The following is a 98,693-nucleotide window of genomic DNA, read 5'->3' on the forward strand; positions in this document are numbered from 1 at the left end:
AAGCGCCTCACGGACGCGGGCCTCAAGATCGTCGGCGTCCCCAAGACCATCGACAACGACCTCGGCGCCACCGACTACACCTTCGGCTTCGACACCGCCGTCGGCATCGCGACCGACGCGATGGACCGCCTCCGCACCACCGGCGACTCGCACGGCCGCTGCATGGTCGCCGAGGTCATGGGCCGCCACGTCGGCTGGATCGCCCTGCACTCCGGCATGGCCGCGGGCGCCCACGTCATCCTCATCCCGGAGAAGCGCACCTCCCTAAACCAGATCGTCGAGTGGGTGCAGAGCGCGCAGGACCGCGGGCGCGCACCGCTCGTCGTGGTCGCCGAGGGCTTCTCGCTCGACACGATGGACGACGCCCACTCCGAGCGCGGCCTCGACGCCTTCGGCCGGCCCCGCCTCGGCGGCATCGGCGAGCTGCTGGCCCCGCTCATCGAGGAGCGCACCGGCATCGAGACCCGCGCCACGACGCTCGGCCACATCCAGCGCGGAGGCACGCCCACCGCGTTCGACCGCGTCCTCGCGACCCGCCTGGGCATGGCCGCCATCGACTCCGTCGTCGCCGAGCACTGGGGCCGCATGGTCGCCCTGCGCGGCACCGACATCTACCACGTGGACTTCGCCGAGGCGCTCGGCACCCTCAAGACGGTCCCGGACGCCCGCTACGAGGAGGCGCGCACCCTCTTCGGGTAGCGCGCGCTCCCCGCGGAGCGGGTCAGCCCTTCGCGCCGTCCGGCGTCGCCGTGGCGACGATCTGCGCCCGCGCGAGGGTGTGGAAGTGCGCGTTGAAGCCGAGGATCGCCGGCGTCGACTCCGGATCGAGGTCGAGCGACTCGACGTCGAGGGCGTGCACCACGAAGAAGTAGCGGTGCTCGCGGTCCGGCGGCGCCGCTCCGACGAACTGGCGCAGCCGCATCTCGTTGGGCAGCGTCTGCGCGCCCGCCGGGAGCAGCTCGAAGCCGGCGGCTCCGGCTCCCGTGGGGAGCTCCGTGGTGTCGGCCGGGAGGTTGTAGACGGCCCAGTGCCAGAAGCCGGAGCCGGTGGGCGCGTCGGGGTCGAACACCGTCACGGCGAAGCTCTTCGTCTCGGCGGGGGCTCCCGACCAGCGCAGGTGCGGCGAGACGTCCTCCCCGCCGGAGCCCTCGCCGTAGTGGCGGGCGGACAGGGGCGCACCGTCGGCGATGTCGTCGCTCTCGAGCGCGAAGGTCGGCACCTCGCCGAGGCGGGCGTAGGGGTCGTAGGTCCAGTCGGACATCCGGTTTCTCCGTTCGGGAAGGGCGGGCGGGGGCCCGCGCCCTCAGCCTAGGAACCCGGCGGTGCGCGCCGAAGGGCTTGCGGAGGGGGTCAGGACCCGAGATAGCGCCCGGGCCGGTGGTTGAACGCCAGGACCAGGTTGAGCACCACCACTCCCGCCGCCGAGATCAGCACGTTCAGCGGAGGCACCACCAGCAGCGCGGCCGCGACCACGCACGCGTCGAGCGCCATCATCACGTAGCCCGCCCGCCAGCCGAGCCGCTCCTGCGCGATCAGGGCGACGATGCTGAATCCGCCCAGGCTCGACCCGTGCCGGAAGAGGATCAGGAGGCCGATCCCCGCGAGCACGTCGCCCGTGAGGACGCCGTAGACGGGCTCGATCCGCAGCTCGCCGAACGCCAGCGGGTGCAGGCCCGCCAGGACCGAGACCAGCACGATCGAGAACATGGTCCGCAGCGTGAAGCGCCAGCCCTTCTTCCACAGCGAGAGGGCGAGGAACGGCACGTTGACCGTGACGAGGATCACGCCGAACGGGATGTCGAGCGGGTACCCCAGCAGCAGTGCGAGACCCGCGGTGCCGCCCGTGACCGCCTGGCTCGCGCGCAGCAGGTAGAGGCCGAGCGACACGACGAACGCACCGGTGACGAGACCGAAGACGTCCTCGAGGCGGGAGTGCGGCACGGGGGCGGAGGCGTCGGGCACCCGACGATGCTGCCACACGCCGCGCCCCGGTCCGGACGTCCTCGTAGGATGTGCCGGTGCTGCCGAAGATCCTGCTGTTCTACCGCTTCGTGCCGCTGGCCGACCCCGAGTCCGTGCGGCTGTGGCAGCGCGAGCTGTGCGAGTCGCTGGGCCTGCGCGGGCGCCTGCTGATCTCGGAGCACGGGGTGAACGGCACGCTGGGCGGCGGGATGGACGCCCTGAAGCGCTACGTCCGCCGCACCCGTGAGCACTCGGCCTTCCACGGGCTCGAGGTGAAGTGGAGCGACGGCTCCGGCCTCGACGACGACGGCCGCAGCCTCGACTTCCCCGGTCTCTCGGTGAAGGTGCGCGACGAGATCGTCTCGTTCGGAGCGCCCGACGAGCTGCGGGTCGACGCCGACGGGGTCGTCGGGACGGCGCCGCGGCTCGACCCGGACCAGCTGGACGCCCTGGTCGCCGAGCGCGACGACGTGGTGCTCTTCGACGGCCGCAACGCCTTCGAAGCCGAGATCGGCCGGTTCGAGGGGGCGATCGTGCCGGGGGTCTCCAGCACCCGCGAGTTCGTCGAGCAGCTCGACGCCGGCGTCTACGACCACCTCAAGGGCCGGCCCGTCGTCACGTACTGCACCGGCGGCATCCGCTGCGAGGTGCTGTCGAGCCTGATGACGGCGCGCGGCTTCGGCGAGGTGTACCAGCTCGACGGCGGCGTCGTCCGCTACGCCGAGGCGCGGCGCGACCGCGGGCTGTGGAAGGGGGCCCTGTACGTCTTCGACGGCCGCGGCTCCGTCTCCTTCTCCCCCGACGCCGAGGTGCTCGGCCGCTGCACCTCGTGCGCCGCGCCGACCAGCCGGATGCGCAACTGCACCGACCTCTCCTGCCGCGCCCAGCTCGTGGTCTGCGCCGACTGCGATGCGGCGGCCTGCGCCGCGCACGCGGGCCCTACGCTCGTGCCATGAGCATCGAAGCGCGCGGGCGCACCCTCGTCGACCTCCACACCGCCCCCGAGCTGCTGCAGGTGGTGAACGTCTGGGACGTGATCAGCGCGACCACGGTCGCCGCGCTCCCGGAGACCCGGGCGCTCGCGACCGCCAGCCACTCCATCGCGGCGGCGTTCGGCTACGAGGACGGCGAGCGGATCCCGCTGGAGCTGCACCTGGGCATGATCGAGCGCATCGTCGCCGCCGTCGAGGTCCCGGTCTCGGCCGACCTCGAGGCGGGCTACGGCGACGCCGGCGAGACGGTCCGCCGCGCGATCGGGATCGGCGTCGTGGGCGCGAACCTCGAGGACCAGGCGAAGCCGCTCCCGGAGGCGCTGCGAGCGGTCGAGAAGGCCGTCGCCGCGGCCGAGGAGGAGGCGGTGCCCTTCGCGCTCAACGCCCGCACGGATGTGCTCCTCCGCGCCGGCGACCGCGACCGCGGCGAGGTCCTGGCCGACGCGATCGAGCGCGGCCGCGCGTACCTCGACGCCGGCGCCACCTGCTTCTTCGTCCCCGGGCTGCTCCAGGACGCCGAGCTGGAGTCCCTCGTCGCCGCCCTCGGGCGGCAGCGGGTCAGCGTCATCGGCGTCCCCGGATCGCAGTCCCCCGCCCGCTTCGAGGAGCTCGGGCTGGCCCGCGTCTCCTACGGTCCGTGGACGCAGCGCGTCGCCCTGACGGCGCTCCAGGACGCGGCCTCCGCCCTCTACTCCGGCGGATCGCTCCCCGAGGGCACCCGGCCCCTGAACTGACCGCCCGGCCGGGGGCCCGCGGGCGTAGCGTGGGCCCATGTACCGAGCCATCGTCGTCGAGCGGCACTCCGACTCCGACACCGAGACCCCCAACCGAGCCCGCCTCCTCGAGCGCGACGACCCCGACCGCTCGCACGGCGACGTGTCGATCGCCGTCGAGTACTCGAGCGTCAACTACAAGGACGCCCTGGCGCTGGCGGGGCGGCCCGGGATCGTTCGCCGCACCCCGCTCGTCGCCGGCATCGACCTGGTCGGCACCGTGGAGTACGCGGACGGCGAGGCGGGCGAGCGCTTCGACTCCGGCGACCGGGTGGTGCTCAACGGCGCCGGCCTCGGCGAGCGCCACGACGGCGGGCTCGCCGAGCGGGCGCGTGTCGACTCCGCGTCGCTGCTCCGGCTGCCCGGCGCCATCTCGGCGGCACGGGCCGGAGCGATCGGCACCGCGGGCTTCACGGCGATGCTGGCCGTGCTGGCGCTCGAGCGGCACGGCGTGCGGCCGGGCAGCGGTCCCGTCCTGGTGACGGGGGCCTCGGGAGGCGTGGGGTCGCTCGCCGTCGCGCTCCTGGCGCGCCTCGGCCACGAGGTCGTCGCCTCGACCGGCCGGCTCGGCGAGCACGGCGCTCTGCTCCAGCGCTTGGGCGCCTCCGACGTCATCGACCGCGCCGAGCTGCAGGAGGGCGGGAAGCCGCTGCAGTCCGAGCGCTGGGCGGGAGCGGTGGACTCCGCCGGCTCGCACACGCTCGCGAACGCCCTCGCGCAGACGCGGTGGGGCGGCACCGTGGCGGCGTGCGGTCTCGCGCAGGGCCCGGACCTGCCGGTGAGCGTGATGCCGTTCATCCTGCGCGGAGTGACGCTGGCCGGCATCAACTCGGTGGAGGCGCCGCGCAAGCTCCGCGAGGAGGCCTGGCGCCGCCTCGCCCACGACCTCGACCTGGAGCTGCTCGACGAGCTGACGACGACGGTGCCGCTCGGCGGGGCGGTCGACGCGGCCGAGGACGTGCTCGCCGGCCGCTCGCACGGTCGGACGCTGGTGGACGTCCGCGCCTGAGGGCACGGCGTCGGCGGAGGGCGTCCGCCCGCCTCGAGCGTGGAGGAGTGGGCGCCTCGGCCGGCGCTGCGTGGCTGCTGCTCGTGCGGCGGTGCGCTACTCCGCGGCCTCGGTGGCGCCGCTCGGCTCGGCCGACGCGTGACCGACGGAGGAGTCGGGGCGCGCGGCGCGGGGTTTCGCCGGCGTGCGGGGCTTCGGCGCGGGCTTCGCGGCCGGAGCCGGCTTCGCGGGGGCGGGCTCGGCGGACTCGGATCCGGCGGGCTTCGGCTCGGCGGGCTTCGATCCCGCGGACTTCGGCCCGGCGGGCTTCGGCTCCGCGGGCTTCGGCTCGGCGGGCTTCACCGGAGCTGCGGAGTCGATCGGCTCGGAGCCGATGACGTCCACGGGCGCGGACCCCCCGGACCCGGCCGGCGTGCTCGCGGCGGTCCGAGCACTCGTCTTCGGAGCGGCCTTCGGCGTCGCCTTCGGGCTCTTCGGAGCGGCCCCCGCTGCTGACTCCGTCGGCGCCACGACGCCGTCCGCCTCCGGAGCCGCGGCCGCCGCGCTCCCGCTGCTCGCCGCCTCCCGGACCTCGACCACCGTCGCCGGACCCGCCGCCTCCGCGGCCACGGCCGCGGCCTCCGCCGCCTTCGCCTTCTTCTTCGCGCGCTTCTCCGCGGCGGCCGCCTGGGCCCGCTCCGCCTGCTCGGCGACCTCGGGGACGATCACGAGGTCGTCGGTCTCGATCACGGGGATCGCCGCGGTCGTCGTCCCCAGCTGGAGGGCCGCGATCAGCTCGGGAGCGTGCTTGGTGCTCACGATCAGGCGGGAGTAGTCCTCGTCGACCAGGTCGATCACGACGGCCGAGGCGGTGCGCTTGATCAGCAGGAAGTCCTTGCCGCCGTGGAACTTCCACGTGCCGGCCGCGAGCGTGAGCGGCACCGCGGTGCCCGGCGCGCGGATGCCCCGGACCCAGATCCAGGGGTCCTCGGTGACCGTCGCCGAGCGGATGCTCGACCGGTCGACGACGACGTCGCTGCGGTGGAACGCGAGCAGTCGCTCGGCCGCGGTGAGGCGGAGTTCGAGGCGGTCGGGGAGCACGGTCACGACGGGCATGCCTCTAGTCTGCCCCGCCGCCCGCCGCCGGGTCAGCGCCGGATCGCACAACGATGCCCCGCCGCCCGCGTGGGTGGCAGCATGGTCGGATGCCGATGGATCCGGACGAGGCGCGCCTCCTCGACGCGCTGCTGGCCGAGCGGCAGGCCGAGACGCGCGACGAGGCGGCCCGGCTCGAGGCCTCGCTGGCCGAGCTCCTGCGCGACCGTGCCGACGGCACCGCCGATGACGAGCACGACCCGGAGGGCACGCCGCTCTCGGCCGAGTGGTCGCGGATGGCCGGAGTCCGCGACGCTCTCGCCCGCACGGCGCGCGAGCTCGACGCCGCTCGCACCCGCCTCGGCACCGGCGGCTACGGGGACTGCGCCTCGTGCGGCCGCCCGATCGGAGCCGCCCGCCTCGCCGCCCGGCCCACGGCCGAGCTCTGCATCGACTGCGCCCGGCTAGCGGAGTCGCGCATCCGCTGACGCCCCGCGAGGCGAGCCTGCGGCATGCCCTCCGCCTGAAGGCCCCCACAGATCCCGGCGTGCGGAAACCCGGTTTCTCCTGCGAGCATTCACACCCGGTCGCGTCCCTCGAACAGGTCTGACGGACCGCCCCTCCCCTGCTCGAAAGGCACTCCTGCGATGACCGAGACGTCGACCGCCCGATCGACCGGCGCCCCTCCCGCCCCCGACAAGCGCGCCTGGCGCTCGCTGATCGTCCTGCTCGCGGGCATGTTCATCGCCCTGCTCGACACGACCATCGTGAACGTGGCGCTGCCCACCATCCGCACCACGCTCGACGCCTCCGAGTCGACGCTCTCCTGGATCATCTCCGGCTACGCCCTCGCGTTCGGCCTCGCCCTCATCCCCGCCGGCCGCCTCGGCGACCGCTTCGGGCACAAGTGGGTCTTCGTCAGCGGCATCGCCCTCTTCACCGTCGCTAGCTTCGCGTGCGGACTGGCCGCGGACGACACCCAGCTCGTCATCGCCCGCATCGTGCAGGGCCTGGCGGGCGGCGTCTTCGTCCCGGCGGTCAACGCCTACATCCAGCTCCTGTTCCGCGGTCCCTCGCGCGGCAAGGCCTTCGCGGTGATGGGCGCGGTCCTCGGCGTCTCGTCGGCGCTCGGTCCGATCATCGGCGGCCTGATCATCCAGGCCTTCGGCGACGAGAACGGCTGGCGCCTGGTCTTCTGGGTGAACCTGCCGATCGGCGTCGCGACCCTGATCGCCGCCGCGGTCCTCCTCCCCGCCCGCCGCGACCTCGAGGCCGGCGACCGCGCCCCGAGCGGAGGCGTCGACTGGCTCGGTCTCGTGCTCGTCTCCGGCGGCCTGGTCGCCCTGCTCGTCCCGCTCATCCAGGGCGAGGACGAGGGCTGGCCGCTGTGGACCTTCCTCTCGATCGCCGGCGGAGTCCTGCTCCTCGCCGCGTTCGGCGCCTGGGAGGTCCTCCACGTCCGCCGCGGCCGCGCTCCCCTGGTGCCGCCGTCGCTGTTCCGCCACCCGGCCTTCACCGGAGGCGTGATCCTCGCGCTGGTCTACTTCGCGGCCTTCACGAGCATCTTCTTCACCATCTCGCTGCTCTGGCAGTCGGGCCTCGGCCACACCGCGCTCGAGTCGGGCCTGGTCTCGATCCCCTTCGCGATCGGCAGCATCATCAGCTCCTCGCAGAGCAACCGGATGACCGCGCGCCTGGGGCGCAACGTCCTGGTGATGGGCAGCGGGCTCCTCGCCATCGGGCTCGGCTGGGTCTGGCTGGTGCTGCTGACCGCGACCCCGGACTCGATCAGCAACTGGCAGCTCCTGCCGCCGCTGCTGATCGCAGGCCTCGGCAACGGCTTCTTCATCGCCCCGAACGTGCAGTTCATCGTCTCGACCGTCGACCCGCAGGACGCGGGCGCGGCGAGCGGCGTGATCTCGGCGATCCAGCGCATCGGCTCGGCCGTGGGCATCGCGGTCATCGGCAGCGTGCTGTTCGGGAGCCTCGTCATCACGGGTCCGGACACGGTCGCCTCGGGCTTCCTCGACGCCGCGGCTCCCGCGATGCTCCTCAGCACCCTGATGGCGGTCGCCGCCTTCGCGCTGGTGTTCGTGCTGCCGAAGTCGGTCTCGCGCCGGGGCTGAGGGCCCCTGCCCGGTCGCCGCACGCCGGCGGCCGGGCGCGCGGGACGTCCGCCGCTTCAGCGCGGCGGGCCCCCGCCTGATCCGCGGGTGGCCCCGGAGCCTACGCCCGAGCGGCCGCCGCGGCCTTCGCCGCCGCCGGCAGCGCGTCCACGATGCGCCCGATCGCCGCGTCGTCGTGCGCGGCCGAGACGAACCAGGCCTCGTACACCGACGGCGGCAGCGAGACGCCCGCGTCGAGCATCGCGTGGAAGAACGCCGGGTAGCGGAACGACTCCTGCGCCTGGACCTCGGCGTAGTCCCGCACCGGCCGGCCCAGGTCCGTGAACATGAAGCTGAAGAGGCTCCCGGCCGTCTGCACCGTGTGCGCGACGCCCTCGGCCGTCAGCGCCGCCGACACCTCGCGCTGGAGCGTCAGCGCCGTGGCGTCCAGCGAGGCGTAGACCGCGTCGTCGGCCAGCTGCAGCGTCCGGATGCCCGCGGCCACCGCGACCGGGTTCCCGGAGAGGGTGCCCGCCTGGTACACCGGCCCGAGCGGCGCCAGGTGGTCCATGACGTCCGCACGGCCGCCGAGAGCCGCGACCGGCATCCCTCCGCCGATGACCTTGCCGAAGGTGTAGAGGTCGGCCCGGTACGGAGCCTCGGCGCCGCGGTTCTCGAGCCCCCACCAGCCGCCGGCGCTCACGCGGAAGCCGGTCAGCACCTCGTCCATGATCAGCAGCGATCCGTTCGCGTGCACGAGCTCGGCGAGGGCCGCGTTGAAGCCCGGGTCCGGAGCGACCACGCCCATGTTGGCGGCCGCGGCCTCGGTGATGACCGCCGCGATGTCGGCGCCACGCTCGGCCAGGACCGCGCGCACCGCCTCGAGGTCGTTGTACGGCAGCACGATCGTCTGGGCCGCGGTCGCGGCCGTGACGCCGGCGGAGGCGGGCAGCGAGAGGGTCGCGAGACCGGAGCCGGCATCGGCGAGCAGCCCGTCGGAGTGGCCGTGGTAGTGGCCGGAGAACTTGATCAGCAGGTCGCGGCCGGTGACGCCGCGGGCGAGGCGGATCGCCGTCATCGTCGCCTCGGTGCCGGTGGAGACCAGGCGGAGCTTCTCGATCGGCGAGACTCCCCCGGCCGTGATCCGCGCCTCGACCAGCTCGGCGAGATCCGTCTCGGCGGGAGTGGACGCGCCGAACGAGAGACCGCGGGCGGCCGCCTCCTGCACGGCCGCGACGACCTCGGGGTGCGCGTGCCCGAGGACGGCAGGGCCCCAGGAGCAGACGAGGTCGACGTACTCGCGCCCGTCCGCGTCCGTGATGTACGGGCCGGCGGCCGAGACCATGAAGCGCGGGGTCCCGCCGACCGAGCGGAACGCTCTGACGGGCGAGTTGACGCCTCCGGGGATCGCGTGCCGGGCACGCTCGTACAGGGTGTCGTTCGCCGAGGTGGTCACCCCTCCAGGGTACGCGCGCCGCCCGGCGCCCTCGCGCCGGAGAGGCGCTTTCGGACGAGATGCCGAGGCTCGCTCCCGGGAGGAGGAGGCGGTTATCTCAGCAGGTCGCGAGCGATCTCGACGGCCCAGTAGGTGAGAACCGCGTCGGCCCCCGCGCGGAGGATCCCCGTGACCGACTCCAGGATCGCCGGCTCGCGCGAGATCCAGCCGTTCGCGGCGGCGGCCTCGATCATCGCGTACTCCCCCGACACCTGGTACGCCCAGACCGGCACGTCCGAGACGGAGGCGACGTCCGAGAGCACGTCGAGGTAGCTCATGGCCGGCTTCACCATCACCACGTCGGCGCCCTCGGCGAGGTCGAGGGTCGCCTCGCGCAGGCCCTCGCGGCGGTTCGCCGGGTCCTGCTGGTAGGTGCGGCGATCGCCCTCGAGCGTGGACTGCACGGCCTCGCGGAACGGACCGTAGAAGCTGGAGGCGTACTTCGCCGAGTACGCGAGGATCGCGGTGTCCAGGTGCCCGGCGCCGTCGAGAGCGGCGCGGATCGCTCCGACCTGGCCGTCCATCATCCCCGAGAGCCCGAGCAGGTGGGAGCCGGCCTCGGCCTGGGCGAGCGCCATCTCCTCGTAGCGGAGGAGCGTGGCGTCGTTGTCGACGCGCCCGCGGTCGTCGAGGACACCGCAGTGGCCGTGGTCGGTGAACTCGTCCAGGCACAGGTCGGTCTGCACGACCAGCGCGTCGCCGACCTCCTCCACGACGACCCGCGTCGCGGCGTTGAGCACGCCGTCGGGGTCGGTCGCACCGGAGCCGACCGCGTCGCGCGTGGTCGGCACGCCGAACAGCATCACACCGCCGATCCCCGCCTCGGCCGCCTCCGTCACCGCACCGCGGACGCTGTCCAGCGAGTGGTGCATCACCCCCGGCATCGACCCGATCGGTTGGGCCTCGGTGGTCCCCTCGGCCACGAAGAGGGGCAGGATCAGCTGCGCCGGGTGGATGCGCGTCTCCTGGACGAGACGGCGGAGTGCGGGGGTCGTGCGGAGGCGGCGCGGGCGGATGGCAGTCATGTCCTCCAGCGTAATCCCGCCCCGCCGAGCACCTCCCGGGAGCGCGGACGCCTCACCCCGTGGAGGTGCTCCGGACGCACGACATCAGCCGAGAGGCGGATCCCTGGCCTGCGGGGCGAGGCCCGCCCCTCCCGGCCGACGTCGCGCCGGGGAGGCGGCTCAGCGGGGAGCGCGCTCCGTGGCGACGGCGGCGACCGCGTCGATGAGGGAGGAGGCCGAGCGCTCGTCGGCGACGACGTCGACGCGCAGGCCGAAGGCGCGGGCGTCCTTCGCGGTCTGCGGGCCGATCGCGGCGACGAGGATCGACTCGGGCACCGGGCCGAGCTGCTTCTGGACCTGCTCCGCCACGCTGCCCGAGGTGACGAGGATCGCGTGCACGGCTCCGCCGGCGACATCCGCCACGACGCGCTCCTCCACCGGGACGCCGACCGTGCGGTAGGCGACCACGGAGCGCACGTCGTGCCCGATGCGGGTGAGGCCCTCGGTGAGCAGCGGCTTGGCGATCTCGGACCGCAGCGTCAGCACGCGCAGGGGGTGTCGGCCGCCGGTGGCCTCCTCCCACTCGGCCAGGAGGCCGCGGGCGGAGTTGTCCTCGGAGGGGACGAGGTCGACGGAGTACCCGGCGGCGACGAGCGCGGCCGCCGTGGTCTCGCCGACCGCCGCCACCTTGGTGCTCGCGGGCACGGTGGTGCGCAGGAGGGAGAGGACATCGACCGTGGTGGCGCTCGTGACGGTCATCCAGTCGAAGGCGCCGGCCTCGAGGTCGGCGAGGGCCTGCTCGAGCGCGGGGAAGTCGTCGGTCGGCGCGAAGTTGATCATCGGAGCGACGACGGGCGAGGCTCCCTTGGCTCGGAGAGCGGCGGCGACACCGTCCCCCCACGGGCCTCCGCGGGGGACGAGGATGCGCCACCCCTGCAACGGCTTCTCCCACTGGGAGTAGGCGGCGGGGACGATCACGAAGGGGCTCCCAGGGGTGCGAGTTCGGAGGCACCCGCACCGAGAAGCGCGTCAGCGAGCAGAGAGCCGCAACGGAACGCGGCTTCGACGACGGGCAGTTCGCGACCACCATACTGCGGATCCGCCCGGTGTCGACCACCGCCGACCGAACCGTTATCGACCGGCTCCGCGACCTCCCGTGCGAGGGACGCCGCGCCGTCGACGGCGAAGACCACGCCGTGCAGGACGACGCGGTCCTCCTCGACGACCGCGGAGGCCCCGATCGGAGCGGCGCACCCGGCCTCGAGGGAGGCGAGGAGCGACCGCTCGGCCGTGATCGCCGCGCGGGTCGGCACGTGCTCGACCGCTGCGAGAGCGGCGCGAAGCTCCTCCGACGGCTCCTCGTCGCGCACCTCGATGGCCAGCGCTCCCTGACCGGGGGCGTGCGGGGAGACGTCGAAGCCGAGCACCTCGGTGATCGCGTCGACCCGGCCGAGGCGGCGCAGGCCGGACAGGGCGAGCACGATCGCGTCCAGCGGCGAGTCGCTGCCGGGCAGCACCCTCCGGAGCCGGGTGTCGATGTTGCCGCGGATGTCCACGATCTCGAGGTCCGGACGGGCGGCCAGCAGCGCCGCGCGCCGGCGGGGCGAGCCCGTGCCCACGCGGGCTCCGACCGGCAGGGTCGCCAGGGTGAGCCCGTCGCGGGCGCAGAGCGCGTCGCGCGGGTCCTCCCGCTCGGGGACCGCTCCGAGCAGCAGGCCCTCCACCGGAGCGGTGGGCAGGTCCTTCAGCGAGTGCACGATCGCATCGCAGCGCCCGGCGAGCAGCGCGTCGCGCAGGGCGCTGACGAACACGCCGGTACCGCCGAGGGAGGCGAGCGAGCCGCGCATGCGGTCGCCGTCCGACTCGATGCGCACCAGCTCCACGGGGACCCCCGCGGCGGCCGACATCAGATCGGCCGTCATCCGGGTCTGCGCCACCGCGAGCGCGCTCGCGCGGGTGCCGACTCTGATGCTCACGACAGACGACTCCTCATCACGGTGCGACTCCCGCCAGGGCGGGCTTGAACCCCGCTCGCACGTTCTCGCAGCAACCGGGGCGGCAGACGTCGTACCAGGGGCCGAACGCCGTCATCGAGGGCCGGTCCTCGGTCGGCACGCCGTTGACGCGCTCGAGGACCAGGTCGATCAGGCCGGAGACGTAGACCGGGTCCGTGCCGGGGGTCGCGACGCGGAGCGCGACGAGTCCGTGCTCCTCCGAGGTCTCGAGGGCCTCGTTGTCGAGGTCCCACATGACCTCCATGTGGTCGGACACGAAGCCGAGCGGGACGATCAGCAGCGCGCGGCGGCCGCGGGCCGGCAGCTCCGCGATGGCGTCGTTGATGTCCGGCTCGAGCCAGGGCTGGGTGGGCGGGCCGGAGCGCGACTGGTAGACCAGCTGCCAGGGCACGTCCTCGTCCGTGGCGGCGGCCATGACGACCTCGGCGACGGCGAGGTGCTGCGCCTCGTAGGCACCGCCCGGTCCGAACTCGTGCACGTCGACGACGGTGCCGTCGTCGTGGCGCTCGTGAGGTCCGCTGCGCTCGGCGTCGGCCATGGGGATCGAGTGCGTCGAGAACAGCACCTCCACCTCGGACGTGACATCGAGGTCGGGCATCCGCTCGCGCAGCTCGTCGAGCCCGTCGTGGACGGCCTTGACGAACGGCATGACGAAGCCGGGGTGGTCGAAGAACTGGCGCACCTTGTCGATCCGCAGCTCGCCCTCGAGGCCGGTCGCGTCGAGCGCCGCCGCGTAGTCCTCGCGGTACTGCCTGCAGGACGAGAAGGAGGAGTACGCGCTGGTGGCGATGGCGAGCAGGTTGGTGAACCCGCGCTCCTTCGCCTCGGCGACGGCCTCGCTCATGTAGGGCGCCCAGTTGCGGTTGCCCCAGAGCACGGGGAGGTCGATGCCGCGGTTCGCGAGCTCGGCCTCGAGCGCCTTCTTCAACGCGCGGTTCTGCGCGTTGATCGGGCTGACGCCGCCGAAGTGGCGGTAGTGGTGGGCGACCTCCTCGAGGCGCTCCTCCGGGATGCCGCGGCCGCGGGTGACGTTGCGGAGGAACGGGATGACGTCGTCCTGACCCTCCGGCCCGCCGAAGCCGGCGAGGAGGATCGCGTCGTAGGCCACGGGGACCTCGACGTGCTCGGGGCCGGACGCCGCCGCAGGGGTGGCCCCGCGGACGAGGATCGGCTCGCTGGTCGTGTCGCTCATCGGAGCACCTCGGCGATCTGGTCGGCGTCGATGCGCCGTCCTGTGTAGAAGGGGACTTCCTCGCGCACGTGGCGGCGGGCCTCCGTGGCGCGCAGGTCGCGCATGAGGTCGACGAGGTTGACGAGCTCCTCGTCCTCGAGGGCGAGGATCCACTCGTAGTCGCCGAGCGAGAACGAGGCGACCGTGTTGGTCAGGACGGAGCGGAACCGCGAGCCCTGGCGCCCGTGCTGGGCGAGCATCGCGCGGCGCTCCTCCTCGGGGAGGATGTACCACTCGTAGGAGCGGACGAAGGGGTAGACCGTGAGCCAGCGGGCCGGCGCCTTCCCGCGCATGTAGGCGGGGAGGTGGTTCGAGCTGAACTCGGCGTCGCGGTGCACGCCCATCGCGTTCCACGTCGGCAGGAGGCCGACCAGCAGCTCCGTGCGCCGCAGCTCGCGGTAGGCCCGCTGCAGCTCCTCGGGCGCCGGGCCCGTGAGCCACAGCATGATGTCGGCGTCGGCGCGCAGGGCCGAGACGTCGTAGGTGCCGCGGACGGTCACGCCCTCGCCCTCGAGCTGGGCGACGAGGTGCTCGTACTGCTTCACCGCGGGATCCACGGCGTCGCTGGAGAGGGTGAACGGACGTGCGGGATCCCTGCGGAGAACCGCCCAGAGCGTGTATCCCAGGGCCTGATCGGAGTGATCCTGATCGGCGGGGGGCTGCGGCGCCGGAGCGGCGGCGCTCGTGTCGGGGGCGGACTGAACGGGACCCGCCGTGCCGGCGGTCTGATCGGTCATTGATCCATCATCCCTCCGCTCGTGCCGATGCACAAAAGCGGCGGGGGCTCTGGCGCCGGAGGGCCCGGGACGCTAGCGCCCCGGGCCCTCCGGCACTCAGTCCTCGATGATCTGCTTCGCGACGCCCCAGACGACGAGGCCCACGGCGGCGGCGGCGCCGACCGCTCCGGCGATCAGCGCGGAGGGGTTCTGGCGGCGCACCACCTGGAGCTTGCGCTCGATCGTCCGCTGGGCGGTACGCACCTTGCGCGGCACGTTGACCTTGTACTCGATCGCGTCGAGGGTCGCGGCGAGCTCGGAGCGAGCGCGCTCGATGTCGGCCTTCAGCTGGCCGGGCTTCAGCTCCGCCGGGTCGACGAAGCGGGGCGTGGTGCTGCTGACGGATCGCTCAGTTGTCATAGCTGCCCACTCCCTTGAACGCCTGGACGTCCTTCTTGATGCTGTCGATCGAGTCCTGCGGCACCGGCGGCACGGCCTTCTTGATGGTGCGCACGCCGACGAGGGCGAGGATCACGGCCACCAGGAGGAAGGAGACCGTCACGATCAGCGCCGACAGCCAGGCCGGCAGCCAGGAGGCGATGCCGATGATCGCGAAAGCGACGAGCGTCGCCCACGCGGTCAGGAGGAGGAAGGCCGCGACCGCGAACAGGCCGACGGCCAGACCCGCGCTCTTCGCCTTGCCCGCCAGCTCGTTCTTCAGCGAGGCGACCTCGGCCTTGACGAGCTCGATCACGAGGCCGGGCAGGTCGCTGACCAGCTCTCCCAGTGATCGGGCGTTCTTGGGATTGCGTTCGTTCACCACGGGAGCTCCTCGAGGGTGGGACGTGCCGGCCGGCGCGCGCCTGGCACGGCCGGAGGGATGAGCACTAGGCCCTGCTGGTGGAGGTGGACGTCGTCGACCCGCCGGAGCCGGCCGACGCCGCGGCCTCGTCGACCTTCGAGGCCGCCTTGCGGGCGGCGGCCGACGCCTCCGCGTCGCTCGCTCCCTGGGCCTTCCTGCCGCCGGACACGGCCTTGACGACCACCGAGCGCACGACCTCGTACGCCTTGTCCGAGACGCTGCTCAGCTGGGTCTTCGCGGCACCGCCGACGGCGCCCGCGACGTCCTGCACCGGCTGGGTCCGCCAGAAGCGGCCTGCCGCCGAGGCGATCTGCTCGTACCGCTTGCGGCCGGCGCGTGCTCCCAGCACGTACCCGGCTGCGGCTCCTGCCACGAAAAGAATCTTGCCCTTCACGCCTACTCCTCGTCCTGGGTCGCTCTCGCGATCGTCCACGCGGTCGGTGACCACTCGTGCCGGGGCACGCCGCGCGCTCGCGCGGATGCCTGGGCCTAAGAGTAGCCGTCGGCGTCGCGGGCGTCGCTCGGCAGCCCGACTCCTTGACGCACCAGTCGGCGCCGGATAAGGGCGGCCGTCTCGGCGGCGTGCGGGAGCACCGAGGCGAGGCCCGTGCCCGCGATCCAGGTGCCGGTCACGGCGACTCCCTCGATCGGGAGGAGCGCCTCGCGGAACGCCTCCAGGTGCGCGCGGCGGCCCAGCGCCGCGGCGGGCCGGACGTTGGCCCAGCTCACCCGGGCGGAGTCGACGAGCGACGCCGGATCGAGGGCGAGTCCGAGCAGCGTCGAGGCGTCGAGCAGGGCGATCGCCGCCGCCTCGGCATCGGTGCGCCCCTCGAGCGGCGGGCGCTCGCCCGGGCGCCCGTAGGAGAGGCGCAGCACGTGGCGCCCGGGAGGGAGGGAGGCGGCCAGCCAGTCCCACTTCGCGGTCGCGTGCGTGATCGCCTTGGCCGTGACGTCGGTGGCGGTGGGCGCCACGAGCACACCGGAGCCGCGGGGGGCTGCGTCCAGGCGGGCGTCGTCGAGGACCAGGGTCACCAGCGCGACGGAGTCGTGGGGCGCCTCGTCGGCGCGCTCCGCGACGGCGGGAGCGAGGCCGGCGAGCAGCGCCCGGGCGTCGCGCTCCGGGGTCGAGACGATCACCGCTCGGGCGCTCAGAGCGCCGTCGGCGAGGGTCAGGACGAAGTCCCCGTCGGAGCCCTCGAGCCGCTGCACGGAGGCGCCGGTGCGGATCTCGCCGGAGAGGTAGTCGATCCGCTGGACCAGCGCGGCGACCAGGCGGTGCATCCCGCCCTCGAGCCCGCGGACCGCGACTCCGGCCGGGAGGTTCGCGCGGAGGGCGGCCACGGCCCGGGCGAGGGAGCCCGCGCGGGTGAGCGCGCCGTTCAGTCCGGGTGCGGCCAGGTCGACGTCGATGTCGTCCGGCCGGCTCGAGTACACGCCCGAGACGACCGGCGCGACCAGGTCCTCGAGCACGCGCTCGCCCATCCGGGTGCGCACCAGCTCGGCGAGGGAGTGGGCGCGGCCGATGCGCAGCACGGGCATCAGGGTGTCGAGCCAGGCGCGCCAGGCACCGCGGCGGCCGATCGCCCGCACGACGTCGGGGGCGAGCGGCGTGCCGGGGATGCCGAGGATGCCGGCCCGGGGCGACGGCACGGAGCGGCCGTTCGAGAGGTGCAGCCACGAGCCGTGCGTCCGCGGCTCGACGATCGACTCGGCGAGCGGGACGCCGTCGAGGGTCAGCGCGGCGAGCGCCCGCTCGACGTGGCCGCCGCGGGTGGCGAAGCTCTCGGCGCCCGCATCGAGCACGGCTCCGGCCAGCGCGAGCGGGGAGACCGAGCCCCCGACCCGCTCCCCCGCCTCGAGCACCACGACGCGCAGGCCGATGCGCAGGCACTCCGCGGCGGCGGCGAGCCCCGCCACTCCGCCGCCGACGATCGCGACGTCGTACGACGCCGCGTCGCGGGGGCGCTCCTCGCTCACGGCCGCCAGGCGTGCACGAACGCGACGAGGCGCGTGAGCACGTCGGGGTCGGTCTCGGGCGGCACGCCGTGGCCGAGGTTGAGCACATGCGCGGGGGCGCTCAGGCCTCGGCGGAGCACGTCGTCGACGTGGGCCTCGAGGACCTCCCACGGCGCGGTCAGCAGGGCCGGGTCGACGTTGCCCTGCACCGGCACGAAGCCGCCGAGGCGGTGGTTGGCCTCGTCGAGCGGGATCCGGTAGTCGACGCCCACCACGTCGGCGCCGATGCCGTGCATCGCTCCGAGCAGCTCGCCGGTGCCGACGCCGAAGTGCACGATCGGGACGTTGCGGCGCGTCTCCCCGTGGTCGAACGCGAGGTCGCGCACGTGGACGAGGGCGCGCGCGGAGGCGGGAGCGACGTGGGTCGTGTAGTCCGAGAGCGAGAGCGCCCCGGCCCAGGAGTCGAAGAGCTGCGCGGCGCTGGCCCCGGCGAGCACCTGCGCGCGGAGGAAGCGGCCGGTGACCTCGGCGGTCCACTCCATCAGCTGGGCCCAGGCGGCGGGGTCGGCGTGCATCATCGTCCGCGCGCGCAGGTGGTCCTTGGACGGGCCGCCCTCCACCAGGTAGGCGGCCAGGGTGAAGGGAGCGCCGGCGAAGCCGATGAGCGGGGTGTCGCCGAGGCCCGCGACGGTGCGGCGCACGCCCTCGCGGATGGGCTCGAGCGTCTCGTCGAGCACGGACGGGTCGATCGAGGCGAGCTCGGCGACGTCGGCGGCCGTGCGCACCGGCTTCTCGAGCACCGGACCGCGCCCGGGGACGATGTCGACGCCGACGCCCGCGAGCCGCAGCGGGATCACGATGTCGCTGAAGAAGATGGCCGCGTCCACTCCGTGGCGCCGCACCGGCTGCAGGGTGATCTCGCTCGCCAGCGCCGGGTCGAGGCAGGCGTCGAGCATCTTCGTGTCGGTGCGCAGGGCCCGGTACTCCGGGAGGCTGCGGCCGGCCTGGCGCATGAACCAGACGGGCGTCCTCTCGCCCCGCTCGGAGCGGTAGGCGCGCAGGAGCAGCGAGTCGGCCGTGCGGCCGGCGGAGAGGGGGTGCAGCGGATCGAGCAGGCCGTCGGTGGGGGAGGTCACCGCGGCATTATTCCAGGCGCATCCGTGCATTCCTCCCCAGTCCGGGACCCCGCCCCGCAGAGCGCGGGTAGACTGACGTGGTGCTTCTGTGTCTGACGGCGTCGCACAAGAACGCCAGCTTCGATCTCCTCGAGAAGCTCTCCGTCGACTCCTCCGCCGTGACCGCGGCCCTCTCCGAGGGGATCGACTTCGTCTCCGGAGCCGTCGTCGTCGCGACCTGCAACCGCTTCGAGGCCTACCTCGACATCGAGGAGCCGCTGACCGCCGCGCAGGCCGTCGCCGTCGAGGCCGCCACCGCCGCCGTCAGCGCCGCGACCGGCGTCGAGCAGGACGAGCTGCGCGGGAGCGTCGACGTCGTCTCGGGCGACCGGGTGGCCGAGCACCTCTTCGCCGTCTCCAGCGGGCTCGAGTCCGTCGTGGTCGGCGAGGGCGAGATCGCGGGCCAGGTCCGCCGGTCCCTCGAGGAGGCGCGCCGCCTCGGCACCACCTCCTCCGAGCTCGAGCGGCTGTTCCAGCGCGCCTCGCAGACCTCGCGCGGCATCAAGAACCGCACCGGCCTCGGCAGCGCCGGCCGCTCGATCGTGCGCCTCGCGCTCGACCTGGCCGCGAGCCGCGTCACCGACTGGCGGGCCGCCCGCGTCCTCCTCGTCGGCACCGGCAGCTACGCGCGGGCGACCGTCGCGGCCCTGCGCGACCGCGGAGTGGTCGACATCGCCGTGCACTCCCCCTCCGGCCGCGCCGAGGGCTTCGCCGCCCGCCGCTCGCTCCGGCCCATCGCCGCCTCCGATCTCGCGCTCGAGGCGGTCTCGGCCGACATCGTCATCACCTGCACCACGACCCAGGAGCCGGTGCTCGACGCCGCCCTGCTCGCCGCCGGGCGCCTCCAGGGCTTCTCCCGCGAGCGCCAGCTCGTGATCGACCTGGGCCTGCCGCGCAACGTCGCCTCCGACGTCACCTCGGTCGCCGGCGTCGAGCTCCTCGACCTCGAGACGATCAGCCTGCACGCACCTCTCGACGTGCTCGACGCGTCGCAGCAGGCGCGCGCGCTCGTCGACAAGGCGGCCCGGAAGTTCTCGGACGTCGCCGACGAGAAGAGCCTCACTCCGGCCGTCGTCGCCCTGCGCGCCCACGTGTTCGACGCGCTCGACGCCGAGATCGAGCGGGCCCGCTCGCGCGGCGACGAGGACGGCCGCACCGAGCAGGCGCTCCGCCACCTCGCCGGCGTCCTGCTGCACACTCCGAGCGTCCGCGCCCGCGACTACGCGCGCGCCGGAGCCCAGGGGGCCTACCTAACCGGGCTCGAGGCGCTCTTCGGCATCGAGGTCCCGGCCGAGCCCGCCGCCGCCGCCCGCCCCGACGCGGACGCCGCCACCGCGTGAGCCTCCGGCTCCCCTTCGACGCGGAGCCGCTGCGCTCCGCGCCGCTGCTCACCGAGCGCCTGCTCCTGCGTCCCCTCGGACCGGAGGACGCCGAGGACCACGCGCGCTACCAGGGCGACGCCGACGCCGTCCGGTTCCTCCGCTGGCCGGTGCGCACCCCCGAGGAGTCGCGGGCGCACCTGCAGCGCCGCCTCCCCTCGACACGGCTCGCCGCTGACGGCGACGTGGCCGTGCTGGCGATCGTCCCCCGGGAGGGCGTCCTCGCCGGGCGGATGATCGGCGACCTCACGCTCATCGCGACGTCCGTCGAGCAGGAGGCGGTCGAGATCGGCTGGGTGCTGCACCCGGAGGCGCAGGGGCGCGGCTACGCGACCGAGGCCGCCCGGGCGCTGCTCGACCTCGCGTTCGACACCCTCGGCGCGCACCGCGTGATCGCGCAGCTCGACGCTCGGAACACCGCGTCCGCCCGCCTCTGCGAGCGCCTCGGGATGCGCCTCGAGGCGCACCACCGGGAGGACGAGTTCTGCAAGGGCGAGTGGACCTCGACCCTCGTCTTCGCCCTGCTCGCCCGCGAGCGCTGACCGCAGGGCCGGCTGGTCCGCGCCCTCCGGGACGCCGCCGGCCCGTCCGGTCGGCGGCGTCCCGGGAGGAGTGTCAGGCCCCGCGGAGCCCGGTGAAGAGGCACGACTCGAGCTGCTCGAGCGGGATGCGCTCCTGCTTCATCGTGTCGCGGTCGCGGACGGTCACGGCGTCGTCCTCGAGCGAGTCGAAGTCGACGGTCACGCAGTACGGGGTGCCGATCTCGTCCTGGCGGCGGTAGCGGCGGCCGATCGCTCCGGAGTCGTCGAAGTCGACGTTCCAGAGCTGGCGCAGCTGGTCGGCGACGCGGCGCGCGAGCGGCGAGAGGGCCTCGTTGCGCGAAAGCGGCAGCACAGCCACCTTCACCGGCGCCAGGCGCGGGTCGAGGTGCAGCACGGTCCGCGTCTCGACCTTGCCCTTGGCGTTCGGCGGCAGCTCCTGCTCCTCGTAGGCGTCGACGAGGAACGCCATGAGCGCGCGGGTGAGGCCGAACGACGGCTCGATCACGAACGGCACGTAGCGCTCGTTCTTGTTCTGGTCGAAGAACGAGAGGTCCTTGCCCGAGTGCTCGATGTGCGTCTTGAGGTCGTAGTCGGTGCGGTTCGCGACTCCCATCAGCTCGCCCCACTCGCCCGAGGCGAAGCTGAAGCGGTACTCGATGTCGACGGTGCGCTTCGAGTAGTGGGAGAGCTTGTCCTTCGGGTGCTCGTACTGCCGGATGTTCTCGGGGTTCATCCCGAGCCCGACGAACCAGTCCCAGGCGAGCTGCATCCAGGTCTCCTGCCACTCCTCGTCCGTGCCGGGCTCGACGAAGAACTCGAGCTCCATCTGCTCGAACTCGCGGGTGCGGAAGATGAAGTTGCCGGGGGTGATCTCGTTGCGGAACGCCTTGCCGATCTGGCCGATGCCGAAGGGCGGCTTGCGACGGGCGCTCTGCAGCACGTTCGCGAAGTTGGTGAAGATGCCCTGGGCGGTCTCGGGACGCAGGTAGTGCAGACCCGACTCGTCGTCGACGACGCCGAGGTAGGTCTTCATCAGGCCCGAGAACTGCTTGATCTCGGTCCACTGGCCGACCTTGTCGGGGTGCTCCGGGTCCGGGATGTCGGCGAGGCCGTTCACGGGCGGGTGGCCGTTGACCTCCTCGTACTTCTCGAAGAGGTGGTCGGCGCGGTAGCGCTTGTGGGTGATCAGCGACTCGGTCAGCGGGTCCGAGAAGACGCCGACGTGTCCCGAGGCGTGCCAGATCGCCGTGGGCAGGATGACCGCGGAGTCCAGGCCGACGACGTCGCCCCGGCCCTGCACGAAGGTCTTCCACCACTGGCGCTTGATGTTCTCCTTGAACTCCACGCCGAGCGGCCCGTAGTCCCACGCGGACCGGGTGCCCCCGTAGATCTCACCCGAGGGGAAGACGAATCCCCTGTGCTGCGCGAGGGTGATGACTTTGTCGAGGGTGGTGGGTTCTGCCACGGGTTGCTCCTCAGCTGTTCGGGCGCACGGGGCCCCGGCGCGCGCCGGCTGCGCGCGTCCTTCTGGTGTGCCCCCATGGTAGCCGCGGGGGCGCCGCGACGGTCCGCCCGCGGCGGGCATGATGAGCGGATGAGCACCCTCCCGCCGATCATCGTGTCCGCCGTCGCCGTCCTCCGCGACCGGCAGGTCCTGATGGTCACGGCGCGGGGCCGCGACGTCCTCTACCTCCCCGGCGGCAAGGTCGACGAGGGCGAGAGCGGGATCGAGGCGGCGGCCCGCGAGACCCGCGAGGAGCTCGGCGCCGTCGCCCTCGGCCTCGTGCCCCTGTTCACCGTCCGGACCCAGGCGCACGGCGAGCCGGAGGGGCGGGAGGTCCACATGAGCGTCTTCGCCGCCGAGCTCGACCGGGAGGCGAGCCCGAGCGGCGAGATCGACTCGCTGCACTGGGTCGACGGCTCCGATGCGGGCCGCTGCCCGCCCGCCGGGGTCGAGACCCTCCGGCTGCTGCGCGGTCTCGATCTCGTCGACTGACCCTCCGGCGCCGGGCCGACCGCGGGGCGGCTAGCCTCGTGGCGTGGAGACGAGACGGCGTGCACGGGACCGGTCGAGCGCGGAGGAGCCGGACCGGCTCGAGCCGGTCCGGCTGGAGGCGGCCGTGCCGATCCTGCGGATCTTCTCGGTCGCCAAGGCGGGCGAGTTCTACGTCGACTACCTCGGCTTCGAGGTGGACTGGGAGCACCGCGCCGCGCTCGACGCCCCCCTCTACCTGCAGGTGTCGCGCTCGGGGCTCCGCCTGCACCTCAGCGAGCACCACCGCGACGGCAGTCCCGGCGCCGCGGTGCACGTCGCCCTCCGCGGTGTCCGCGAGCTGCACGCCGAGCTCGACGCGAAGGCGTACCCCTACCTCAACCCGCGGATCACCCGCACGCCGTTCGGCTTCGCGCTCGACGTGATCGATCCGTTCGGCAACCAGCTGCGCTTCGCGGAGCCGGCCCCGGTGCCGCGCCTGCCCTGATCGGTGCGCGTGCGGGTGCTTGTACAACCTGAGCGCCGACTGATCAACCGTTCACCGGCCGTCCATGCACTTCGGAGTCCCATCCTTTAGCGTGGCTCCGATGGCTTCACGGGGGACGATCGAGCGGCCGGACACGGCCCGGGCAACGGGACGGCAGCGCCGACCGCGGCTCCGCTTCATGGAGGCCGCACCGCTGGCGACGGGCCTGCTGGGCTCGATCGCGATCCTCCTCGGCTCGCTCGGCGTGGGCTACCTGCCCGCCGGCTCGCCCATCCGCGACTGGCCTCTCGTCGCCTCGATCCGCGCCACGGGCTGGCTCACCGAGTCCAGCGGCGCCCTCGTCGTGGGCGGCGGGATGCTGCTGCTGATCGCGTGGCTCCGCCTGCGCACGGTCGCGCTCGCGGCGGGCCCCGGCTCCGTCCGCACCATCGTGGTGGCGGCCCTCGCCTGGACCGCTCCGCTCCTCGTGACGGTGCCGCTGTTCAGCCACGACATGTTCTCCTACGTGGCGCAGGGTCGCCTGATGACCCAGGGCATCGACCCCTACACCCACGGCGTCGCGACGCTCCCGGGCTGGTTCGACCTCGGCGTCGACCCGCTCTGGGCCGACACGCCCACGCCCTACGGGCCCCTCTACCTCCTGATCGAGCGCACCGCCGTGCAGTTCGCGGGCTACGGCGCACCGGAGCTCTCGATCGCGATGCTCCGCGCCGTGTCGGTCGCGGGCGTGGCCGTCATGGCCGTCTACGCGCTCCGCCTGGCGCGCCTGCGCGGCCTCTCGGTCCCGCTCACCGCCTGGACGATCGTCGCCAACCCGCTGACCCTCGTGCTCTTCGTCGTCGCCGGCCACAACGACTCCGTGATGCTGGCGCTCATCCTCGCGTCGCTCTACTACGCCCAGACCGACCGGCGCATCGCCGCCGTCGTGCTGATGGCCGGAGCGATCGCGATCAAGCCGATCGCCGTGATCGCGCTCCCCGTGCTCGCGCTCCTGTGGCTGCGCCACGACGCGACGTGGCGTGAGCGCACCCGCGGCTGGCTCTGGACGGGCGCCGGAGCGCTCGGCCTCGTGGTCGCCGTCGGGCTGCTCGCGGGCGTCGGGGTCGGCTGGGTCGCGGCGATGGTCGTGCCCGGCTCGATCCTGCACTGGTACGCGCCGATGTCGTTCGTCACGGTCTCGGTCTCCCGCACCGTCGAGTTCACCGGTCACGACCCCGCCGCGGCGATCGCCGTGGTCAAGATCCTCGCGCTCGGGCTCGCCGGCCTGATCGCTGCGCGCCTCATGCTGTCGCGGCGCTCCATCGATCCGCTCGCCCGCCTGTCCGGTGCGCTGCTCGCGTTCGTGACGGCGTCGACCGCCATCCACCCCTGGTACGCCCTCTGGATCCTGCCGATCGCCGCGCTCGCGCGCCCGTGGAGCCGCTCCCACGTGCACCTGGCCGTCTACGCGTCGATCTTCCTCATGTGCGTCACGCTCGCCGAGCCGATCGACGGCGGAGGCGGCACGATGGACCAGATCCCGGCGCGGGTCGCGACGATCGCCGCGATCGCCGTGGTCGGGATGTACGTCCTCCTCGGCTACACGGACGAGGAGCGGGTCGAGGGCCTGCCCCTCGTGCGCGCGCTGCCGTTCGGCTCCGTGATCCTCGCCCGCCTCAGCGGCGGCCGCCTGGTCGACGCCCGGATGGCCGCGACGCGCCTGCGCGACTAGCCGGAGCCGCGGCTCAGGAGTCGGACTCGTCGCTCCGACGGCGAGTGCGGCGGTCGAGCGCGGCCTGCGCCGTCTCGGCGGCCGAGTCCGGGGAGCCGACCGGCCCGGTGGGACCGGCGAGGGTGCTCGAGAGCGACGACAGCCAGCCGGAGTCGTCGCGGCCGGCGTTCAGCGCATCCGAGAAGAGGGGGAGGTCGCCGCGGCTGGCGTGGATCGCGTAGGACTCGCGGGAGAACCCGTTGTCGGGGACGACGGGCGTCCTGCGGGACGCGCGCGTGGCGTCCGGGGCCTGCTCCTGTCGCGAGGCGTCCGACGCCTGCTCCTGGGGGGCCTGCTCCCGGGCGGCCTGCTCCCGGCGGGCGTCGCGCTCGTCGCGCGGGGTGCTGCTGTCGTTGTCCACGGCGGTCCTCCTGCTCTCCGCCCCGAGCGGAGCGACGGACGCCGCGGTGACGGGGCGGCGCCCGGTCAGGCTACCCCTCGTTCAGGGCGTGGCGTCGTCGGTGGCCCCTGATCGTGGCGCGGGGCGCCAGACGACCAGCTCGGTCCGGCGCTGCGCGCGCGTGCCGTGGCGCAGAGTGACCACGTCCCCCTCGAGTCCGGCGGCGAACACGCGGCGGCCCGGCCGGTTGAGGAGCTCGTCGGCGAGGGCCGACTCCAGCTCGCGCACCCGCTGCGAGAGCGACTGCACCTGATTCTCGAGCTGCAGGATGCGCGCGATGCCCTCGAGCGAGACGCCCTCGGAGGAGAGCCGGGCGACCTCGCGCAGCTGCACCACGTCGCGCATCGAGTAGCGGCGCGACTTGCCCGCGGTGCGGGTCGGGCTCACGAGCCCGAGCCGGTCGTACTGCCGCAGGGTCTGCGGGTGCATCCCCGCCAGATCGGCGGCGACGGCGATCGCGAAGACGGGCGTGTTCTCGTCCATGTCTCCTCCTCCGACCGGTCGCGCCGATCCGGTGCTAGTAGCGGGCCTTCTCCAGGATGTCCTCGCGCGGGTCCTCGTCCGGCTCGGCGGCGGCGTAGGCCTCGAGGGCCTCACGGGCGGCGGCGGACAGGTGGCTCGGGACGGCGACCTGCAGGACGGCGAGCAGGTCGCCCGTGCCCTTGGGAGTCGTGACGCCGCGGCCCTTGACGCGCAGGACGCGGCCGCTCGGGGTGCCTGCGGCGACCCGGAGCTTGACGGGCTCGCCGCCGAGGGTCGGCACCTCGATCGTCGCGCCGAAGACCGCCTCGACGAAGGTCACGGGGACCGTCACGCGCAGGTTCAGCCCGTCGCGCTCGAACACCGGATGCTTGCGGACCGAGACGGTGAGCACCAGGTCGCCGGGATCACCGCCGTCCGGGCTGGGGCGGCCCTTGCCGCGGACGCGGATCTTCTGGTCGTCGGCCACGCCGGCCGGGATGCGCACCGAGAGGGTGCGCCCGTCGCCGGTCTGCAGCTGGACGGTGTCACCCCGGGTCGCGGTGCGGAAGTCGATGGTGGTGCTGGCGGTGACGTCGGCGCCCTTCTGCGGGCCGCCGAAGCCGCGGTAGCCGCCGCTGGGCTGGCCGAAGCGGCTGCCTCCGCCGCCGAACATGCCGCCGAGGATGTCCTCGAAGCCGGGCGGCGGGCCCTGCTGGGTGCTGTAGGAGGTGCGCCCGCCCTGGCCGAACATGCCGCCGAAGACGTCGTCGAACCCTCCGGGCTGGCCTCCCGCGGTGAAGCGCGCTCCGCCGCCCATGGCGCGGATCTGGTCGTACTCCTTGCGCTGCTCGGCGTCCGAGAGCACGGTGTACGCCTCGCTGATCTCCTTGAAGCGCGCCTCGGCCTTCGCGTCCCCCGGGTTGGAGTCGGGGTGGAACTGGCGGGCGAGCTTGCGGTAGGTCTTCTTCAGGTCCGCGGCGGAGACGTCCTTGGACACGCCGAGGACCTTGTAGAAGTCCTTGTCGAACCAATCCTGGCTGGCCATGTGCCTCTTCCTGTGTCGAATGCGGCGAGGGACCCCGCCCCGGTCCGGCAGCGTGCTGCCGAGCGGGGCGGGGTCCTCCGCGGTGGTGGTGCCGGTGGCGGAGTCAGTCGGCGGGGACTGCCACGACCACCTTGGCGGCCCGCAGCAGCGAGCCTCCGAGGTCGTAGCCCGCCTCGACGACGTCCGCGACCGTGGAGGTCTCGGCGCCGGGGGTGGGCTGCTGGAAGATCGCCTCGTGGATGTTCGGGTCGAACAGGTCGCCCACGGCGCCGGTCTTCACCAGGCCGAGCTTCTCCACTCCGCCGCGCAGCTTCTGCGCGATGGCCGTGAAGGGCCCGCCCTCGGCGAGGTCGCCGTGCTTCTCGGCGCGGTCGAGGTCGTCGAGCACGGGGAGGATGACCTTCACCGCGTCGCCGATCGCCCGCTCCTTGTCGACCTGGCGGTTGGCCTCGGTTCGCTTGCGGTAGTTCGCGTACTCGGCGGTCACCCGCTGGAGGTCGGCGAGGTGCTCGGCCGCGAGCGTCTCGGCGCTGGACTGTCCCGAGAGGAACGAGAGGTCGGCGTCCGAGAGGCTGGTCTCGACGTCGGGCCCCTCGGCCTCGATGAGGCCCTCCTGGTCCTGGGCGTCCTGCGCTGCCTCGGCTCCCGCCTCGCCGCCGGTGACCGGCTGCTCCTCGGGGAGGTCCTGGGGCTCGTTCTCGGCTGCCATGGCTACTTCGTGTCCTTCGGCTCGTCCTCGTCGATGACCTCGGCGTCGACGATGTCCTCGTCGTCCTTCTTGTCACCGTCGGCCGGAGCGTCCGCGGGGGCGCTCTGCGCGGCCTGGTCCTGGGAGTAGATCGCCTGGCCGATCTTGGTCTGCGAGGCGTTGAGGGCGTCGAACGCGGTCTTGACGGCCGCGTCGTCGTCGCCGGCGAGCGCGGTCTTCAGCGCGTCGACGTCTCCCTGCACCTCGGACTTGACGTCCTCGGGCAGCTTGTCCTCGTTGTCCTTGATCAGCTTGTCGATCGAGTACGCCAGGGTCTCGGCGTTGTTGCGGATCTCGGCGGCCTCGCGGCGGGCCTTGTCCTCGGCGGCGTGCTCCTCGGCCTCGCGGACCATGCGGTCGATGTCGTCCTTGGGCAGCGACGAGCCGCCCGTGATCGTCATCGACTGCTCCTTGCCGGTGCCCTTGTCCTTCGCGGACACGTGGACGATGCCGTTGGCGTCGATGTCGAAGGTGACCTCGACCTGCGGGATGCCGCGCGGGGCCGGCGCGATGCCGGTCAGCTCGAACGTGCCCAGGTTCTTGTTGTCGCGGGTGAACTCGCGCTCGCCCTGGAAGACCTGGATCGCGACGGACGGCTGGTTGTCGTCGGCCGTGGTGAAGGTCTCGGACCTCTTGGTCGGGATCGCGGTGTTGCGCTCGATGAGCTTCGTCATGATCCCGCCCTTGGTCTCGATGCCCAGCGAGAGCGGGGTCACGTCGATCAGGAGGACGTCCTTGCGCTCGCCCTTGAGGACGCCGGCCTGCAGCGCGGCGCCGACGGCGACGACCTCGTCCGGGTTGACGCCCTTGTTGGGCTCCTTGCCGCCGGTGAGCTTCTTGACGAGCTCGGCGACGGCCGGCATGCGGGTCGAGCCGCCGACGAGGACCACGTGAGCGATGTCCTCGACCTTGACGCCCGCCTCGGCGATGACGTCGGTGAAGGGCTTGCGGGTGCGCTCGATCAGGTCGCTGGTGAGCTCCTCGAACTTGGCGCGGGTGAGCGTCTCGTCGAGGTTCGCCGGACCGTTCTCGGTGAGCGAGAGGTAGGGCAGCTGGATGCTGGTCGAGGTGCTCGAGGAGAGCTCCTTCTTCGCCTGCTCCGCGGCCTCCTTGAGGCGCTGGCGAGCGATCTTGTCCTTCGAGACGTCGACGCCGGTCGAGTCCTTGAATCGCTTGACCAGGTGGTCGACGACGCGCTGGTCCCAGTCGTCGCCGCCGAGGCGGTTGTCGCCCGAGGTCGCGCGGACCTGGATGGTCGAGAAGTCGTCGTCCTTGCCCACCTCGAGGAGGGAGACGTCGAACGTTCCGCCGCCCAGGTCGAAGACGAGGATGAGCTCGTCCTCCTTGCCCTTGTCGAGGCCGTAGGCCAGCGCGGCCGCGGTGGGCTCGTTGATGATGCGCAGGACGTTGAGGCCGGCGATCTCGCCGGCGTCCTTGGTCGCCTGGCGCTCGGCGTCGTTGAAGTAGGCCGGGACGGTGATGACCGCGTCGGTCACCTTGTCGCCCAGGTACTGCTCCGCGTCGCGCTTGAGCTTGCCCAGGATGCGGGCCGAGATCTCCTGCGGGGTGTACTTCTTGTCCTCCACGCCGAAGGTCCAGTCGGTGCCCATGTGGCGCTTGACCGACGCGATGGTGCGGTCGACGTTGGTGACGGCCTGGCGCTTCGCGGTCTCGCCGACGAGCACCTCCCCGTCCTTGGTGAACGCCACGACGGACGGCGTTGTGCGGAAGCCCTCGGCGTTGGCGATGACGGTGGGCTCGCCTCCCTCGAGGACGGCCACGACAGAGTTGGTGGTTCCCAGGTCGATGCCTACGGCACGGGACATATGCGTTGTTCTCCTTCGCGATCGGCGTCGCGCGGGCGGCTGCCGGTCAGTTGACGGGTGGTGCGGAATCCTCTGCGGGAGTTGAGCCCCGCACGCTCAAGTTTACGCATCCGTCGTCTCGCGTCAAGTCCGGAGGCGAGAAGTTGAGTCGCATCGGCTCAACTCTCAGACTCGCGGGTCCCGCCGCTTCCGGCCGTTCACCTCCTCCCCCTACGGTGGGCCCATGACGACGCGCACCGGCCGCTGGCCCGTCCTCGCCTGGGGCCTGTGGGACTGGGGCGGATCGGCCTTCAACGCGGTGGTGACCACCTTCGTCTTCACCGTCTACCTGACCACCGACGGGCTCTTCGGCACCTCGAGCGGAGTCTCGGCCGCACTCGGCTGGTCCCTCGCCGCCGCCGGCGTGGTCGTCGCCGTCATCGCGCCGATCACCGGCCGCCGGGCCGACCTCGGCGGGCGCCGCCGGCTCTGGCTGGGGATCCACTCCTCCGTCGTCGTCCTCTGCATCCTGCTGATGTTCCTCGTGCGCCCCGACCCGGCCCTCCTCTGGCTGGGACTCGGACTGCTCGCGGTCGGCACGGTCTTCTTCGAGTTCGCGAGCGTCAACTACAACGCGATGCTCCTCCAGGTCTCGACCCGGGCGACCATCGGCCGCGTCTCCGGTTTCGGCTGGGGCATGGGCTACGTGGGCGGGATCGTCCTGCTGCTGATCGTGTACTTCGGCTTCATCTCGCCCGAGGTCGGGCTCTTCGGAGTGACGGGGGACGACGGCCTCGACGTGCGCGTCTCGATCCTGGTCGCCGGCGTGTGGTTCGCCGTCTTCGCCCTCCCGGTGCTGGTCGCGGTGCCGGAGACGCCGGCGCGCGCGAGCCGGGCGGAGCGCGTCGGGGTGATCGCCTCCTACCGCGCGCTCTTCGCGCAGGTCGCCGGCCTCTGGCGCGAGAGCCGCAGCACCGTGGCCTTCCTCATCGCCAGCGCGGTGTTCCGCGACGGGCTCACCGGGGTCTTCACCTTCGGCGGCGTGCTGGCGCAGGGCACCTTCGGCTTCGACGCCGGCGAGGTGATCCTCTTCGCCATCGCCGCGAACGTCGTGGCCGGAGTGGCGACCATCTCGGTCGGCGCGCTCGACGACCGCATCGGCCCCAAGGCCGTGATCGTCGCCTCGCTCATCGGCCTGGTCGTCTGCGGCACCGCCGTCTTCGTCCTGCACGACGGGGGGAGCACGGTGTTCTGGATCTTCGGCCTGCTGCTGTGCCTGTTCGTCGGCCCGGCGCAGTCGGCGAGCCGCAGCTACCTCGCCCGCCTCATCCCGGAGGGACGCGAGGGCGAGATCTTCGGCCTCTACGCGACCACCGGGCGGGCGGCCTCGTTCCTCGCGCCCGCCGCCTTCGCAGCCGCCGTCTCGATCGCCGCGGCCGTCTCGGGCAGCGGCGAGGCGAACGTGCAGTACTGGGGCATCCTCGGGCTCGTCCTCGTCCTCGCCGTCGGGCTGGTGCTGCTCCTGCCGGTGCGCCGCCCGCCGGCCACCGCCCCCGTCGTGCCGGAGCCGCGGCTCGCTCCGCCCGCCCGCCGGGACTGACGGGGCCCGGACCGCGGAGTCGCTGGCGACGCCCCTCCCCGCGCGCCGCCGGCCGCGGATCAGACCGTGGCGATCCAGAACACGATCAGCAGGAGCGTGACGAGGAAGCCGGTCAGGAAGTTCAGCGCGAGGAAGCGCTTCCAGCCCGCGTTCGCCCGCTCCGCCTCGGCGTCCTCGAGCGATCGGTACGGCCAGATGCTCACCGCGTACGGCACCGCGAGGATCGCCGCGAGAGTCCCCGGCCAGGGCAGCAGGAGCAGGAGCAGGCCGCTCGCGACGTAGGCGGCGATGGCGAAGCGCGTGGTCGCCTTCGCTCCGATCACGGTCGCGATCGAGCCGATGCCGCCCGCGCGGTCGGCCAGGATGTCCTGCACCGCGCCGAAGGCGTGGCTCGCGATCCCCCAGAGGAAGAACGCCACGAGCAGCGCCACCAGAGGTCCGGTGACCACGGTGCCCGCGAGGGCGATCCCGTAGACGGCCGGGCTGACGAAGTGGGTCGCCGAGGTCAGCGAGTCGACGAACGGGCGCTCCTTGAAGCGGAGCCCCGGCGCACTGTAGGCGATCACGGCGAAGACGCTGATCGCGAGGACCAGCCACGAGACCGGTGACCCGAGCAGCACGAGCGCCACCAGGAACGGCACGTTCGTGGCCACCGCCGCGATCAGCGTCGCGCGGTGCTCGCTCCGGTCGAGCACGGCGCCCTCGACGCCGCCCTTGCGGGGGTTCCGCAGGTCGGACTCGTAGTCGAAGACGTCGTTGATCCCGTACATCGCGAGGTTGTAGGGGATGAGGAAGTAGATCGTGCCGAGCACGAAGGCGAGGTCGATCTCGCGGGTGGTCAGCAGGTACGCCGCCGCGAACGGGTAGGCGGTGTTGACCCAGCTCAGCGGGCGGCTCGAGACGAACAGCGCGCGCAGCCGGTTCACGGCTCGCTCCGACGACGCGAGGGCAGGAGCACCCAGAGCGCCGGGAGGGCGAGGGCCGCGGCGATCGCGTAGGCGAAGTCCTCGATCGGAGCGACGCCGATCCGGATCCCCGAGATCAGGTCGTCGTCGTAGGCGACCAGCAGGCCCACTCCGATCATGATGTTGTCGAAGACGGCGGTCATCACCAGCAGCACGGCGAGCGTGCCGAGGACGGCGGGCAGGCGCAGGACGCGTCGGCGCAGCGCGAGCAGCAGCAGCACCAGCACCACCGCGAGGAACACGGCGTTGAGGAGGAGGTAGGTCACGCGCGCGCCTCCGCCCGCCGGGAGACGCGCTGCGAGAGGAAGCCGTGCACGTCCATCGTCAGGTAGCAGAGCAGGGTGAGGAAGAGGACCTCCTCGACCGGGAGCTCCGGCGCGATCTGCAGGCCGGTCATGTAGGAGGTCTCGCCGCGGAAGAAGACGCCCAGGCCGATCCCCACGAGGTCCCAGACCAGGAAGAACGCGACTCCCACGGGCAGCACGATCGCCGCGCGTCGCGCGTCCGCCCAGAAGAACAGCCGGAAGCGGCGGTCGAGCACGATCATCCCGGTGATCGAGACGAGGAGCGCGAGCAGGTAGAGGATCCCCACGCCTACTCCCCCACGGCGACGGGCGCGACCGGAGCGGACGGCGCCTCCCGCACGGGCAGCGGCTCGGTCGACACGTCGCCGCGCACGCGCTTGAGCATGACCTCGGCGCTGATGATGCACATCGGCAGGCCGATGCCGGGGATCGTGGAGCTGCCGGCGAAGAGCAGGCCGTCGACGTGCCGGCTGACGTTCCCGGCGCGGAAGAAGGCGCTCTGCGAGAGGACGTGGGCCGGTCCGAGCATCGAGCCGCGCCAGGCGCCGAGGTCGCTCTCGAAGTCGGCCGGGCCGATGGTGCGGCGGACGACGATCCGCTCGGCCAGGTCGGTCGCGCCGGTCCAGGACGCGATCTGCGCGATGGCCTGGTCGGCGATGGCCTCGACGCGCGCGTCGCCCGCGCCGTCGACTCCGCCGTGGCCGATCGAGGTGTCGGCGGGGATCGGCACGAGCACGAACAGGTTCTCGTGCCCCTCCGGAGCCGTGCTCGCGTCGGTCGCGCTCGGGCGGCAGACGTAGATCGACGCGGGATCGGGGACGGTCGGGTGCTCGCCGAAGATCTTGTCGAAGTTGTCGCGCCAGTCCTTCGTGAAGAGCAGGGTGTGGTGCTCGAGCTCGGGCAGCTCCCCGCGCACGCCCAGGAGGACGAGGACGGCGCTCGGGCCGGGCTCGCGCTTCTCCCAGTAGGCGGGCGGGTAGGTCCGCAGCTCCTCGGGGAGGAGCGACTGCTCGGTGGTGAAGAGGTCGGAGGCGTTGACGACCAGGTCGGCGGGGATCCGCTCCGTGCCGTCGGGGCCCGTGAACTCGACTCCGACGACCTCGGCGCCGCGGCGTCCGCCGCGGGGCGAGCGGGCGGTGAGGATCCGCGTCGCGGGCGAGGACGTGCGGACGGTGACGCCGGCCTCCTCGGCGACGTCGGCGACCGCCTCGATCAGCTTCGTGAATCCGCCCATCGGATAGAGCACGCCGTCGGCGAGGTCGAGGTGGCTCATCAGGTGGTACATGCTCGGCGCGGCGAACGGCGAGGAGCCGAGGAAGACGGCCGGGTAGCCGAGGATCTGGCGCAGCCGGTTGTCGGTGACCGCCGTCGCCGCGAACGTGTCGAGCGGCGTGAGCAGCAGGCGGCCGAGCCTCCCGGTCCGGCTGAGCACGTCGCGGCGCAGCAGCGGGAGGAAGGAGGAGAAGCTCGTGTAGAGGAAGCGGCGCTTGGCCATCTCGTAGGTGTCGCGCGCGGAGTCGAGGTACGCGCGCATCCGCTCGCCCGCTCCGGGCTCGATGCTCTCGAAGAGCGCGAGGTTCGACTCGAGGTCGGCGAGCACGTCGATCGGCTCGTCGACGCCCTCGCTGTAGACCCGGTAGCCGGGGTCGAGCGTGACGAGGTCGAGGCGCTCCTCGGCGCTGGTGCCCATGAGGCGGAAGAAGTGGTCGAACACCTCGGGCATCAGGTACCAGGAGGGACCGGTGTCGAAGCGGAAGCCCTCGTGCTCCCACGAGCCGGCGCGGCCGCCGACGGCCTCGCGCGCCTCCAGGAGGGTCACGTCGTAGCCGTCGCGCGCGAGCAGCGCGGCGGAGGCGAGTCCGCCGATCCCCCCGCCGATGACGACGGCGCGGTGCGGGCCGGTCCTCGAGCGGGTCGCGCGGACGGGGCCGGGGCCCAGGCGCGGGCCGAGCGTCGACACGGCCGCCTTCGCCGCGAGCGCCGCCTTGGCGGCCGTGGGCACGCTGACGCGGGCGCGGAGGAGCTCCTCGGCGGGCGTCGCGCGGATCCGGTCGGCCAGGGCGGCGAAGAGGGAGTGGGCCAGCAGGACCGCGCGCCGGCTCGAGCGCGGGAGCTCGGGCACGATGGCGGCGGCCTCGGCGAGGTCGTCGTCGAGGTCGGCGAGCAGCGAGGCCTTGTCGCGCTCGGAGAACGCCCGCGGGTCGACTCCGGGGAAGTAGCTGCGGCCGAGGCCGTCGACGTCGGCGGCGAGATCGCGGAGGAAGTTGACCTTCTGGAACGCGGCGCCCAGGCGGCGCGCTCCGGCCACGAGCCGCTCGCAGGCAGCCTCGGAGACGAGCCCCGCGTCCGGCGCCGCGAGGAACACGTGCAGGCACATCAGCCCGACGACCTCGGCGGAGCCGTAGACGTAGGCCTCGAAGGACTCGGGGGTGTGCTCGGTCTCGCGGAGGTCGGCGCGCATCGACGCGAAGAACGGCCGGGTGAGCTCGGTGCCGAATCCGGTCGCCCGCGCGGTCCGAGCGAAGGCGTGGATCACGAGGTTGGAGCTGTAGCCGGAGGCGAGCGCGCGCTCGGTCTCGGCCTCGAAGGCGTCGAGGGACTCCTCCACCGCGGCCCGGTCGAGACGGGCCTCCTCGGCGACGCCGTCGACGATCTCGTCGGCGACGCGCACGAGGGCGTAGACGTCCTCCACCCGCTCGCGGACGCCCGGGGCTAGCAGACGCGTGGCCAGCCCGAAGGAGGTGGAGTAGCGGCGGATCACCTGCGCGGACGACTCGTGCGCGACGCGGTCGTACAGTTCGCTCTGGCGGCTCATCGTGCCACCGTACGGGGGCTCGGCCGGGCGGAGCGCATCGTCGCGCGCATCCGCGCGTGGCGGACAGCGCTCATCGGGTGCGCCCGACCACGCTGGCCACGAGCGGGCGGACCTCGTTGCGGAAGGCCTCCGACACCGCGGGGGTCTCCAGCGCCGCCCAGGCGCGGTCGGCGAACTGGTTCGCGAGCCCCTCGGCGTAGCTGCGGGCGCCGCACTCCTCGAGGATGCCGCGCACCTTCTCCGCGGTCTCGGGCGCGAGGTGCTCGTCGCCGATCAGCGCCTCGATGTCGGGCCAGCAGTCCGTGCCGGCCGCGTGGGCGATGAGGACGGTGCGCTTGCCCTCGCGGAGGTCGCCCAGCGTGGTCTTGCCGGTCTGCCCCTCCGAGCCGAAGACGCCGAGCAGGTCGTCGACGATCTGGTAGGCGATGCCGATCCAGCGGCCGAACTCGCCGAGCGCGTCCACCGCGGCGTCCGAGGCCCCCGCGAGGATCGCTCCGGCCTGCAGCGGCGCCTCGAAGGAGTAGACGGCCGTCTTGAGGCGCTCCATCTCGAGCACCTCGTCGACCGAGGGCATGCCCGGCATGAGGGAGAAGTCCACATCGGCCAGCTCACCCGCGGCGGAGGCGAAGACGGCCTCGTCGAGCAGGGTGAGCAGGCGGGCCCGCACGCCGTCGGAGGCGCCGACGCCCTCGACGAGGCGGTGGGCGCCGGTGAGGGCGAGGTCCCCGGCGATCACGGCCACCGAGGTGCCGCGGTGCTCGGCGATCGGGATGGAGAGGCCCGCGGTCGTCGCCTCGTCGCGGTAGCTGCCCGAGACGTTCGGGCCGCCGCGGCGCACGAAGTCGCGGTCGATCACGTCGTCGTGCACGATCAGCGCGGTGTGCAGCAGCTCGAACGCCGCGCCGAGATGGGCGGCGGCCTCCGGATCCTGGCCGCCGTGGGCCTCGTACGCCGAGATCACCATCAGCGGGCGGAAGCGCTTGCCGCCGCGGGTGTTGGCCTCCAGCGTCTGCCAGAGGGTCAGGTAGCGGGGTCCGAGACGCACCGCCCGGGACCTCGCCAACGAGAAGAACCTGTCCAGGACGGCATCGACGTGCTCCTGCCTCAACCGGGACAGAACCACGGGGTCGCGCGTATCCACGTGGGAAGGCTAACAAAGGGGAGAACCAGGACGATAAGCCGGCTGATGTGTTGCGGCGTGCTTGACTTGCGGGTATGACTTCGCCAGCCGCCACTGTGCAGACGGACCGGATCGAGCAGGTGGTCCTCCTCGACGAGGCCGGGAACGCCGTGGGGGTCGCCGACAAGGCGACCGTGCACGACACGGCCACTCCCCTGCACCTCGCGTTCTCCTGCCACGTCTTCTCCCCGGACGGCGCGCTGCTGGTGACCCGCCGCGCACTCGAGAAGCGCACCTGGCCGGGCGTCTGGACCAACTCCTTCTGCGGGCACCCCGCCCCGGGCGAGCGGATCGAGGACGCCGTCGTCCGCCGGGCCGAGCGCGAGCTCGGCGCCCGGCTGGCCACGCTGGAGGTCGCCCTGCCGGACTTCCGCTACCGCGCGGTCGACGCGTCCGGCGTCGTCGAGAACGAGATCTGCCCCGTCTACACGGCGACGCTGTCGAGCCGCGACGCCCTCGATCCGCGCCTCGACGAGGTCATGGACTACGAGTGGGTCGACGCCGAGGCGACGCTCGCCGCCGTCCGCTCGACCCCCTGGGCGTTCTCCCCCTGGCTCGTGCTGCAGCTCCCCCGCCTGCTGGGCTGACCCCCGCGCCCTGATCCCTGCGCCGGAGTCAGTCGGTGTAGACGTCCGTGCGGTGGAAGTTGAGCGCCGACCGCGACGCGGTCGGACCGCGCTGGCCCTGGTACCGCGAGCTGTACTCCGCCGAGCCGTAGGGCTTCTCGGCGGGCGAGCTGAGGCGGAAGAAGCACATCTGGCCGATCTTCATCCCCGGCCAGAGCGTGATGGGGAGCGTCGCGACGTTGCTGAGCTCGAGGGTGACGTGGCCGGTGAAGCCCGGATCGATGAACCCGGCGGTCGAGTGGGTCAGCAGTCCGAGCCGTCCGAGCGAGCTCTTGCCCTCGAGGCGCGCCGCGATGTCGTCCGGCAGCGACACCTCCTCGTAGGTCGAGCCGAGCACGAACTCTCCCGGGTGGAGGATGAACGGCTCGCCCTGCGGCGTCTCGACCAAGCGGGTCAGCTCGGGCTGGTCCTCGGCCGGATCGATGTACGGGTAGCGGTGGTTGTCGAACAGCCGGAAGAAGCGGTCGAGGCGCACATCGACGGACGACGGCTGCAGCATCGACGGATCGTGCGGGGCGAGCCCCACGCGGCCGGAGGCGAGTTCGAGCGAGATGTCGCGGTCGGAGAGGAGCACGCTGCGATCCTAGGGCGTGGCGCGACCCGGGGGCATGGGCCGGCTCCGGGCCTTGCTACGATGTCCTGGTGCGCCCGAGCGGCGCCACGCGAGTGTAGTTCAATGGTAGAACTTCTGCTTCCCAAGCAGATGGCGCGGGTTCGATTCCCGTCACTCGCTCTCCTCCCCCCCTCGTCTGCGGCCGGTCCTCCGGCCCGACGCGAGCGGCTCCTCCTCCAGCGCTGCAGCGGCGTCCGGCAGCGCAGCGGCGTTTGTCAGCCCAGCGGTATCCGTCAGCCCAGCAGCGGCAGCCGCCCGACGATCCTGTCGATCCGGTTCCTCGGCCCCACCAGGCTGACCGCGAGGTACTGCAGCTCGTCGGAGCCGCTCGCCGCCACCGCCTCCCGGTACTCGTCGTACACCCGGGTGGCCTGCGCGGACGCGGGCATGTCGGCGACGAACGTCCCGTCGTGCGCCTCGGCCTTCGCGCGGATCGCGAGCAGGGTCGCCGCGTCGGCGGCGAGGACCGTGCAGCCGGCCCACGGCAGACCGGGATGCAGCGATCCGGACGCGTCGGCGGGGCTCGGTCCGAGCAGCCCCGCGACGTGCGCGGCCGTCGCGGCGCCCACGCAGATCGCGGCGTTCACGGCGCGGCCGGCGGGGAGGGACTCGTCGACGACGACCACCCACTTGAGGCGGGCCGAGCGGGTGGGCGCGGCGGTGTCGATCTCGTCGGGGTGGAAGCCGACGGCGTCGGGGGCGGGGATGGTCATGATGCTCCTCGGTTCGTGCGCAGTGACGTCACGAACAGTAGGCAGGAGGGCTCCCCTTAGGCAGGATCTCCGTATGAACGACCAGCAGAACGGCCCAGGAGCGGCACTCGACGAACTCGACGTCCGGATCCTGCAGGTCCTGCAGTCGGATGCACGGATCACGAACCGTGACCTCGCAGCCGCCGTGCACGTCTCGCCGACCACCGCCCTCGACCGCACGAGGAGCCTCCGGCGCCGCGGCGTGATCACCGGCGCGACGCTCACTCTCGACTTCGCGGCCCTCGGGCGCGGCGTGCAGGCGCTGATCGCGGTCCGCATCCGTCCGCCGTCGCGCGAGATCATCGAGGCCTTCCGCGACTGGGTCGCCGGCCTCGACGAGACGGTCGGCGTGTTCGTCACCTCCGGCTCGGAGGACTTCATCATCCACGTCGCCGTCCGCGACAACCAGGACCTCTACGCCTTCGTCATCGACGAGCTGACGCAGCGCCGCGAGGTCGCCGACGTGCGCACCTCGGTCGTCTACGAGCACTTGCGCGAGCAGGTCGTCCTGCCGCTGAAGCCGCACGGCTGCGCGGAGCGGTGAGGCGCCCGCGCGGCGTTTCGACGCGACACGCCGGGCGGATCCGCGGCAGCGCGCGGGATCGCGGGACGCAGAGGGCAGGGTGGAGGGGTGACAGAGCTCGTCCAGATCCCGTCGCCGGGCGTCGCCCTCGAGTACGGGCACCCCGGCCGGCCCGTGGTGGTCGTGCTGCACGACGTGTTCGGGCGCCTGCCGTGGCTGGAGCCGTTCGCCGAGGCCGTGGCGAAGCACGGCTACCACGTGCTCGTGCCCGACCTCTACGACGGCTGGGCCACGCTCGCCCCGGAGGACGCGCGCGACCTCGCCGCGATGGCCGCGCAGGACCGCACCCTCGCCGCCGTCGCCGAGGCGGTCGGCACCGGAGTCGCGGCCGGGGCGCCGCGCAGCGCCGTCATCGGCTTCGGCTTCGGCGGCCGCCTCGGGCTGCTCGCCGCGGGCACCGGGCTCGTGGACGCGGTGGTCGCGTACTACGCCACCCTCGGTGCGGAGGAGCACGTGCTGGTCCCGTGCCCCACCCTCCTGCACTACGCGCAGAGCGACGAGTGGCCCGCGGGCGACGACCCGGAGTCGTTCGTCGGGCGGCTGAAGGAGTCGGGGACGCCGGTCACGGCGCACACCTACCCGGACACGCAGCGGCACTTCGCGAACGGCAACCTGCGCGACGCGGTCAGCCCCGCCTCCGCGGCGCTCGCCTACGCGCGGACGCTCTCGTTCCTCAATCCGCAGCTCATCGACACCTGAGCTCAGCCCTGCACGTCGTGCAGGTGGTGCTGGACGTCGTGCAGGTAGTAGCGGGCGATCGTGTCGACCGTGAACGCCGCGCCGTCGCTGCGGCGGCCTCGGCGCTGCCACTGGGCACCGGCGACGGAGTCGAACACCTCGGCGATGCGCTCAGCCGCCTCGACCAGCTCGCGGCCGACCGTCGCGGGGTCCTGCTGGTCGTAGCGCTCCTCCACGGCGGTGACGTCCTGGTCCCAGTTGGGGTAGAGCGGGTCGTCGCCGGCGAGCATCAGCTGCACGCGGGTGCGGTAGACGCGGTGCACGTCGCGCACGTGCGCGGCGTACTCGAGCGGCGACCAGGTCTCGTCGTCGGGCCGGCCCGCCGCGTCGTCGCGGTCGAGCACGTAGGGCCAGGCGGCGGCGTTCTCGCGGATGAGCTCGGCGACCTCGTCGGCGTCGACGAGCGAGGCGTCGAAACCGCACTCGAGGCACGGGCGCTCGAGGACCCAGGTCCAGTCCTTGGTGTCGGGAGTGATCGGCATGGCACCAGAGTAGGGCGCCGCCGGATCAGCAGCGCGTCGGGGTCCCCTGCACGGCGCCGCGCTCGCCGTCGGCCGTCCACGGGAGCCGGGGCAGGCCCTCGGCTCCCGCCGCGGCTCCCTGCTCGACCGCGATGGCGGCCAGGGTGCGGGCGACCGTCGCGGCGAAGTCGCCGCCGGGCGTCGAGCTGTTGATCGAGACGGCCACGGTCAGGCCCGAGACCGGGTCGGAGTAGGCCGCGGTGACGAAGCCGGGCGCGAGGCCCGAGAAGCCGCGGAGGGGTCCCGCCTCGTGCCCGCCGAGCCCGGCGCGGAGGTAGTCGGCGCGGCCCTGGCCCTGGACGACCGGATCCTGCCACATGGCGTCGCCCGCGGGATCGGCCGCGAGACCAATCGCCAGCCGCCGGAGGTCCTCCAGATCGGTCAGCGCTCCGCCCGCGGCGCCGAGCGCGGACGGGGACGCGGCGGTGACGTCGAGCCGCACGTCGCAGCGCTTCTCCCCGGTCGCCGGGTCCAGCGCGACCGCGTAGCCGCGGGGGGACGGAGCGGGCAGGTCGACCTCGGAGGCGTCTGGCAGCTCCGTGCTGCGCAGCCCGTACCGCGGCACCACGTACTGGTCGTAGAGCTCCCCGATGCTCCGACCGGTCACCTGCGCGGCGACGATGCCGGCGAGCAGCGGACCGGTGGCGGAGTCGGACCACGCCGCTCCGGGCTCGGCCGAGGCGCCGCGCACCTGGGCCGCGGCGAGCAGCTCGAGCGTCGGCCACTGCCGCGGGGGGTTCTGGAGCACGGTCGGCCAGAGCGCCGAGCGGAAGTCGGCCAGGCCGGAGGTGTGCGCGCAGAGCTCGCGCAGCGTGAGGCCGTCGATGCCGGGCAGGGAGCGCAGCGTCTCGCCGACGTCGGCGTCGAGGTCGACCCGGCCGGAGTCGGCGAGGGCGAGGACCACGTCGCAGGTCATCGCCTCGGTGCCGCCGGTGCCGAGCCGCAGGTGCGCGTCGGTGGTGAGGGCGGTGGTGCGCTCGTCCGATTCCCAGCCGACCGCGCCCTCCCAGCTGCCGCCCCACGGCGACCAGACCCCGGCGACCGCTCCGGTCGCGCCGGCGACGCCGACCGTCTCGTCGAGGAACCCCGACAGGGCGGAGGCGAGCTCCTCCGACGCCGCCTGCGCGGGAGCCTCCGCCACGCGCGAGGCGGCGGCGGGCGTGCAGCCGGCCAGTGCGAGCACGAGGACCGGGACGACGAGCAGCCCCGTCCGCGTCCGTCTGCGAGATCCCATGCCGTGCGACTCCCCCGTCGTCTGCGAACGGCACCACTGTACGGGGGCTCCGTCGGGCCGGAGAGGGCCGCTGAGCGCCCGATCGCGATTCGTGTCCTGACCGTGACCGGCGGAGTCCACCCCGTTCCCAAACCGGCAGGCGCCCGGTTACGAAGAGAGGGAGTACAGCGCAGAGGCGCTGCTCGAAGGAGGTAAGAGACCATGCGCAGATCCCCCAATCGACTGCTGGCGACTCTCTTCGGAGCCGTCTACGTCGTCGTCGGGCTGCTCGGCTTCGTCGTGACCGGAGGCGTGCAGTTCCTCTCGACCGAAGGCGGGCTCCTGCTCGGCATCTTCGAGGTGAACCCGCTGCACAACATCGCCCACCTGCTCATCGGAGGCGCGCTGCTGATCGCGGGCCTGTCGACCGTCGCCGCGGCGAAGACCGTCAACGTGACCGTCGGAGCGGTGTACCTGCTGCTCGGCATCGTCGGCTTCTTCCTGGTCGACACCGCTCTGAACGTGCTGGCGCTGAACACCGCCGACCACTTCCTGCACCTGGCCAGCGCGCTGGTGCTCCTGGGAGTCGGACTCGGCACCGAGAAGACGGCGAGGACGCGCACCACCGCGACCGCCTGACCCGGGCGGCACCCGCCGCCCCCCTCTACTCCGTCCGCCGTGGGCCCGCCGTTTTCCGCGGCGGACGGACTGAACGGCCCCGGACGACACGATGCGGTGTGTCGATCCGGGGCCTCCTCTTCTTCCTCGATTCAGCGAAGGAGCCGCTATGACCACCGTGGCCCGCTGCAACGCCGCTTTCGCCGGACTCGGCGCCGGGCTCGTCCACCTCTCGCTCGCCGCCGGCGGCGAGGGCGTGCAGGCTCCGGTGATCGGAGCGCTCGGTGCTGTCGAAATCCTCTGGGCGGTCCTCGTCCTGGCACGCGGCCGGATCGTCGTGCCGCGCTCCGCGCTGGTCGTCGCGGTCGCCTCCCTGGCGGCGTTCGCCCTCGCTCTGTCCCTCGGCGCACTCGCCGAGCCCCTCCCCGCGCTGGCCGCCGCGGTCCTCCAGCTGATCGCGGTCGCCGTGGTGGCCGTCTCGCTCCGCTCTCCGCGCGTCGAGGAGAAGGCCGTCTCGCCGTCGCGAGCTCTCGTCGGACTCCTGGCCGGCGCGCTCACCGTCTCCGCCCTCGCCACCCCCGCCATGGCCGCCTCCTCGGGCGGCTCGGGCGACATGGGCGGGATGATGCACTCCGTCGTCGACCGCGGACACGGGCACTGACGCCCTCTGGTCCCAGCGGCTCCGCTCGGCTAAGGTAAGGCAGTCCTCAGTCGCCGAGGGAGGCCACCGTGTCGAACGTCATCCCGTTCTCCGAGGCCCTACGCCTGCGCATCGGGCAGTCCGGCGCGGACGACGAGGGCGCCGCCTTCATGACCTCGCTGATGACCGGCTCCGGCAGCCGCGACGACTACATCGCGCTCATCTCGCAGCACTACTTCGTCTACGAGGCCCTCGAGGCCGTGGCGGAGGACATGGCCGGCGATCCGGTCGCGGAGCCCTTCCTCTCGGCCAAGCTCACCCGGCTCCCCGCGATCGCGGAGGACCTGCGCTTCCTCGTCGGCGAGGACTGGCGCGAGCGCATCCGCCCGCTGCCCTCGACCAGCGCCTACGTCGACCGGATCCGCACCGTGGCCTCGGGCTGGAGCGGCGGCTTCGTCGCCCACCACTACACGCGCTACCTCGGTGACCTCTCCGGCTGCGCGATCGTCCGCGGGCTGCTGCAGCGGCGGTTCGGCTTCGAGACCAACGGCGTCGGCTTCTTCCTCTTCGGCGAGATCGCCGCACCGTCGGCCTTCCGCGCCACCTATCGCGAGCAGCTCGACGCCGCGGGCTGGGACGAGGAGGAGCGCGAGCGGGTCATCGCGGAGGTCGCGGAGGCGTACCGGCTGACGACGGAGCTGTTCCGCGATCTCGCCCGGACCTGCGCGGCGGCCTGAGGCCCCTGCTACCACGTCCTCCGCGGGGCGTCAGTCCGCGGACGCCTCCGCGACGGCGGCCGGCTCGGCTCGCCGTTCGGACATGAAGCGCAGCACGTCCTTGTCGACGATGATGTCGCTCGGCCGGAGCGGCCGCGTCAGGTAGAGCCCCTCGAGGCTCGTGATGCGGCTGAGCGCCACGTAGGTCTGCCCGGGGGCGAAGGCGCGCTGCCCGAGGTCGACCACGGCGGAGTCGTAGGTCTTGCCCTGCGACTTGTGGATCGTGACCGCCCACGCCAGGCGGAGCGGGAACTGCGCGAACTCGGCGACGATCTCGCGGGTGAGCTTCTTCGTCGCGGCGGAGTAGGAGTAGCGGTAGCGCTCCCAGGTCGCGGGCTCGACCTCGTGGACCTCGCCGTCCACCTCGACCCACACCGTCCCCGCGACCTTCGTCACACGGCCGATCGTGCCGTTCACCCAGCGCTGCTCGGAGTCGTTGCGCAGGAACATCACGTGCGCGCCGATCTTGAGCTCGAGGTTCTGGTCCGCTGGATAGGCACGCCCTCCGAAGTCGCCGCTGATCTCGGCCGACGCGGTCTTCAGCGGGCCCTTCAGCCGCGCGAGCGCCGCCTGGTTGATGCGGTTGACCGTGTCGTTGCGGGTCGCGAGCGTGATCGCGTCGTCGGCCGGAGGCGTCCGCGCGCCCGCCGCGTTCAGCACGTCGGCGATCTCCTTCGTCACCATGCCGAAGCGGACCGCGTTGAGCATCCACTTGAAGCGCTCGTCGCTCTGCCGGTGGATCCGGCCGAGCTCGACGATCCGCAGCGGCGCCTCCTGCCAGACGAGGGCGTCGAAGAACCACAGCGAGCGGTAGCGGTCGGCGAAGTAGGCGCGCTCCTCCGGATCGCCGGGAACGGGTGCGAGCTGGAACGGGTCGCCGAAGAGGACGACCTGCACGCCCCCGAACGGCTCGGAGCGCCGCTGCCGCGCCTGCCGGAGGCTGCGGTCGATCCCGTCGAGCAGGTCGGCGTTGACCATGGAGATCTCGTCGATGACGAGCGTGTCGATGGTGTTGAGGAGCTTGCGCAGCTCGGGCGGCTGGTCGAGGTCGGAGTCGGCGATGACGCCGATCGGCAGTCGGAAGAGCGAGTGGATGGTCTGGCCGCCGACGTTCAGCGCCGCGACGCCGGTGGGGGCGCAGATGACGATCTGCTTGTCGGTGTTCCAGCTCAGGTGGTTGAGCAGGGTGGACTTGCCCGTGCCCGCGCGACCCGTGACGAACAGGTGCTCGCGCGTGTTCTCGATGAGGTCGAAGACCCGCTGCTGCTCGTCGGAGAGGGTCGGCTGAGTCACCGCTCCACTGTACCCGCGGGCCGCCGGGCGGGGCCCGGGCGCGGATCAGCCGCGCTTCTGGAGGGCGGCCAGGCGGTCGTTGTAGGCCGTGAGCTCGGCCTCTCCGGTGCGGTCGGCCTGGCGGTCGCGGCGCTTGGTCTCGCGGGCGTCGGAGCGGCTCCACATCATCGCGACGACGATCGCGAGCGCGAGGGTGGGGATCTCGCCGATGCTCCACGCGATGCCGCCGGCCGCCTGCTGATCGGCGAGCGCGGAGGTGCCCCAGCCCATCGCTCCGTACCAGTCGGCCAGGAGCAGCCCCTCCCCCGTCATCAGTGCGAGGCCGAAGAAGGCGTGGAACGCCATGGTGCCCAGCAGCAGCAGGAGGCGCATCGCGTAGGGCACGCGGTGCACGCTCGGGTCCACTCCGATCAGGACGCTGACGAAGAGGTAGCCGGTGATCAGGAAGTGGACGATCATCCACTCGTGGCCGATGTGGTCCGTGGTGGCCCAGCGGAACAGCGGGGAGTAGTAGAAGCCCCAGAGCGACCCGACGAACAGCAGCGCGGCGACGATCGGGTGCGAGATCGCGGTGGCGAAGCGCGAGTGAACGGCGAGCAGCACCCACTCGCGGGCGCCGCGGGAGCCGTCGGAGCGGCGGGCGGCGGCGCGGGCGATGAGCGTGACCGGTGCCGCCGGGACGAGCAGCAGCGGCACCGCCATGGTGAGGACCATGTGCGAGAGCATGTGGGCGCTGAACAGGTACTTCTCGTACGCGTTCACCCCGCCGTTCGTGATGTAGGCCAGGAGGAGCATGCCCGCGATCCAGAGGATCGTGCGGTGCAGGGGCCAGCGGTCGCCGCGGCGGTGCAGGCGCACCACTCCGGCGACGTAGAACGCGATGGCGAAGGAGCAGACCAGGAGCCAGACCAGGTCGATGTTCCAGAGCGTGAGGAAGTTCATCGCGCTCGCGGGCGGCGGCAGGGGCTCGCCCGTCAGCAGCTGGGCCGGGGTCGGATCCGTGAGCTGGCTGGCGGCGATCTGGTCGACCGGGGTCGCGGTGCGCGCGAGAGCCGCGGCGACTCCGGACGCGATCCCCATGAAGGCGATCTCGGCGCCGACGAGCCACCAGAAGCTGCGGCCGCCGACACCGCCGGCCTTCCGCATCCGCTCGATGAGGTAGCGGCGCTGCAGCACGCCGAACAGGCCCAGCGCGACCAGCGCCGCGACCTTGACCAGCACGAGGATCCCGTAGCCGGTCAGCAGGTTGTCGAGGGTGGCGAGCCGGAGCTCGGCGCTGACGTAGCCGGACGCCGCGACCACGACGAAGCTCACGAGCGCGAGGCTGGAGTAGCGCTCGATCACGGGCAGCAGGCGGGAGCCGCCGAGCAGGGGCCGCAGGGCGATGACGGTGATGAGGCCGCCCAGCCAGATCGCCGCGAAGACGAGGTGCAGGCCCAGCGCCGTGACGGCGGCGTCGTGCCCGCTCGCTCCCGCCGCGTGCCCCTGCTGCGCCATCGGCAGCAGCGTGAGCAGGGCCAGGCCCGTGACGAAGACGAGCGCGGTCTGGTTGCGGACGGCGAAGCAGAGGACGGTGACGACGGCCGCGAGCAGCGTCGTGATGAGCCAGGCCTGGCCGACCTCGATGCTGCCGATGAAGTAGCTGAGCTTGGTGCCGAAGTCGCGGTCGAGGCTCAGGGGCGTCTGCGTGACGTTGAGGAAGGTGAGGAACCCGGTCACCGCGCTGGCCGCCGCGAAGAACGCGGCGCTGGCGGCGGCGACGTCGAGGGCGATCGAGAACTCGGTGCGCGGCTCGGGCGCGGCCTCGGCGGGCGCGGGGCGCGCGGGCGCGACCGCGGTGCGCGTCGATCCGGCGCGGGAGGAGGACTGGCCGCCGCGCGAGGACTGGCCGCCCCGCGCGGAGGCGTGAGCGGTCGAAGATCGGGACGAGGATCGAGCGTCGCGGGCGGCGGCGGCGCGGGGGCTCAGCGCGAACAGCGTCAGCACGAGCGAGCCGATCATGCCCGCGGCGCCGAGATTGACGGCCAGCTTGGCGATCGGGAGGCCGTAGCGGACCACGGGGCCGGGATCGTTCAGCAGCGGAGCCGCGGCTCCCCCGCCGAAGGCCAGGGCCGCGAGGAGGGCGACGAGCGCTGCGGCGACGAGCACGAGCGCAGGGCCGACGATCCGGACGGTTCGATTCACCGGTCCAGCCTACGTTCCGCGGCTGATCGGCAGCCGCGTCCGCGGACGATCGGCAGCCGCGTCCGCGGACGACGACGGCCCCGGCGCAGTGCCGGGGCCGTGTCGGAGGGCGCGACTACTTCGCGGCGGCCTTGAGCTTGGTGCCCGCGGAGACCTTGACCGAGTGGCCGGCGGCGATCTGGATGGTCTCGCCGGTCTGCGGGTTGCGGCCGGTGCGCGCGGCGCGGGAGGTGCGCTCGACGGCGATCCAGCCGGGGATGGTGACCTTCACGTCGTTCGACACGGAGTCGGCGAGGGTGGTGAAGAGCGAGTCGAGGACGCCGTTGACGGCGGCCTGGCTCTGGCCGGAGTCGGCGGCGATCTTCGCGACGAGCTCGGTGCGGTTGAGCGACTTGTCAGCCATGGAGTGTCCTCCCAGGACGTTCTCGCTGTCGGAACAGCTGGTTTCGATGGATCGTCCTCGGCCGGGGACGGACGTCCTCAACCGGTCGGACCGTCGGTAACCTACCAGCCCCGCCCCGGATCTCCGGCGATTCCGGCCCCGAGACGCCCGGAACGACGCCGATCGCGCCGGTCGGTCCCTCCACAGGAGGCGCTCGGCGCCTCTCGTCCACCGATCCGCCGATCGCCTCTCCGCAGAGTCCGCCGCCTGACGAGGATCGGCTCATGACGACGACGGCACTCCTCCCTCCATCCGCTCCGGCCGACGCGGCCCTCCCCCGGCCGCCCCGGCGGCACCCTCCCGCTCGCCGGCCGTACGAGCCCGGCCTCGCCGCGCTCGCGCTGGGCCTGCTCGCGCTCGCGTCCTCCGTGCATCCGCTCTGGGCCCTCCCCGCCGTCGCCGTGGCGGTCGCCGCGGTGATCGCGTCCGTGCGGGCGCTGCGGTGGGCGGGCGAGCGGAGGAGCGCGGTGGCCGGGCTCGCCTGCGCGGCTCTCGCACTGCTCGTCTGCTCCGTCACGGCACCCGCCTCCGTGCGGGCGGGCCTGGCCGTGCTGGCCTGGATCACCGCCCTGCGGCCCGGCCCGTGAGCGGGCGCGGCTCCGGTCCAGCCCGCCTCGCTACAGTGACGGCGGTCCGCGCCCGAGCGGGCCGGGAGGACGGCCACGATGGCTCAGACGGACGGTTGGATCTCGACGGCGATCTGGTGGCACGTCTACCCGCTCGGCTTCACGGGCGCCGAGGCGAGCGCCTCGGAGGGTCCGGGTCCGGACGACGAGCCGCAGCACCGCCTCCGCGCCCTGCTCCCCTGGCTCGACGACCTGCTGGCGCTGGGCTGCAACGGGCTGCTGCTCGGGCCGGTCTTCGCCTCCTCCACCCACGGCTACGACACGGTCGACCACTTCCGGATCGATCCCCGCCTCGGCGACGAGGCCGACCTCGACGCGCTGATCGCCGCGTGCCGCGAGCGCGGGATCCGGGTGCTGCTCGACGGGGTCTTCAACCACGTGGGACGGGAGCACCCCTGGTGGCGTGCCGCCGTCGCGGCCGGCGAGGGCTCCCCCGAGGCGGCGCGCTTCTCCCGCAGCGAGCGGTCGCAGGAGGTCGACGGCCTCCGCGTCGACGTGTTCGAGGGGCACGACGCCCTGGTCGAGCTCGACAACGGGAACCCCGAGGTCGCGGAGCACGTGTCCTCCGTGCTCGCGCACTGGCTCGAGCGGGGCATCGACGGCTGGCGGCTCGACGCGGCGTACGCGGTCGCGCCGGCGGCCTGGCACGCGGCGATCGACCCGGTGCGGCAGCGCTTCCCCGACGCGTGGTTCGTCGGCGAGGTCATCCACGGCGACTACACCGGCTACGTGCGGGAGTCGGGGCTCGACTCGGTCACGCAGTACGAGCTCTGGAAGGCCGTCCGCAACTCCCTCGAGGAGGCGAACCTCTTCGAGCTGGCCTGGTCCCTGAAGCGCCACGACGACTTCGTCCGCGAGTTCCTGCCCCTGACCTTCGTCGGCAACCACGACGTGACCCGGATCGCCAGCGCCGTCAGCGACGAGCGCCACCACGGCCACGCCACGGCGATCCTCGGCTTCGTCGCCGGCGTGCCGAGCATCTACTCCGGCGACGAGCGGGGCCTGCGCGGCGTCAAGGAGGAGCGGATCGGCGGCGACGACGCGATCCGCCCGGAGTTCCCGGCCGAGCCCGCCGAGTGGCCGGGCGGGGAGGCCTACCGGGCCCACCAGGAGGTCGTCGCGTTCCGCCGACGGAACCCGTGGCTGGTCGGCGCGAGCACCCGCACGGTCGACCTCTCCAACACCGCCGTGATGCTCGTGGCGGAGGGCCCGGAGGGACGCACCGCGCGGCTCGCGCTGAACATCGGCGACGAGACGGCGACCGTCGGCGGCGTCCAGGTCGCTCCCCACTCCTGGTCGCTGCACGACTGACCCGGCGCGCGGGCGGCCCGGCAGTGCGCGACGGAGCGTCGACCTCCGGGGGCCCGTCCTCTACGCTCGGGCGCATGCCGAGACCTGCACGAGGACCCTTCGACGGGCGAGCCGACTCGATCGACGACGCCGGGATGCCGGCGTCCGGACTCGAGCAGGCGTTCGCCGCCCCCGTCGACCCGGAGAGCGACCCCGGACCGGGCGAGAGGAGCGGCCTGTCGAGCCGCATCGCCCAGGAGCTGCTCGAGGACGGCTTCGGCCTCGACGCGAGCGACGAGGAGCCCCCGTCCCGCGCCGTGGAGATCGACGATCCCGCCCGCGCCGTGGGTGACGATCCCGCCCACCCCGTGCACGGCTCGATGTCCGGCGAGTTCGAGCGCCGCTGAGCCCGGCCGCCGTCGGTCGGTCGTCGACAGCCCGGCGGCACCGCTCCGCCCGCCGGCCGTCGTCACCCCGCCGGTACCGCGCCGCCGGCCGCCGGAGCCGGGTCCGGGCCGGCCGCCTGCAGCTCGGCGAGGAATCCGGGCCGGAGCACGCGTGCCTCGATCGACGCGGCTCCCGAGGTCCAGCCGTCGCCGAGCGGACGCTCGGGCGTGAGCAGCACGTGGCCCGGCGTCCCCGCTCGGCCGAGGGCGGCGGCGACGCGGCCCTCCGGATCGTAGAGGGCGTGGTCGACGAGCGGCCCGTAGACGGCGTGCACCGCGAAGTCCTCGCGGCTGCCGAGGAGGACGGGCAGCAGCTCCTCGCCCGGGCGCAGGCCGTGGGGCCACCAGCGGAAGCGCTCGACGAGCGCGTGGCAGGCGGCGCACGAGGGCGAGAAGAAGACGAGGTGCGTCGCCGGGCGGGACAGCTCCTCGAGCGTCAGGAGCTCGCCGGCCACTGTGACGAACGCGAGGTCGGCGGCCGAGAGGTCGCCCTCGGGCGCGCGCCCCGGCGCGGACTCCCTGTCGGCTGCGGACAGGCGGGCGGCCGCCCGGACGCGAGCGGCCGTCGACGCCGCAAGGCGGTCGCGCACCAGCACGAGCGAGACCGCGGCGAGAGCGGCGGCGAGCCCGGACGCCGCCGCCGAGGCACCGCCGCCGCCGAGCAGCGCGGCCGGAGCGAGCCCGCCGAGGGCCCCGGCGACCGCGAGCGCGAGCAGCACCGCGTTCCTCGCGACGGTGTGTCCGGTCATCCGTGCCGAGCCCAGCCCGCCGAAGCACTCGCAGTCGACGTCCTCCGTCGCGCGGACCGCACGGACGGCGACGACGAGGAACACGGCGTCGAGGAGCGCCACCGGCACGAGGGCGGCACGGTGCGCCGGAGCGGGCGCCAGCACCACCGCGGCGCCCAGCGCGATCTCGACGACGGGGAAGGCGGCCGCGAACCAGCCGCGGCGCCGGAGGAGGAGGGGGACCCCGAGCGCCTCGAGGCTCGCCCGGAACCGCTCCGTGCGGCCGAGCTTCAGGGCGCCGCTGACGACGAGCACCGCGCCCGCGCACCACGCGGCGATCGCGAGAACCGCCTCCAGCATCCGTCGCCCTCCTCGCTCGGCATCGACCCGCACAACGCTACCGGCGCGGACCGGCCTCCCGCGGCCGAGACGGGGAACGGGGCGGAGACGGCGCGATCCGGCGCGTTCCGCCCTCCGGACGAGCCGCTGCCGGCACATCCGGCGCCCGGATCCCTCCAGGCGGGGCGCCCCCGGGCTCCCTCCCGGTCCCGGACGGCCGCTCCGCCGTACACTGCGAGAGGATCGGAGGGGTCATGCGGGGACGGCGAGCGCGCGACGAGCGGCACGGCACGGCGGCGAGTCCGCCTGCGGCCGCCGCTCCCCCGGCTGCGGTCACGGCTCCGGCCCCCTCGGACTCGCCGGACGACGCCTCGGGCGACGTCTCGACCGGGATGCGGATCGCCGCCGCCTGGTCGTGGCGCTTCCTCGCCGTCGCCGGGCTCCTCTACCTCCTCGTGCGCCTCGTCTCGCTGCTGCCCGTGATCGTCGTGCCGGTGCTGATCGCGCTGCTGCTCACCGCGCTCCTCACCCCGCTGCGGAACCGGCTCGAGCGCCTGCGGCTCCCCCGCCCGCTCGCGGTCCTGGTCTCGATCGTCCTGATGCTCCTCCTGCTGACCGGCCTCGTCGGGCTGGTGATTGTGCAGTCGCGCTCCGGCTTCAGCGGAGTGGGGCAGCGCGCTCTCGACGCGGTCGACGGCGTCGAGGCGTGGCTGCGGAGCCCGCCGCTGTCGTTCTCGGACGTCCAGCTCTCGGACTGGGCGCAGCGCGCGGTCGACTGGGCCGACGCGCAGGCGTCGACGATCGCGTCCGGGGCCCTCGCCGTCGGCTCCCAGCTGGCCGAGGTCTTCGCCGGAACCCTCCTCACCCTGTTCTCGCTGATCTTCCTGCTCCTCGACGGCCGCCGGATCTGGCACTGGTTCCTCCGCCTCCTCCCCCGCCGCGCGCGCCCCGCGATGGAGCGCGGCGGCGCCGCCGGCTGGCGGACCCTCAGCCAGTTCGTGATCGCGCAGCTCGGCGTCGCCGGGATCAACGCCGTCGGCATCGGCATCGGCGCGCTCGCGCTGCAGCTGCCGCTCGTCGTGCCGATCGCGATCGTGGTGTTCCTCGGCTCGTTCGTCCCGATCCTCGGCGCGATCGTGACCGGTGCGCTCGCCGCACTGGTCGCTCTGCTGTTCAGCGGGCCCGTCGCCGCGCTGGTGATGGTCGGCGTCGTGATCCTGGTGCACCTGCTCGAGGGGCACGTGCTGCAGCCGCTCATCCTCGGGACCGCCGTGAAGGTGCATCCGCTCGCCGTGGTGCTCGGAGTCGCGACCGGGCTCGAGGTGGCCGGGCTCGCCGGGGCGCTGTTCGCGGTGCCGACCATCGCGACGCTGAACGCGGCGGTCACCGCCATGCGGGCGCGCGCGCCCGGCGCGGAGTGAGCGCGTTCGATCCGGCCGCCCGACCCGGATCGACGGTCCTGCCCGCCCTCGCCTGCCCGGTCTGCGGCGGCGCGCTCGCCCCCGATGCGCTGCCCCGCCCCTCCTCGCTCCGCTGCCCCCTCGGGCACAGCGCCGACCTCGCGCGTCAGGGCTACGCCTCGCTGCTGCGCGGGAGGCACGCGACCTCGGGCGACACCACGGCGATGGTGCAGGCCCGCGCCGACCTGCTCGGCTCCGGCCACTACCGGGTGATCCAGGACGCGGTCGCCGCGGCCGTCCCCGCCGACGCGCGGCTCGTGGTCGACCTCGGCTGCGGCACCGGGGCGTACCTCGCGGCCGTGCTCGAGGCGCATCCGGCGGCGGACGGGCTGGGCCTGGACCTCTCGGCCCCGGCCGCCCGGCGCGCCGCCCGCGCGCATCCTCGGGCGGCGATCGCGACCGCGGACCTCTGGCAGCCCCTCCCGCTGGCCGACGCCTCCGCCGACGCGCTGCTCACCGTCTTCGCGCCGCGGAACGCCCCGGAGATGCGGCGGGTGCTCCGTCCGGGCGGCGTCGCCGTCGTCGTCACTCCGCGCGAGAGGCACCTGCACGAGATCCGCGAGCGGTTCGGGATGCTCGGCATCGACGCCGGCAAGGCGGAGCGGCTCGACGAGCAGCTGGCGGGGTTCGCGCTCGAGGAGCGCACCGAGCTGGACACGACGGTGCTGATGAGCGTCGACGAGCTGCGCGCCGAGGTGCTGATGGGGCCGAGTGCCCACCACGTGGATCCCGAGGCGCTGGACGCGCGGCTCGCGGCGGTGGAGGGGACGACTGCAGTGACGGTCGCGGTCACCGTGTCGCGCTTCGTGCGCGCGGAGTAGCGGCGGGCGCGCCGTCGGCCCCGCGTCAGTACGTCTCGCGCAGGCGCTCCTGGTCGACCACCGCTTCGCGGTCCGCGAGGCGGCGCAGGCCCGCGAGGGGCTGGGCCATCCGGTGGTTGCCGCGGAGGACCGGCTCGGCCCGGTCGAGGAAGGCCCAGTACCCGGCGGTCACCGGGCAGGCGTTCTCGCCCAGGCGCACCTTCGGGTCGAAGCGGCAGCCGCCGCAGTAGTCGGACATCCGGTTGATGTAGGCGCCGCCCGAGGCGTACGGCTTCGTCGCGACGACGCCGCCGTCGGCGTGCTGGGACATCCCGATCACGTTCGCCGGCATCACCCACTCCGTGCCGTCGACGAAGACGTCCACGAACCAGTCGTTGAGCTCCGCCGGATCCCACCCCCGCTGCAGCCCCCAGTTGCCGAGCACCATCAGGCGCTGGATGTGGTGCGCCCAGCCGTGCCGGTGCACGTCGTCGAGCGTCTCGTGCAGGCAGTTCGCCTCGATGCCGCTCGGGTCGAGAGCGAGCAGCCCGGCGGGCAGCGGCGTGGAGGCGCCGAGCGCGCGGCTGCGGTTCCGGTACTCCGGCCCGAGGTGCCAGAACAGGTTCCAGACGTAGTCGCGCCAGCCGAGGATCTGGCGGATGAACCCCTCCGTCGCCGCGATCGGCGCGCCCCCGGCGGCGTACTCCGCCTCGGCCGCCTCGACGACCGTCCGCGGATCGAGCACGCCGAGGTTCATCGGGGCGCTGAGCAGCGAGTGCGCCATCGTCCAGTCGCCCGAGAGCATCGCGTCCTCGTAGGTCCCGAAGTCGCCCAGGCGCGACGACACGAAGTCGGCGAGCGCCGCCTCTGCCTCGGCGGGCGTCGCGGCGAAGCGGCGCGGACCGTCGGCGCCGACCAGGCGGACCGCCCCCTCGGCCTCCCAGCGCGCGAGGTCGGCGCGCACCTCCTCGTCGATGTCGTCCTCCTCCGGCCACCACGGGTCGGGCAGGCCGAGCCGGGAGGCGCCCTTGGGCGGAGGCTGGCGGTTGTCGTGGTCGTAGTTCCAGCGGCCGCCCTCGGGCTGGTCGCCGCGCATCAGCACGCCGGTGCGCTCGCGGCTCCACCGGTAGAAGTCCTCCAGCAGCAGGCGATTGCCCGAGCGGGAGAGCGTCCACTCGCGGAAGTCCTCCTCGGCCGTGATGAAGCCGCGGCTGGGCAGGACGCTCATGCCGAGCCTGCGGGCGAGGCGGCGGCCGCCGCGGGTGGGCGGGTCGATCACCTCGAGGTCGTCGCGCCCGGCGAGGGCCTCGCCGAAGGTCTCGGAGCGGACGTACTCGGCGCGGTCCCCGAGCTCGCGGGCGCGGTGGCGGAGCGCCGACAGCAGCAGTTGCGCCTTGGCGCGGTGCATCGGGCGGCGCCCGAACGCCGATCGGGCCTCGACCAGCAGCATCGGACCGCCGTCGTCGAAGGCCGGTCCGAGCTGGCCGATGACGCTCCAGCGGGTGCGAGGGGGTCTGCTCATCCTCGGAGGCTAGGCGGGCGGATCCGGCACCGGTAGGAGTTGCGCGGCACGGATGTGCAGCCGCCACGTCTTGCACCCCCGCCCCCGATGCAGAAGTCTCGGAGCGAGCGCGGCGGATCCGACCGCGCACCGACGCGACGAAGCGAGGAGGCCGCCATGGCCCACCACGACCACGACAACGAGCACCACGAGGGTCACGAGCACCACGACCACCACGAGGGTCACGACGAGCACACCGCCGGCCACGGCCGTCACGTCGCCGAGGGCACGAGCACCGAGGACACCGAAGGCGGCGAGTACACCTCGACGGAGGGCGTCTCGCACACCGCCGGCGAGGCCGAGGGCAGCTACGTCGACACCTCGGTCAACGAGCAGAGCACCGCCGACAAGGGCAGCTACGTCGACACCAGCGCCGCGGGCACCTCCGCCGAGGGCGAGGGCGAGTACACCGACCGCGACGAGTGACCCGCGCCCGGGCGCCGCGCGTCCCGCCGGGACACCGCGCTCCGGCCGGTGTCCCGGCGGGTGTCCCGGCGGGGAGCCGGCGCCTCGGCGGGACACGGTGGTCCGCCGGCCCTTCAGGCGGGCTTCAGCGGGGCCGCGGCTAGCCTGGGCTCGCGCGAGGCCCCGCGCGCCGAACCCGGGGAGGCCGCCATCCGCATCCTGGTCGTCGACGACGAGATCAACCTGCTCCGCGCCCTCGAGACGGGCCTGGAGGCCGAGGGCTTCGCCGTGGACACCGCCACCACCGGCACCGACGCCCTCTGGTACGCGCAGGAGGCCGACTACGCCGCCATCGTCCTCGACCTGATGCTCCCGGATGTCAGCGGCTTCCGCGTCTGCGAGCGGCTGCGCGCCGCCGAGGACTGGACCCCGATCCTGATGCTCACCGCGAAGGACGGCGACCTCGACCAGGTCGAGGCCCTCGACACCGGCGCCGACGACTACCTCACCAAGCCGTTCTCGTTCCCGGTGCTCGTCGCGCGGCTGCGCGCCCTCATCCGCCGCGGAGCCGCCGAGCGGCCCACGGTGCGCGTCGTCGGCGATCTCGTGCTGGATCCGGCGTCCCGGAGCGTCGAGCGGGGCGGAGTCGCCGTGCCGCTGACCGCGCGCGAGTTCAGCGTCCTCGAGTACTTCGTCTCGCGGGCGGGCGAGGTCGTCTCCAAACGGGACGTCCTCGGAGCCGTCTGGGACTTCGACTACGACGGCGACCCGAACATCGTCGAGGTCTACGTCCGCACCCTGCGCAACAAGATCGACCGGCCCTTCGGCCGCGACACCCTCCGCACCCGGCGCGGGGCGGGCTACACGCTGGTGGCCGGGTGAACCGCCGGAGCCTGCGGACCCGCATCACCGCGGCCGCGACCGCCGTGGTGGCCGCCGCCGCGCTCCTCGGGAGCGTGCTCTTCGTCCTGGTCCTCTCCTCCGTGCTCGCCTCGAGCGCCGCCTCCGCCGCCGACGCCGAGGCGGAGCGGGTCGCGGCGCTGGTCGAGCAGGGCGGCCCGGAGGCCGTCCGCGGCTCGGAGGGACTGGTCCAGCTCGTGGTCGACGGGCGGGTGACCGCCGCGGGCGAGGACGCGGAGGACCTCCCTCCGCTCGCGCTGGCCGAGAGCGACGACCCGGTCACGGTCGACGTGGACGACGAGGGGGCGGTGGTGGTCGCCGCCCGCGAGCTCGACGACGACTCCCTCGTCGTGGTCGGCGTGCCCGACGAGGGCCGCGAGGAGGCGGTGTCCACGACGATCGGGCTGCTCGCGGTCGCCGTCCCGCTGCTGATCGCGCTGGTGGCGGTGGTGTGCGCCGGCGTCGTCGGCCGGGCGCTGCGCCCCGTGGAGCGGATGCGCGCGGAGGCCGAGGCGGTCACCTCCTCCGCCCTGGACCGCCGGATCGCCGCTCCCGGCTCCGGCGACGAGGTCGACCGGCTGGCGCACACCCTCAACCGGATGCTCGATCGGCTGCAGAGCGGGCAGGAGCGGCAGCGGCGCTTCGTCTCGGACGCCTCGCACGAGCTGCGCTCCCCCGTCGCCGCGCTGCGCCAGACCGCGGAGGTGGCGCTCGCGCACCCGGACCGGCTCGACTCCGCCCGGCTGGCGAGGACGGTCGCGGAGGAGTCGGTGCGGCTCGGCGGGCTGATCGAGGGCCTGCTGCTGCTCGCCCGGGCGGACGAGGCGCGCCTGGCCGTGGCGGCGGCTCCCGTGGACCTCGACGACCTCGCCCTCGGCGAGGTGCGGCGCCTGCGCGACTCCGGAGCCCGGGTCGACGCGAGCGGGATCTCGCCCGTGCAGGCGGTGGCCGACGAGGCCCTGCTCTCGCGGGCGCTGCGGAACCTGGTCGACAACGCGGTGCGGCACCGCTCCTCGCAGCTGGCGCTCTCGACCCGGATCGACGGAGCGGAGGCGGTGCTCGCGGTGGACGACGACGGGCCGGGGATCCCGGCGGCGGAGCGCGAGCGGGTGCTCGAGCGCTTCGTTCGCCTCGACGAGGGCCGGGCGCGCGACGCCGGAGGCTCGGGCCTCGGCCTGGCGATCGTCGCCGGGATCGCCCGGGCCCACGGCGGACGGGTCGTCGTCGGCGACTCGGCGCTGGGCGGCGCCCGGGTCGAGGTGCGGGTGCCGCTCGTCCGCTGAGCGGGCGCTTCAGGCCTGCTTCAGCGCCCGACCGCGAGAGTGCTGGAGGCGTCGACGAGCGGCGCCGGGACGGAGCCATCGTGCAGAAGAAGACGAAGATCATCGCCGGGATCGCCGGAGCGGTCGTGCTGATCGGAGCCGGGACGGGCATCGCCTACGCCGCGACCGACGGCTTCGAGGGGTCCGACTCCCTCACCGGCAGCGACCTGGACCGCGCGAGCGAGGCCGCGCTCGCCGAGATCGGCGGCGGGACCGTCACCTCGGCCGAGCGCGACGACGACGGCGCCACCGGCTACGAGCTGGACCTGACCGACCGCGACGGCCTCGAGTACGAGGTGCGCCTCGACGACTCCTTCGCCGTCGTGTCCGTGGACCCCGACGACCGCGCCCTCCAGGCCGGCTCGGGCGACGACGGCGTGCCTGCCGGCGACCCGACCGCGGCCGCCGTGGACCCGGACGACCTCACCGGCGACGACCTGGCCCGCGCGAGCGAGGCGGCGCTGGGCGCCGTCGGCTCCGGGACCGTCACCGAGGCCGAGCGCAGCGACGACGCCGACCACGCCTTCGAGGTGGAGGTCACCCGCGAGGACGGCACGGACGTGGACGTCGAGCTCGACGCCGCGTTCGCCGTGCTCTCGACGCAGGAATAGCGCTCTAGCGGCCGCCGGGGCCCTTCGCGGCCCCGGGCGCGGCACCGCTGCCCGCGGGGGCGCCGACTCCGGTCGCCGCACCGCGAGCGCCCGGGCCGTTGCCGCCCGCGTTGCCGTTGCCGTTGCCGTTGCCGTTGCCGTTGCCGTTGCCGTTGCCGTTGCCGTTGCCGGGAGCGTTCCCGCTGTTGCCGGGTGCGTCGCCGCTGTTCCCCGGAGCGCCACCGCTGTTCCCCGGAGTGTCCTCGCCGGGAGCGGCCGGGGTCTCCTCCGCGGGCTCCTCCGGCTCGGTCGGCGTCTCCTCCGGCTCCGACTCCTCGGGCGAGGGGGCGGGGTCGTCCTCGGTCTCGACGGGGGCCGGCGTGTCCTCCGGCTCCTCCTCGACCGGGGTCGTCTCCTCGGGAGCCGGGGCGGTCGTCTCGGCCGGCGCCGGCTCCGGGGCTCCCGCGATCAGGGCCTCGAGGTCGGCGCGGACGACGTCGACCTGCGCCTGCACCGTCGCTGCGCGGTCGGAGCTGACGGAGTCCTCGGCGAGCGCGGCGTCGAGCGCCGACTGGAGCGAGGCGAGCTCGGTGAGAGCGCCCTGGTAGTCGTCGGCCGAGGCCTTCTCGGCGACGGCCACCACCGCGTCGTCGAGGGTCTGGGCGGTGCCCTCGTCGATGCCCTGCGGCGCGGAGGAGCATCCGCTCAGCAGCAGGACCGAGGCGAGCACGGCGCCGGCGGCGCGCAGTCTGAGGCCCCTCACGAGCGGATGCTCTCGCGCAGCTGACGGAGGTGGTCGCCCAGCTCGCCGTCCACCTGCGGCAGAGGCGACTGGGGACCGTCGATCAGGATGATCGCGAGCCCGACGGCGACCGCGACCAGCGCGAGCACCAGCACGATCAGCCACGGGCTCGGGCCGCGGCGCTGCGGAGGGGCGGCCGCGGGGCGGAGCGGAGCCGTGCGCGGCGCCGGAGCGGTCTGCGGCGCTGGAGCGGTCCGCGGCGCCGGTGCGATCCGCTCGGTCGCGGTGAAGCGCTGCGTCGGAGCGATCGCCTCCGTGGCCGGGTAGGCGTCGGCCGCGAGCCGGCGGGTCGGGTCGAGCGCCTCCGTCCGCGTGATCGGCTCGGTCTCGGCGAGTGGCTCCGTCGACATCACCCGGGTGGCGGGGACGTCGGGGACGACGATGGCCGCCGGCGGGGAGTCGCGCCGTGGATCGATCAGGCGGCGTGCCGACTCCGCCACCTGGAGCGCGGCGGGACGCTCGCCGGGCTCGCGCCGCGTCATCGAGGTCAGGAGCGAGGTCCAGCCGCTGCCGAGCGACTCCGAGACCTCGGGGTCGCGGAGCAGGCGGGCGAGCGTGACCTCGATCGCCGAGCCCGTGAACGGGCGGCGGCCGGTCAGCGACTCCAGGAGCACCAGACCGAGGGAGTAGATGTCGCTCGCCGAGGTGACCGGGTCGCCGTGCGCCTGCTCGGGGCTGAGGTAGGCGGCGGTGCCGATGAGGGTGCCGGGCGCGGTGATCCGCGTCGCGTCGATGAGGGAGGCGATGCCGAAGTCGGCCAGCTTCGGGCGGAACTCGCGGCTGGTCAGCGGGCTCGGGACGAGCAGCACGTTCGACGGCTTCACGTCGCGGTGCACGACTCCGGCCGCGTGGACCGTGTGCAGGGCCTCGCCGAGGTCGCCCGCCATCGAGGCGACGTCGTTCGGCGCGACCGGGCCCTCGGCGAGCCGCTCGGACAGGCTCGGGCCCTCGGCGAGCTCCATCACCATGTAGGCCTGGCCGTTGGTGTCGTCGCCGCCGTCGTGCGCGTCGTAGAGGGTGACGAGGGCGGGGTGGTTGAGCGCCGCGAGCAGCCGGATCTCGGACGCCTTGCGCTGCAGGTCCTGCGCGTCGTCGATGCCGGGGGCGAACATCTTCAGCGCGACGGAGCGGCCGAGGACGCCGTCTCGCGCCCGGTAGACCGTGGCCATGCCGCCGCGGCCGATGAGCTCCTCGATCGTGTACCGGCCGTCGACCGTCGTCCCGACGATGCGGGTGTCGCCTGTCCGGTGGGATGCCACGGGTCCTCCTCGCGGTCGGCGGCGGGTGTGCCGCGCCCCCCGGTGCGACCGTCGACCCAGGGTAGTACGTCGACCCTGCACGCCGCCCTCCCCCGGCCGGGCTGTCAAGCGGGTGCCCCCGCGCGCGCCCCGACGTAGCGTCGGAGGTCCCGACGAAAGGCGACGACATGGACCAGGACCGCACGGAGCAGGACGACCAGGGCTCGACCATCGGCAAGCCGGACGGGGCGGCTCCCGCCACCTCCTCCGAGAGCGAGACCATCGAGAAGGACATCTCGGAGTCGCCCGGCAGCGACCGCGAGACCGAGGCCAAGCAGGACTCGGATCCGGCGGAGAGCCGCACCGAGGTCTCCGGCTCGGCCGAGGTGAAGGCCGTGCCCGGCACGGGCGGCCCGGACGACGTGGGCGACGTCGAGGTCGACCCCGACGAGGTCTCGCTGAACGGCAAGCCGTTCCCGGGTCACGCCGGCACGAAGTAGGACGCCCGGGAGGGGCGGGGCCGCGGCTCCGCCCCTCCCGTGCTCTCCGGTCCACCCACCACCCGTCGTCCGCCCTCGCCCGGGGGGTTCCGCAGATCGCGCGGATCGTCCCGCGCCTTCCGAGCGAACGGCCTCAGGCGACCGGCGTCAGCAGGCCCGGGTCGCGGCGGTCGACGGTGCGGGAGTTGTTCACGCGGCGGTCGACCGGGTGGGCCGTGACGGTCGAGGCCATCGCGACGGACGCCCGGTCGAGGGTGGCGAGCATCTCCTCGGCGGAGGCGAGCGGAGCCGGGTCGAGCCAGGCGTCGCGCACGTCGGGCGTGAGGAACACGGGCATCCGGTCGTGCACCTCGCCGGAGGCGTCGCGCGCCTCGCGGGTGATGATCGTGAAGGAGACGCGCCAGTCGTCGCCCTCCTTGCGGGCCGTGTAGAGGCCGGCCGCGGCGAGGATCGGCTCCTCGCCCTGCAGGAACCAGGGCTGCTTGCCGTCGGCGCGGGTCTCCCACTCGTAGTACCCGCGCATCGGGACGATCGCGCGCTGCTTGGCGAACGCCCCGCGGAACAGGCCGTTCGTCGCGACCGACTCGAGGCGCGCGTTGATCGGCGAGGGCCCCCTGCCCTTCGACCAGGACGGGGTGAAGCCCCAGGACGCGAGCTCCAGCTCGCGCTCCCGCTCGCCGTCGTGGAGCCGCTCGCGGACGATCGGCGCGACGTCGGTGGGAGCGACGCTGTAGTCGGGCGCCCAGTCCTCGGCGCGCCCGCCCGCGGCGACGAACTCGCGGATCAGCTCATCGGTCTCGGAGTCCATCGCGAAGCGGCCGCACATGCGGGACAGGCTACGCCGCACCTCCGACGCCGCGCGAGGCGCCCGGTCCGACCACCCGGGACTTCGCGGACCAGAAGCGCATCAGCGCGCCGGCGAGGATCGAGCCCAGCGCACCTGCGGCGAGGTCGCCGAGCGTGTCCTCGTAGCCGACGAAGATCGAGGAGTCGATGAAGCGGTGCCCCGCCCACTCGCCCCACTCCCACAGGACGCCCGCCGTCGTCCCGAAGCAGGCGCAGAGCACGACCGCCGGGAGCAGCGGCCCGCGATCGCCCGCGACGGCAGGCACGACTCCGGCCCGCGCGGCGACGATGTAGGCCACCGCGGCGATCAGCCCGTTGAGCACGCAGTGCACGACCAGGTCCCACTGCGGCCAGGCCTCGTAGAGGCCGAGGACGCTGCTCCAGGACGCCACGAGCAGCGCGAGCCCGAAGAGGGCGTCGAGCGCCGGACGGATGCCGAGGAAGCGCGGCAGCACCAGCCCGATCGCCGCGAGCGCGAGCACCGCCACGTCGACCAGGTCCCAGCCGATCGCGGCCGCCACGATGCTCGCCGCCCCGATCGCGCGGATGCCGTCGGCCGTCCACTCCCCGCGGGTGCGCGGGGGCACCAGGAATGTCTCGACGAGGGCGGAGCCGCTCACGGGTTCGTGAAGCGCAGCACGGCCTGGACCGGCTCGTGGTCGGAGGGCGCCGCTCCCCCGTAGCGGACGGCGTTGATCCCCGCGGAGACGACCTCGAACGCGCCCTCGCTGACGAGCAGCCAGTCGATCCGCTTGCCCGGCGCCGGCGGACGGTAGTTCGAGAAGGTGCTCCACGAGTGGGTGAGGTGCTTCTCCGCCGTCTCCCACGCGTCCGCGAGGCGGCCCTCCTCGAGGATCGTCCGGTAGGGGACGGTGTCGACGTCGGTGTTGGTGTCGCCCATCACGATCGCGGGGCGTCCGAGCTCGAGGACGCGGCGGGCGATCAGCTCGGCGGAGCGCTGGCGCGAGCGCCGCGAGATGTGGTCGAAGTGGGTCGAGACCACGGTGAGCTCGCGGCTGGTCGCGTGATCGGTCAGCTCCGCGATCACGGCGGTGCGCGGGATGCGGTTGCCCCAGCTGCGCGAGCCGGCGACGTCCGGGGTGTCCGAGAGGGCGATCTGGGTCCAGTGCCGGACGGCGTAGCGGCTGCGGTCGACGAAGAGCATCACGCGCTCGCCGCCGCGGTCCGCGTCCCGGCCGAAGCCCATCGCCTCGAAGGAGGAGCCCAGCGCCTCGTGCACGGCGGCCGACTGGTCCGGCAGCGCCTCCTGCACGGCGAGGATCGAGGGGCGCTCCTGCTCCAGCACCCGCTGGACGAGCGGGCGGCGCCGGTCCCACTGGTCGACGGCGCGGGAGGTGAGGCGCGGCATCCGCCGGCGGATGTTGTAGGTCATCACGTGCAGATCGGGCGCCTCGGTCGGGCCGATCAGAGGCGTCGCGTCGGTCATCACTCCACCCTACGGGGGCGGATCGAGGTGCCACGGAGGCTTGCGGTGACCGCTCCCGGCCGCTCTACTTCGGACATGCCCCTCTCCCAGGACCTCACCGCCCTCGCCGACGAGCGCTTCGTCTCGCTCACCACGTTCCGGAAGTCCGGGGACGCCGTCTCGACCCCGGTCTGGATCGCCCGCGACGGCCACGAGCTGATCGTCACCACTCCCCGCCGCAGCGGCAAGGTGAAGCGCCTCCGCAATGACGCGCGGGTGACCCTCGTCCCGTGCGACCGCCGCGGCCGCGTCTCCGACTACGCGGTGCCGGTCGAGGCCGCCGCGGAGATCGACGCCGACCCCGGCGAGGTCGAGCGCCTGGGCCGCGTGTTCCTGGCGAAGTACCGGCTCGAGTACCGCGTGTTCCTCCTGATCGAGGGCCTGGTCACCCGCGCCGACCGCACCCGCGTGATGCTCCGCGTCTCCGACCGCTGACCCGCACCGCCCTACACCCCCGGAGGCTCCCGCCGGAAGGCCTGGGGGCCGCCGGACCCGGGGTCTACCGTGGGGCGATCGCCGGTGCCCCTGCGCGCTTCCCGCGTGCGCTCCGGCGGCAGTCAGAAGGAGCACGCAATGAGCATCGGAGCAGGGATCTTCCTCCTCGTCGTCGGCGCGGTCCTCGCCTTCGCGGTGGACGTGCAGGTGTCCGGGATCGACCTGAGGCTGGTCGGCTACATCCTCATGGCGGCCGGAGCGGTCGGCCTGATCCTCGGGCTGGTCCTGCTGACGCGCCGCCGCCAGGCCGTCTCGACCACGCGCTCGGCCGTCGACCCGGCCAGCGGCGAGCAGGTCACCCGCCGCTCGAGCGAGAGCGACGGCCCGCTGATCTGATCGGCGGAACGACGAAGGGCGGGACCTCGCGGTCCCGCCCTTCGTCGTTCACGGCCCTACTCGGCGGGCTCGTCCGGCTCGCCGCCGGAGACGGTGTCGGTGTCGCCGCCACCGGAGGAGGTGTCCGTCCCGGTGCCGTCGGGGAGGTCCTCGGTCTTCTCGGTGTCCTCACCCGTGGTGCGGTCGGTGCTCATGGCGCTCTCCCTTCGCGTCGGCGACCTGCCGACCCTCCCACTCTGCTCCGCCCGCGCCTCGCGGGGCAGGGGGTAGCGGAGGCGGAGGCCGGCGTGGAAGGCGCCTACTCCTCGACGACGATGGTGGTGATGACCGGGTTCCGGCGGTGGCGGCGGGTCAGCCAGCGGCCGAGGGTGCGCGTGATCAGCGCCTCCATGGCCTCGAGCTCAACCGGCTTGCCCGCGGCCTGCAGGACGGCGTCGTCGATCGCCTTGCTCGCATTGGCCTTCCAGCCCGGCTCCTCGACGAAGCCGCGGGTGAAGAACTCGACCGGCTCGCCGAGCGTGCCGCGGTCGAGGTCGGCGATGGCGAGGACCGTGATGGCCCCCTCCTCGGCGAGGACGATGCGGTCGTTCATCGCGTCCTCGGTGGCGACGCCCATCGTGGTGCCGTCAACCAGGATCTGGTCGGCCGGGATGCGCCCGCTGATGCGCGAGCGGCCCTTCACCAGGTCGATCGAGACGCCGTCCTCGATGACGAAGACGTCCTTCTCGTCGATCCCGGTGCGGGTCGCGATCGCCGCGTTCGCGGTGAGGTGGCGCCACTCGCCGTGCACGGGGAGCACCGCGGTGGGGCGGAGGATGTTGTAGCAGTAGGCGAGCTCGCCCGCGCTGGCGTGACCCGAGACGTGCACCTTGGCGTTGCCCTTGTGCACGACGGTGGCGCCCCAGCGGGTGAAGGCGTTGATGATCCGGTAGATCGCGTTCTCGTTGCCGGGGATCAGCGAGCTTGCCAGCAGCACGGTGTCGCCGGGGCCGATGTCGATGATGTGGTCCTTGTTGGCCATGCGCGAGAGCGCCGCCATCGGCTCGCCCTGCGAACCGGTGCAGATCATCACGATCTCGGTCGCGGGGAGCTTCTCGAGCACCTTCATGTCGACGACGAGGCCGGCCGGGATCTTGAGGTAGCCCAGGTCGGCGGCGATGCCCATGTTGCGGACCATCGAGCGGCCGACGAAGGCGACCTTGCGGCCGTGGCGCTGCGCGGCGTCGAGGACCTGCTGGATGCGGTGCACGTGGCTCGCGAAGCTGGACACGACGATGCGGCGCGGCGCGGTGCGGAACACCTGGTCGATCGCGGGGGCGAGGTCGCCCTCCGAGATCGCGAAGCCGGGGACGTCGGCGTTCGTGGAGTCGACCAGGAACAGGTCGACTCCCTCGTCGCCGAGGCGCGCGAAGCCGGGGAGGTCGGTGGTGCGCCCGTCGAGTGGGAACTGGTCCATCTTGAAGTCGCCCGTGTGCAGCACGAGGCCGGCCTCGGTGCGGATCGCGACGGCGAGCCCGTCCGGGATGGAGTGGTTCACGGCGAGGAACTCGAGGTCGAAGACGCCGGCGTCGATCCGGTCGCCCTCCTTCACCGGGCGCGTGCGCGGCGTGATGCGGTGCTCCTGCAGCTTCGCGCTGATCAGCGCGAGGGTGAAGGTCGAGGCGATGATCGGGATGTCGCCGCGCTCCTTGAGGAGGTACGGCACGCCGCCGATGTGGTCCTCGTGGCCGTGGGTGAGGACGATGGCCTCGATGTCCTTCAGGCGCGAGCGGATCGCGGCGAAGTCGGGGAGGATCACGTCGATGCCGGGCTGGTTCTCCTCGGGGAAGAGGACGCCGCAGTCGACGATGAGCAGCTTGCCCTTGTGCTCGAAGACGGTCATGTTGCGGCCGATCTCGCCGAGGCCGCCGAGCGGGGTGATCCGCATGGCGCCCTTCTCGAGGGGCTTGGGCTTGGGGAGCTCGAGGTGGTGGCGGGCGGGCTTGGCGGTTCTGGCGTTTCTCATGCGGTTCTTCCGGGAGGGAGTGGCTGGACGCGGGCGCGCGGCGCAGGGTCCGACCGCGCGCCCGGTCGGGCCGCGGTGATGTGTCGCTCCGGCGCTGTGAGCGCTGTCGGGAGCGGGTGGAGGTGTGCGGGACGGGGCCGGGCGGGGCCGCTCTCAGCGGGCGGTGCCGTCCGTGCGGCGCGCTCTCGCGCACCGACCGTCCCGTACATCCTGCCAGCGTTCCCTGGGTCGCGGGTCCAGGAGGCGGGATCCGGGCCTCGCAGGCGCTCAGGCGCGTGCGTCCTCGACCTCTCGCCGACCCACCGCGTCCTGGCGGCTGCGGAGGAGCTGGCGGCCTGGCGCGCGTGACGGGCGCCGTTCGATGGCTTTACTGCGCTTCACTCGATCTGGATAAAGCACAGTAAGACTCCTGAACCGGCCCGTATGGATGCCGTCGACAATCCCTACACGCCGAACGCGGGAGCGCGACCGGAGATCCTCATCGGCAGAGACGAGCAGACCCAGGCGTTCCGCACCCTGCTGACGCGCCTGCGACGGGGCCGCACGAACCAGTCGATGACCATCACGGGTCTGCGGGGCGTTGGAAAGACGGTCCTTCTCAACAGCTTCCGGACAATCGCCCAGGAGGAGAACGGGGAAGTGATCGAGTTCGAGGCGGTCAAGCACGACGAGGGCCGGTTCCGCCAGGTGCTGGCATCCCAGCTCAAGGCGGCACTCCTCCGCCTGTCCCCCGGCGCGAGATGGACCGACCGCGGGAGGCACGCCGCCGCGGTCTTGAGCGCCTTCGCGGTGTCTGTCGGAGCGGACGGCGTGTGGTCCATCGGATGGGGTGTACCGCCGGCAGAAGGGGTGGCCGATCATCGGGATCTCGGACTGGACCTGACGGACGTCCTCGTCGCCGTGGGTGAAGCGGCGGCCGAGCAGGGCGAGGGGATCGTCGTGCTCATCGACGAGGTCCAGTTCCTCGACTCACCGCAGCTCTAAGCGCTCATCCAAGCCATCCACAAGACCGTGCAGCGGAGCCTCCCCGTCACGTTCGTCGGTGCCGGTCCTCCGCAGATCGCCGAGCTGGTCGGCGATGCGAGATCGTACGCCGAGCGGCTCTTCACCTTTCCGCGGATCGACTCGCTCGATCACGACGAAGCGGTAGCGGCTCTCCGAGAGCCGGCAGCGGCCGAGGGCGCGGCCTACGACGACGACGCTGTTGAGCTCGCAGTCGAGATCACGAGCGGATACCCCCCTTTCATCCAGGAACGGGGCTACCAGGTCTGGACGGTGGCTGAGAACGATCGCATTCACCGGGAGGACGTCGAATTGGCGAGGGAGGCCTAGGAGGCGAAGCTGGACAGCTCCTTCTTCCGCGTGCGACTCGATCGGGCGAGTCCACTTCAGACCGCGTACATGCGAGCCATGGCGGAGCTCGGACCAGAGCCCCAGAAAGCGGGCGACGTCGCGGCGCTTCTGGAGCGCGCGTCCACTCAGCTCGGATCGGTCCGCGCGGAGCTGATCGGGATGTGGCTCCTGTTCACTCCCGAGCACGGGTACGCCGCGTTCACTGTTCCGGACTTCGACCGGTTCATGAAGCGTGAAGTCCCCGTCTTGGAGGTGCCTCCCGTCGTGAGCCGGGGAGCCCGTCGAGCACCCGCCACCGAGGTCTGAGCCAGGCCGCACCCGTTCACGGCCGCCCGGCGTCAGGACTCGTCGGCCTCGAAGCGCAGGGACCGGTCGGCCACCGGCAGCCCGGAGTCGCGCACGGCGGCCTCGATCGCGGCGTGCCCGCCGTCGGGCGCGACGATCCGCAGGCCGTCCTCGGTCGCCCAGTAGGCGGTGACGCCGTGCTCCTCGACGAGGGTCGTGAGCAGCGCGGCGGTCCGCTCCTGCTCGCCGGGACCGACGGTGATCGCGGCCCAGGGACCGGAGATCTCGACCGGGGCGCCCCGCTCCGCGCCCGCAGCGTCCCGCAGGTCCTCCGCCGCCCGGACGATCGGGAGCAGCGCGGGCAGCCCGCCGGAGACGTCCTCGAAGGAGTCGAGGGCGAAGGCCCCCTCGCGGAGCGACGCGTGCAGCTCCAGGCCGCGGCCGAGGCCGTCGATCCGGTCGAGCAGGGCCGACGCGTCGACAGCGGGAGCGGGGCACGCGGCGGTCGGCTCCTCCGCGCCCGCAAAGGAGAGGGTGTTCCCGCCTGCGGACGTCGCCCGGAACGACCACAGCACCGGATCCGCGTACTCGGTCGCGCAGGCCGTCGCGAGGGCGTCGGCGAGCGCCGGCTCCTCGACCGCGACCCCGACCCAGGAGGTCGGCGGGCCGAACGCCGGCGCCTCGACCCAGCGCTCGGCGCCGTCGAGGGAGACTCCGGGCACCGCGGCGACCTCGCTCGTCAGACGGTCGAAGCCGGCGTCGGGCCGTGCGAACGGCGTCTCGTCGATCGTCCAGACGAGGAGCGTCAGCCCGCCGGCGGCGAGGGCCGCGGCGAGGACGCCGGCGACGGGGAGGAGGAGGCGACGGGACACGCCCCCATCCTCGCTCCCCTCCTCCGCGGCGTCACGTGGACATCGGGTGAACGGACGGTGCGTCGGCGACGACGGCTCCCGCCCGCGGCCCGGCCCGCGCCGCTACTGCCCGGCGCCCATCCCGCCGTCGATCCGGTACTGGGCGCCCGTGATGAACGAGCTCTCGTCCGAGGCGAGGAAGAGCACCAGCGCGGCGATGTCCGAGGCCTCGGCGTAGCGTCCGAGCGGGATCCCGGCCTCGTAGGCGGCACGCTGCTTCTCAGCGTCGCCGCCGCCCGCCTCGATCGAGCGCATCATCCGCGTGTTCACGGGCGACGGGTGGATCGAGTTGACCCGGACGCCGGTGCCCGCGACCTCGAGGGCCGCGCTCTTGGTGAGCCCGGCGACCCCGTGCTTCGAGGCGACGTAGGGGCTGAGGCCCGGGGCGCCGTCGAGCCCGGCGACGGAGGAGGTGTTGATCACGCTGCCCCGCCCCTGCTCGATCATCCGCGGCAGCACGGAGCGGAGCCCGAGGAAGGCACCGCGCAGGTTGATGCCGATGACGCGGTCGAAGTCCTCGGGGGCCGTGTCGACGATCGACGCCACCCTCCCCTCGATGCCGGCGTTGTTGAAGAAGACGTCGATCCCGCCGAAGGCGTCGACGGTCGCGCTCACGTAGCGGTCGACGTCGTCGGGGTCGGAGACGTCGGCGCGGACGGTGAGGACGCGCCCCTCCGCCTCGAGGCCCGCGGCCGCCTCGTCGAGCGCCGACTGGTCGATGTCGACCAGCACGACGCGGGCTCCGGCGTCCAGGAGCGCGCGGGCGGTCGCGAGGCCGATGCCTCCGGCGCCGCCGGTGATGATCGCGGTGCGGTCGGTGAAGTCGGTCATGGTGATTCCCTTCGTCGTCCGTGGTGCGGGGCGGCGGCGGTGCCGACCCGCTCCCAGCACGCTAGGCGGCGGCCGACCGCCTGCCACGGGGGTCGACCTCCGCGGGGGTCAGGGGTTACCGGCGCAGTCCCGAGACGAGCGCGAGGAGCCCGTCCATCGACTCGACGACGAGGGGCGGGAGGTCGCCGCGCTCGGCGACGAAGGCGATCGGGGTGGTCGCGACGACGTGCCCGGCGAGCTCGCCGTCGACGTGCACGACCAGGAGGCCCGCCCCCTCGGCCTCGGGGGTGCCGACCACGACCTCCCGCTCGCCGAGGAAGCCGGTGCGCGGTTCCGTCCGGGCGGTGCGGATCCACGCGGGCAGCGGCTCCTCGGCGACGTACTTCGAGAGCGCGTCCTCGAGCGACGGGCAGGTCACGTCCTCCTGCGGCAGCCCGAGGCGGTGCGCCTCGAAGCCGCCGTCGACCGGCGTGATGAAGCCGAGCACGGCCTCCGGCTCCCGCGGGTCCTCGGTGCGGGCGCGGACCCGCCAGCCGTCGTCGCCGACCGGGTCGAGCTCCACGTCGTCGACGGTCGCGGGCAGTGCTGTGCGGATCACGGGTGGTCCTTCCTCGAGGGACCGTCCAGTCCACCGGACGGCGGAGGGCGCGTCACCGGGGTTGACGACGGTCGCACCACCCGCATCGAGCACGCCCGCTCCGGACGCGTCCGACTGCTCCCGCTCCGGCACAAGGCCCAGCGCGCGGGCCGCCGTCTCCGCTTGACTGGGGGCGACGCGCCGACCCTCGGCGCACCCGGGAGGCGACATGGCGAACCACCGTTTCGAGCTGCGGTCCGGCCGCGGGATGGGCGTCTCGGCGGCGGGCGACCCCGTCGCCGACCGGCTGGTGGTGTTCTGCCACCCCACTCCCGGAGCGGGCGGCTTCGACCCCGACCCCACTGTCACCGGCCCCTGGGGCCTGCACCTGCTGATCCTCGACCGCCCCGGCTACGGCGCCTCGGACCCGGTCGACGCCGCTCACGGCCGCGTCGAGGACCGCGCGGACGACCTCGCCGAGTACCTGCGCCGCTCCGAGCGCACCGCCCGCATGGTCGAGGGCGCCCGCTTCGGCAGCGTCGGCGTGGTCGGCTGGGGCTCCGGCGGCGCGTTCGCGCTCTCGCTCGCGGCCCGGCACCCCGACCTCGTGGACCGCCTCGCGCTGGTCGGCACCCCCGCGCCCCCGCAGGCCGGCGTGATCGTGCACCCCACCAGCGCGTGGGAGCGGCGCGAGACCCTCCGCGGAGAGGACGCCGACGCGATCGCCGCCGCCCTCCCGCAGACGCAGCCGGGCCTGGACGCGCTCGGGATCGACTCCGACGACCCGGTGCTCGCCACCCACGGCGGACTGCGCAACCGGCTGGAGCGGATGCTCGCCGAGGGCTGGCGGCAGGGCTCGAGCGGCGCCGCGACCGACCTCGCGGCGCTCCGCGACGGCTCCTGGGCCGACGACCTCGACCGGGTGACCGCCGAGACGCTCCTGGTCCACGGCGACGCGGACCCGGTGGCGAGCGCCGAGGACGGCCGCTGGTACCGCGGCCGCCTCGCGCGGGCGCGCACCGTGACGGTCGACGGGGCCGGCCGGCTGGCGCTGGTGCGCGAGTGGCGCCGGATCCTCGACCACGTCGCTCCGCTCGAGCGCGGGGCGGAGGGCCGATGAGCCGCCTGGGCGCGGGCCCGCTCGTGCTCGTGTCGGCGATGGCGGTCTCGGGAGTCGTGCACCTGGTGCACCCGCGGACCTTCGACGCGGTGGTCCCGCGAGGGATGCCCGGCTCGGCGCGCGGATGGGTCCTCGTCTCGGGAGCGGCGGAGCTGGTCTGCGCGGCCGCGACGCTGCACCCGCGGACCCGCGCGGCCGGCGGTCTCGCCTCCGCCGCCCTGATGGCCGCCGTCCTCCCCGGCAACGTGCAGATGGCGCGGGACGCCCGTCGGCCTCGGACCCGGGTGATCACGCTGCTGCGCCTCCCGCTCCAGATCCCGCTCGTGCTCTGGGGTCTTCAGGCGGCACGCAGCCGCTGACGCAAGCCCGCGCGTGCGCGGATCGCCCGCTGCTACCGTCCAGGCATGACCGACCAGAGCGCGGACGACCGCCACGACCAGCTGACCAGCGCCCCGAAGGCGACGGAGGCCGACGCGGCCCCCCGCATCGAGGTCTCGACCACCGAGGCCGGCGACACCCGCATCGACATCCGCGAGGACGCCGCCGTGCGACCGGGCCGTGTCGACGAGAACGGCGACGAGCTCGACGAGAGCCGCGACGATGCCTGAGCGCCGCCGTGCCGCGCTCGTCTACAACCCCGTCAAGGTCGACCTGGAGTCGGTGAAGGCCGCTGTGAAGCGCGCCGAGGAGGCCGCCGGCTGGGAGGAGACGCTCTGGTACGAGACCTCCGTCGAGGACCCCGGGGCCGGTCAGACGAAGGAGGCCCTCGCCGCGGGCGCCGACGTCGTGATCGCGGCCGGCGGCGACGGGACGGTCCGCGTCGTGGCGGAGGCCCTCCGCGGCTCCGACGCCTCGCTCGCGCTGCTGCCCTCCGGCACCGGCAACCTGCTCGCCCGCAACCTGAACCTCACGCTCGACGACATCGACAACTCCCTGACCGTCGCGTTCTCCGGACAGGACCGGGCGATCGACGTCGGGATGATCGACATCGAGACCTCCACGGGCCGCGACCGCCACGCCTACGTCGTGATGGCGGGCCTCGGGATCGACGCGAAGATGCTCGCCAACACCGACGACGACCTCAAGAAGCGGGCCGGCTGGCTCGCCTACGTGGACGCGCTGCGGAAGGCCCTGCTCGACAAGAACCAGCTCGAGTTCCGCTACCGCCTCGACGGCTCGAAGACCCGCAAGGTGCGCGCGCACACGATCATCGTGGGCAACTGCGGCGCCCTGCCGGCGAACATCCTCCTGCTGCCGGACGCGGCCGTCGACGACGGCGAGTTCGACATCGTCCTGCTGCGCCCCGAGGGCTTCTTCGGCTGGGTGCAGATCATCTTCAAGGTGGTGTGGGAGAACGGCGTGCTCCGCCGCAGCGGCGTCGTCGGCAAGAAGCTGATGGGGCTGACCAAGGAGGTGTCGGCCCTGCGGTACGTGAAGGGCCGCGACCTCACGGTCCGCCTCGAGCACGCGCAGGAGATCGAGCTCGACGGCGATCCGTTCGGCTCGACCTCGGCGTTCCGCACCTGGATCGAGCCCGGCGGGCTGACGGTGCGCGTCCCGGCGTAGCGCCGGCGGCGGCCGGGCGGATCCGCCCGGTCCGCCTCCCGCCGGGAGAGAGGATCGTCATCCCTCCCGGCGGAGGCGTCTGCTCCGAGCAGGACGGTGCAGTGCGGCTTCGGGTACCGCACCCCATGCACCTGCATGAACACGGCGACTGTAGTGCGGAATCCGTCGCCGCCGCAACGATCCGCGGGGCTCCGGCGGCTCGAATGGGTAATTCCACCGTGCGATGCTCCGTGACCGCGACGGATTCCGCAGCTGACTCGCCCCGGCCGGAACGTGATCGCCCGTCCGTCGATCGACGGGGCTTCTCCTCGGCACGGTGCCGACACGCGCACGAAACGCCCGCCCGCTAGCGTGCGGACATGACATTCCGTGCGTCAGCCGCGCTCAGCGCGCTCGTGGCCTCCTCCCTCCTCCTCGCACCCGCCGCCATCGCCTCCCCCGCCGCCCGCGCGGGCGCCGTCGACGGGGGCACCAGCGCCGGCGATCCGTACTTCCCCGGCCTCGGCAGCAGCGGCTTCGACGCCCTCACCTACAGCCTCGTCCTGAAGTACGATCCGGCGACCCGGGCCCTCGGCGGCAGGGCCGTGGTCACCCTCGCGCCCCAGAAGGACCTGCGCTCGCTCTCCTTCGACCTGACCGGCCTCACCGTCTCGAAGGTCACCGTCAACGCCGGGGGCGCCCGGTTCTCGCAGTCGGGGGACGAGCTGACCGTCACGCCCGCCCGGACCCTCCGGAAGGGCCTGCCCGCGCTGGTGAGCATCGACTACGCCGGGACCACCGGGAACCCCGTCGACGGCACCGGGGCCCCCTTCGGCTGGTGGTCGACGGACGACGGCGCCCTGGTCGCCAGCGAGCCGGACGGCGCCTCGACCTGGTACCCCGTCAACGACTCGCCCGCCGACAAGGCGCGCTACACCTTCAGCATCACCGTCCCGGAGGGCCGGACGGTCGTCGCGAACGGCCTGCCGGTCGGCTCCCCCACCACGTCGAAGGGGTGGACGACCTCGCGCTGGGTCGAGACCAGCCCCATGGCGAGCTACCTCGCCATGGTGAACATCGGCGACTACGACCTGGTCCGCTCCACCCAGGGCGGCGTGACGACCATCGACGCGATCGACCGGGACATCACCGGCGACACCCGCGCCCGCACCGAGACGGCCCTCGCGAAGCAGGGCGCGATCATCGACTACTTCTCCTCCGTCTTCGGCCCGTACCCGTTCCGCTCGGCCGGAGCCGTGGTCGACGACGAGCGGATCGGCTACGCCCTCGAGACCCAGGGCCGCTCGTTCTACTCCGGCGGCGCGGACGAGTCGACGGTCGCGCACGAGACCGCGCACCAGTGGTACGGCGACAGCGTCACTCCGGAGACCTGGTCCGACATCTGGCTGAACGAGGGCTTCGCGACCTACGCCGAGTGGCTCTGGGAGGAGCACACCGGCGGCGCGAGCGTCACCGAGTCCGCCGCCCGGGTCGCCGCCGCTCCTGCCGACGACCCGTTCTGGTCGACCGCCGTCGCCGACCCCGGAGCCGCGGGCCTCTTCGACGCGCCCGTCTACGACCGCGGCGGCCTGACCCTCGTCGCCCTCCGCGACCGGATCGGCGCGGACGCGTTCGGCGTGCTGCTGAAGCGCTGGGCCTCCGAGAACCGCTACTCGAACGCGACGACCGCCGACTTCCAGGCCCTGGCCGAGAACGTCTCCGGCTCCGACCTGGCGGACTTCTTCGACACCTGGCTGCGCACGCCGGAGAAGCCCGCCGGTCTCTGACCCCCGGATCGCCGCGGCGCGGCCGGGGTGTCAAGGAGGGACGGCAGGTCGGCCCGAGCCGATACCGTCCCTCCATGGGCTTCTTCGACCGCAACGACTCCTCGACCAGCGCCGCCGCGCCGCAGCCGAGCGCACCCGATCCGCAGCGGCGGGTCTGGAGCGACGGCCTCGGCCGGTTCGCCACCCGCTGCCTCCAGGTGGTCATCGTCCTCCTGCTGGCCTCGGTGCTCGTCTTCGCGATGACGCAGCTCACGCTGGTGCTCATCCCCGTGATGATCGCGCTCATCCTCGCCGCGGCGATCCACCCGGTGCTGGCGTGGATGCGGCGCAAGGGCGTGCCGTCGATCCTCGCGACCTGGCTGGCGCTGATCGGGCTGCTCGCGGTCCTCGGCGCGGTCGGCTGGCTGATCACGGTCGCGGTCCGCAACCAGTGGGACGAGCTGGTCAGCAGCGCCTCCGACGGCATCACCTCGCTGCAGGACTACGTGCAGCACCTGCCGTTCCAGATCACCGACGAGCAGATCGAGTCCGCCCGCCAGTCGGTCGTCGACTTCCTCACCTCCAGCTCGTTCGGCAACGGCGCGCTCGCGGGCGTCTCCGCAGCGGCGAACTTCATCACCGGCCTCGTGCTGATGATCGTGGTGCTCTTCTTCTTCATGAAGGACGGCCCGAAGATCTGGGAGTTCCTCCTGCGCCCCTTCACCGGCTCGGGCTACGAGCGCGCCAAGCGCGTCGGGCACAAGACGGTCGACGTGCTGGGCGGCTACGTCCGCGGAACGGCGACCGTCGCGGCGGTCGACGCGATCGGCATCGGAGTCGCGCTGGCGATCATCCAGGTGCCGCTGGCGATCCCGCTGGCCGTCATCGTCTTCCTCACCGCGTTCATCCCGATCGTCGGAGCCACGGCCGCCGGCATCCTCGCCGCTCTCGTCGCGCTGGTGGCCAACGGCCCGGTCGCCGCGCTGATCGTGATCCTGGTCGTCATCGGGGTCAACCAGCTCGAGGGCAACTTCCTCCAGCCGGTCGTGATGGCGCGCTCGCTGAAGCTGCACCCGCTGATCGTCCTGATCGCCCTGACCGTGGGCACCGTCCTCGCCGGCATCGTCGGCGCCGTGCTGGCCGTGCCGATCGCGGCCGTCGTCTGGGGCATCGTCTCGATCTGGAACGGACCCTCCGACCCCGCCGAGCCCGCGCGGCAGAAGCGCGCCGAGACGGTCTAGGCCCCCGGGATCGTCGAGCGCGCGCCTAGCGCTCGACGATCCCGTCGCGCAGCGCCTGCCGGCGGAGCGAGATCTTCGTGCCGACGGCCAGCCCCTCCGCCCGGTACTTGCCCCGGGCGCTGCGCAGCGAGCTCCGTGCGGCGTCCTGGGTGATGCCGAGGAGCGTGGCGACCTGCTTCAGCGGCATCCCGTCGACGAAGAGGCGGACGATCTCCCGCTCGCGGTGCGTCAGGGTGCCCGGGCGGTCGGCCCCGAGCAGCTCCCGCGTCTGCGCCGTCAGGAAGCGCTCGTCGCGCGCCGCCGCTCGGATCGCCGCGAGGATCGTCTCGGTCCGCTCGCTCTTGACCACGTAGCCGTGCGCCCCGGCCTCGAGCGCCCGGCTGATCGTCCCCGGCTCGGAGTGCGTGCTGATGATGATCGTGGCGGCGCCGGCGGCCGCGATGATCCGGATCTTCATGGCGAGGTCGAGCTCGTCGCCGAGGTCGATGTCGAGCAGCACCACGTCGGTCGGGAAGGCCGGGTGCGCGAGCAGGTCCGTCCAGGTGCCGGCCGTCGCCGCCACGCGGATGTCCCTGCCCGAGCGGCGGATCCACTCCGCCAGCGCCGCCAGCAGGATCGGGTGGTCGTCGAGGATGGCCAGCGTGATCGCGGGCTCGTCGCTCATGTCGTCGTCCTCCTCCGGGGCCGGTGGGCGACGAGGATCCTCGTCGCGCCGTGGTCGGTCGTCGTGCGGTGCTCGCCGAGCTCGCTGAGGATGCCCCAGACCGAGCGGTCGAGGTCGCGGGTGCGGATGCCCGCGGCGACCAGGGCGAGCTCCACCCCGCCGCCCTGGCCCGGCTCCAGGCGGACGGCGAGCGGGGTCCTCCCCGCGGGGGCGGTGAGCAGCCAGAGCACCGAGAGCAGCCGCGAGCGGTCGAGCGGGGCCAGCAGCGCCGCGGCCCCGCTCGGATCGTCGATCGCGACAGCGGAGGACAGCAGCGCCGACTCCTCCACCGCGATCCTCAGCCAGGTGCGGTCGTGGCTGCGGGCGAGCGCCTCGCGGAGCTCGTCTCCGAGCACCCGCGCCCGCTCGCCCAGCTCCTCGTCCAGCGGCACCGGCGTCCGGACCCGTTCGAGGAGCTCCTCGATGCGGGCGTCCACCTGCGAGAACTCGTCGTCCGCGGCGTGGACGGTGCCGTCGGCCAGGCTGCGGTCGAGCGTGCGCCGCACGTACTGGTCGAGCGAGGTGAGCACGACGACGCACACGGCCGCGGGCGCGACGGCGAGGAGGACGTTGCTCACCGCGAGGGCGGCGCCTCCGTCGCCGAGGAGCGCCTGGCCGACGAGGCCGAGCGCCGCGAGCGCGACCAGGACCACGAGGGCGAGGAACGAGCGCGAGAGCGGCTGGAAGGTGATCAGCGCGATCACGCCCGCGCCCACTCCCACGCAGACCGACGGGTAGTACATCGGTGCCGGAGTGGGCAGGGCGTGGTCGGCGAACTCGAGCAGCAGCGCGGCCACGTCCACAGCGAGGACGCCCGCGAAGGCCCGGCGGGGCAGCTCGCCGTGGCGGCGGAGGGCGATCGAGACCCCCACCGCGCTCGCGGCGACGACCAGCAGCCAGGAGAGTCCGCTCAGCCAGGTCGCGGACCGCGCGTCGAGGGACCAGAGGTACGAGATCACTCCGCGGATGTCGAGCAGCACCGCCATCGTGAGGAAGCCCAGCCCGAGGTAGCTCCCGCTCAGGCGGTTCGGCCGGGTGAGGCGCTCGCGGATGCTCCACAGCGCGCCCGGGCTCCTGTCCGCCGCCCGGACCAGCTCCAGGAGCGTCCCCTCCTCCTGCCGCGACCCGCTCACAGCGGCACGCTCAGCAGCACGGTCGCGCCGGACCCGGGCGCCGAGAAGACCCGGACCTCGCCGCCCACCGTCTCGATCCGGCCGACGACCGACTCCGCGAGGCCGAGGCGTCCGGCCGCCACCGCGGCCGGGTCGAAACCGCGCCCCTCGTCCGAGACGACGACGCGGAGCGAGCCCGCCTCCTCCGCCACGCTCACGTGGGCCAGGGCCGCTCCGGAGTGGCGCCGCACGTTCTCGAGGCACTCCCCGGTCGCGCGCACCACGGCGTCGAGCACCTCCGGTCGGATCCGCGGCTGCGCACCGCCGTGCCAGCGCACCTCCACGCCCACCGCCGCCGACCGCCGACCGAGCGCGAGGAGCGCCTCCGGCACCCCGGCCGCCCCGTCCGGGTCCGGCTCCTCCACCGTCTCCAGACCGCGCAGGAGGGCCAGGTCGGCGGCGGCCCGGTCGCGCAGCACGGGAGCGGGTACGCCCTCCCCCCGGTGCGCCACCAGCGTCAGCGTCGCCAGGATCGTGTCGTGCATCAGCCGCGCGTCGGCGCGGTGCCGGGACTCGCTCTCGCTCGAGCGGCGCTCGGCGTCGTGGGCGGTCCGGAGGCGGGCGGTGCCGACGTGCGCACGCGCGACGCAGCCCGCGAGCCACCGCGCGGCGGTCAGGAGCAGCGCCCAGCAGACGACGACCGAGATCAGGGCGAAGGGAGCGCGCCCGGACGCGCCCGTCGCCGCCGCGCCGAGGGCGAGGACCGGGAGCAGCGCGAGGACCGCGGCCCACGGCATGCCCCGCCAGGAGCCGACGGCGAGCAGCGCGCACGGCAAAGCCATCGAGGCGAGCATCGTGATCCCGCCCAGAACGGCGCGGAGGGAGGCGTCGACGCCCGGCGAGAGGAAGGCGGCGAGTGCCGCGACGTCCAGCGCGGATCCCAGGATCACGGCCCTCGTCCCGGTCGCGACCGATCGGCCGGGCGCGAGCTGCACGAGCGCCGAGACGACCAGCAGCGCCAGGCTCGGCAGCACCGTGATCAGCTGCGCGGGCGTCAGGGCGAGCAGGTGCAGCGCGGAGGCGGCGGTCAGCACCCCGCCCGCCCGCCGGGCGCAGAGCACGCCGACCTCGCGCTGCTCGCGCAGCAGCACCGCGGCGTCGGCGGGCCGGGGAGGCAGGGGCACGGTGACCTCGGGAGGACGGGCTCCGGGCTCGTTCCGGGGCGACGGTGGCGGGGAGGCTGTGGCGGGGAACGGCGCGATCCGAGTCGTATCGTGGCACACCGCGACCCGCCCGGACAGCGGTTCCGGCCGCCTCGCGCACGCGGATCGGCGCGCCGTCTGACGCGGGCGGTCGCGCTCGGGGGCAGTGATCCCGTAGAGTCGAGACATCTCCTGGGCGATCGCCCGAATTCCACGGCTGAGAAGTCGCACGACGACGAAGAGACTCAGCCCCTGATAGAGACCGCACCGACTGAGAGCATCGTCCTCGGTCGTCCGGTTCGAACGCCCGCCTCGCACGCGGGTACCGCCCTTCACAGGACGCCGCGGAAGCCGCGCCGTTCCTCGTTCGACCCCCGCTCCACCGGCACGCCCGGTCCGCGGGACGTTCTCCCCCGCAGAGCCGCCCTCCCCCGGAGGCGCGAGCTCAGCCCCTAGACGACCCGGACGACTCCGGCAGACGCGTGTTTCACCCGCGGAGGCCGAGTCGAGCGGGTACCGCACACTCGTGCGGACTCTGACGACGCAGGCCCCGGTCGGCGTCATTAACACATAAGGAAAAGAAATGCCTACTGGCACCGTTAAGTGGTTCAACTCCGAAAAGGGCTTCGGCTTCATCGCTCCCGACGACGGAGGCGCCGACGTGTTCGCGCACTTCTCCGCCATCGCGAAGCAGGGCTACCGCGAGCTCGTCGAGAACCAGCACGTCGAGTACGACGTCGAGCAGGGCCGCAAGGGCCCGCAGGCCGCGAACATCCGCGGCGTCGGCGAGTAATCTCCGACTTCCGACGCCCCGTCGACCAGGATCCCCGGATCCGGTCGGCGGGGCGTCCGTCGTTGACAGGGTGATTACGCCCCCGGCCGGCGGAGGCGAAACCCGTGCCACCCCTCCGGGCCGCAGGATCGGTATCCTCTCCGTGGCGGCTCCCGAGCTCACGGAGCCCGCGACGCCGTCCGGGACTCCGGCGCGTCGGCACCACTTCACGGCGGAGACAATGGGACGACTGATCTACGGACCGCAATCACTCGAGATCGACTTCGAGGACCGGCTCCTCGCGCACCTCAAGGTCGCGATGTTCACCAAGATGCGGCGGAACGAGTCGTTCAGCCTCTCCTGGAGCGAGCCGGAGTCGTCCGGCTACGGCCGCAGCTCCGTCTGGGTGCACCCGACGACTCCGCTGCACTTCCGGTTCCACGGCAGCAAGCGGCCGTCGCTGAACCGCCTGTGGATCGAGCAGTTCATCGCGAGCGCGAACAACACCGGCGAGATGACCGTGGTGCCGGAGCCGGCCGAGGGCTCCTGACCCGCGACGCTCCTCAGACCACGAGCGGCCGGGCCGTGTGCACGAGCTCCTCGTGCGACAGGGCCCGGAGGCGCTCGGCGATCTCGGCACGGGCGCCCGCGTCGACCGACGCCCGGGCGTGCTCCTGCGGCCGCAGCGGCGTGAGGGTGACCAGGTCGGCGTGACCGGTCGCCAGGTCGAGCCGCTCGGGCAGGCCGGGGCTGCGCAGGCCCAGGAGGACGCCGACGGTGCCCTGCTCATCGGTCCAGGCGGGCGGCGCCGCGACGTTCGCGAGCCGCGCCGTGTCGAGGGAGCTGCGGCAGCACACCCCCTGGAGGGCGGCCCGTCGGGCGGCCTCGTACAGCAGGCGGAAGTGCCAGTGGTTCCAGAGCTCGGCGGTGGGGACGCCGCGGACGGCGGACGTCTCGAGGCACAGCTCGAGGCCGAGACCAGTGCCGGGATGCTCGAGCCGGTCGAAGGGATCGCTCAGCCCGTCGGTAGCGAGCACCACGGAGGCGCCACAGTCGACGCGCAGGAACGCACGGTGATCGGTGGGCCAGCGCGCGCCGCCGCGGACGCCGGGATCCTCGGTCGAGACGACGACGGTGCGATCGAGCGCACCCACTCCGCGCCAGGCGTCGGCCCGGTCCTCCGCCACCGCCTCGGCCAGCGCCCGCCTCTCGTCCTCGGTCCATCGGACCTCACGAGTGCGGTTCAGGAACAACGACATGGGACTCCCCGTCCGCGCGACCGGCGTGCCGCGCTCCCGGAACGCTACGGCGCCCACCCCTGCTCCTCCTCCGAGCAACCGGAACGCCAGCTGTGTTTGTTGCGCGGCGGTCCCCGCCCGCCGCGACGCGGTCGGCTCCCAGGAGTGGCCGGGCAGGTGGAGCGGGTCGCGTCCGGCTACGCCGAAACGCTGGAACGCGTTTCGACGGTTCGCCTCACGGCGGTGTTCACTCCCGCGGCGGTCCCCGCCCGCCGCGGCGCGGTCGGCTCCCAGGAAAGGCCGGGCAGGTGGAGCGGGTCGCGACCGGCTACGCCGAAACGCTGGAACGCGTTTCGTCGGTTCGCCTCCGGCGGTGGTCGTTACCGCGGCGGTAGCCGGCCGCCGCGGAAGACGGCTCAACCCAGGGGGTTGATGCCGTTGGTGCGCCAGCGCTCGTCGGCGAGCTGGCCGGGGGTGCCGGCGCTCGCGTTCTCGCCCAGGGGCTCGCCGCCCTCGACGGCGTCGGCGCCGAGCGCGGTGCCGGCTCCCTCGGCGGTGCTGCCGGGGGGCAGCAGGCCCTCCTCGTCCTCGCGGGGGCCGACCTCGTCCTCGGGGGCGTTCTCGGAGCCGCTCTCGCTCATCGGGTCGTAGCCGTGGTCCGGGTCGCGGCTCTCGTCGGCCGTCGTGTTCTCCTCGACCTCGGCGTCAGCAGGACGGACGTCGTCGGCCTTCTCCGCATCGGTGGAGGGGGTGGCCTCGAAGCCTGCGAACTCGGGACTGTCGTCTGCGCTCATGGCCGCCACGGTAGCACCGGCCCCGCGGGCACCGGAGGGGGTTCCGCCGGGCGCCCGCGACGCCTCCGCTCAGCGGCCACGCCCTAGGCTCGGGGGGCTGGCACGGACGACGGGAGCGACATGCGACGACTCGGGTACGACAGGTTCGGCGGGCCCGATCTGCTCTCGTGGCGGGAGGCGCCGGTGCCGATGCCGGGTCGCGGCGAGGTCCTGGTGCGCACGCGCGCGGCGAGCATCAACGCGACCGACGAGAAGATCCTGTCCGGCTCCGCGCGGATCATGGCCGTCGGCCGCTCCCGTCCCTACGGGTTCGGCCTCGACATCGCCGGCACCGTCGAGGCGCTCGGCCCGGGGTCGCACTCGGTCGCGATCGGCGACCGCGTGGTGGGGATGACCCGCGACGGCGACGCCTTCGCCGACGCGTCCATCGCCCGCAGCCGCTCGCTCGTCCCGATGCCCGACTCCCTCGGCTTCGTCGAGGCCGTCACGCTCGCGATGTCGGGCGGCACCGCGGTGGGCCTGGTGGACGCACTGCACGTGCGCGCCGGCGAGCGCGTCCTCGTCAGCGGCGGCTCGGGAGCCATCGGCGATCCGACGATCCAGCTGCTGGTGCGGGCGGGCTGCACGGTCGCGGCCACAGGCTCGGCCGCCTCCGCCGACCTGCTCCGCTCGCTCGGCGCCGAGCCGCACGACTACCGCGCGCTCGACCTCGGGGTGCTGGGCGGCCGCTTCGACGTGGTCGTCGACGTCTCCGGCCACCTGCCGGTCGACGACGCGGCGATCCTCCTGGCCGAGGGCGGGCGCATCGCGACGCTGGTGCCGAGCGGTCCGGCGCTGGTCTCGCAGGCGACGGGCCTCGTCCGCCGCGACCGCCCACGGGTGCGCAACATGATCGTGGTGGCGACGGCGGAGCGGATCGGGCGCGCGGTCTCGCTCGCCGCCTCCGGTGAGCTGCGGCCCCGGCCGGGCGCCGTGCATCCTCTGGGCGACGTCGTCGACGTGCTGTCGCGCCGAGCGACCGGCGCCGACCGCACGATCGGCAAGATCGTCTTCACCGCCGACGACTCGGCTCCGCTGAGCTGACCACCGTCTCCTCCTCCTCGGCCGGTCGGCCGAGCGAGAGCGTGGCCAGGAAGCCGACGGCGAGGAACCCGGCGGCCGCGAAGGCGGCGTAGCGGGTGCCGTCCGAGAACGCCTCGCCCGCCGCCCGGGCCGCGTCGGCGGTGGCCGGTGAGGCGGCCAGCCCGGCGATCGCCGCACCGGAGGAGTCGACCACCGCGTCGACGGTGGTCGCCACCTGCTCCGCGGGGAGGCCCTGCTGCTCGAGCGAGGTCGTGAGGACCCCCGCGGTCGAGGTGTAGAGGATCGTCCCGAGCACGGCGATGCCGAGGGCGGAGCCGATCTGCCGTGCGGTCGACTGCGTGCCCGAGCCCTGCCCGCTGAGCTCGACGGGAACGTCCCGGAGCACGACCCCGGTCAGCTGCGCCGTCGCGAGGCCGACGCCGAAGCCGTAGACGGCGAGGAACGGGACGAGGGCCCACCACGGGGTGGAGTCGGAGACGACCAGGCCGATGCCCGCGACTCCGACGATCTCGGCCGCGAGGCCCACCCGCACGATCAGCACCGGCGCGACCCTGTTTCCGAAGGCGCCGGCGAAGCCCGAGGCGACGAAGGAGCCGAGCGCGAGCGCGAGGAGCACCAGGCCGGTCTGCACGGCCGTGTAGCCGAGGACGCTCTGGAGCCAGATCGGCAGCGCCAGGATGATCCCGAACTCGCCGAGGGAGACGATCATCGCGGCGAGGTTGCCGTTGCGGAACGAGGCGAGGCGGAAGAGCCCGATCGCAAGCATCGCCGAGCGCCCGGCGCGCTCGCGGGCCCGCGCCCAGAGGACTAAGGCGACCCCGGCGAGCACCGCGACGGCGAACGCGATCGGGACCGGCGAGAGGCCGAGCGGCCAGCTCCAGCCGCCGACGCTCAGCGGCTCGTCGACGCCCCACCAGCCGAGGGTGCGCCCCTCGATCAGGGCGAACACCAGGGAGGCGGAGGCGATGATCGAGAGCGCGGCGCCGCCGAGGTCGACCCGCCGCCCGTCGGGCTGCCGCGACTCGTCGACGAACAGCAGCGCTCCGACCACGATGATCACGCCGAGCGGGATGTTGATGCCGAACGCCCAGCGCCAGGAGAAGTCGGTGGTGAGCCAGCCGCCGAGCAGCGGGCCGACCGCGGTCATGCCGCCGATGGTCGAGCCCCAGACGGCGAAGGCGATGGCGCGCTCGCGCCCACGGAAGGTGGCGTTGATCAGCGAGAGGGTCGTCGGCAGCACCATCGCTCCTCCGACGCCCTGCACGACCCTGGAGAGGATCAGCAGGTCGCCGGTCGGAGCGAGGGCCGCCGCGACGGAGGAGAGCGCGAAGAGCGAGACGCCGACGATCAGCATGCGGCGCCGGCCCCAGCGGTCGGCGAGGGTGCCGAAGACCAGCAGGAGCGCGGCGAACACGAGCGTGTACGACTCCTGCACCCACTGCACCTGGGTCGAGGTGATCCCGAGATCGGCGACGATCGACGGGATGGCGACGTTGACGATGGTCGAGTCGACGATGATCGTCGCCACTCCGAGGCTGATGACGACCAGCCCGATCCACTTGCGGTTGCGCACGACGCTCTCCTCCGACGATTTAGTAAGCCAGCTGACTATATGCCCGCGGAGGGCGCCGTGTCGAAGGGAGGGCCTGGAAGATTAGCGGGAGGCGGGCGCGGCGACAAGGGCGCGAAGCTCCCGGAGCCGCCCGGTCAGGATGGACGCATGCCCGCATCCCCCCGTTCCTTCCCGTATCCCCTCGGCGTCTCCCTCCGCGGCGACGCCGGCGCCGACGTCGCCGTCTACTCCGAGACCGCGGACAGCGTCGAGGTCTGCCTCTTCGACGAGTCCGGAGCAGAGACCCGCGTCGCCCTCACCGAGCGGACCGGCCACGTCTTCCACGGCCTCGTCCCCGAGATGGGCATCGGCACCCGCTACGGGCTGCGCGTCGACGGCCCCTGGGACCCCGCCAACGGCCTCCGCCACAACGCCGCCAAGCTCCTCCTCGACCCGCACGCCACCGCGATCGAGGGCTCGTACACCTGGTCCGAAGACGTCTTCGGCCAGTTCTACGAGGACGCCGACACCCGCAACGACGCCGACTCCGCGCACGCGGTCCCCCGCTGCGTCGTCACCGACCCCGACTCCTTCGACTGGAGCGGCGACACCGCGCCGCGCATCCCGCTCGAGGAGACCGTCGTCTACGAGGTGCACGTGAAGGGCTTCACGAAGCTGCACCCCGACGTGCCCGAGGACATCCGCGGCACCTACCGCGGCCTCGCTCACCCCGCCGCGATCAAGCACTTCACCGACCTGGGCGTGACCTCGGTCGAGCTGCTCCCCGTGCACCAGTTCGTGCAGGACTCGCACCTCGAGGAGAAGGGCCTGCGCAACTACTGGGGCTACAACTCCCTCGGCTTCTTCGCGCCGCACAACGAGTACTCGCACGCCGGCGACGACGGCTCGCAGGTCGACGAGTTCAAGGCCATGGTCAAGGCGTTCCACGAGGCCGGCCTCGAGGTCATCCTCGACGTGGTCTACAACCACACCGCCGAGGGCAACGACAAGGGCCCCACCCTCTCGTTCAAGGGCATCGACAACGGCTCCTACTACCGCCTGGTGGAGGAGGACCGCGCGAACTACTTCGACACCACCGGCACCGGCAACAGCCTCAACGTCGCGCACCCGGCCGCGCTCGGCCTGATCATGGACTCCCTGCGCTACTGGGTGACCGAGATGCACATCGACGGCTTCCGCTTCGACCTCGCCACCACCCTCACCCGTCAGACCGGCGAGGCCGAGGTGCACAGCGCCTTCCTCGACCTGATCGCGCAGGACCCGGTGCTCGCGCCCGTCAAGATGATCGCCGAGCCGTGGGACACCGCCGGCTACCAGGTCGGCGGCTTCCCCGCGGACTGGTCGGAGTGGAACGGGAAGTTCCGCGACGACGTGCGCGACTTCTGGAACGGCGCCGACTCGGTGCTCGGCACGACCGCGCAGCGCGTCCTCGGCTCCCCCGACGTGTACGAGGCCGACCGCCGCTCGCCGGTCTCCAGCATCAACTTCGTCACCGCGCACGACGGCTTCACCCTCGCCGACCTCACCGCGTACTCGCGCAAGCACAACGCGGCCAACGGCGAGGACAACAACGACGGCGAGAGCGACAACCGCTCCTCCAACAACGGCGCCGAGGGCCCGACCGAGAACGAGGCGGTCAACGAGCGCCGCGACCGCATGCGCCGCAACTTCCTCGCGACGCTGCTGCTCTCGGCCGGCGTGCCGATGATCCTGGGCGGCGACGAGATCGCCCGCACGCAGGGCGGCAACAACAACGCCTACTGCCAGGACGACGAGATCTCGTGGTTCGACTGGGAGAACGCGGACCGCGAGCTGCTCGCCTTCACCCGCGAGCTGATCGCCCTCCGCGCCGCGGAGCCGGCGCTGCGCCCGAAGTGGTTCCGCCGCGCCCCCGGCGACGGCGGCCCCGACACGGTCGACATCCTCCGCTCCGACGCGCAGGGCTTCGCCGACGAGGACTGGGACAACCCCGACGCCCGCTCGATCACCTTCGTGTTCGAGCACGAGGGCAGCGCGAGCTTCGCCCTGCTGCTGAACGCGGCGGAGAACGGCGTCGAGTTCACCGTTCCCGAGGCGCCCGGCGCCGAGTGGACGCTGGCCGCCTCGAGCGACCCGGAGCAGGTCGTCGAGGGCGAGGTCACCACGCTGATCGTCCGCGACGGCTCGTTCACGCTGCTGCGCTCGGCCTCCTGATGACCGGCCGGACCCCGCGGCTCCTCCGCTTCGGCGGGCGCATCGCGGGGTTCGGCACGTCCTCGGGCACGAGGATCGTGCTGGGCCTCTGGGAGGACACCCCCTTCGGCCCGTTCGCCGACGCGATGGTCGAGGACGGCGACGGCCACCGCCTCCTGATCGCACCGACCCGCGAGGTCGCGGACTTCATCGGGTCGACGTACGCGTTCGACGAGGTGCGGATCGCGCCGGTGTCGTGGCGGAGGATCGCGGGCGGCCTGTCCGTCGCGGCCGGACCGCTCGCGGTGCGACTGGAGCTCGGCGGTCTCACTCCGCTCGGCCGGCTGCTGCGGATCGTTCCACGACCGCTCGCCGAGCACCCGGCATGGCTGACCGCGATCTCGCCGGTCGCCTCCCTGCTCGTCCGCGGAGTGAGCACGGCCGGGTCGGCAGGGCACGGACGCCGCGAGTACTACGGCGTGCGGGCGATCCGCCGCGTCGAGGGCGTCCACGCGGTGCTGGCGGAGGAGGACCTCGGCCCGCTGCGCCCGCTCTCGCCGCCCGTGCGGTTCGGCTTCTCGTCGGCGCCCGCCGCTCCGGCGATCGTCGACGTCACCACCACCATCGCGCTCCCGCGCGACGGGACCACCGCGCTCCGGCGCGACCGAGAGAGAGGAGCCGCCTCGTGAAGAAGGGCGACAAGATCAGCTGGAACACCTCGCAGGGCGAGACCCACGGCGAGCTGGTCGAGAAGAAGACGAAGGAGTTCCAGTTCGAGGGGCAGAAGTTCAACGCCTCGGACGACGAGCCCTACTGGATCGTGCAGAGCGACAAGACCGACGCGAAGGCCGCGCACAAGGAGTCGTCGCTGACGAAGAAGTGAGCGGGCGCAGGCCGAGCGGCTGCGGGCCGGGCTCCGGATCGACTCCGGGGCCCGGCCCGCGCCCGTCTCACGCGATGCGGATGAGCTTCTTGTTCACGAACTCCTCGAGGGCGGGGCGGCCCATCTCGCGGCCGGTGCCCGAGCGCTTCACGCCGCCGAAGGGCAGCTCGGCCGCGTCGCCGAGGACGAGGTTGATCCAGACCATCCCCGCGTCGATCCGGTCCGCCAGGCGCAGCGCCTGCTCCTGGTCGGTCGTGTAGAGGTAGGAGCCGAGGCCGTAGGGGGTGTCGTTCGCGAGGGCGATCGCCTCGTCCTCGTCGCGGACGCGGTAGAGCGCGGCGACGGGGCCGAAGAACTCCTCGCGGTAGGCGTCCATCGCGGGCGTGACGCCCTCGAGCACGGCGGGCGGGAAGAAGTTGCCGGTCACCTCGCCGCTGGCGCGGACGGTGGCCCCCTGCTCGCGCGCGGCCGCCAGCTGCGCCTCGAGGCGCTCCGTCGCGGCGGAGGAGGAGAGCGGGCCGAGGAGGGTGCCCTCCGCGAACGGATCGGCCGGCTGGGCGCGGGTGAACGCCTCCGTGAACTTCTCGGCGAACGCGTCGTACAGCTCGTCGATCACGATGAAGCGCTTCGCGGCGTTGCAGGACTGGCCGTTGTTGTCCAGGCGCGCGGCGACCGCGTCCTCGACCGCCTTGTCGAGGTCGTCGGTCGACAGGAGCACGAACGGGTCGGAGCCGCCGAGCTCGAGCACGACCTTCTTCAGATGGCGGCCCGCGAGCTCCGCGACGGCCGCGCCGGCCCGCTCGGAGCCGGTGACGGAGACACCCTGGACCCGGGGGTCGGCGATGACGGTCGCGGCCTGCTCGTTCGTGGCGTAGAGGTTCACGTAGACGCCGGCGGGCGCGTCCAGCTCCTCGGCCGCGGTATGGAAGATGTCGGCGATGGCGGCGGCCGACTCCGGGCACTGCGGCGCGTGCTTGAGCAGGATCGTGTTGCCCGCGACCACGTTCGGGCCGGCGAAGCGGGCCACCTGGTAGTAGGGGAAGTTCCACGGCATGATGCCCAGCAGCACGCCCAGCCCGGCGCGGCGGATCAGCGCGGAGCCGGTGCCCTCGGCGAGCTCGATCGGCTCGTCGGCGAGGAAGGCCTCGCCGTTCTCGGCGTAGTAGCGGTAGATGTCGGCGGCGAAGCCGACCTCGCCCTGCGCCTGGTCGAGCGGCTTGCCCATCTCGCGGACGATGATCGCCGCGAGCTCGTCGGCGCGCTCGACGTGCAGCTCTGCCACGCGGGCGATCAGCGCCGCGCGGGTCGCGACGGGCACGGTCCGCGACCAGGAGGAGTACGCGTCCTGCGCCGAGCCGATCGCCGCGGTCAGCTCGGCGTCGCCGAGGGTCGGGTACTCGCGGAGGGTCTCCCCCGTGGCCGGGTCGATCACGGCGTAGTGGGTGCTCATGCGGGCTGTGCTCCTTCGCGCTGGGGGGCCGGTGCGGTCGCGCCGTCCTCGTCGATGATCTCCTGTGCCAGGCGCCTGCCGACGCGGATGGCGCCGTCGACGTGCTGGTAGCCCTCGGCGGCGAGGTCGCTCGTGCCGAAGCGGAGCGGACCCACCGGCTCCAGCTGCAGCGCGCCGTACCGGGTCAGCCCGCCCAGGTCGAAGCTCGCGGCGTACGCGCCCTGCGTCCACTCCTCGGACGCCCAGTCGCTCTCGTAGTAGACGACCGGATCGAGTGCGGCCGGGCCGAAGTAGGCGGCGAGCGAGTCGAGGATCGCGGCCTTCCGCTCCGCCTCGTCGAGCGCGAGCACGCGGTCGGCCTTCTCGTCCGAGACGAAGCCGACCAGGGTGCCGCGCTCCTCCCCGTGGTTCGAGTTGTCGTAGGCCTCGTGCACGAGCGAGTGCGGGCTGAACGCGGTGCCGGAGAGGCCGGCGGCGCGCCAGAAGGGCGTGGCGTACGTGGCGTGCACCTTGATCACGAGGCCGAGCGACTGGTGCTGCAGGGCCTGCTGCCGCAGGCGCGGGAGCGGCGGGTCGAACGAGATGCGGCCGACGAGGTTCGGCGGCACGGCGACGATCGCGCGGCGGGCGCGGAGGACGACGCTGTCGGCGCGCACCTCGACCCCGTCGTCGCCGTGGCGGACGGAGCGGACCGGGTGCCCGAGCAGGACGCGCTCGGCGCCGAGGCGCTCGGCGAGCCGCTCCGGGACCTGCTGGAGGCCGCCGATCACGCGCTTGTCGAGGATGAAGTCGGCGTCGACCAGGTTGCTGAAGCTCCCCGCGCTCGCGGCCATGAGGAGCGCCTGGAGGAGGGAGAAGGCGTGCGCCGGCTTGGTGAGCATGGCGTCGGCGAGGAAGAGGGCGATGTTGGCCCGCGCCTCCTCGTCGTCGCTCTGCTGCTCCAGCCAGGCGGCGAAGGTGATGCGGTCGTAGTCGCGGGCGAGCGGATGCGTCCATGGCGCCGCCGGGTCCGTCTCGGCGACGAGGCGGTCGAGCACCTCGATCAGGCGGGAGATCTCGGACTCGGTGCGCTCGCTCCCCGGGAAGATGTCGCCGGTGAAGCGGCGAGCGGAGCCGTCGGCGCCGATGTAGACGCTCTCGCCCTCGCGGTAGCGGGAGTAGGTGCCGAGGCCGAGCTCGTCGAGGGTCTCGAGGAGCGCCGTCTGGTCCGGCGAGACCCACTGGCCGCCGAGCTCGAGGAGCTGCCCGTCGACCACGCGGGTCTCGAGCCGCCCGCCCACGCGCTCGCGCGCCTCGACGACGACGACGTCGCGTCCGTGCTGCTGCAGCCGGAGCGCCGCGGTGAGTCCGGTGGCACCGGCTCCGATCACGACGACGTCGTGCTCGCTGGGGGACATGACTTCTCTTTCCGTCGGTGATCGCGGGAGTGGACGCGCGAATACGGATGATCCTGTCACAGAAGCGGAGGAGAACGTCAGTGCGTGCGCCCGACGGAGGGTGGACTCGAAGCGCCCTCCATCGAACTACATAGGCGTGCTATATTGTTTCTCGTGCCCGATCCCAGTGCCCCCGTGCGTCTCGCCTCCGCCGCCACCGCCCTCACGCGGTTCGCGGGCCGGGCGAGCGGCGCGACCGGGCTCGGCGCGCAGTCCGGAGCAGTCTGGTCGACGCTCGCCGAGCTGCGCACCGCCTCCCCCTCCCGCCTCGGCGAGCTCGCCGAGCGGGCCCGCGTCACCCAGCCGACGATGACCGGCATCATCGCCCGTCTCGACGAGGCCGGCTGGATCCGCCGCGTCCACGACGCCGGCGACGGCCGCGCCTGGCTGATCGAGGGCACTCCCGCCGGCTTCGACGCCCTCGCCGAGCACCGGCTCCGCCTCGAGGCCGCCCTCGCCCCGCTGTTCGAGGACCTCGACGAGGACGACCGCCTCGCCCTCGAGCGCGCCGCGACCCTCGTCGAGGCCCGCGTCGCCCGGATCGCCGACACCCCCGTCCGCTCCTTCCCCGAGAAAGGCTCCACGCCGTGACCACCTCCCCCCACTCGCCCGCCCAGGGCTCGATCCTGAAGCAGCCGCTGGCCGTCTGGGCCGTCGCCTTCGCCGCGGTGATCGCCTTCATGGGGATCGGCCTGGTCGACCCGATCCTCCCGGCCATCGCCGAGAGCCTGCAGGCGACTCCGACCGAGACCTCCCTGCTCTTCACGAGCTACCTCGTCATCACCGGCGTCGTGATGTTCTTCACCAGCTGGCTCTCCAGCCGCATCGGCGCCAAGAAGACCCTCATGATCGGCCTGGTGCTGATCGTGGTGTTCGCCGCGCTCGCCGGCACGGCGGGCAGCGTCGAGGGCGTCATCGGCTTCCGCGCGGGCTGGGGCTTCGGCAACGCGCTGTTCATCTCGACCGCGCTGTCGACCATCGTCGGCGCGGCGAGCGGAGGCTCCTCCGCGGCGATCGTGCTCTACGAGGCCGCGCTGGGCATCGGCATCGCCGTCGGCCCGCTGCTCGGCGGGCTCCTCGGCAGCGTCTCGTGGCGCGGCCCGTTCTTCGGGACCGCCGTGCTGATGGCCGTCGGCTTCATCGCCATCGCGACGCTCCTGCGGGAGGACGGCCCCAAGCCCGCTCCGACTCCGCTCTCGGCGCCCTTCGCGGCCCTCAAGGTCCCGGCCATCCGCACGCTGGCGGGCGCCGCCCTGTTCTACAACATCGGCTTCTTCGTGCTGCTCGCCTACACGCCCTACCCGCTCGGGCTGGACGAGATGGGCCTCGGCTTCACGTTCTTCGGCTGGGGCCTGGGCGTGGCGATCACCTCCGTGTTCGTCGCTCCGCTGCTCACCCGGCGCCTCCCGCGCACCGTCGTGCTGCGCTCGGTGCTGCTTCTGCTCGCGCTCGACCTGATCGCCGGCGGCCTCGTGATCTCGTCCCGTGTCGGCCTGATCGTCTGCATCATCGTCGGCGGCCTGCTGCTCGGAGTCGTCAACACGGTGCTCACCGAGTGCGTGATGGAGGCGACCGACCTGCCCCGCTCCGTCGCCTCGTCCGCCTACTCCGGCGTCCGCTTCCTCGGCGGCGCGATCGCCCCGCCCGCCGCCTCCGCCCTGGCCGCCGCGATCTCGCCGGCCTTCCCGATGTACGCCGCAGCCGGAGCCGTCGCCGTCGCCGCGCTGATCGTGCTGCTCGGACGCCGCACCCTGGCCCGCGCCGACGCCCACGAGCCCGAGCCCGAGCTCGTCGAGGCGCAGGCGATCACGCTCGGCGAGTGACGCGCCCGCACATGCGCGCACCGGCTCGTTGAGGGGTCGCGAACGGTCGTCATCCGAGCGGGATGGCGGCCGTTCGCGACGCAGGGACGCGGACGAGCGGGAAGGGCGCAGGATCCGACCTGTGGAGAACCGGTTCACGCGGACCGGGAGGCGGGACAGTGGCCGGATGCACGATCCCTCGCCGCTTCCGATCGGACTCCGCTGCCGCGCCTTCACCGTCGCTGACGCTCGCGCGAGCGGACTGAGCCGCGGGCGGCTCCGCAGCTCCGACCTCCACCGGCCCTTCCACGGGGTCCGCACCGCCGACCCCGACCCCGACCTGCGCCTGCGCGCGCAGGCGCTCCTCGCGCTGGTCGGTCCGGAGGCTCTCCTGAGCCACGTGACGGCGGCGCGGCTCTGGCCGCTCGACCTCCCGCCCGCCGCTGCGGACGAGCCGGTGCACGTCAGCGTCCGCCGGCCGGGACGCGCTCCCCGGCACCGGAACGTCGTCGGCCACGCCCTCGCCGATCCCGACGTCCGCCGCGTCCTGCGCCGCGGACTGCCCCTCACCGATCCGGCCTCGCTCTTCTGCCATCTCTCCGCGCTCCTCGAGCCGGACGACCTCGTCGCGGTGGGCGACGCGCTGGTGCGCACGCCGGTCGTCGGCGATCCGGCCGATCGACGGCCCTGGGTGCCGCTGCCCGACCTGCGGGAGCGCGTGTCGTCCTTCCGCGGTCGGGGCTCGGTGCGGCTCCGCGCCGCGCTCGCTCTGGTGCGGGACGGGGCGGAGTCGCGACAGGAGTCGCGGTTCCGGCTCGCGTCGGTGCGGGCGGGCCTCCCGGAGCCGGTGCTGCAGGAGCCGCTGTTCGACTCCGACGGGGTCTTCGTCGGGCGGCCGGACGGCTGGTATCCCGCGGAGCGGGTCGCGTGGGACTACGAGGGCGACGATCACCGCACCAGCAACCGGCGCTTCGCGCGCGACCTCGGCCGCTACGACGACCTCGCCTCGATCGGCGTCCGCGTCGTCCGCATCGTCGGCGCCGAGTTCGTCCCGCACCCCGAGCGCTCCGTCGAGCGCCTGCGACGAGCACTCGCCGAACGGTCCCCGCATCGACGACCGCCGAGGGGTCGCGAACGGTCGTCATCCGAGCGGGATGACGGCCGTTCATGACGCCTCACGGGAGGGCGCGCGCACAGGAGTCAGGGCGCGACCTCGAAGAGGCGCGGGCGCAGCGCGGACGTGCGCGGGTCGGCGGCGCAGGCGGCGAGCGCCGCCGCGAGGACGCCGCGGGCCGGGTGCGGGTCGCGGACGTACACGTCGACGCCGGCGGGCGTGAACGGCGTCCGGGCGAAGCGGGTGAGCGCCCAGCCCGCCTCCTCGTCGGCGGCGACGAACGACCAGCGACTGCGGGCGAGGAGGGTCAGCGGCTCGACGCCCCGCCAGCGGAAGCCGGACGGATCGTGCGGGTCGGGGGTGTCGATCCCGACCACGTAGTGCGAGCGCGTGCGGCCGCGCCAGCTGACGACGTCGCCGATCCCGCCGGTCGGGAGCGGCGCGTACGTGATCGCCACCCCCGACCGCGAGCGCCAGAGCGGCAGCGAGGAGCCCCGGACGAACCAGGTGCCGCTCGCGAGCGCCCGGGCGTCGATCATCGGAGGGCGTGCTTGATGTTGGTGCGGGCCAGCGCGACGGCCTCGCCCGCTCCTCCGTTCATCACGATCTTCGAGACCGCCAGCGCGAAGCCCTTCACCTGCGCGCCCGTGATCGTGGGCGGGAGCGAGAGGGCGAGCGGATCCGTCACCACGTCGACGAGGACCGGGCCGCCGTCGGCGAGCGCCGAGCGGAGGGCCTCCTCCACGTAGCGCGGGTCCTCGACGCGGATTCCGCGGATGCCGATCGCCTCCGCCACCTTCGCGTAGTCGACCATCGGCACGTCGACAGCGAAGTCCGGGAAGCCGTCGACCAGCATCTCGACCTTCACCAGCCCGAGCGTGGAGTTGTTGAACACGACGATCGTCACGGGCAGCCGGTAGGCGGCGACCGTGACCAGCTCGCCCATCAGCATCGAGAGCCCGCCGTCGCCGCTCAGCGAGACGACCTGGCGCCCCGGGTGCGAGAGCTGCGCGCCGACCGCCTGCGGCAGCGCGTTCGCCATCGAGCCGTGCATGTACGAGCCGAGCAGGCGCCGCTTCCCGTTGGGGGTGATGTAGCGGGCCTGCCAGACGTTGCCCATGCCGGTGTCGGCGGTGACGATCGCGTCCTCGGAGAGCAGGCCGTCGAGCGTGGACGCGACGAGCTCGGGGTGGATCGGGCTGCGCGTGCCGACCTCGGTGTACTTCCCGACGACTCCGGTGACCAGCTTCTCGTGCTTCTTCAGCGTCTTGTCGAGGAAGCGGTGGTCCTTCCGCTGCACGAGCGGGGTCAGCGCGGTGAGGGTCGCCGCCACGTCGCCGTGGACGGGGTGCGCGACGCTGACGCGGCGACCGAGCTTCGAGGCGTCGCTGTCGACCTGAGCGATCACCACCTTCGAGGCGTTAGGGAGGAACTGCTCGTAGGGGAAGTCGGTGCCGAGGAGGAGGAGCAGGTCGGCGTCGTGCATGCCGGCGTGCGCCGCTCCGTAGCCGAGGAGGCCCGTCATGCCGACGTCGTAGGGGTTGTCGTACTGGATCCACTCCTTGCCGCGCAGGCTGTGCCCGACGGGCGCGCCCACCAGCTCGGCGAAGGCGACGACCTCGTCGTGCGCGTTCTGCACTCCGGCGCCCGCGAAGATCGCGACGGTCCGCGCCTGGTCGATCGCGGCCGCGAGGGCGCGGACGTCGGCGTCGGCGGGGACCAGGACGGGCGTCGACGGCAGCACGAACGCGGGGAAGCCGTCCACCGCTTCCAGCTCGGCGATATCGCCGGGGAGGGTGACCACGGCGACTCCGCGGAGCGCCACCGCGCTGCGCATCGCGGCGTTGACGACCCGCGGGGCCTGGGCGGCGGTCGAGATCAGCTCGCGGTAGTTCGAGCACTCGACGAAGAGCCTGTCCGGGTGCGTCTCCTGGAAGTAGGACGAGCCGATCTCGTTGCTGGGGATGTGGCTCGCGATGGCGAGCACCGGGGCGGAGGAGCGGTGCGCGTCGTAGAGGCCGTTGATCAGGTGCAGGTTGCCGGGGCCGCAGCTGCCGGCGCAGACGGCGAGGCGCCCGGTGAGCTGCGCCTCCGCGCCGGCGGCGAAGGCGGCCGCCTCCTCGTTGCGCACGTGGATCCAGTCGATGCCTCCCTTCTCGGAGCCGCCGCTGCGGCGCACCGCGTCGACGATCGGATTCAGCGAGTCGCCGACGATCCCGTAGATGCGGGAGACGCCGGCGTCGATGAGCTGAGCGATGAGCTGGTCTGCGACCGTCTTCTGAGCCATGACCCCATTCGACCGGACCGGGCTGAGCGTCCGCTACTCCGGAAAGTGGAGATCCGGATCGGGTGCATCCCCCTCGGGACGGATGCCCTGCACCTCTAGCCTGGGAGTCGTCACAGGAACACCTCCGTACCGCTGATCCCGGGAGTCGCCATGAACCGCCGCAGAACCGCCCTCGCCCTGGCCGCCGGCGCGGCCCTCACCCTCGGCCTGACCGGCTGCTCGGGCCTGAACGGCCTGATGGGAGGCGAGACCCGCGACGACGAGACCGGGGAGATCACCGAGGGCGGGACGACCGACGTCTTCCAGCTGCGCGTGGGCGACTGCCTGAACGGCGAGCTCAGCGAGGAGGCGACCGAGGTCACCGACGTGCCGACCGTGCCCTGCACCGACCCGCACGTCTACGAGGTGTTCCAGAACCTGACGATGGCCGACGCCGACGAGTACCCGGGCGAGTCCGTCGCGACGGAGCAGGCCGAGACCGACTGCGTCACGGCGTTCGAGTCGTTCACCGGGATCGGCTACCAGGACTCGGCGTACGACTTCAGCTACTACTACCCGACCGCCGAGAGCTGGGGCACGGGCGACCGCACGATCAACTGCATGATCACCGACCCGAACGGGCCGAGCACGGGCACGCTGGCGGGCGTCGCGGCCTGATCGCGATCCCCGCGCGCGGAGGTGCCGGTCCCGCCGAGCGCTCCGCGCGCGGCCCGGGTCAGTCGCGGTCGCGCGCGGGGAACAGGCGCAGGAGCAGGCCGGAGCCGATCCAGACCACGGCGATCCCCGAGACGAGCCAGGAGGCTCCGAGGCCGGACGCCGCTCCCGCCAGCACGGCGCCGACGGCCGCGGCGGCGGAGCGCAGCCCCGCGCCGATCGTGAACACCTGCGAGCGGACGGCGGCGGGGCTCTCCTGGTCGCGCAGCAGCAGCATCGCCGCGTTCGAGGGGGCCGTGAAGACGCCCGCGACCGCGAAGGCGGCGATCGCCACGACGACGCCCAGGTCGGGGACGGCGATCAGGAGGACGGCGCCGGTCGCGATGTAGGCGGCGCCCATGGTCCACGCCGGCGGACGGCGGGTCCAGCGGCGGGCCGCCACGGCGAGGGCGCCGAGCAGGCCGCCCACGGCGAAGGCGGTCAGGATCCACGCGGCTGCGTCGGTGCTGCCCAGCCGCTCCACCGAGAGGCTGATCGCCGCGACTCCCGCCGCTCCGCCCGCGACCTGGCTGAGCGTGCCCGCCGAGGTGACCACCGCGATCGGACGGTGTCGCACGAGGTGGGTGACGCCCGCGACGATCGTCCGCAGCACGCCGACGGTCGGCGCCGGACGGGCCTCCATCGCCAGGCCGAGCGACCCGACGACGCCGATGAGGGCGAGGACCGCCATGGCGAGCATCGCGGTCCGCGCTCCCCCGACTCCGACCGCGAGGCCCACGATGGCCGGCCCGCTGATCGAGGCGACCGTGTACGAGAGCGAGTCCTGCGCGTAGGCGCGGCGCGGCTCCGGGATGGCGCTCGTGACGAAGCTCGACATGCCGCCCATGTAGACGGGCGTCGCGAGCCCCGCGAGGAGCAGCAGTACCACGATGAGCGGCGTCGGCACCTCGCCGAGGAAGGCGGCGACCGCGAAGGCGACGGCGGTCGTGAGCGCGGCGCCGACCAGGAGCCGGCGGGGGCGGCGGACCCGGTCGAGCACCGTGCCGACCAGCGGCGCGGCGATCACGGCGGGGAAGAGCGCCGCTCCGGTCAGGGCACCGCCGAGCGCGACGTCGCCGAGACGCTCGACGGCGAGGACGGGGAGGGCGACGACCATGCCGGCGCTGGCCAGGCGGAGGGGGATCGACGCGGCCTGGTAGCTGACCGCGCTCATGCGGGACCGGGGATCGACATCAACTCCGATGGTGCCACGGCTGCGGGGCGGGGTCGTTCGGAGAGGCAGGCCACCGGCGTCCGAGCGGCCTGCGGCGGCGCGCCCTAGGCGATCGGCGTCCGCGCCGCGAGCTCGGCCGCCGCCGCGACGCCCAGGCGCCAGGGCGCGCCGTGGCCGGGGAGGAGGGTCCGCGCCCCGGTCCCGGCGAGGACCCGCAGCGAGTCGAGGGACAGCGCCGTGTCGGCGGTGGCGGCGCGCGCGACCAGGTGCGGGCCGGTGCGCGCGGAGTAGGGGTCGAGCGTGACCAGGGCGTCTCCGCCGATCACCGCGTCGCGCTCGGAAAGGTGCAGCGAGACGTGCCCGTCGGTGTGCCCCGGAGTCGCGAGCACGCGGGGCGACCCGGGCACGTCGAGCACCTCTCCGGCGGTCAGCGGCAGCGTCCCGTGCACGGGCGGCACCGCGAGCGCCCCGGCACGGGCCATCGCGCCGAGCACCGGGATCGCGGAGGGGTGCAGCAGCGGGTACACCAACGGGGTGCGCTGGCGGCGGTAGGAGTAGGGCTGCGCGGCGAGCGGCTCGTCGGCCGCGTGCAGGTGCACGGGGACGCCCCGCCGGACGAGGCTGCGGGCGACGCCGAGGTGGTCGAAGTGCGCGTGGGTCAGCACGAGGGCGTCGATGTCGCCGAGCGAGCGGCCGAGCACCTCCAGCGCACGGATCAGGTGCGGCCACGTCCTCGGGAGTCCGGCGTCGACGACGGTCAGCCGGCCGGCCTCCTCGATCAGGTAGAGGTTCGTCCAGGCGTGCTCGAGCCGGTGCACTCCGGGCGCGACGTCCCGGTGCAGGCTCGCGCCGCCCCCTCGCCGCTGCTGCCGGCCCTGCTGCTCGCGCTGCTGCTGCTCCATCGTGCTCCCGCCCCTCCGGGCCCGCGCCCGATCGCGACGACGCTACGAGCGTCTGCGACGGATCGGACAGGGCGTTGACGGCGGGGGTCCGCGTCGTGCAGGGCTCAGCGGCGCCGCCCGCGGAGGGCGAGCTGCACCGCCGCGAGCAGGAGGAGGACCGCGAAGAGGATCCCGGACACGCGCGCCGGCAGGAGGAAGGAGAGCGCCACTCCGGCGAAGGAGAACGCCGTCGCGGTGAGCCCGACCACGAGGCCCGCGCGCACGTCGAGCAGGCCGCGCCGGGCGTTCGCGATCGAGCCGGTGACCGCCGTGGGGATCATCGCGGCCAGCGAGGTGCCCTTGGCCAGGAGGTCCGCGAGCCCGAAGGCGCCGACCAGGACCGGCACGGCGATCGCTCCGCCGCCGATGCCGAAGAGGCCGGAAGCGACGCCCATCCCGATGCCGAGCCCCGCGAATCCGGGCCACACGCCCCAGCCCTCGGCGACGTCGCCGGTGTCGTTCGAGCCGAACACGGCCATCCGCACCGCCGCGGCCACGAGCAGCGCCACGAACATCCAGCGCAGCACGCCGAGGGGCAGCCGCGCGAGCAGCCAGGATCCGGCCACCGCCCCGAGCATCGCCGCAGCCGCGATCACCGCCGCCGGGACCCAGGCGACCTGACCGGCGAGGGCGTAGCCGAACGCTCCGGCGACCGAGGTCGGAGCGATCGCGAGCAGCGAGGTGGCGGAGGCGCGGCGCTGGTCCATCCCGGCCCACGCGATCAGCATCGGCACCATCACGATCCCGCCGCCGACGCCGAACGCGCCCGACAGGGTCCCGCCGACCGCGCCGATCAGGGCCAGGACGAGCAGGGCGCGCGGCCGCATGCGCTCGGCCGTCCGATCGGGGAGGGGCGCCTGCGGGGCGGTCGCGTCGGTCACGGCTCCATGCCACCACAGCACCGGGCCGAGGGCGAATCGACGGGCGTCGACCGCGTTCCTGAGAGGACCGGACCGGCCCGGCCCGCCTCTCTGGCAGTTGCCTGGGCGGGCCGGATCCGACCGTGACGTTCGGCGTCGACGGAGCGTCCTACCTGCATACCCCGCCTGATCGAGCGATCGGGCCCCGAGCGAAAGAGGAGACCATGGCCGAGACCACCGCGACCACCACCCGTCAGACCAGCACCGGATCCGGACGCACCGTGATCGAGGACGGCGTCATCGCCAAGGTCGCCGGCATCGCCGCGCGCGAGGTCCCGGGCGTCCACGCCCTCGGCGGAGGAGCGGCCCGAGCGATCGGCGCCATCCGCAGCGCGATCGGCAACGACGACCGCGGCCAGGGCGTCAAGGTCGAGGTCGGCGAGCGCCAGGTCGCCGCCGACATCACCATCGTCGCCGAGTACCCCGCGCCGCTGCAGAAGGTCGCCGAGGACGTGCGCTCCGCCGTCGCCGACGCCATCCAGCACATCGCCGGCATGGAGGTCGCCGAGATCAACGTGACCGTCCAGGACGTCCACATCCCCGAGGACGACACCCAGGAGTCCGACCCGCGCGTCGTCTGACCCGTTCCCCCCGCACCGACGCCCCGGGCCGAACGGCACCGGGGCGTCGGTGCGGGGGGAACGGGTCAGACGACGCGCGGGTCGGACTCCTGGGTGTCGTCCTCGGGGATGTGGA

106 protein-coding genes and 1 tRNA gene (1 of these 107 only partly in view) are annotated in these 98,693 nt (G+C 73.4%); 50 read left to right on the plus strand and 57 right to left on the minus strand.

What is annotated here, in order from left to right; all coding sequences use genetic code 11:
* Nucleotides 1-699, plus strand: the 3' portion of a protein-coding gene (locus C5C35_RS06030; protein WP_104226151.1) for a 6-phosphofructokinase. It extends 330 nt beyond the left edge of the window; the window shows 699 of its 1,029 coding nt (coding positions 331-1,029); its start codon lies beyond the left edge, outside the window; it ends in the stop codon at nt 697-699.
* Nucleotides 700-721: 22 nt separating this feature from the next.
* Here C5C35_RS06030 and C5C35_RS06035 read toward each other — a convergent pair whose 3' ends face one another.
* Both C5C35_RS06035 and C5C35_RS06040 read right to left on the minus strand, forming a co-directional pair.
* Nucleotides 722-1,261: a YbhB/YbcL family Raf kinase inhibitor-like protein gene (locus tag C5C35_RS06035; RefSeq protein WP_104222867.1), complete on the minus strand. Its 540-nt coding sequence runs from the start codon at nt 1,259-1,261 to the stop codon at nt 722-724.
* A gap of 89 nt (nt 1,262-1,350) precedes the next feature.
* Nucleotides 1,351-1,962 (minus strand): YitT family protein, encoded by a 612-nt coding sequence (locus C5C35_RS06040; RefSeq protein ID WP_244230588.1) that lies wholly within the window; start codon nt 1,960-1,962, stop codon nt 1,351-1,353.
* Between the two features lie 56 nt (nt 1,963-2,018).
* On the opposite strand from C5C35_RS06040, the gene C5C35_RS06045 reads away from it, so the two are divergent.
* Genes C5C35_RS06045 through C5C35_RS06055 form a run of 3 tightly spaced genes read left to right on the plus strand, consistent with a single transcriptional unit; the run spans nt 2,019 to nt 4,736 of the window.
* Nucleotides 2,019-2,918, plus strand: a complete 900-nt coding sequence (locus C5C35_RS06045; protein ID WP_104222869.1) for a rhodanese-related sulfurtransferase — start codon at nt 2,019-2,021, stop codon at nt 2,916-2,918.
* Complete coding sequence (locus C5C35_RS06050; protein ID WP_104262749.1) at nt 2,915-3,688, plus strand: isocitrate lyase/phosphoenolpyruvate mutase family protein; 774 nt, start codon at nt 2,915-2,917, stop codon at nt 3,686-3,688. Before C5C35_RS06045 ends, C5C35_RS06050 begins: the two co-directional genes overlap by 4 nt.
* Before the next feature lie 37 nt (nt 3,689-3,725).
* Nucleotides 3,726-4,736: an MDR family oxidoreductase gene (locus tag C5C35_RS06055; RefSeq protein WP_104222871.1), complete on the plus strand. Its 1,011-nt coding sequence runs from the start codon at nt 3,726-3,728 to the stop codon at nt 4,734-4,736.
* Between the two features lie 96 nt (nt 4,737-4,832).
* On the opposite strand, the gene C5C35_RS17190 is transcribed toward C5C35_RS06055, so the two are convergent.
* Nucleotides 4,833-5,831 carry a hypothetical protein gene (locus tag C5C35_RS17190; RefSeq protein ID WP_258065577.1) on the minus strand — a complete coding sequence of 333 codons (999 nt, stop codon included), beginning with the start codon at nt 5,829-5,831 and terminating at the stop codon, nt 4,833-4,835.
* An 89-nt stretch (nt 5,832-5,920) separates the two neighbouring features.
* Here C5C35_RS17190 and C5C35_RS06065 point away from each other — a divergent pair, with 89 nt between their 5' ends.
* Complete coding sequence (locus C5C35_RS06065) at nt 5,921-6,298, plus strand: TraR/DksA family transcriptional regulator (RefSeq protein ID WP_258059381.1); 378 nt, start codon at nt 5,921-5,923, stop codon at nt 6,296-6,298.
* Between the two features lie 159 nt (nt 6,299-6,457).
* On the plus strand, nt 6,458-7,936 hold the full coding sequence (locus tag C5C35_RS06070) for an MFS transporter (protein ID WP_104233092.1): 1,479 nt from the start codon (nt 6,458-6,460) through the stop codon (nt 7,934-7,936).
* 100 nt (nt 7,937-8,036) lie between these two features.
* Here the strand turns inward: C5C35_RS06070 and hemL are convergent, their stop codons facing one another.
* The 11 genes from hemL to hemE all read right to left on the minus strand — a co-directional run bounded on the left by hemL (nt 8,037) and on the right by hemE (nt 18,360).
* Entirely contained in the window at nt 8,037-9,371 is a 1,335-nt protein-coding gene (gene hemL / locus C5C35_RS06075) for a glutamate-1-semialdehyde 2,1-aminomutase (RefSeq protein ID WP_104246920.1), read from the minus strand.
* Nucleotides 9,372-9,463: 92 nt separating this feature from the next.
* The gene (hemB, locus tag C5C35_RS06080) at nt 9,464-10,435 is read right to left on the minus strand and encodes a porphobilinogen synthase (protein WP_104262750.1); all 972 of its coding nucleotides are present in this window, start codon (nt 10,433-10,435) and stop codon (nt 9,464-9,466) included.
* A gap of 159 nt (nt 10,436-10,594) precedes the next feature.
* Nucleotides 10,595-11,389, minus strand: a complete 795-nt coding sequence (locus C5C35_RS06085; protein WP_104222950.1) for a uroporphyrinogen-III synthase — start codon at nt 11,387-11,389, stop codon at nt 10,595-10,597.
* Entirely contained in the window at nt 11,389-12,390 is a 1,002-nt protein-coding gene (hemC, locus tag C5C35_RS06090; protein WP_104262751.1) for a hydroxymethylbilane synthase, read from the minus strand. The genes C5C35_RS06085 and hemC overlap by 1 nt, the downstream gene beginning before the upstream one ends.
* 16 nt (nt 12,391-12,406) lie before the next feature.
* Entirely contained in the window at nt 12,407-13,621 is a 1,215-nt protein-coding gene (locus C5C35_RS06095) for a ferrochelatase (protein ID WP_104262752.1), read from the minus strand.
* Nucleotides 13,618-14,397, minus strand: a complete 780-nt coding sequence (hemQ, locus tag C5C35_RS06100) for a hydrogen peroxide-dependent heme synthase (RefSeq protein WP_104233087.1) — start codon at nt 14,395-14,397, stop codon at nt 13,618-13,620. Before hemQ ends, C5C35_RS06095 begins: the two co-directional genes overlap by 4 nt.
* Before the next feature lie 96 nt (nt 14,398-14,493).
* Nucleotides 14,494-14,796, minus strand: coding sequence for a DUF3618 domain-containing protein (locus tag C5C35_RS06105; RefSeq protein WP_104222879.1), 303 nt, complete (start codon nt 14,794-14,796; stop codon nt 14,494-14,496).
* Complete coding sequence (locus tag C5C35_RS06110) at nt 14,786-15,196, minus strand: phage holin family protein (protein WP_258066323.1); 411 nt, start codon at nt 15,194-15,196, stop codon at nt 14,786-14,788. Before C5C35_RS06110 ends, C5C35_RS06105 begins: the two co-directional genes overlap by 11 nt.
* A 67-nt stretch (nt 15,197-15,263) precedes the next feature.
* Nucleotides 15,264-15,632, minus strand: coding sequence for a hypothetical protein (locus C5C35_RS06115; RefSeq protein ID WP_146076613.1), 369 nt, complete (start codon nt 15,630-15,632; stop codon nt 15,264-15,266).
* Nucleotides 15,633-15,727: 95 nt separating this feature from the next.
* The gene (hemG, locus tag C5C35_RS06120; RefSeq protein ID WP_258066322.1) at nt 15,728-17,215 is read right to left on the minus strand and encodes a protoporphyrinogen oxidase; all 1,488 of its coding nucleotides are present in this window, start codon (nt 17,213-17,215) and stop codon (nt 15,728-15,730) included.
* A complete protein-coding gene (hemE, locus tag C5C35_RS06125) occupies nt 17,212-18,360 on the minus strand; it encodes a uroporphyrinogen decarboxylase (RefSeq protein WP_104255341.1) in 1,149 nt (382 codons plus the stop codon). Before hemE ends, hemG begins: the two co-directional genes overlap by 4 nt.
* Before the next feature lie 50 nt (nt 18,361-18,410).
* Between hemE and C5C35_RS06130 the strand changes: the two genes are divergently transcribed.
* Together C5C35_RS06130 and C5C35_RS06135 are read left to right on the plus strand one after the other, a co-directional pair.
* Nucleotides 18,411-19,709: a glutamyl-tRNA reductase gene (locus C5C35_RS06130; RefSeq protein WP_104260433.1), complete on the plus strand. Its 1,299-nt coding sequence runs from the start codon at nt 18,411-18,413 to the stop codon at nt 19,707-19,709.
* Nucleotides 19,706-20,290, plus strand: coding sequence for a GNAT family N-acetyltransferase (locus C5C35_RS06135; RefSeq protein ID WP_258059379.1), 585 nt, complete (start codon nt 19,706-19,708; stop codon nt 20,288-20,290). The genes C5C35_RS06130 and C5C35_RS06135 overlap by 4 nt, the downstream gene beginning before the upstream one ends.
* Nucleotides 20,291-20,363: 73 nt before the next feature.
* Here C5C35_RS06135 and C5C35_RS06140 read toward each other — a convergent pair whose 3' ends face one another.
* Nucleotides 20,364-21,755, minus strand: coding sequence for a glycine--tRNA ligase (locus tag C5C35_RS06140; RefSeq protein WP_104262754.1), 1,392 nt, complete (start codon nt 21,753-21,755; stop codon nt 20,364-20,366).
* Between the two features lie 129 nt (nt 21,756-21,884).
* Here C5C35_RS06140 and C5C35_RS06145 point away from each other — a divergent pair, with 129 nt between their 5' ends.
* From C5C35_RS06145 to mptB, 3 genes are all read left to right on the plus strand, one after another.
* A complete protein-coding gene (locus C5C35_RS06145; protein WP_104262755.1) occupies nt 21,885-22,286 on the plus strand; it encodes an NUDIX domain-containing protein in 402 nt (133 codons plus the stop codon).
* A gap of 43 nt (nt 22,287-22,329) precedes the next feature.
* On the plus strand, nt 22,330-22,770 hold the full coding sequence (locus C5C35_RS06150) for a glyoxalase superfamily protein (protein ID WP_208543318.1): 441 nt from the start codon (nt 22,330-22,332) through the stop codon (nt 22,768-22,770).
* A gap of 100 nt (nt 22,771-22,870) precedes the next feature.
* Nucleotides 22,871-24,481: a polyprenol phosphomannose-dependent alpha 1,6 mannosyltransferase MptB gene (gene mptB / locus C5C35_RS06155; protein WP_146084570.1), complete on the plus strand. Its 1,611-nt coding sequence runs from the start codon at nt 22,871-22,873 to the stop codon at nt 24,479-24,481.
* Between the two features lie 13 nt (nt 24,482-24,494).
* On the opposite strand, the gene C5C35_RS06160 is transcribed toward mptB, so the two are convergent.
* The 5 genes from C5C35_RS06160 to dnaK all read right to left on the minus strand — a co-directional run bounded on the left by C5C35_RS06160 (nt 24,495) and on the right by dnaK (nt 29,001).
* Nucleotides 24,495-24,881: a hypothetical protein gene (locus C5C35_RS06160; RefSeq protein WP_104262757.1), complete on the minus strand. Its 387-nt coding sequence runs from the start codon at nt 24,879-24,881 to the stop codon at nt 24,495-24,497.
* 81 nt (nt 24,882-24,962) lie between these two features.
* Nucleotides 24,963-25,403, minus strand: a complete 441-nt coding sequence (locus C5C35_RS06165) for a heat shock protein transcriptional repressor HspR (protein WP_104262758.1) — start codon at nt 25,401-25,403, stop codon at nt 24,963-24,965.
* Between the two features lie 34 nt (nt 25,404-25,437).
* Nucleotides 25,438-26,427, minus strand: a complete 990-nt coding sequence (locus tag C5C35_RS06170; RefSeq protein WP_104222888.1) for a DnaJ C-terminal domain-containing protein — start codon at nt 26,425-26,427, stop codon at nt 25,438-25,440.
* Between the two features lie 103 nt (nt 26,428-26,530).
* Nucleotides 26,531-27,136, minus strand: coding sequence for a nucleotide exchange factor GrpE (locus C5C35_RS06175; RefSeq protein WP_104262759.1), 606 nt, complete (start codon nt 27,134-27,136; stop codon nt 26,531-26,533).
* 2 nt (nt 27,137-27,138) lie between these two features.
* Nucleotides 27,139-29,001, minus strand: a complete 1,863-nt coding sequence (gene dnaK, locus C5C35_RS06180) for a molecular chaperone DnaK (RefSeq protein WP_104222890.1) — start codon at nt 28,999-29,001, stop codon at nt 27,139-27,141.
* A 223-nt stretch (nt 29,002-29,224) separates the two neighbouring features.
* Here dnaK and C5C35_RS06185 point away from each other — a divergent pair, with 223 nt between their 5' ends.
* Nucleotides 29,225-30,580 (plus strand): MFS transporter, encoded by a 1,356-nt coding sequence (locus tag C5C35_RS06185; protein ID WP_104246927.1) that lies wholly within the window; start codon nt 29,225-29,227, stop codon nt 30,578-30,580.
* A gap of 59 nt (nt 30,581-30,639) precedes the next feature.
* Here C5C35_RS06185 and C5C35_RS06190 read toward each other — a convergent pair whose 3' ends face one another.
* The 5 genes from C5C35_RS06190 to C5C35_RS06210 all read right to left on the minus strand — a co-directional run bounded on the left by C5C35_RS06190 (nt 30,640) and on the right by C5C35_RS06210 (nt 35,710).
* A complete protein-coding gene (locus tag C5C35_RS06190) occupies nt 30,640-31,506 on the minus strand; it encodes a prenyltransferase (RefSeq protein ID WP_104222892.1) in 867 nt (288 codons plus the stop codon).
* The gene (locus tag C5C35_RS06195) at nt 31,503-31,811 is read right to left on the minus strand and encodes a lycopene cyclase domain-containing protein (RefSeq protein WP_104222893.1); all 309 of its coding nucleotides are present in this window, start codon (nt 31,809-31,811) and stop codon (nt 31,503-31,505) included. Before C5C35_RS06195 ends, C5C35_RS06190 begins: the two co-directional genes overlap by 4 nt.
* Complete coding sequence (locus tag C5C35_RS06200) at nt 31,808-32,137, minus strand: lycopene cyclase domain-containing protein (protein ID WP_104255346.1); 330 nt, start codon at nt 32,135-32,137, stop codon at nt 31,808-31,810. The genes C5C35_RS06195 and C5C35_RS06200 overlap by 4 nt, the downstream gene beginning before the upstream one ends.
* Before the next feature lie 2 nt (nt 32,138-32,139).
* A complete protein-coding gene (gene crtI, locus C5C35_RS06205; RefSeq protein ID WP_104262760.1) occupies nt 32,140-34,665 on the minus strand; it encodes a phytoene desaturase family protein in 2,526 nt (841 codons plus the stop codon).
* Between the two features lie 70 nt (nt 34,666-34,735).
* Complete coding sequence (locus C5C35_RS06210) at nt 34,736-35,710, minus strand: polyprenyl synthetase family protein (protein ID WP_244229492.1); 975 nt, start codon at nt 35,708-35,710, stop codon at nt 34,736-34,738.
* Nucleotides 35,711-35,880: 170 nt separating this feature from the next.
* Between C5C35_RS06210 and idi the strand changes: the two genes are divergently transcribed.
* Nucleotides 35,881-36,432: an isopentenyl-diphosphate Delta-isomerase gene (gene idi / locus C5C35_RS06215; RefSeq protein ID WP_104222897.1), complete on the plus strand. Its 552-nt coding sequence runs from the start codon at nt 35,881-35,883 to the stop codon at nt 36,430-36,432.
* A 28-nt stretch (nt 36,433-36,460) separates the two neighbouring features.
* Here idi and dcd read toward each other — a convergent pair whose 3' ends face one another.
* The gene (gene dcd, locus C5C35_RS06220; RefSeq protein ID WP_104222898.1) at nt 36,461-37,045 is read right to left on the minus strand and encodes a dCTP deaminase; all 585 of its coding nucleotides are present in this window, start codon (nt 37,043-37,045) and stop codon (nt 36,461-36,463) included.
* Between the two features lie 88 nt (nt 37,046-37,133).
* Between dcd and C5C35_RS06225 the strand changes: the two genes are divergently transcribed.
* A tRNA-Gly gene (locus C5C35_RS06225) sits at nt 37,134-37,204 on the plus strand.
* A gap of 113 nt (nt 37,205-37,317) precedes the next feature.
* Here C5C35_RS06225 and C5C35_RS06230 read toward each other — a convergent pair.
* The gene (locus C5C35_RS06230) at nt 37,318-37,797 is read right to left on the minus strand and encodes a DUF2000 domain-containing protein (RefSeq protein ID WP_104222899.1); all 480 of its coding nucleotides are present in this window, start codon (nt 37,795-37,797) and stop codon (nt 37,318-37,320) included.
* Between the two features lie 73 nt (nt 37,798-37,870).
* Here C5C35_RS06230 and C5C35_RS06235 point away from each other — a divergent pair, with 73 nt between their 5' ends.
* A complete protein-coding gene (locus C5C35_RS06235; RefSeq protein WP_104262761.1) occupies nt 37,871-38,380 on the plus strand; it encodes an Lrp/AsnC family transcriptional regulator in 510 nt (169 codons plus the stop codon).
* 87 nt (nt 38,381-38,467) lie between these two features.
* Complete coding sequence (locus C5C35_RS06240) at nt 38,468-39,118, plus strand: dienelactone hydrolase family protein (RefSeq protein WP_104237610.1); 651 nt, start codon at nt 38,468-38,470, stop codon at nt 39,116-39,118.
* Nucleotides 39,119-39,120: 2 nt separating this feature from the next.
* Here C5C35_RS06240 and C5C35_RS06245 read toward each other — a convergent pair whose 3' ends face one another.
* Both C5C35_RS06245 and C5C35_RS06250 read right to left on the minus strand, forming a co-directional pair.
* Nucleotides 39,121-39,639, minus strand: a complete 519-nt coding sequence (locus C5C35_RS06245) for a DinB family protein (protein WP_104262762.1) — start codon at nt 39,637-39,639, stop codon at nt 39,121-39,123.
* A gap of 25 nt (nt 39,640-39,664) precedes the next feature.
* Complete coding sequence (locus tag C5C35_RS06250; protein WP_104246934.1) at nt 39,665-40,912, minus strand: serine hydrolase; 1,248 nt, start codon at nt 40,910-40,912, stop codon at nt 39,665-39,667.
* A 201-nt stretch (nt 40,913-41,113) separates the two neighbouring features.
* Between C5C35_RS06250 and C5C35_RS06255 the strand changes: the two genes are divergently transcribed.
* The 3 genes from C5C35_RS06255 (at nt 41,114) to C5C35_RS06265 (ending at nt 42,886) form a co-directional block, all read left to right on the plus strand.
* Nucleotides 41,114-41,530 carry a DUF4383 domain-containing protein gene (locus C5C35_RS06255; RefSeq protein WP_104262763.1) on the plus strand — a complete coding sequence of 139 codons (417 nt, stop codon included), beginning with the start codon at nt 41,114-41,116 and terminating at the stop codon, nt 41,528-41,530.
* A gap of 148 nt (nt 41,531-41,678) precedes the next feature.
* A complete protein-coding gene (locus C5C35_RS06260; RefSeq protein ID WP_104262764.1) occupies nt 41,679-42,170 on the plus strand; it encodes a hypothetical protein in 492 nt (163 codons plus the stop codon).
* Between the two features lie 68 nt (nt 42,171-42,238).
* Complete coding sequence (locus C5C35_RS06265; protein ID WP_104226125.1) at nt 42,239-42,886, plus strand: heme oxygenase (biliverdin-producing); 648 nt, start codon at nt 42,239-42,241, stop codon at nt 42,884-42,886.
* Nucleotides 42,887-42,916: 30 nt separating this feature from the next.
* On the opposite strand, the gene C5C35_RS06270 is transcribed toward C5C35_RS06265, so the two are convergent.
* From C5C35_RS06270 to C5C35_RS06280, 3 genes are all read right to left on the minus strand, one after another.
* A complete protein-coding gene (locus C5C35_RS06270; RefSeq protein WP_104222908.1) occupies nt 42,917-44,218 on the minus strand; it encodes an ATP-dependent RecD-like DNA helicase in 1,302 nt (433 codons plus the stop codon).
* A gap of 45 nt (nt 44,219-44,263) precedes the next feature.
* On the minus strand, nt 44,264-46,402 hold the full coding sequence (locus tag C5C35_RS06275) for a bifunctional copper resistance protein CopD/cytochrome c oxidase assembly protein (protein WP_258066318.1): 2,139 nt from the start codon (nt 46,400-46,402) through the stop codon (nt 44,264-44,266).
* Between the two features lie 115 nt (nt 46,403-46,517).
* On the minus strand, nt 46,518-46,805 hold the full coding sequence (locus C5C35_RS06280) for an HU family DNA-binding protein (protein WP_056037903.1): 288 nt from the start codon (nt 46,803-46,805) through the stop codon (nt 46,518-46,520).
* A gap of 263 nt (nt 46,806-47,068) precedes the next feature.
* On the opposite strand from C5C35_RS06280, the gene C5C35_RS06285 reads away from it, so the two are divergent.
* From C5C35_RS06285 to C5C35_RS17200, 3 genes are all read left to right on the plus strand, one after another.
* A complete protein-coding gene (locus C5C35_RS06285; RefSeq protein WP_104262765.1) occupies nt 47,069-47,431 on the plus strand; it encodes a hypothetical protein in 363 nt (120 codons plus the stop codon).
* 78 nt (nt 47,432-47,509) lie between these two features.
* Nucleotides 47,510-48,781, plus strand: coding sequence for an alpha-amylase family glycosyl hydrolase (locus tag C5C35_RS06290; protein WP_104262766.1), 1,272 nt, complete (start codon nt 47,510-47,512; stop codon nt 48,779-48,781).
* A 74-nt stretch (nt 48,782-48,855) separates the two neighbouring features.
* The gene (locus C5C35_RS17200; protein WP_146076888.1) at nt 48,856-49,167 is read left to right on the plus strand and encodes a hypothetical protein; all 312 of its coding nucleotides are present in this window, start codon (nt 48,856-48,858) and stop codon (nt 49,165-49,167) included.
* Between the two features lie 62 nt (nt 49,168-49,229).
* Here the strand turns inward: C5C35_RS17200 and C5C35_RS17205 are convergent, their stop codons facing one another.
* Nucleotides 49,230-50,294 (minus strand): MauE/DoxX family redox-associated membrane protein, encoded by a 1,065-nt coding sequence (locus tag C5C35_RS17205; protein WP_104260428.1) that lies wholly within the window; start codon nt 50,292-50,294, stop codon nt 49,230-49,232.
* Between the two features lie 233 nt (nt 50,295-50,527).
* On the opposite strand from C5C35_RS17205, the gene C5C35_RS06305 reads away from it, so the two are divergent.
* Both C5C35_RS06305 and C5C35_RS06310 read left to right on the plus strand, forming a co-directional pair.
* Nucleotides 50,528-51,694, plus strand: coding sequence for an AI-2E family transporter (locus C5C35_RS06305; protein ID WP_104226121.1), 1,167 nt, complete (start codon nt 50,528-50,530; stop codon nt 51,692-51,694).
* Nucleotides 51,691-52,554 (plus strand): methyltransferase domain-containing protein, encoded by an 864-nt coding sequence (locus C5C35_RS06310; RefSeq protein ID WP_104262767.1) that lies wholly within the window; start codon nt 51,691-51,693, stop codon nt 52,552-52,554. The genes C5C35_RS06305 and C5C35_RS06310 overlap by 4 nt, the downstream gene beginning before the upstream one ends.
* Before the next feature lie 25 nt (nt 52,555-52,579).
* Here C5C35_RS06310 and C5C35_RS06315 read toward each other — a convergent pair whose 3' ends face one another.
* The gene (locus tag C5C35_RS06315) at nt 52,580-54,055 is read right to left on the minus strand and encodes a cryptochrome/photolyase family protein (RefSeq protein WP_104262768.1); all 1,476 of its coding nucleotides are present in this window, start codon (nt 54,053-54,055) and stop codon (nt 52,580-52,582) included.
* A gap of 156 nt (nt 54,056-54,211) precedes the next feature.
* Between C5C35_RS06315 and C5C35_RS16930 the strand changes: the two genes are divergently transcribed.
* From C5C35_RS16930 to C5C35_RS16935, 4 genes are all read left to right on the plus strand, one after another.
* Complete coding sequence (locus C5C35_RS16930) at nt 54,212-54,520, plus strand: hypothetical protein (RefSeq protein WP_181027115.1); 309 nt, start codon at nt 54,212-54,214, stop codon at nt 54,518-54,520.
* A gap of 189 nt (nt 54,521-54,709) precedes the next feature.
* Nucleotides 54,710-55,381, plus strand: a complete 672-nt coding sequence (locus C5C35_RS06325; RefSeq protein ID WP_104222956.1) for a response regulator transcription factor — start codon at nt 54,710-54,712, stop codon at nt 55,379-55,381.
* Nucleotides 55,378-56,682 (plus strand): cell wall metabolism sensor histidine kinase WalK, encoded by a 1,305-nt coding sequence (locus tag C5C35_RS06330; protein WP_104262769.1) that lies wholly within the window; start codon nt 55,378-55,380, stop codon nt 56,680-56,682. Before C5C35_RS06325 ends, C5C35_RS06330 begins: the two co-directional genes overlap by 4 nt.
* A gap of 80 nt (nt 56,683-56,762) precedes the next feature.
* A complete protein-coding gene (locus C5C35_RS16935; RefSeq protein WP_104233065.1) occupies nt 56,763-57,332 on the plus strand; it encodes a PepSY domain-containing protein in 570 nt (189 codons plus the stop codon).
* A gap of 4 nt (nt 57,333-57,336) precedes the next feature.
* Here C5C35_RS16935 and C5C35_RS16690 read toward each other — a convergent pair whose 3' ends face one another.
* Together C5C35_RS16690 and C5C35_RS06345 are read right to left on the minus strand one after the other, a co-directional pair.
* Nucleotides 57,337-58,074: a hypothetical protein gene (locus tag C5C35_RS16690; protein WP_146084571.1), complete on the minus strand. Its 738-nt coding sequence runs from the start codon at nt 58,072-58,074 to the stop codon at nt 57,337-57,339.
* Nucleotides 58,071-59,372: a serine/threonine-protein kinase gene (locus C5C35_RS06345; RefSeq protein WP_104262770.1), complete on the minus strand. Its 1,302-nt coding sequence runs from the start codon at nt 59,370-59,372 to the stop codon at nt 58,071-58,073. The genes C5C35_RS16690 and C5C35_RS06345 overlap by 4 nt, the downstream gene beginning before the upstream one ends.
* A gap of 167 nt (nt 59,373-59,539) precedes the next feature.
* Here C5C35_RS06345 and C5C35_RS06350 point away from each other — a divergent pair, with 167 nt between their 5' ends.
* Nucleotides 59,540-59,851 (plus strand): hypothetical protein, encoded by a 312-nt coding sequence (locus C5C35_RS06350; protein WP_104262771.1) that lies wholly within the window; start codon nt 59,540-59,542, stop codon nt 59,849-59,851.
* A 133-nt stretch (nt 59,852-59,984) separates the two neighbouring features.
* On the opposite strand, the gene C5C35_RS06355 is transcribed toward C5C35_RS06350, so the two are convergent.
* Genes C5C35_RS06355 through C5C35_RS06365 form a run of 3 tightly spaced genes read right to left on the minus strand, consistent with a single transcriptional unit; the run spans nt 59,985 to nt 62,144 of the window.
* Complete coding sequence (locus C5C35_RS06355) at nt 59,985-60,677, minus strand: SOS response-associated peptidase (protein WP_104226115.1); 693 nt, start codon at nt 60,675-60,677, stop codon at nt 59,985-59,987.
* A gap of 10 nt (nt 60,678-60,687) precedes the next feature.
* Nucleotides 60,688-61,284, minus strand: a complete 597-nt coding sequence (locus C5C35_RS06360; protein ID WP_146078785.1) for a hypothetical protein — start codon at nt 61,282-61,284, stop codon at nt 60,688-60,690.
* Nucleotides 61,285-61,313: 29 nt separating this feature from the next.
* On the minus strand, nt 61,314-62,144 hold the full coding sequence (locus tag C5C35_RS06365) for an endonuclease/exonuclease/phosphatase family protein (protein ID WP_104262773.1): 831 nt from the start codon (nt 62,142-62,144) through the stop codon (nt 61,314-61,316).
* 75 nt (nt 62,145-62,219) lie between these two features.
* Between C5C35_RS06365 and C5C35_RS06370 the strand changes: the two genes are divergently transcribed.
* Together C5C35_RS06370 and C5C35_RS06375 are read left to right on the plus strand one after the other, a co-directional pair.
* A complete protein-coding gene (locus C5C35_RS06370) occupies nt 62,220-62,618 on the plus strand; it encodes a PPOX class F420-dependent oxidoreductase (protein WP_104246944.1) in 399 nt (132 codons plus the stop codon).
* Between the two features lie 138 nt (nt 62,619-62,756).
* Nucleotides 62,757-63,014, plus strand: coding sequence for a DUF6458 family protein (locus C5C35_RS06375; RefSeq protein ID WP_104262774.1), 258 nt, complete (start codon nt 62,757-62,759; stop codon nt 63,012-63,014).
* A gap of 56 nt (nt 63,015-63,070) precedes the next feature.
* Here C5C35_RS06375 and C5C35_RS16940 read toward each other — a convergent pair whose 3' ends face one another.
* Together C5C35_RS16940 and C5C35_RS06380 are read right to left on the minus strand one after the other, a co-directional pair.
* The gene (locus C5C35_RS16940) at nt 63,071-63,208 is read right to left on the minus strand and encodes a hypothetical protein (protein WP_159940924.1); all 138 of its coding nucleotides are present in this window, start codon (nt 63,206-63,208) and stop codon (nt 63,071-63,073) included.
* Nucleotides 63,209-63,312: 104 nt separating this feature from the next.
* The gene (locus C5C35_RS06380) at nt 63,313-65,019 is read right to left on the minus strand and encodes a ribonuclease J (protein ID WP_104222925.1); all 1,707 of its coding nucleotides are present in this window, start codon (nt 65,017-65,019) and stop codon (nt 63,313-63,315) included.
* Nucleotides 65,020-65,442: 423 nt separating this feature from the next.
* On the opposite strand from C5C35_RS06380, the gene C5C35_RS17210 reads away from it, so the two are divergent.
* Together C5C35_RS17210 and C5C35_RS17215 are read left to right on the plus strand one after the other, a co-directional pair.
* Complete coding sequence (locus tag C5C35_RS17210) at nt 65,443-66,003, plus strand: ATP-binding protein (RefSeq protein ID WP_258066317.1); 561 nt, start codon at nt 65,443-65,445, stop codon at nt 66,001-66,003.
* A 27-nt stretch (nt 66,004-66,030) separates the two neighbouring features.
* Nucleotides 66,031-66,351 carry a hypothetical protein gene (locus C5C35_RS17215; protein WP_258066316.1) on the plus strand — a complete coding sequence of 107 codons (321 nt, stop codon included), beginning with the start codon at nt 66,031-66,033 and terminating at the stop codon, nt 66,349-66,351.
* A gap of 359 nt (nt 66,352-66,710) precedes the next feature.
* Here the strand turns inward: C5C35_RS17215 and C5C35_RS06390 are convergent, their stop codons facing one another.
* The 3 genes from C5C35_RS06390 to C5C35_RS06400 form a co-directional block, all read right to left on the minus strand.
* Nucleotides 66,711-67,529, minus strand: a complete 819-nt coding sequence (locus C5C35_RS06390) for a hypothetical protein (protein WP_104262775.1) — start codon at nt 67,527-67,529, stop codon at nt 66,711-66,713.
* Between the two features lie 102 nt (nt 67,530-67,631).
* Nucleotides 67,632-68,399, minus strand: coding sequence for an SDR family NAD(P)-dependent oxidoreductase (locus tag C5C35_RS06395; protein WP_104226110.1), 768 nt, complete (start codon nt 68,397-68,399; stop codon nt 67,632-67,634).
* A 115-nt stretch (nt 68,400-68,514) separates the two neighbouring features.
* The gene (locus tag C5C35_RS06400; protein ID WP_104262776.1) at nt 68,515-68,997 is read right to left on the minus strand and encodes a hypothetical protein; all 483 of its coding nucleotides are present in this window, start codon (nt 68,995-68,997) and stop codon (nt 68,515-68,517) included.
* 208 nt (nt 68,998-69,205) lie between these two features.
* Between C5C35_RS06400 and C5C35_RS06405 the strand changes: the two genes are divergently transcribed.
* From C5C35_RS06405 to C5C35_RS06430, 6 genes are all read left to right on the plus strand, one after another.
* The gene (locus C5C35_RS06405; RefSeq protein WP_104246947.1) at nt 69,206-70,096 is read left to right on the plus strand and encodes an alpha/beta fold hydrolase; all 891 of its coding nucleotides are present in this window, start codon (nt 69,206-69,208) and stop codon (nt 70,094-70,096) included.
* Nucleotides 70,093-70,455 carry a hypothetical protein gene (locus C5C35_RS06410; RefSeq protein WP_104222929.1) on the plus strand — a complete coding sequence of 121 codons (363 nt, stop codon included), beginning with the start codon at nt 70,093-70,095 and terminating at the stop codon, nt 70,453-70,455. The genes C5C35_RS06405 and C5C35_RS06410 overlap by 4 nt, the downstream gene beginning before the upstream one ends.
* Nucleotides 70,456-70,500: 45 nt before the next feature.
* Nucleotides 70,501-70,704 (plus strand): multidrug transporter, encoded by a 204-nt coding sequence (locus tag C5C35_RS06415; RefSeq protein ID WP_104222930.1) that lies wholly within the window; start codon nt 70,501-70,503, stop codon nt 70,702-70,704.
* A complete protein-coding gene (locus tag C5C35_RS06420; RefSeq protein WP_104222931.1) occupies nt 70,697-71,662 on the plus strand; it encodes a diacylglycerol kinase family protein in 966 nt (321 codons plus the stop codon). Before C5C35_RS06415 ends, C5C35_RS06420 begins: the two co-directional genes overlap by 8 nt.
* Before the next feature lie 359 nt (nt 71,663-72,021).
* Nucleotides 72,022-73,428 (plus strand): M1 family metallopeptidase, encoded by a 1,407-nt coding sequence (locus C5C35_RS06425; protein ID WP_104262777.1) that lies wholly within the window; start codon nt 72,022-72,024, stop codon nt 73,426-73,428.
* A 74-nt stretch (nt 73,429-73,502) separates the two neighbouring features.
* Complete coding sequence (locus tag C5C35_RS06430) at nt 73,503-74,648, plus strand: AI-2E family transporter (protein WP_104233055.1); 1,146 nt, start codon at nt 73,503-73,505, stop codon at nt 74,646-74,648.
* A gap of 25 nt (nt 74,649-74,673) precedes the next feature.
* Here C5C35_RS06430 and C5C35_RS06435 read toward each other — a convergent pair whose 3' ends face one another.
* Genes C5C35_RS06435 through C5C35_RS06445 form a run of 3 tightly spaced genes read right to left on the minus strand, consistent with a single transcriptional unit; the run spans nt 74,674 to nt 77,647 of the window.
* A complete protein-coding gene (locus C5C35_RS06435) occupies nt 74,674-75,312 on the minus strand; it encodes a response regulator (protein ID WP_104262778.1) in 639 nt (212 codons plus the stop codon).
* The gene (locus C5C35_RS06440; RefSeq protein WP_104262779.1) at nt 75,309-76,484 is read right to left on the minus strand and encodes a hypothetical protein; all 1,176 of its coding nucleotides are present in this window, start codon (nt 76,482-76,484) and stop codon (nt 75,309-75,311) included. Before C5C35_RS06440 ends, C5C35_RS06435 begins: the two co-directional genes overlap by 4 nt.
* Nucleotides 76,481-77,647 carry a sensor histidine kinase gene (locus C5C35_RS06445; protein ID WP_104262780.1) on the minus strand — a complete coding sequence of 389 codons (1,167 nt, stop codon included), beginning with the start codon at nt 77,645-77,647 and terminating at the stop codon, nt 76,481-76,483. The genes C5C35_RS06440 and C5C35_RS06445 overlap by 4 nt, the downstream gene beginning before the upstream one ends.
* Before the next feature lie 601 nt (nt 77,648-78,248).
* Between C5C35_RS06445 and C5C35_RS06450 the strand changes: the two genes are divergently transcribed.
* Together C5C35_RS06450 and C5C35_RS06455 are read left to right on the plus strand one after the other, a co-directional pair.
* On the plus strand, nt 78,249-78,458 hold the full coding sequence (locus C5C35_RS06450; RefSeq protein ID WP_055786246.1) for a cold-shock protein: 210 nt from the start codon (nt 78,249-78,251) through the stop codon (nt 78,456-78,458).
* Between the two features lie 220 nt (nt 78,459-78,678).
* Complete coding sequence (locus tag C5C35_RS06455) at nt 78,679-78,987, plus strand: hypothetical protein (protein WP_104226101.1); 309 nt, start codon at nt 78,679-78,681, stop codon at nt 78,985-78,987.
* Nucleotides 78,988-79,000: 13 nt separating this feature from the next.
* Here the strand turns inward: C5C35_RS06455 and C5C35_RS06460 are convergent, their stop codons facing one another.
* Nucleotides 79,001-79,696, minus strand: a complete 696-nt coding sequence (locus C5C35_RS06460) for a hypothetical protein (RefSeq protein WP_104262781.1) — start codon at nt 79,694-79,696, stop codon at nt 79,001-79,003.
* 395 nt (nt 79,697-80,091) lie between these two features.
* A complete protein-coding gene (locus tag C5C35_RS06465) occupies nt 80,092-80,469 on the minus strand; it encodes a hypothetical protein (RefSeq protein ID WP_104314845.1) in 378 nt (125 codons plus the stop codon).
* 120 nt (nt 80,470-80,589) lie between these two features.
* Between C5C35_RS06465 and C5C35_RS06470 the strand changes: the two genes are divergently transcribed.
* On the plus strand, nt 80,590-81,552 hold the full coding sequence (locus tag C5C35_RS06470) for an NADP-dependent oxidoreductase (RefSeq protein WP_104226099.1): 963 nt from the start codon (nt 80,590-80,592) through the stop codon (nt 81,550-81,552).
* Here C5C35_RS06470 and C5C35_RS06475 read toward each other — a convergent pair.
* Nucleotides 81,521-83,125, minus strand: coding sequence for a DHA2 family efflux MFS transporter permease subunit (locus C5C35_RS06475; RefSeq protein WP_104262782.1), 1,605 nt, complete (start codon nt 83,123-83,125; stop codon nt 81,521-81,523). The two genes, C5C35_RS06470 and C5C35_RS06475, sit on opposite strands and share 32 nt — an antisense overlap.
* 147 nt (nt 83,126-83,272) lie before the next feature.
* On the opposite strand from C5C35_RS06475, the gene glgX reads away from it, so the two are divergent.
* From glgX to C5C35_RS06490, 3 genes are read left to right on the plus strand one after another with little or no spacing between them, the layout of a single operon-like run.
* Nucleotides 83,273-85,318, plus strand: coding sequence for a glycogen debranching protein GlgX (gene glgX, locus C5C35_RS06480; protein ID WP_104246955.1), 2,046 nt, complete (start codon nt 83,273-83,275; stop codon nt 85,316-85,318).
* The gene (locus C5C35_RS06485; RefSeq protein ID WP_104262783.1) at nt 85,318-85,986 is read left to right on the plus strand and encodes a hypothetical protein; all 669 of its coding nucleotides are present in this window, start codon (nt 85,318-85,320) and stop codon (nt 85,984-85,986) included. Before glgX ends, C5C35_RS06485 begins: the two co-directional genes overlap by 1 nt.
* Nucleotides 85,983-86,180 (plus strand): DUF2945 domain-containing protein, encoded by a 198-nt coding sequence (locus C5C35_RS06490; RefSeq protein ID WP_056866275.1) that lies wholly within the window; start codon nt 85,983-85,985, stop codon nt 86,178-86,180. The genes C5C35_RS06485 and C5C35_RS06490 overlap by 4 nt, the downstream gene beginning before the upstream one ends.
* A gap of 67 nt (nt 86,181-86,247) precedes the next feature.
* Here C5C35_RS06490 and C5C35_RS06495 read toward each other — a convergent pair whose 3' ends face one another.
* Together C5C35_RS06495 and C5C35_RS06500 are read right to left on the minus strand one after the other, a co-directional pair.
* Nucleotides 86,248-87,630 carry an NAD-dependent succinate-semialdehyde dehydrogenase gene (locus C5C35_RS06495; protein ID WP_104262784.1) on the minus strand — a complete coding sequence of 461 codons (1,383 nt, stop codon included), beginning with the start codon at nt 87,628-87,630 and terminating at the stop codon, nt 86,248-86,250.
* Nucleotides 87,627-89,027 carry an NAD(P)/FAD-dependent oxidoreductase gene (locus C5C35_RS06500; protein ID WP_104262785.1) on the minus strand — a complete coding sequence of 467 codons (1,401 nt, stop codon included), beginning with the start codon at nt 89,025-89,027 and terminating at the stop codon, nt 87,627-87,629. The genes C5C35_RS06495 and C5C35_RS06500 overlap by 4 nt, the downstream gene beginning before the upstream one ends.
* Before the next feature lie 153 nt (nt 89,028-89,180).
* Here C5C35_RS06500 and C5C35_RS06505 point away from each other — a divergent pair, with 153 nt between their 5' ends.
* The 3 genes from C5C35_RS06505 to C5C35_RS06515 all read left to right on the plus strand — a co-directional run bounded on the left by C5C35_RS06505 (nt 89,181) and on the right by C5C35_RS06515 (nt 92,039).
* Nucleotides 89,181-89,657 carry a MarR family winged helix-turn-helix transcriptional regulator gene (locus C5C35_RS06505; RefSeq protein ID WP_181134077.1) on the plus strand — a complete coding sequence of 159 codons (477 nt, stop codon included), beginning with the start codon at nt 89,181-89,183 and terminating at the stop codon, nt 89,655-89,657.
* Nucleotides 89,654-90,889: an MFS transporter gene (locus tag C5C35_RS06510; RefSeq protein WP_104225140.1), complete on the plus strand. Its 1,236-nt coding sequence runs from the start codon at nt 89,654-89,656 to the stop codon at nt 90,887-90,889. Before C5C35_RS06505 ends, C5C35_RS06510 begins: the two co-directional genes overlap by 4 nt.
* Nucleotides 90,890-91,055: 166 nt before the next feature.
* Nucleotides 91,056-92,039, plus strand: coding sequence for a hypothetical protein (locus tag C5C35_RS06515; protein ID WP_104262787.1), 984 nt, complete (start codon nt 91,056-91,058; stop codon nt 92,037-92,039).
* Between the two features lie 29 nt (nt 92,040-92,068).
* Here C5C35_RS06515 and C5C35_RS06520 read toward each other — a convergent pair whose 3' ends face one another.
* Together C5C35_RS06520 and C5C35_RS06525 are read right to left on the minus strand one after the other, a co-directional pair.
* Nucleotides 92,069-92,521, minus strand: coding sequence for a hypothetical protein (locus C5C35_RS06520; RefSeq protein ID WP_104262788.1), 453 nt, complete (start codon nt 92,519-92,521; stop codon nt 92,069-92,071).
* Nucleotides 92,518-94,269, minus strand: a complete 1,752-nt coding sequence (locus C5C35_RS06525) for a pyruvate dehydrogenase (RefSeq protein WP_104262789.1) — start codon at nt 94,267-94,269, stop codon at nt 92,518-92,520. Before C5C35_RS06525 ends, C5C35_RS06520 begins: the two co-directional genes overlap by 4 nt.
* 150 nt (nt 94,270-94,419) lie before the next feature.
* Between C5C35_RS06525 and C5C35_RS06530 the strand changes: the two genes are divergently transcribed.
* On the plus strand, nt 94,420-94,926 hold the full coding sequence (locus C5C35_RS06530; protein WP_104261346.1) for a septum formation family protein: 507 nt from the start codon (nt 94,420-94,422) through the stop codon (nt 94,924-94,926).
* A gap of 58 nt (nt 94,927-94,984) precedes the next feature.
* Here the strand turns inward: C5C35_RS06530 and C5C35_RS06535 are convergent, their stop codons facing one another.
* The 3 genes from C5C35_RS06535 to C5C35_RS06545 form a co-directional block, all read right to left on the minus strand.
* A complete protein-coding gene (locus C5C35_RS06535; RefSeq protein ID WP_104262790.1) occupies nt 94,985-96,136 on the minus strand; it encodes an MFS transporter in 1,152 nt (383 codons plus the stop codon).
* 104 nt (nt 96,137-96,240) lie between these two features.
* Complete coding sequence (locus C5C35_RS06540; protein WP_104262791.1) at nt 96,241-97,038, minus strand: MBL fold metallo-hydrolase; 798 nt, start codon at nt 97,036-97,038, stop codon at nt 96,241-96,243.
* A 104-nt stretch (nt 97,039-97,142) separates the two neighbouring features.
* Complete coding sequence (locus C5C35_RS06545; RefSeq protein ID WP_104262792.1) at nt 97,143-97,958, minus strand: sulfite exporter TauE/SafE family protein; 816 nt, start codon at nt 97,956-97,958, stop codon at nt 97,143-97,145.
* 203 nt (nt 97,959-98,161) lie between these two features.
* On the opposite strand from C5C35_RS06545, the gene C5C35_RS06550 reads away from it, so the two are divergent.
* Nucleotides 98,162-98,578, plus strand: a complete 417-nt coding sequence (locus tag C5C35_RS06550; RefSeq protein WP_104225148.1) for an Asp23/Gls24 family envelope stress response protein — start codon at nt 98,162-98,164, stop codon at nt 98,576-98,578.
* Nucleotides 98,579-98,693: the final 115 nt, after the last annotated feature.

Source organism: Rathayibacter sp. AY1F8, assembly GCF_002932165.1.
Taxonomy (GTDB): domain Bacteria; phylum Actinomycetota; class Actinomycetes; order Actinomycetales; family Microbacteriaceae; genus Rathayibacter.

Excerpts from the sequence above, each read along its gene's own strand:
- C5C35_RS06245 (WP_104262762.1), bottom strand. The coding sequence starts at position 39,639 with ATGCCGATCACTCCCGACACCAAGGACTGGACCTGGGTCCTCGAGCGC.
- C5C35_RS06070 (WP_104233092.1), top strand. The coding sequence starts at position 6,458 with ATGACCGAGACGTCGACCGCCCGATCGACCGGCGCCCCTCCCGCCCCC.
- C5C35_RS06105 (WP_104222879.1), bottom strand. The coding sequence starts at position 14,796 with ATGACAACTGAGCGATCCGTCAGCAGCACCACGCCCCGCTTCGTCGAC.
- C5C35_RS06540 (WP_104262791.1), bottom strand. The coding sequence starts at position 97,038 with ATGGAGCAGCAGCAGCGCGAGCAGCAGGGCCGGCAGCAGCGGCGAGGG.
- C5C35_RS06305 (WP_104226121.1), top strand. The coding sequence starts at position 50,528 with ATGCGGGGACGGCGAGCGCGCGACGAGCGGCACGGCACGGCGGCGAGT.
- C5C35_RS06095 (WP_104262752.1), bottom strand. The coding sequence starts at position 13,621 with ATGAGCGACACGACCAGCGAGCCGATCCTCGTCCGCGGGGCCACCCCT.
- C5C35_RS06050 (WP_104262749.1), top strand. The coding sequence starts at position 2,915 with ATGAGCATCGAAGCGCGCGGGCGCACCCTCGTCGACCTCCACACCGCC.
- C5C35_RS06500 (WP_104262785.1), bottom strand. The coding sequence starts at position 89,027 with ATGTCCCCCAGCGAGCACGACGTCGTCGTGATCGGAGCCGGTGCCACC.
- C5C35_RS06470 (WP_104226099.1), top strand. The coding sequence starts at position 80,590 with ATGCGACGACTCGGGTACGACAGGTTCGGCGGGCCCGATCTGCTCTCG.
- hemE (WP_104255341.1), bottom strand. The coding sequence starts at position 18,360 with ATGCACGGATGCGCCTGGAATAATGCCGCGGTGACCTCCCCCACCGAC.
- C5C35_RS06370 (WP_104246944.1), top strand. The coding sequence starts at position 62,220 with ATGCCCCTCTCCCAGGACCTCACCGCCCTCGCCGACGAGCGCTTCGTC.
- C5C35_RS17210 (WP_258066317.1), top strand. The coding sequence starts at position 65,443 with ATGGATGCCGTCGACAATCCCTACACGCCGAACGCGGGAGCGCGACCG.
- C5C35_RS06450 (WP_055786246.1), top strand. The coding sequence starts at position 78,249 with ATGCCTACTGGCACCGTTAAGTGGTTCAACTCCGAAAAGGGCTTCGGC.
- C5C35_RS06460 (WP_104262781.1), bottom strand. The coding sequence starts at position 79,696 with ATGTCGTTGTTCCTGAACCGCACTCGTGAGGTCCGATGGACCGAGGAC.
- crtI (WP_104262760.1), bottom strand. The coding sequence starts at position 34,665 with ATGAGCCGCCAGAGCGAACTGTACGACCGCGTCGCGCACGAGTCGTCC.
- C5C35_RS06465 (WP_104314845.1), bottom strand. The coding sequence starts at position 80,469 with ATGAGCGCAGACGACAGTCCCGAGTTCGCAGGCTTCGAGGCCACCCCC.
- C5C35_RS06350 (WP_104262771.1), top strand. The coding sequence starts at position 59,540 with ATGGACCAGGACCGCACGGAGCAGGACGACCAGGGCTCGACCATCGGC.
- C5C35_RS06185 (WP_104246927.1), top strand. The coding sequence starts at position 29,225 with ATGACGACGCGCACCGGCCGCTGGCCCGTCCTCGCCTGGGGCCTGTGG.
- C5C35_RS06550 (WP_104225148.1), top strand. The coding sequence starts at position 98,162 with ATGGCCGAGACCACCGCGACCACCACCCGTCAGACCAGCACCGGATCC.
- C5C35_RS06525 (WP_104262789.1), bottom strand. The coding sequence starts at position 94,269 with ATGGCTCAGAAGACGGTCGCAGACCAGCTCATCGCTCAGCTCATCGAC.
- C5C35_RS06435 (WP_104262778.1), bottom strand. The coding sequence starts at position 75,312 with ATGAGCGACGAGCCCGCGATCACGCTGGCCATCCTCGACGACCACCCG.
- C5C35_RS06380 (WP_104222925.1), bottom strand. The coding sequence starts at position 65,019 with ATGAGAAACGCCAGAACCGCCAAGCCCGCCCGCCACCACCTCGAGCTC.
- C5C35_RS06405 (WP_104246947.1), top strand. The coding sequence starts at position 69,206 with ATGGCGAACCACCGTTTCGAGCTGCGGTCCGGCCGCGGGATGGGCGTC.
- glgX (WP_104246955.1), top strand. The coding sequence starts at position 83,273 with ATGCCCGCATCCCCCCGTTCCTTCCCGTATCCCCTCGGCGTCTCCCTC.
- C5C35_RS06280 (WP_056037903.1), bottom strand. The coding sequence starts at position 46,805 with ATGGCTGACAAGTCGCTCAACCGCACCGAGCTCGTCGCGAAGATCGCC.
- C5C35_RS06430 (WP_104233055.1), top strand. The coding sequence starts at position 73,503 with ATGGGCTTCTTCGACCGCAACGACTCCTCGACCAGCGCCGCCGCGCCG.
- idi (WP_104222897.1), top strand. The coding sequence starts at position 35,881 with ATGACTTCGCCAGCCGCCACTGTGCAGACGGACCGGATCGAGCAGGTG.
- C5C35_RS17190 (WP_258065577.1), bottom strand. The coding sequence starts at position 5,831 with ATGCCCGTCGTGACCGTGCTCCCCGACCGCCTCGAACTCCGCCTCACC.
- C5C35_RS06375 (WP_104262774.1), top strand. The coding sequence starts at position 62,757 with ATGAGCATCGGAGCAGGGATCTTCCTCCTCGTCGTCGGCGCGGTCCTC.
- C5C35_RS16940 (WP_159940924.1), bottom strand. The coding sequence starts at position 63,208 with ATGAGCACCGACCGCACCACGGGTGAGGACACCGAGAAGACCGAGGAC.
- C5C35_RS17205 (WP_104260428.1), bottom strand. The coding sequence starts at position 50,294 with ATGCTGGAGGCGGTTCTCGCGATCGCCGCGTGGTGCGCGGGCGCGGTG.
- C5C35_RS06065 (WP_258059381.1), top strand. The coding sequence starts at position 5,921 with ATGCCGATGGATCCGGACGAGGCGCGCCTCCTCGACGCGCTGCTGGCC.
- C5C35_RS06515 (WP_104262787.1), top strand. The coding sequence starts at position 91,056 with ATGCACGATCCCTCGCCGCTTCCGATCGGACTCCGCTGCCGCGCCTTC.
- C5C35_RS06285 (WP_104262765.1), top strand. The coding sequence starts at position 47,069 with ATGACGACGACGGCACTCCTCCCTCCATCCGCTCCGGCCGACGCGGCC.
- C5C35_RS06415 (WP_104222930.1), top strand. The coding sequence starts at position 70,501 with ATGACCGACCAGAGCGCGGACGACCGCCACGACCAGCTGACCAGCGCC.
- dnaK (WP_104222890.1), bottom strand. The coding sequence starts at position 29,001 with ATGTCCCGTGCCGTAGGCATCGACCTGGGAACCACCAACTCTGTCGTG.
- C5C35_RS06535 (WP_104262790.1), bottom strand. The coding sequence starts at position 96,136 with ATGAGCGCGGTCAGCTACCAGGCCGCGTCGATCCCCCTCCGCCTGGCC.
- C5C35_RS06520 (WP_104262788.1), bottom strand. The coding sequence starts at position 92,521 with ATGATCGACGCCCGGGCGCTCGCGAGCGGCACCTGGTTCGTCCGGGGC.
- C5C35_RS06235 (WP_104262761.1), top strand. The coding sequence starts at position 37,871 with ATGAACGACCAGCAGAACGGCCCAGGAGCGGCACTCGACGAACTCGAC.
- C5C35_RS06230 (WP_104222899.1), bottom strand. The coding sequence starts at position 37,797 with ATGACCATCCCCGCCCCCGACGCCGTCGGCTTCCACCCCGACGAGATC.
- hemB (WP_104262750.1), bottom strand. The coding sequence starts at position 10,435 with ATGACTGCCATCCGCCCGCGCCGCCTCCGCACGACCCCCGCACTCCGC.
- C5C35_RS06260 (WP_104262764.1), top strand. The coding sequence starts at position 41,679 with ATGACCACCGTGGCCCGCTGCAACGCCGCTTTCGCCGGACTCGGCGCC.
- C5C35_RS06365 (WP_104262773.1), bottom strand. The coding sequence starts at position 62,144 with ATGACCGACGCGACGCCTCTGATCGGCCCGACCGAGGCGCCCGATCTG.
- hemQ (WP_104233087.1), bottom strand. The coding sequence starts at position 14,397 with ATGACCGATCAGACCGCCGGCACGGCGGGTCCCGTTCAGTCCGCCCCC.
- C5C35_RS06170 (WP_104222888.1), bottom strand. The coding sequence starts at position 26,427 with ATGGCCAGCCAGGATTGGTTCGACAAGGACTTCTACAAGGTCCTCGGC.
- C5C35_RS06055 (WP_104222871.1), top strand. The coding sequence starts at position 3,726 with ATGTACCGAGCCATCGTCGTCGAGCGGCACTCCGACTCCGACACCGAG.
- C5C35_RS16930 (WP_181027115.1), top strand. The coding sequence starts at position 54,212 with ATGGCCCACCACGACCACGACAACGAGCACCACGAGGGTCACGAGCAC.
- C5C35_RS06250 (WP_104246934.1), bottom strand. The coding sequence starts at position 40,912 with ATGGGATCTCGCAGACGGACGCGGACGGGGCTGCTCGTCGTCCCGGTC.
- C5C35_RS06255 (WP_104262763.1), top strand. The coding sequence starts at position 41,114 with ATGCGCAGATCCCCCAATCGACTGCTGGCGACTCTCTTCGGAGCCGTC.
- mptB (WP_146084570.1), top strand. The coding sequence starts at position 22,871 with ATGGCTTCACGGGGGACGATCGAGCGGCCGGACACGGCCCGGGCAACG.
- C5C35_RS06175 (WP_104262759.1), bottom strand. The coding sequence starts at position 27,136 with ATGGCAGCCGAGAACGAGCCCCAGGACCTCCCCGAGGAGCAGCCGGTC.
- C5C35_RS06165 (WP_104262758.1), bottom strand. The coding sequence starts at position 25,403 with ATGGACGAGAACACGCCCGTCTTCGCGATCGCCGTCGCCGCCGATCTG.
- C5C35_RS06485 (WP_104262783.1), top strand. The coding sequence starts at position 85,318 with ATGACCGGCCGGACCCCGCGGCTCCTCCGCTTCGGCGGGCGCATCGCG.
- C5C35_RS06290 (WP_104262766.1), top strand. The coding sequence starts at position 47,510 with ATGGCTCAGACGGACGGTTGGATCTCGACGGCGATCTGGTGGCACGTC.
- C5C35_RS06495 (WP_104262784.1), bottom strand. The coding sequence starts at position 87,630 with ATGAGCACCCACTACGCCGTGATCGACCCGGCCACGGGGGAGACCCTC.
- C5C35_RS06410 (WP_104222929.1), top strand. The coding sequence starts at position 70,093 with ATGAGCCGCCTGGGCGCGGGCCCGCTCGTGCTCGTGTCGGCGATGGCG.
- C5C35_RS06395 (WP_104226110.1), bottom strand. The coding sequence starts at position 68,399 with ATGACCGACTTCACCGACCGCACCGCGATCATCACCGGCGGCGCCGGA.
- C5C35_RS06455 (WP_104226101.1), top strand. The coding sequence starts at position 78,679 with ATGGGACGACTGATCTACGGACCGCAATCACTCGAGATCGACTTCGAG.
- C5C35_RS06315 (WP_104262768.1), bottom strand. The coding sequence starts at position 54,055 with ATGAGCAGACCCCCTCGCACCCGCTGGAGCGTCATCGGCCAGCTCGGA.
- C5C35_RS06355 (WP_104226115.1), bottom strand. The coding sequence starts at position 60,677 with ATGTGCGGCCGCTTCGCGATGGACTCCGAGACCGATGAGCTGATCCGC.
- C5C35_RS06530 (WP_104261346.1), top strand. The coding sequence starts at position 94,420 with ATGAACCGCCGCAGAACCGCCCTCGCCCTGGCCGCCGGCGCGGCCCTC.
- C5C35_RS06145 (WP_104262755.1), top strand. The coding sequence starts at position 21,885 with ATGAGCACCCTCCCGCCGATCATCGTGTCCGCCGTCGCCGTCCTCCGC.
- C5C35_RS06420 (WP_104222931.1), top strand. The coding sequence starts at position 70,697 with ATGCCTGAGCGCCGCCGTGCCGCGCTCGTCTACAACCCCGTCAAGGTC.
- C5C35_RS06035 (WP_104222867.1), bottom strand. The coding sequence starts at position 1,261 with ATGTCCGACTGGACCTACGACCCCTACGCCCGCCTCGGCGAGGTGCCG.
- C5C35_RS06425 (WP_104262777.1), top strand. The coding sequence starts at position 72,022 with ATGACATTCCGTGCGTCAGCCGCGCTCAGCGCGCTCGTGGCCTCCTCC.
- C5C35_RS17200 (WP_146076888.1), top strand. The coding sequence starts at position 48,856 with ATGCCGAGACCTGCACGAGGACCCTTCGACGGGCGAGCCGACTCGATC.